At 63.8% G+C, this 99,920-nt stretch carries 86 protein-coding genes, 4 tRNA genes and 1 pseudogene; 35 read left to right on the top strand and 56 right to left on the bottom strand.

Annotated features, from left to right (window positions below; all coding sequences use genetic code 11):
• The coding region (locus ACHHRT_RS08100) for a BamA/OMP85 family outer membrane protein (RefSeq protein WP_395499262.1) at nt 1–2,085 on the bottom strand (2,085 nt) is incomplete at its 3' end.
• A 19-nt stretch (nt 2,086–2,104) separates the two neighbouring features.
• Nucleotides 2,105–5,833, bottom strand: a complete 3,729-nt coding sequence (locus ACHHRT_RS08095) for a translocation/assembly module TamB domain-containing protein (RefSeq protein WP_395499261.1) — start codon at nt 5,831–5,833, stop codon at nt 2,105–2,107.
• A 162-nt stretch (nt 5,834–5,995) separates the two neighbouring features.
• On the opposite strand from ACHHRT_RS08095, the gene ACHHRT_RS08090 reads away from it, so the two are divergent.
• Nucleotides 5,996–8,500: a heavy metal translocating P-type ATPase gene (locus ACHHRT_RS08090; protein ID WP_395499260.1), complete on the top strand. Its 2,505-nt coding sequence runs from the start codon at nt 5,996–5,998 to the stop codon at nt 8,498–8,500.
• A gap of 15 nt (nt 8,501–8,515) precedes the next feature.
• Here ACHHRT_RS08090 and ACHHRT_RS08085 read toward each other — a convergent pair whose 3' ends face one another.
• The 5 genes from ACHHRT_RS08085 to ACHHRT_RS08065 form a co-directional block, all read right to left on the bottom strand.
• Nucleotides 8,516–9,832: an esterase/lipase family protein gene (locus ACHHRT_RS08085; protein WP_395499259.1), complete on the bottom strand. Its 1,317-nt coding sequence runs from the start codon at nt 9,830–9,832 to the stop codon at nt 8,516–8,518.
• A 72-nt stretch (nt 9,833–9,904) separates the two neighbouring features.
• A complete protein-coding gene (locus ACHHRT_RS08080; protein ID WP_395499258.1) occupies nt 9,905–10,399 on the bottom strand; it encodes a C40 family peptidase in 495 nt (164 codons plus the stop codon).
• Between the two features lie 26 nt (nt 10,400–10,425).
• A complete protein-coding gene (locus tag ACHHRT_RS08075) occupies nt 10,426–11,343 on the bottom strand; it encodes a PLP-dependent cysteine synthase family protein (protein ID WP_395499257.1) in 918 nt (305 codons plus the stop codon).
• On the bottom strand, nt 11,340–11,549 hold the full coding sequence (locus ACHHRT_RS08070) for a hypothetical protein (RefSeq protein WP_395499256.1): 210 nt from the start codon (nt 11,547–11,549) through the stop codon (nt 11,340–11,342). The genes ACHHRT_RS08075 and ACHHRT_RS08070 overlap by 4 nt, the downstream gene beginning before the upstream one ends.
• Before the next feature lie 17 nt (nt 11,550–11,566).
• Nucleotides 11,567–11,770 carry a hypothetical protein gene (locus ACHHRT_RS08065; protein WP_395499255.1) on the bottom strand — a complete coding sequence of 68 codons (204 nt, stop codon included), beginning with the start codon at nt 11,768–11,770 and terminating at the stop codon, nt 11,567–11,569.
• On the opposite strand from ACHHRT_RS08065, the gene ACHHRT_RS08060 reads away from it, so the two are divergent.
• On the top strand, nt 11,765–12,058 hold the full coding sequence (locus ACHHRT_RS08060) for a hypothetical protein (protein WP_395499254.1): 294 nt from the start codon (nt 11,765–11,767) through the stop codon (nt 12,056–12,058). The genes ACHHRT_RS08065 and ACHHRT_RS08060 overlap by 6 nt on opposite strands.
• Before the next feature lie 49 nt (nt 12,059–12,107).
• Here ACHHRT_RS08060 and ACHHRT_RS08055 read toward each other — a convergent pair whose 3' ends face one another.
• The 16 genes and pseudogenes from ACHHRT_RS08055 to ACHHRT_RS07980 all read right to left on the bottom strand — a co-directional run bounded on the left by ACHHRT_RS08055 (nt 12,108) and on the right by ACHHRT_RS07980 (nt 26,959).
• Entirely contained in the window at nt 12,108–12,989 is an 882-nt protein-coding gene (locus tag ACHHRT_RS08055) for a GGDEF domain-containing response regulator (RefSeq protein WP_395499253.1), read from the bottom strand.
• Between the two features lie 25 nt (nt 12,990–13,014).
• A complete protein-coding gene (locus ACHHRT_RS08050) occupies nt 13,015–14,316 on the bottom strand; it encodes a sensor histidine kinase (protein WP_395499252.1) in 1,302 nt (433 codons plus the stop codon).
• A 12-nt stretch (nt 14,317–14,328) separates the two neighbouring features.
• Entirely contained in the window at nt 14,329–14,649 is a 321-nt protein-coding gene (locus ACHHRT_RS08045; RefSeq protein ID WP_395499251.1) for a putative quinol monooxygenase, read from the bottom strand.
• Between the two features lie 23 nt (nt 14,650–14,672).
• Nucleotides 14,673–14,822 (bottom strand): lmo0937 family membrane protein, encoded by a 150-nt coding sequence (locus tag ACHHRT_RS08040; protein WP_395499250.1) that lies wholly within the window; start codon nt 14,820–14,822, stop codon nt 14,673–14,675.
• 13 nt (nt 14,823–14,835) lie between these two features.
• A complete protein-coding gene (locus ACHHRT_RS08035) occupies nt 14,836–15,057 on the bottom strand; it encodes a DUF3185 domain-containing protein (RefSeq protein ID WP_395499248.1) in 222 nt (73 codons plus the stop codon).
• Nucleotides 15,058–15,077: 20 nt separating this feature from the next.
• Nucleotides 15,078–15,716 (bottom strand): hypothetical protein, encoded by a 639-nt coding sequence (locus tag ACHHRT_RS08030; RefSeq protein ID WP_395499246.1) that lies wholly within the window; start codon nt 15,714–15,716, stop codon nt 15,078–15,080.
• Nucleotides 15,717–15,810: 94 nt separating this feature from the next.
• Nucleotides 15,811–16,575 (bottom strand): BON domain-containing protein, encoded by a 765-nt coding sequence (locus tag ACHHRT_RS08025; RefSeq protein WP_395499244.1) that lies wholly within the window; start codon nt 16,573–16,575, stop codon nt 15,811–15,813.
• A gap of 352 nt (nt 16,576–16,927) precedes the next feature.
• On the bottom strand, nt 16,928–18,640 hold the full coding sequence (locus ACHHRT_RS08020; RefSeq protein WP_395499242.1) for a sigma-54 interaction domain-containing protein: 1,713 nt from the start codon (nt 18,638–18,640) through the stop codon (nt 16,928–16,930).
• 2 nt (nt 18,641–18,642) lie between these two features.
• The gene (locus ACHHRT_RS08015) at nt 18,643–21,240 is read right to left on the bottom strand and encodes a chemotaxis protein CheB (RefSeq protein WP_395499240.1); all 2,598 of its coding nucleotides are present in this window, start codon (nt 21,238–21,240) and stop codon (nt 18,643–18,645) included.
• Nucleotides 21,241–21,529: 289 nt separating this feature from the next.
• A complete protein-coding gene (locus tag ACHHRT_RS08010; RefSeq protein ID WP_395499239.1) occupies nt 21,530–21,787 on the bottom strand; it encodes a hypothetical protein in 258 nt (85 codons plus the stop codon).
• A gap of 188 nt (nt 21,788–21,975) precedes the next feature.
• Nucleotides 21,976–24,024 (bottom strand): HelD family protein, encoded by a 2,049-nt coding sequence (locus ACHHRT_RS08005; RefSeq protein ID WP_395499237.1) that lies wholly within the window; start codon nt 24,022–24,024, stop codon nt 21,976–21,978.
• 10 nt (nt 24,025–24,034) lie between these two features.
• Nucleotides 24,035–24,592 carry a pyrimidine dimer DNA glycosylase/endonuclease V gene (locus ACHHRT_RS08000; RefSeq protein WP_395499236.1) on the bottom strand — a complete coding sequence of 186 codons (558 nt, stop codon included), beginning with the start codon at nt 24,590–24,592 and terminating at the stop codon, nt 24,035–24,037.
• A gap of 114 nt (nt 24,593–24,706) precedes the next feature.
• Complete coding sequence (locus ACHHRT_RS07995) at nt 24,707–25,018, bottom strand: type II toxin-antitoxin system RelE/ParE family toxin (RefSeq protein ID WP_395499235.1); 312 nt, start codon at nt 25,016–25,018, stop codon at nt 24,707–24,709.
• Entirely contained in the window at nt 25,015–25,242 is a 228-nt protein-coding gene (locus ACHHRT_RS07990) for an addiction module protein (protein ID WP_395499234.1), read from the bottom strand. Before ACHHRT_RS07990 ends, ACHHRT_RS07995 begins: the two co-directional genes overlap by 4 nt.
• A gap of 273 nt (nt 25,243–25,515) precedes the next feature.
• Nucleotides 25,516–25,833, bottom strand: a pseudogene (locus ACHHRT_RS07985) (HsdM family class I SAM-dependent methyltransferase); the annotation flags it as partial.
• A 406-nt stretch (nt 25,834–26,239) separates the two neighbouring features.
• Nucleotides 26,240–26,959: a hypothetical protein gene (locus tag ACHHRT_RS07980; protein ID WP_395499233.1), complete on the bottom strand. Its 720-nt coding sequence runs from the start codon at nt 26,957–26,959 to the stop codon at nt 26,240–26,242.
• 174 nt (nt 26,960–27,133) lie between these two features.
• Between ACHHRT_RS07980 and ACHHRT_RS07975 the strand changes: the two genes are divergently transcribed.
• The 3 genes from ACHHRT_RS07975 to ACHHRT_RS07965 all read left to right on the top strand — a co-directional run bounded on the left by ACHHRT_RS07975 (nt 27,134) and on the right by ACHHRT_RS07965 (nt 31,630).
• A complete protein-coding gene (locus tag ACHHRT_RS07975; RefSeq protein WP_395499232.1) occupies nt 27,134–28,132 on the top strand; it encodes an integron integrase in 999 nt (332 codons plus the stop codon).
• Between the two features lie 161 nt (nt 28,133–28,293).
• Nucleotides 28,294–30,954: an AMP-binding protein gene (locus ACHHRT_RS07970; protein WP_395499230.1), complete on the top strand. Its 2,661-nt coding sequence runs from the start codon at nt 28,294–28,296 to the stop codon at nt 30,952–30,954.
• The gene (locus tag ACHHRT_RS07965; protein WP_395499228.1) at nt 30,947–31,630 is read left to right on the top strand and encodes a TVP38/TMEM64 family protein; all 684 of its coding nucleotides are present in this window, start codon (nt 30,947–30,949) and stop codon (nt 31,628–31,630) included. The genes ACHHRT_RS07970 and ACHHRT_RS07965 overlap by 8 nt, the downstream gene beginning before the upstream one ends.
• Here the strand turns inward: ACHHRT_RS07965 and ACHHRT_RS07960 are convergent.
• Genes ACHHRT_RS07960 through ACHHRT_RS07950 form a run of 3 tightly spaced genes read right to left on the bottom strand, consistent with a single transcriptional unit; the run spans nt 31,627 to nt 36,259 of the window.
• Nucleotides 31,627–34,707, bottom strand: a complete 3,081-nt coding sequence (locus tag ACHHRT_RS07960) for an efflux RND transporter permease subunit (RefSeq protein WP_395499227.1) — start codon at nt 34,705–34,707, stop codon at nt 31,627–31,629. The genes ACHHRT_RS07965 and ACHHRT_RS07960 overlap by 4 nt on opposite strands.
• A gap of 6 nt (nt 34,708–34,713) precedes the next feature.
• The gene (locus tag ACHHRT_RS07955) at nt 34,714–35,730 is read right to left on the bottom strand and encodes an efflux RND transporter periplasmic adaptor subunit (protein ID WP_395499226.1); all 1,017 of its coding nucleotides are present in this window, start codon (nt 35,728–35,730) and stop codon (nt 34,714–34,716) included.
• A 1-nt stretch (nt 35,731) separates the two neighbouring features.
• Complete coding sequence (locus ACHHRT_RS07950) at nt 35,732–36,259, bottom strand: nucleoside deaminase (RefSeq protein ID WP_395499225.1); 528 nt, start codon at nt 36,257–36,259, stop codon at nt 35,732–35,734.
• A 143-nt stretch (nt 36,260–36,402) separates the two neighbouring features.
• On the opposite strand from ACHHRT_RS07950, the gene ACHHRT_RS07945 reads away from it, so the two are divergent.
• The 3 genes from ACHHRT_RS07945 (at nt 36,403) to ACHHRT_RS07935 (ending at nt 43,058) form a co-directional block, all read left to right on the top strand.
• Nucleotides 36,403–37,629: an efflux RND transporter periplasmic adaptor subunit gene (locus ACHHRT_RS07945; RefSeq protein WP_395499223.1), complete on the top strand. Its 1,227-nt coding sequence runs from the start codon at nt 36,403–36,405 to the stop codon at nt 37,627–37,629.
• Nucleotides 37,626–42,287 (top strand): efflux RND transporter permease subunit, encoded by a 4,662-nt coding sequence (locus ACHHRT_RS07940; RefSeq protein WP_395499221.1) that lies wholly within the window; start codon nt 37,626–37,628, stop codon nt 42,285–42,287. Before ACHHRT_RS07945 ends, ACHHRT_RS07940 begins: the two co-directional genes overlap by 4 nt.
• A gap of 108 nt (nt 42,288–42,395) precedes the next feature.
• Nucleotides 42,396–43,058 (top strand): 4Fe-4S binding protein, encoded by a 663-nt coding sequence (locus ACHHRT_RS07935; protein WP_395499220.1) that lies wholly within the window; start codon nt 42,396–42,398, stop codon nt 43,056–43,058.
• Between the two features lie 9 nt (nt 43,059–43,067).
• Here the strand turns inward: ACHHRT_RS07935 and ACHHRT_RS07930 are convergent, their stop codons facing one another.
• The 5 genes from ACHHRT_RS07930 to ACHHRT_RS07910 are packed head-to-tail and all read right to left on the bottom strand — an operon-like array spanning nt 43,068 to nt 48,879.
• Complete coding sequence (locus ACHHRT_RS07930) at nt 43,068–44,855, bottom strand: ATP-binding cassette domain-containing protein (RefSeq protein WP_395499219.1); 1,788 nt, start codon at nt 44,853–44,855, stop codon at nt 43,068–43,070.
• The gene (locus ACHHRT_RS07925) at nt 44,852–45,688 is read right to left on the bottom strand and encodes an ABC transporter permease (RefSeq protein ID WP_395499217.1); all 837 of its coding nucleotides are present in this window, start codon (nt 45,686–45,688) and stop codon (nt 44,852–44,854) included. Before ACHHRT_RS07925 ends, ACHHRT_RS07930 begins: the two co-directional genes overlap by 4 nt.
• On the bottom strand, nt 45,678–46,640 hold the full coding sequence (locus ACHHRT_RS07920; protein ID WP_395499216.1) for an ABC transporter permease: 963 nt from the start codon (nt 46,638–46,640) through the stop codon (nt 45,678–45,680). Before ACHHRT_RS07920 ends, ACHHRT_RS07925 begins: the two co-directional genes overlap by 11 nt.
• Complete coding sequence (locus ACHHRT_RS07915) at nt 46,637–48,238, bottom strand: ABC transporter substrate-binding protein (protein ID WP_395499215.1); 1,602 nt, start codon at nt 48,236–48,238, stop codon at nt 46,637–46,639. Before ACHHRT_RS07915 ends, ACHHRT_RS07920 begins: the two co-directional genes overlap by 4 nt.
• 29 nt (nt 48,239–48,267) lie before the next feature.
• A complete protein-coding gene (locus ACHHRT_RS07910; protein ID WP_395499213.1) occupies nt 48,268–48,879 on the bottom strand; it encodes an FmdE family protein in 612 nt (203 codons plus the stop codon).
• A gap of 209 nt (nt 48,880–49,088) precedes the next feature.
• Here ACHHRT_RS07910 and ACHHRT_RS07905 point away from each other — a divergent pair, with 209 nt between their 5' ends.
• Nucleotides 49,089–49,436, top strand: a complete 348-nt coding sequence (locus ACHHRT_RS07905) for a DUF134 domain-containing protein (RefSeq protein ID WP_395499212.1) — start codon at nt 49,089–49,091, stop codon at nt 49,434–49,436.
• Here the strand turns inward: ACHHRT_RS07905 and ACHHRT_RS07900 are convergent.
• The 5 genes from ACHHRT_RS07900 to ACHHRT_RS07880 all read right to left on the bottom strand — a co-directional run bounded on the left by ACHHRT_RS07900 (nt 49,433) and on the right by ACHHRT_RS07880 (nt 53,361).
• Nucleotides 49,433–49,822 (bottom strand): NifB/NifX family molybdenum-iron cluster-binding protein, encoded by a 390-nt coding sequence (locus tag ACHHRT_RS07900; protein WP_395499211.1) that lies wholly within the window; start codon nt 49,820–49,822, stop codon nt 49,433–49,435. The genes ACHHRT_RS07905 and ACHHRT_RS07900 overlap by 4 nt on opposite strands.
• 59 nt (nt 49,823–49,881) lie before the next feature.
• The gene (locus ACHHRT_RS07895) at nt 49,882–50,868 is read right to left on the bottom strand and encodes an arsenic resistance protein (RefSeq protein WP_395499210.1); all 987 of its coding nucleotides are present in this window, start codon (nt 50,866–50,868) and stop codon (nt 49,882–49,884) included.
• Nucleotides 50,869–50,886: 18 nt separating this feature from the next.
• On the bottom strand, nt 50,887–51,297 hold the full coding sequence (locus tag ACHHRT_RS07890) for a DUF302 domain-containing protein (protein ID WP_395499209.1): 411 nt from the start codon (nt 51,295–51,297) through the stop codon (nt 50,887–50,889).
• Nucleotides 51,298–51,486: 189 nt separating this feature from the next.
• Entirely contained in the window at nt 51,487–51,942 is a 456-nt protein-coding gene (locus ACHHRT_RS07885; protein WP_395499208.1) for a DUF2141 domain-containing protein, read from the bottom strand.
• 12 nt (nt 51,943–51,954) lie between these two features.
• Entirely contained in the window at nt 51,955–53,361 is a 1,407-nt protein-coding gene (locus tag ACHHRT_RS07880) for a phosphohexomutase domain-containing protein (protein ID WP_395499207.1), read from the bottom strand.
• Between the two features lie 147 nt (nt 53,362–53,508).
• On the opposite strand from ACHHRT_RS07880, the gene ACHHRT_RS07875 reads away from it, so the two are divergent.
• From ACHHRT_RS07875 to ACHHRT_RS07860, 4 genes are all read left to right on the top strand, one after another.
• Complete coding sequence (locus ACHHRT_RS07875) at nt 53,509–54,396, top strand: hypothetical protein (protein ID WP_395499206.1); 888 nt, start codon at nt 53,509–53,511, stop codon at nt 54,394–54,396.
• 86 nt (nt 54,397–54,482) lie between these two features.
• Complete coding sequence (locus tag ACHHRT_RS07870) at nt 54,483–55,595, top strand: YeeE/YedE family protein (RefSeq protein WP_395499205.1); 1,113 nt, start codon at nt 54,483–54,485, stop codon at nt 55,593–55,595.
• Nucleotides 55,596–55,621: 26 nt separating this feature from the next.
• The gene (locus ACHHRT_RS07865) at nt 55,622–55,879 is read left to right on the top strand and encodes a sulfurtransferase TusA family protein (RefSeq protein ID WP_395499204.1); all 258 of its coding nucleotides are present in this window, start codon (nt 55,622–55,624) and stop codon (nt 55,877–55,879) included.
• 6 nt (nt 55,880–55,885) lie between these two features.
• A complete protein-coding gene (locus ACHHRT_RS07860; protein ID WP_395499203.1) occupies nt 55,886–58,114 on the top strand; it encodes a hybrid sensor histidine kinase/response regulator in 2,229 nt (742 codons plus the stop codon).
• Here ACHHRT_RS07860 and ACHHRT_RS07855 read toward each other — a convergent pair.
• Nucleotides 58,056–59,012 (bottom strand): glutamate--tRNA ligase family protein, encoded by a 957-nt coding sequence (locus ACHHRT_RS07855; RefSeq protein ID WP_395499202.1) that lies wholly within the window; start codon nt 59,010–59,012, stop codon nt 58,056–58,058. The two genes, ACHHRT_RS07860 and ACHHRT_RS07855, sit on opposite strands and share 59 nt — an antisense overlap.
• Nucleotides 59,013–59,073: 61 nt before the next feature.
• On the opposite strand from ACHHRT_RS07855, the gene ACHHRT_RS07850 reads away from it, so the two are divergent.
• Nucleotides 59,074–59,655, top strand: coding sequence for a YkgJ family cysteine cluster protein (locus tag ACHHRT_RS07850; protein ID WP_395499201.1), 582 nt, complete (start codon nt 59,074–59,076; stop codon nt 59,653–59,655).
• Between the two features lie 31 nt (nt 59,656–59,686).
• Here the strand turns inward: ACHHRT_RS07850 and ACHHRT_RS07845 are convergent, their stop codons facing one another.
• The 7 genes from ACHHRT_RS07845 to ACHHRT_RS07815 all read right to left on the bottom strand — a co-directional run bounded on the left by ACHHRT_RS07845 (nt 59,687) and on the right by ACHHRT_RS07815 (nt 65,749).
• Nucleotides 59,687–61,036, bottom strand: a complete 1,350-nt coding sequence (locus tag ACHHRT_RS07845; protein ID WP_395499200.1) for a class II 3-deoxy-7-phosphoheptulonate synthase — start codon at nt 61,034–61,036, stop codon at nt 59,687–59,689.
• Nucleotides 61,037–61,054: 18 nt separating this feature from the next.
• Nucleotides 61,055–61,630 carry a type I restriction enzyme HsdR N-terminal domain-containing protein gene (locus ACHHRT_RS07840; protein ID WP_395499199.1) on the bottom strand — a complete coding sequence of 192 codons (576 nt, stop codon included), beginning with the start codon at nt 61,628–61,630 and terminating at the stop codon, nt 61,055–61,057.
• 99 nt (nt 61,631–61,729) lie between these two features.
• Nucleotides 61,730–62,623, bottom strand: coding sequence for a dihydropteroate synthase (locus tag ACHHRT_RS07835; protein WP_395499198.1), 894 nt, complete (start codon nt 62,621–62,623; stop codon nt 61,730–61,732).
• A 179-nt stretch (nt 62,624–62,802) separates the two neighbouring features.
• Nucleotides 62,803–63,507, bottom strand: a complete 705-nt coding sequence (locus tag ACHHRT_RS07830; protein WP_395499197.1) for a P-II family nitrogen regulator — start codon at nt 63,505–63,507, stop codon at nt 62,803–62,805.
• The gene (locus ACHHRT_RS07825) at nt 63,504–64,232 is read right to left on the bottom strand and encodes a DUF1538 domain-containing protein (RefSeq protein ID WP_395499196.1); all 729 of its coding nucleotides are present in this window, start codon (nt 64,230–64,232) and stop codon (nt 63,504–63,506) included. Before ACHHRT_RS07825 ends, ACHHRT_RS07830 begins: the two co-directional genes overlap by 4 nt.
• The gene (locus ACHHRT_RS07820) at nt 64,229–64,921 is read right to left on the bottom strand and encodes a DUF1538 domain-containing protein (RefSeq protein WP_395499194.1); all 693 of its coding nucleotides are present in this window, start codon (nt 64,919–64,921) and stop codon (nt 64,229–64,231) included. The genes ACHHRT_RS07825 and ACHHRT_RS07820 overlap by 4 nt, the downstream gene beginning before the upstream one ends.
• Before the next feature lie 114 nt (nt 64,922–65,035).
• Nucleotides 65,036–65,749, bottom strand: coding sequence for a DUF1722 domain-containing protein (locus ACHHRT_RS07815; protein WP_395499193.1), 714 nt, complete (start codon nt 65,747–65,749; stop codon nt 65,036–65,038).
• A gap of 106 nt (nt 65,750–65,855) precedes the next feature.
• On the opposite strand from ACHHRT_RS07815, the gene ACHHRT_RS07810 reads away from it, so the two are divergent.
• Complete coding sequence (locus tag ACHHRT_RS07810; RefSeq protein WP_395499191.1) at nt 65,856–66,662, top strand: DUF3786 domain-containing protein; 807 nt, start codon at nt 65,856–65,858, stop codon at nt 66,660–66,662.
• Nucleotides 66,663–66,671: 9 nt separating this feature from the next.
• Here the strand turns inward: ACHHRT_RS07810 and ACHHRT_RS07805 are convergent, their stop codons facing one another.
• The 3 genes from ACHHRT_RS07805 to ACHHRT_RS07795 are packed head-to-tail and all read right to left on the bottom strand — an operon-like array spanning nt 66,672 to nt 70,579.
• Nucleotides 66,672–67,811 (bottom strand): SprT-like domain-containing protein, encoded by a 1,140-nt coding sequence (locus ACHHRT_RS07805; protein WP_395499190.1) that lies wholly within the window; start codon nt 67,809–67,811, stop codon nt 66,672–66,674.
• Nucleotides 67,808–68,632 carry a glycosyltransferase family protein gene (locus ACHHRT_RS07800; RefSeq protein WP_395499189.1) on the bottom strand — a complete coding sequence of 275 codons (825 nt, stop codon included), beginning with the start codon at nt 68,630–68,632 and terminating at the stop codon, nt 67,808–67,810. Before ACHHRT_RS07800 ends, ACHHRT_RS07805 begins: the two co-directional genes overlap by 4 nt.
• Nucleotides 68,633–68,656: 24 nt before the next feature.
• Nucleotides 68,657–70,579, bottom strand: coding sequence for an ASKHA domain-containing protein (locus ACHHRT_RS07795; protein ID WP_395499188.1), 1,923 nt, complete (start codon nt 70,577–70,579; stop codon nt 68,657–68,659).
• 136 nt (nt 70,580–70,715) lie between these two features.
• Between ACHHRT_RS07795 and ACHHRT_RS07790 the strand changes: the two genes are divergently transcribed.
• The 5 genes from ACHHRT_RS07790 (at nt 70,716) to ACHHRT_RS07770 (ending at nt 75,883) form a co-directional block, all read left to right on the top strand.
• Nucleotides 70,716–71,513, top strand: a complete 798-nt coding sequence (locus ACHHRT_RS07790) for a nitrilase-related carbon-nitrogen hydrolase (protein WP_395499187.1) — start codon at nt 70,716–70,718, stop codon at nt 71,511–71,513.
• A gap of 177 nt (nt 71,514–71,690) precedes the next feature.
• Nucleotides 71,691–72,443 (top strand): FlgO family outer membrane protein, encoded by a 753-nt coding sequence (locus ACHHRT_RS07785; RefSeq protein ID WP_395499186.1) that lies wholly within the window; start codon nt 71,691–71,693, stop codon nt 72,441–72,443.
• A gap of 25 nt (nt 72,444–72,468) precedes the next feature.
• Nucleotides 72,469–73,359: a FlgO family outer membrane protein gene (locus tag ACHHRT_RS07780; RefSeq protein ID WP_395499184.1), complete on the top strand. Its 891-nt coding sequence runs from the start codon at nt 72,469–72,471 to the stop codon at nt 73,357–73,359.
• A 69-nt stretch (nt 73,360–73,428) separates the two neighbouring features.
• Complete coding sequence (locus tag ACHHRT_RS07775) at nt 73,429–73,941, top strand: hypothetical protein (protein WP_395499183.1); 513 nt, start codon at nt 73,429–73,431, stop codon at nt 73,939–73,941.
• A 49-nt stretch (nt 73,942–73,990) separates the two neighbouring features.
• Nucleotides 73,991–75,883: an Ig-like domain-containing protein gene (locus tag ACHHRT_RS07770; protein WP_395499182.1), complete on the top strand. Its 1,893-nt coding sequence runs from the start codon at nt 73,991–73,993 to the stop codon at nt 75,881–75,883.
• Here ACHHRT_RS07770 and rpe read toward each other — a convergent pair.
• Genes rpe through lgt form a run of 3 tightly spaced genes read right to left on the bottom strand, consistent with a single transcriptional unit; the run spans nt 75,880 to nt 80,121 of the window.
• A complete protein-coding gene (gene rpe / locus ACHHRT_RS07765; protein WP_395499181.1) occupies nt 75,880–76,557 on the bottom strand; it encodes a ribulose-phosphate 3-epimerase in 678 nt (225 codons plus the stop codon). The genes ACHHRT_RS07770 and rpe overlap by 4 nt on opposite strands.
• 13 nt (nt 76,558–76,570) lie before the next feature.
• On the bottom strand, nt 76,571–79,330 hold the full coding sequence (locus tag ACHHRT_RS07760) for a M16 family metallopeptidase (protein WP_395499180.1): 2,760 nt from the start codon (nt 79,328–79,330) through the stop codon (nt 76,571–76,573).
• 2 nt (nt 79,331–79,332) lie between these two features.
• Nucleotides 79,333–80,121 carry a prolipoprotein diacylglyceryl transferase gene (gene lgt / locus ACHHRT_RS07755; RefSeq protein ID WP_395499179.1) on the bottom strand — a complete coding sequence of 263 codons (789 nt, stop codon included), beginning with the start codon at nt 80,119–80,121 and terminating at the stop codon, nt 79,333–79,335.
• Between the two features lie 135 nt (nt 80,122–80,256).
• On the opposite strand from lgt, the gene ACHHRT_RS07750 reads away from it, so the two are divergent.
• The 3 genes from ACHHRT_RS07750 to ACHHRT_RS07740 all read left to right on the top strand — a co-directional run bounded on the left by ACHHRT_RS07750 (nt 80,257) and on the right by ACHHRT_RS07740 (nt 84,529).
• Nucleotides 80,257–81,990, top strand: a complete 1,734-nt coding sequence (locus ACHHRT_RS07750; protein WP_395499178.1) for a B12-binding domain-containing radical SAM protein — start codon at nt 80,257–80,259, stop codon at nt 81,988–81,990.
• Nucleotides 81,991–82,151: 161 nt separating this feature from the next.
• Complete coding sequence (locus tag ACHHRT_RS07745) at nt 82,152–83,126, top strand: D-alanine--D-alanine ligase family protein (protein ID WP_395499263.1); 975 nt, start codon at nt 82,152–82,154, stop codon at nt 83,124–83,126.
• 2 nt (nt 83,127–83,128) lie between these two features.
• Nucleotides 83,129–84,529 (top strand): diguanylate cyclase, encoded by a 1,401-nt coding sequence (locus ACHHRT_RS07740; RefSeq protein ID WP_395499177.1) that lies wholly within the window; start codon nt 83,129–83,131, stop codon nt 84,527–84,529.
• On the opposite strand, the gene serS is transcribed toward ACHHRT_RS07740, so the two are convergent.
• The 4 genes from serS to ACHHRT_RS07720 all read right to left on the bottom strand — a co-directional run bounded on the left by serS (nt 84,522) and on the right by ACHHRT_RS07720 (nt 88,705).
• Nucleotides 84,522–85,796, bottom strand: a complete 1,275-nt coding sequence (serS, locus tag ACHHRT_RS07735; RefSeq protein ID WP_395499176.1) for a serine--tRNA ligase — start codon at nt 85,794–85,796, stop codon at nt 84,522–84,524. The genes ACHHRT_RS07740 and serS overlap by 8 nt on opposite strands.
• A 93-nt stretch (nt 85,797–85,889) precedes the next feature.
• A complete protein-coding gene (locus tag ACHHRT_RS07730; RefSeq protein ID WP_395499175.1) occupies nt 85,890–87,686 on the bottom strand; it encodes an NTP transferase domain-containing protein in 1,797 nt (598 codons plus the stop codon).
• Nucleotides 87,679–88,362 carry a molybdopterin-guanine dinucleotide biosynthesis protein B gene (gene mobB, locus ACHHRT_RS07725; RefSeq protein ID WP_395499174.1) on the bottom strand — a complete coding sequence of 228 codons (684 nt, stop codon included), beginning with the start codon at nt 88,360–88,362 and terminating at the stop codon, nt 87,679–87,681. The genes ACHHRT_RS07730 and mobB overlap by 8 nt, the downstream gene beginning before the upstream one ends.
• A gap of 1 nt (nt 88,363) precedes the next feature.
• Nucleotides 88,364–88,705 (bottom strand): histidine triad nucleotide-binding protein, encoded by a 342-nt coding sequence (locus ACHHRT_RS07720; protein ID WP_395499173.1) that lies wholly within the window; start codon nt 88,703–88,705, stop codon nt 88,364–88,366.
• Between the two features lie 183 nt (nt 88,706–88,888).
• Here ACHHRT_RS07720 and ACHHRT_RS07715 point away from each other — a divergent pair, with 183 nt between their 5' ends.
• From ACHHRT_RS07715 to fliK, 3 genes are all read left to right on the top strand, one after another.
• Nucleotides 88,889–89,221 (top strand): hypothetical protein, encoded by a 333-nt coding sequence (locus tag ACHHRT_RS07715; RefSeq protein ID WP_395499172.1) that lies wholly within the window; start codon nt 88,889–88,891, stop codon nt 89,219–89,221.
• Between the two features lie 147 nt (nt 89,222–89,368).
• Nucleotides 89,369–91,279: a response regulator gene (locus tag ACHHRT_RS07710; protein WP_395499171.1), complete on the top strand. Its 1,911-nt coding sequence runs from the start codon at nt 89,369–89,371 to the stop codon at nt 91,277–91,279.
• Nucleotides 91,276–92,406, top strand: coding sequence for a flagellar hook-length control protein FliK (gene fliK, locus ACHHRT_RS07705; RefSeq protein ID WP_395499170.1), 1,131 nt, complete (start codon nt 91,276–91,278; stop codon nt 92,404–92,406). The genes ACHHRT_RS07710 and fliK overlap by 4 nt, the downstream gene beginning before the upstream one ends.
• Nucleotides 92,407–92,455: 49 nt before the next feature.
• Here the strand turns inward: fliK and ACHHRT_RS07700 are convergent.
• Nucleotides 92,456–92,533 (bottom strand) — tRNA-Glu (locus ACHHRT_RS07700).
• A 21-nt stretch (nt 92,534–92,554) separates the two neighbouring features.
• Nucleotides 92,555–92,630 (bottom strand) — tRNA-Lys (locus ACHHRT_RS07695).
• Nucleotides 92,631–92,816: 186 nt separating this feature from the next.
• On the opposite strand from ACHHRT_RS07695, the gene rdgC reads away from it, so the two are divergent.
• The 9 genes from rdgC (at nt 92,817) to yedF (ending at nt 99,845) form a co-directional block, all read left to right on the top strand.
• Complete coding sequence (gene rdgC / locus ACHHRT_RS07690; RefSeq protein WP_395499169.1) at nt 92,817–93,422, top strand: recombination-associated protein RdgC; 606 nt, start codon at nt 92,817–92,819, stop codon at nt 93,420–93,422.
• Between the two features lie 13 nt (nt 93,423–93,435).
• Entirely contained in the window at nt 93,436–93,984 is a 549-nt protein-coding gene (locus tag ACHHRT_RS07685) for a hypothetical protein (RefSeq protein ID WP_395499168.1), read from the top strand.
• Between the two features lie 119 nt (nt 93,985–94,103).
• Nucleotides 94,104–95,540, top strand: coding sequence for an Asp-tRNA(Asn)/Glu-tRNA(Gln) amidotransferase subunit GatB (gene gatB, locus ACHHRT_RS07680; protein WP_395499167.1), 1,437 nt, complete (start codon nt 94,104–94,106; stop codon nt 95,538–95,540).
• A gap of 27 nt (nt 95,541–95,567) precedes the next feature.
• Nucleotides 95,568–96,299 (top strand): RadC family protein, encoded by a 732-nt coding sequence (radC, locus tag ACHHRT_RS07675; protein ID WP_395499166.1) that lies wholly within the window; start codon nt 95,568–95,570, stop codon nt 96,297–96,299.
• On the top strand, nt 96,275–97,447 hold the full coding sequence (gene hemW, locus ACHHRT_RS07670) for a radical SAM family heme chaperone HemW (RefSeq protein ID WP_395499165.1): 1,173 nt from the start codon (nt 96,275–96,277) through the stop codon (nt 97,445–97,447). Before radC ends, hemW begins: the two co-directional genes overlap by 25 nt.
• 12 nt (nt 97,448–97,459) lie before the next feature.
• Entirely contained in the window at nt 97,460–98,821 is a 1,362-nt protein-coding gene (gene radA / locus ACHHRT_RS07665; protein WP_395499164.1) for a DNA repair protein RadA, read from the top strand.
• Nucleotides 98,822–98,854: 33 nt separating this feature from the next.
• Nucleotides 98,855–98,940: transfer RNA gene (locus tag ACHHRT_RS07660), tRNA-Ser, on the top strand.
• 25 nt (nt 98,941–98,965) lie between these two features.
• Nucleotides 98,966–99,059, top strand: a tRNA-Ser gene (locus tag ACHHRT_RS07655).
• A 174-nt stretch (nt 99,060–99,233) separates the two neighbouring features.
• Nucleotides 99,234–99,845: a sulfurtransferase-like selenium metabolism protein YedF gene (gene yedF, locus ACHHRT_RS07650; protein ID WP_395499163.1), complete on the top strand. Its 612-nt coding sequence runs from the start codon at nt 99,234–99,236 to the stop codon at nt 99,843–99,845.
• Nucleotides 99,846–99,920 lie beyond the last annotated feature (75 nt).

The following is a 99,920-nucleotide window of genomic DNA, read 5'->3' as shown; positions in this document are numbered from 1 at the left end:
GAAGTAATCACTGAAGGTGGCGTCGATCACCTCGGAGCGGCTGGCCATGGTGGTTTCTCCCTCTTCCAGCCGGGATTGGTTGGGGGAGAGGTTGCCGTAATCGAAAAAGAGGGAGATGGCCAGGTTGTCGCGCAGGCGCCGGCGCAGCTCGACACTCAGCAGATTATAAGCCATTCCCCCCACCGGGTTGCCGGCCAGATCCTTGGGGCCCAGCATCCCTTGCCGGAAGCTGCGCACCGAGTTTTCGCCGCCGTTGTAAAAGCGTTCGCCCACGGGGATGTTGTCCTGGCCGCTGCCCGGTAGAATCAGGCCGGTGTCGGCCCGCAGCCCCAGCACCAGGCGGTTGCTCAAGGGGCTGAAGTGGCGCCAGCCCGTGGTGAAGCGATAGAAGGTCAGGTTGCTGCCCAAGGCCTTTTCGGCGCCCTCCACCGCCCCGAAGACCCGCTGTCCGGCGCTGGGGAAAAAGATGTCGTTGCGGGTGTCCCGAGCGAGTTGAAATTTGATGGAGGCGATGGCGTAATCCTCCTCATGGCTTTCCAGGGTGGTGTCGGCTTCGATGTCGGAGATATCGCTGCGGCGGATCTGGTAGCCCAACGAGGCGAACATCCGGTGGGGAAGAGCCCGGGAGAAGGTCAGGCCCGCCCCGGTTTCGCGGCGGGTAAAGGCGGGCTCCTCGCGCACCCGGTAATAAACCGGCAGATCGGCGGTGATCTTGCTTTCCAGCACCCAGGGGTCGGTGATTCCCGCCTTGATTTCGGCCCCCTTCAACGAGGCCCCGCTCTCCAGGCGCAAGATCCGGCCGCTCCCGAAGAGGTTGCGGTCGATGAATCCCACCCGCCCCCGCAGCATCTCGTAGGAACCCCAGCCGGCCTCCAGAAAAAACTCCTGGGCCTTTGCCTCCTCCACCGCCACCAGCAGGGTGCGCTGTTCCTCGGCGGCAGCGATAACCTCCACTTCTTCCGCCGCCGGGCTGATCCCGATATCCACCCGGGTGAAGAGGCCGCTCCGGTAAAGCTCGCGGAAGGATTCCCGGCGGGCGCTGTCGCGGTAGATATCGCCGGGGCTGATCTCCAGGCGATGGAGGATGAAATCATCGCTGCTCCGCTGATTGCCGCTGATCTCGATCTCCCGGATGCGCACTTTGGCGCCGCTGGCCACCTCGGCCAGCAGCATGATATCGCCCGGATTTTCCCCGGGCCGGTCGTGGATTACCACCCGGACCTCGGGATAACCCAGTTCCTGGTAGGTCTCCAGCAGCCCGCTGCGCAGCAGCAGTTTGCGGCGGGTGAAATAGGGTTGCCCCACCAGCTCGGCGCTCATCTGGGCCACTGCCTGCCGGATCTCCGGCGGGTACTCCCGCTCCGGTTCCGCCAGTTGGACCGCGCTGATCAGCTGGCGGAGCCCCTCCCGGATCTCCAGGGTAATCTCCCCCTCCAGCCGGGCCGCCGGCGGGACGGGGCCGGCCTCTTTTCCCAAGGGAAACAGTTTTTCCCGCAACTGCTCGGCGGTGAGCCGTTGGGGCCCGAAACGCAAGGGGAGGGAGATCACCTCGGCGTCCCAGTAACCGGCCAACAGATACATCTCCCGGATCATGCCCAGGGCCCGGTCCAGCCGGCTCTCCACCAGGGGCGGGGGACCCGAGCCGGGGCCGTCCCGGAGGCTGGTCTCGACAACGGTGATCAACTCCTGGTCGCTGAAGATGGTGTTGCCCAGCAGCACGATGGGGTTGGCCAGAACCAGAGGGCCTTCATTGATCAGAAAGGTAACCCGGCTTACCCCTTCCAGCCCCTCCTCCTCTTGCAACCGGTAATCCACCTCGGCGAAGTAGTAGCCGGCCCGGCGGTAGGCCAGTTGCATCATGTAGGCGGCATCATTGATCTCCGCCTCGCGGCGACCCAGGCGAGGGAAATCGGCCAACTCCCGGGCGGCGGCGGCCAGCAGCCGGCTTTCCGTCAGGCTGTGGTTGCCCTGGAACCGGAAGGAGCCGGCATTATTCGCCTTGGCGGTGGCCCAGGCGGGGGCGGCCGCCGCCTGGATCAGCAGGATCAGCAGGATCAGCAGGAGCAGGGCCAGGAGCGGACCCAACCGGCTCCGCCGGCCCGGACTAGCGGCGGCGGAAGACAATTTTGAGCCCGACATTGAAATCATCATAAATGTCCCGTTCGCTGGTGATAAAGAGGCGGTCTCCCCGGCGCAGGGTATCTTCGGTGAGCAGAAAGCTGGCCTCGATGGTCTCCTGGCCGCCGCGGCTTACCCCCCGGCCGATCTCCAGGTCCAACCGTTCCATGATCGATTCTTCCGCCTCCAGCTCATCGCCGCTCAGCCACTGGGTCAGCAGATCACGGCCCAGGTAAACCGCGATATTCATCCCGGCCTGGCGGCTGGCCTCCTCGCCGCTGATGGCGGGGGCCCGGCCGGTCAGCAGCAGGAGCAGCAGTTCATCATCGGCCAGGGGCGGGGTGGAGCTGAGGGTCAGCACCGGTTCATCGACATTGCCCTGCAGGGAGAGTTGGATGTCGTAACCCAGCAGGCGGGCGCCGGCGTTAATGTCGAAGGAGGGTCGGTCGGGATCGGCCTGGGGAAAACGGATCAGGCCCGATTCCACGGTCAGCCGGCCCGAGGGCAGCAGCACCCGGATCGGGTCCAGGTAGATCTCCCCGGTCAGCACCGGCAGCTCGCCGGTACCACCCAGGGTCAGCACCGGCCGCAGGCTGCCCCGAGCCATGTTGTTGGCCACCAGAAAGGAGGTGGCGGTCTCCAGGCGGATATTGAAAATAAGATCGCGCCAGGGGGGAGTGGTCAGGGAAAATAGTTCCAGCCGGGTCTGGCGCCGAGGTGTGCCGCTGCCGCGAAAAAACTCGAGAAAATCGACATTTTTGGTGTAGCGGCCATCGGTGATCATTATTTGCCCTGCAACCAGCAGGTTCCCCAGGGGACCGATGAAATTGAGCTCGCCGTCGCCCCGGACTCGGATCCCTTCGTCACGATAGAAGAGGATATCCCGGCCGCTCAGTTGCAGATTCAGTCGCAGTTGCGCCAGATCCAAGGGGTGGTCGACGGAGGGTTCCAGCTCGCCGGAGACGGTGAAGGGGGCTCCGCCCAATGAGCCGGTAAATTCTTGCAATTGCAAACGGTTGCGGTCGAATTCGGCGCTTATGGTCAGATCCCGCAGGGCCGGGGTATCGCCGGTAAAGCGCAGCCCCCCGCCGGTCAGGGAGAAGCCCCCAGCCAGCCGGGGGTCGGCGGGGGGGCCGCTCAACTGAAACCGGGCGTTAAACCCGCCCTCCAGCCGGCGCACCCCCGTCAGCAGGGGGGCCAGCCAGGCCAGATCGTCACTGCGCAGTTCGCCGCGCAGATCCAGTTCGGCTCCGGGGCTGCGCGGGTCGTATCGGCCATCCAGGGCCAGGGTGGCGGTGGGCCCCCCCAGCTTGAGTTGGGCCCTGGTGAGCCAACCGTCGGTGATCACCAGCCGGCCGGGGGGCTCGACCAGGCTCACCGCCATCTCCCCGCTTTGCAGGTGTAAATCGTCAAGCCGCAGATCGATTACCGAGCTGCCCAGGCCCAGGATCTCGGCGGCCAGCCGGGCTTGGCCGTACGGGGTATTAAGTTCGGCCTGGCGGATGATCAGGGTCGCTTCCCGCCAGGTCAGCTCACTGGTCAGTAGATCGAGATGGTGGCTGCCCCAGCGTCCCTCCTCCAGGCGCAGAGCCCCCTGCAGGTGGTGGGGCTCAAGGCTGCCTTCGTTGCTTATTTCCGCCACCAGCAGGGCGATGCTCTGCTCCGGTCCGGCAAACTCTTCGGCCCGGAGCAGCACCTCGCCGCGGGGTTGGCCGCCGGCGAAGGCGCCGGCCAGATTGAACTCCATGGCCAGCCGCTCCAGTTCCAGCTCCAGGTAGCGGCTCTGGGCCGCCTTCAGGGAACCACTCAGTTGATATTGCTCCCGTTGCCCGCCCCCGGTCAGCGCCAGGGTCAGCTCCGCCACCTCGATCCCCTGCCAGCGGCCTTGCTCCAGCCGCAGGGAGCCCTGGAGCAGGTAGTGGTCGGGAGTGCCGTCGCCGGTTAGAGACGCCGTAATGGCCCCGCCCAGCCCGTACTGCCGCCAGGTTGCCGGCAGCAAGTCCAGGTAAGCGGCCGCCTCCGCCACCTCCAGGCTTAAACGCAGATCCTCGCCCTTAAGCCGGTGCAGCCAGGCGATCAGCGGCAGCCTTTGCCGGGGCCGGGTTTCCAGCTCCCCCAGGGATAAAACCCCTTGGGCCGTCAAGTGGTCGGGGCCGCTTTGCAGATTGATCCCATGCACCAGCAGCCGTTGTCGGTCAAGTTCCAGGTCCACCGCCAGATTTCCCGGCAGCGTGGGCAACCCCGGCAGGGGCACCAGGGCCGCGAACAGTTCCAGATCGTCGATCCGCAGGCCCAGGGCTCCGGTTATGGGCAGATCGGGCAGCTCACCGCTCTCGGGCCAGGGTCCCAGAGTAACCTCCCTTAGAGCCAGATTGCCCGCCGTGGTGTCGAGATCGGCCCGGTTCAGTTGCAGCACCCCCTCCTTCAAGTTGCCGGCAAAGGTGAGCCGGTGAGCGGGAATCTCCAGGGAGGGTAACGGATAACCCGCCAGGGTGAACAGGGCCGGGAGATCGGCCAGCTCGCCGCTGAAGCCCTCGATACTGCTGCCCGCCAGCAATTGGGGCAGCTCGCCATTGGTCAGGGCGGCCAGATCCAGGGCCAGACCGCTGCCCCGCAAATGATTGGCCCCCAGGCGGGCGGCCAGTTGCTCCAGCCGGAGCAAGCCGTGGGCCAACCGGGCTTCCAGGACAAGGTCATCCACCGGGTAGCCGGCCAGGCTGGCCTGCCGCAGGTGCAACTCCAGCTCTCCGGTCAGATCGGAGGAAGTTGGTTGCGGGCCGGCTGCCGCCTGGGCGGAGAGGTCCAGCAAACCTTGAGGCCGCCAGGTCTGCGCAAGGGCGGCGGGGGCCAGCTCAGCCAGCCGGGCCAGCTCCAGTCCGCCGATCACCACCGCTCCCCGCCAGCCCGGTGAACCATCTTCCAGGGCACCTTCGCCCTCCAGGTTTATTCCGGCTCCCAGGGCTTGCCCGGCCAGCTCAAACCGCCAGGTCGGAGCCCCGGGTCCGTACTCCAGCCGAGCCGTGTCCAGAATCAGCAGTTCCCCCAGCCGCAGACTCTCGATCCGCAGGGAGTGGAGGTCGCCTCGAAGTTCGGCCTGCAGGGGAGCCTGGATCGGGGTCAGCGGGGGATGGGCCAGCCGGAAGCGGGGGCTCTCCAGAGCCAGGATGATGGCGGGGGGCTCCGGGCCCCCTTGGGAGGTCAAACTCAAATTCAGGTCGGCGGCGAACAGCTCCAACTCCCCATGGCGCAGGCTGAAATCCAGGTCCCGGATCGCGATAGCCGGCAGCAGGGGCAGCACCGCCGGCCCGGATTCCTTTTCGGTGGCGGTCGCGGCGGGGAAAGGGGCGTTGAGGTCCAGATCAAGCCGGCCGTCGGCCAGGGTGACGCTGACGGTGGCCAGAAAGGGGTCGAGCCCGTGGCGCAGAGCGGGCAAGGAATAATCCACCCGCGCCTCGGCCAGGACCAGGTCAATGGGGGTGGCCGAGGATGTTTGGCTCAGCGGTCGGCTGCGGATATTTTGCAGTTGGAGCTGATTGTAGTAATTGCCGCCGATTCGCTCCACCGTCAGCTCGATCCCCAGGGTTGGAGCCAGCTCGGCGTTGAGAGCCGCCAGCAGCCGGGGCCCCAGCAACTGTTCCCGCAAACCGTAAAGCCCGGCCGCCAGCAGGAGGAGCAGGGCGCAGAGCAGGGTGGAAAACAGCAGCAAACGTTTCATCAAACTCAATCCGGCAGGCGGGTGTTTCGGAAAAAAAGGTAATTTAGTATGGTGATACCCGGCGGCAGTGCCGGGACGGACACCATAAGATACCCGATTTTAGCGGGAACACCAAAGGTTGCCGTCCGTAACCAGCAGATAAAACAGCAGCGGGGTAATCCCATGACCGATTCAACTCCCGCCGGGATGGTCCGGCTCAATCTGAAAGTTTCCGGCATGACTTGCGCCTCCTGCGTGGCCCGGATTGAAAAGGTAGTCTCCCGCCATCCGGCGGTGGCGGCGGTGGCCGTCAACCTGGCCACCGAAAGGGCGCGAATCGATTACGATCCCGCCGGGATAACCCCGCCGGAGTTGATCGCCGCCGTTGAATCCCTGGGTTTCAAGGCCGCCCCGGCGGAGCTGAATGAAACCCCGGCCACCGCCGACCGGGAGCGGGAGGAGCGGGCCCGGACCATGGCCCGGCTGCGGAAGGATTTCGCCCTGGCCGCCCTGCTGACCTCCATCGTCCTCTTCGGCAGCCTGCCGGAGATGGTGCCCATGGCTTACCATGAGTGGGCCCGGGCGGTGGTGCCGGCCTGGCTGGGCAACCCCTTTACCCTGCTGCTGCTGACCACTCCGGTCCAGTTCGTCTCCGGCTGGCGTTTCTACCGGGGGGCCTGGGCCTCGCTGAGCCACGGCACCAGCGATATGAACGTGCTGGTGGCCATGGGCACCTCCTCGGCCTGGTTCTATAGCGCCGCCATGACCCTGTTCCCCGGTTACCTCACCGCTCTGGGCTTCCCCTACCAGCTCTATTACGATGTCGCCACCGTGATCACCACCCTGATCCTGCTGGGCCGCCTGCTGGAAGCCCGGGCCAAGGGCAAAACCTCGGAAGCGATGCGCAAATTGATGGGCCTGCGCCCCAAAACCGCCCGGGTTCGTCGTCGGTCGGCAGCACCGCATCTTACGGCGATCGATCCGGCTCACGCAGTGGACTACGCATCGCCGGCCCGCTTGCCGCAATCTGCGGCACTGCCGACCGGCGACGCCCCTGAGGACTGTGAGGACACGACTTGTCCGCTGCCGTTGCCGGCAGCAGCGGATAATGGCAGCGGAGAAGAGTTTATCGATATCCCCATTGAGGAGGTGGCGGTGGATGATCTGATCCTGGTGCGGCCCGGCGAGAAGATCCCGGTGGATGGGGTGGTGGTGGAGGGCCGCTCCTCGGTGGATGAGTCGATGCTCACCGGCGAGAGCATCCCGGTGAGCAAGAAGGAGGGGGACCAGGTGATCGGGGCCACCCTCAACAAGAGCGGCGCCTTTCGGATGCGGGCCGCCCGGGTGGGCAAGGACACCATGCTGGCCCGGATCATCCAGCTGGTGGAGGAGGCCCAGGGCTCTAAGGCCCCGGTTCAGAAACTGGTGGACCAGATCGCCGCCGTCTTCGTGCCGACGGTGGTGGTCACCGCCACGGTCAGCGCCGCTCTCTGGTGGTATTTCGGGCCGGAACCCTCGTTGATCTTCGCCCTCACCGTCTTTATCGCGGTGCTGATCATCGCCTGCCCCTGCGCCCTGGGCCTGGCCACCCCCACCGCCATCATGGTCGGCACCGGCAAGGGGGCGGAAAACGGTATTCTGATCAAGGGGGCCGAGGCCCTGGAACTGGCCCACAAGATCAACACCGTGGTGCTGGATAAAACCGGCACCATCACCGTGGGCGAGCCTTCGCTGACCGATGTGGTCACCGCCGCCGGCTTAAAGCTGAAACCGGGGGAGGAGGAGGCCCTGGGGGCGGAAAACGAGCTGCTGGCCCTGGTGGCGGCGGTGGAACGGGCCTCGGAGCATCCCCTGGGCGAGGCCATCGTCCGGGCCGCCGCCGAGCGGGGCCTGGAGTTGGCAGAGGTGCGTAACTTCGAGGCGATCCCCGGTTACGGCCTGCGGGCCGAGGTGGCCGGCCGCCAACTGCTGGTCGGCAATCGGCAACTGCTGGTCAAGGAAGGAGTCGAGGTGGTCGGGGCCTGGGAGGAGGCGATTATGGGTCTGGCGGTGGGGGGCAAAACCCCGATCATGGTGGCCATCGACCGGCGGGCGGCGGGGCTGCTGGGGGTGGCCGACACGGTCAAGAGTTCTTCGGCGGCGGCGATCCGGGAGCTGCGCCGGTTGGGGCTGGAGGTGGTGATGCTCACCGGCGACAACCGCCGCACCGCCGAGGCCATTGCCGCCCAGGTGGGGATCGAGCGGGTGCTGGCCGAGGTATTGCCGGAGCACAAGGCCGAGGAGATCAGTAAGCTTCGGGCCGAGGGCAGGGTGGTGGCCATGGTCGGCGACGGCATCAACGACGCCCCCGCCCTGGCCGGGGCCGACCTGGGGATCGCCATCGGCACCGGCACCGACGTGGCCATGGAGGCCTCCGATATCACTCTGGTCTCCGGCGACCTCAACGGGGTGCCCACCGCCATCCGGCTCTCCCGGGCCACCATGCGGATGATCCGCCAGAACCTCTTCTGGGCCTTCTTCTACAATATCGTCCTGATTCCGGTGGCCGCCGGCGCCCTCTACCCCTTCTTCGGGATCATCCTCAACCCGATGCTGGCCGCCGCCGCCATGGCCTTCAGCTCCATCACCGTGGTGTTGAACACCCTGCGTCTGCGCTGGTTCAAGGCGCTGGGAGCGAGTCCCGCCTGAGGGTGGCCAGGGCCGCTAGCGCGAACGATCCGGCAATCTGGCGATGGGCGGGTTCCACTGGTCCCTGGCCACCCCCGGCGGCCGCCAGCCGCCCAGGCCCTTGCGGCCCGGCTTGTCGAGCAGGAAGGCCGCCGTCAGGCGGTGGACCAGGTTCATGGTCGGTAGGGCGCCATGGAAGCCGGCGGCGAGGCTTAACGCCCGATCCCGCACTTCCCAGTAGCCGAAATCCTTGGGCCGCAGGCAGACCAGGCGTTCCAGGGGAATAAAGGAGGGGAGGGCGCCCCGGAAGGGGACGGTGCCGTCGCCGGTCTGCACGGCCAGCTCGGGGTCCTTGTGGCCCCAGTCGTTGGCCCGGTCCCGGGAGCGCAGCTCGAATTCGGGCTTGCCCCGGTTGGAGCGGATGGGCATGGTCACCCGGGTAGTGGCATCAACTCCGACCAGGCACAACCAGCGATCGCTGCTGAGCCCGCAGGCGGCCAGATCCAGGCTGTCCACCCGCTTGCGGTAGGCCCTGGCCTCGTCCAGCATCTCCTGTAGGATGCCCCGGGCGGCTTCGCGCCGGGCGGCCCGGGTGGAAGGGGGCGACGGCCCGTAAAGCGCCAGGGCGTCACCAATACTTTCCAGGACGCTGGACTGCCAGGCATCCACCTTGAACAGATCGGCGGGGATACCCTCGGCCGCCTGCACGGCAGCGGTAAAATCGGGCAACAGATGGTAAAGGGCCGGAGTGAGCCGGGCCCCAAAACGATCCCGGGGGCTGGGCGGCTGGGTCTCGCCCAGGTCCGCCGTGCCGGTCGCCACCTTGATCGGCGCTTCGATGGAGCCGCCGAAGGGCGTGGCGATGGTGACCACCCGACCGACCTGCGACCGGGCGCCAGCCATGGCCAGGTATCCCGCCACCACCAGTCCGCCCATGGAATGGGCCACGATATCCACCGCCGGCTTGGCGGGGTAGCCGGCCTGGTGATAGTGGCGCGAGAGCGAGCTACGTCCGATCACTTCTTCGATGAAGGCTTGCAGGTGCCGGGCGGTTATCTCCAGGGGTTGGCGCCAGTCGTAAACAAAAGGATAAACCGGGGTCTGGGCGGCGGGGGTGCTGAGCTCCGTGCGCAGCTCCTCGATCAGGTCGCCATAGACGATTTTGAAGAGGGCCTCGGCCTCGACCCGGGCCGGCTCCACCAGTTCGTAGCGGCGGTCATTGGGATGCAGGGCGGCCCGCAGTTCATCTTTCTTCAAGACCCCCCAGACGGTTTCAGGACTGACCTGGTAATAATCCTGCAGCGATGAAGCCGTAATGCCGGGAATAACGATAACCGGATTCTGAACGCCCATAACACACCTCCTTGCGGATAAGATGAAATCCTGACAATCTCAATCTTGAAATCCTCTCCGGGAGTAAGCGGCTTAATCAACTCTCCCGGTTTTGGTCAGTCTGCTGCTCCAGTAGGGGTTGTCCAGTTGGGCGTAGCTTACCCGCTTGCCGCTGGAAGGGGCATGAATAAACGTTTTTTCTGCAACATAGATGCCGACGTGGGAAACCCTGCCGTTGATCCGAAAAAAGAGCAGATCGCCGGCCTGAATTTTTCCCGGCGGCACCGGGGTGGCCTGCTGATAAAGGCTTCTGGTGGTCCGGGGGACCGCGATCCCAGCCTGACTGAAAGCATAATGAACCAGACCGCTGCAGTCAAACCCCTTTTGGGGGGAGTTGCCGCCGGGACGGTAGGGCTTACCCAGCATCCCCTGGGCGATATTCACCGCCGGGTGTGACTTGGTGACCTTGTACCTGGTGGGTTCAAGGGTTTTCTGTTGAAAGCGTGGGGCGCAACCGCCGGTCAGGGCCAGGAAAAACAGGCAGGCGGCGGCAATGGTGGCGAGGTGGCGAAAGTTGGCTGGGGGCATGGTCGGGCCTCCTTAGTGCGCGGTTTTCACGGGGGGCAGATGGCGCATTTGCTGGCAAAGACCTGGGAGGAGAGATAGCGGTCGCCCCGATCGGGCAGGATGGCCACCACGGTGGAACCCCGGGGCAGGTCCCGGGCCACGGTCATGGCGCCCCAGACCGCCGCCCCGCTGGAGATGCCGCAGAAGATCCCCTCCCGCAGGGCCAGGTCGCGGGTGGTGTTGAAGGCGTCGGCGTCGTTGCAGGGAACAATGCCGCTCAGCAACTCCGGCTGGTAGATGTCGGGGACGATGGATTCCCGCATGTTCTTCAAACCCTGGATTCGGTGGCCCAGATCGGGCTCCACCCCGATCACCAGCACCTGGTCACTCTGGGATTTAAGATAACGGGCGCAGCCCATCAGGGTGCCGGTGGTGCCCATGCCGGCCACCAGGGCCGTCAGCTCACCGGCGGTCTGGCTCCAGATCTCGGGGGCGGTGGTGGCGAAGTGGGCCCGCCAGTTATGCTCGTTGCGAAACTGATCCGGCATGAAATATTCGCCGTGGGAATTTTCCATGATGTGCCGGGCCCGAACAATGGCCCCGTCGGTGCGGTCGCAGCCGGGAGTCAGCTCCAGTTCCGCCCCCAGGGCCAGCAGGATGGCCCGTCTTTCCTCGGAAACGCAGGCCGGCATGGTCAATTTGATCCGATAGCCCAGATTGGCCGCCACCATGGCCATCCCGATTCCGGTGTTGCCGCTGGTGGGTTCGAGAATGGTCTGGCCAGGCTTGAGGGCGCCGCTCTTGATCGCCTCCTGAATCATGAAACAGGCCGGACGATCCTTCAACGAGCCCCCGGGGTTGGCCCCTTCCAGCTTGACCTGAACTCGAACCCCGCTTTGGTCCGGATCCCAGATCCGCTCCAGATTGACCAAGGGGGTATTGCCAATGCTCTCCAATAGCTTCATTTCGGTATTCTCCGGTGGTGGAAGGGGAAGGCGGGATTATAGACCACCACCGGGCAGAACTCAAGCGGGTAGCGTGGCGGGGCTTTTTTCTCAAGCTCATCGCCCCCCGTGCCGATGGATATGCTATCCAGCGAGTTTAAATTTTGTGCGGTCACGGGTGGGTTATGGAAATCATCAATGCCCAGGTCAGCCAGCAGGCCGACCATCAGGTGAGTCGGGATTATCAGCGCCGGGAATCGTTGCGGGCCTGGGTCGGGGGCTCGGCCTTGACCCAGGAGGACCCGGCGGTTCGTAAAATCCGCCTGGTGCTGGAAGCCCTTACCGGCTGGGCAATTCGGGTGAGCAGCTTCAGCCCGGTTAGCGGCGTTGAGCAGCCGCTGACGCCGCCGGTCGGACCATCGAGTTCAGCCTGGAGTTGCGGTTGCACCGGGAGACGGTGCGGGAACAGAGTATTGCCATCCGGGCCGGGGATGCCCGGCTCATCGATCCCCTTTTCCATCAGCTCCGCCTCTGGATGAAGGACCAGCATGGTAACGACTATCTTTACACCCTGGCCGAGAAGGGAATCGGCGCCATCCTGCTCGATTCCATTCAAACTCCTTTCAATCTCCACGATTCGGCCGACAACCTCCAGGGCCGGCTGGCAGAAACCTCCATCTACCTCAGCGAAACCGGTCGGGCCGGCACCATCCAGCATCTGGACTACCTGGTTTAAAACGTGATCAATGATTTCAACCGGGAAGGGCTTGGCGTTGTGGTGGCCTTCACGTCATCGCCCCGTCGAAAGGGGCAACTTCCACGCGGTTGCGGCCGTTTTCTTTCGCCCGGTAAAGGGCTTTGTCTGCGGCATTGACGAGTGAATAAACATCTTGCAGCTGGGTATTACCGCTCGCTGCCACGCCAAAACTGAGGGTTATGGGTATCACCCCTTCCGGGGTGTCAATACTGTCGCAGCCCACGGATAGCCGGAGTCTTTCGGCAAACGCGTAAGCGTACTCAAGATTACACTCGGGAAGGATAACCAGGAACTCCTCGCCGCCATAGCGGCCGATAAAATCGTAGGAACGCATCATGGAATGCATTTTTCTGGCAGCCGAACGGAGAACCACATCGCCCGCTAGATGACCATGGGTGTCATTGATTTTTTTGAACAAGTCGATATCGGCCATGATCACGGCCACGCAACTGCTTTCACGCTTGGCCCTGGACAGCTCACGCGTCAGGATCTCGACGATTTCCCCATGGTTCCACAGGCCGGTGAGATAATCGCGGGAAGCTTTCGTCCGAAACATGTCGCGAGCTGTCAGCAGCTCGTTCTGCAGTTCGATTATGCGCCGTCCGGCGCGCAGGCGTAACCGTAGCTCATGGTGCTTGAATGGTTTGGTAATGTAATCGTCGGCGCCGGCTTCCATGCCGGTGATGATATCCTGGTCCCGTTGCAGGGAAGTCAATAGGATGATGTACGTATAGGGTTCTTCCTTTTTTCGTCGAACTATCCGGCAGACTTCCACTCCTTCCAGGTCTGGCATTATCCAGTCAAGCAGGGCGAGTCTCGGCGGGTCATCGGATTGTAAAATCTGCAGAGCCGCATTGCCATTCTCCGCGACAACGACCTCGTATCCCCAGGCGGCCAGCTTTTTTTCCATGAGGAGCCGAAAACTCAGGTCATCTTCAGCTAGCAATATTCGCAAGGATTTCCCCCAAAGTGAAAAAGAAGGTCGCTCCCTTGTCGGCCTGACTTACGGCCCACACCTTGCCGCCGTGCCGTCTGACGATCCTTTCCACGGTGGCAAGACCGATGCCTTGACCTTCGGTGCCCGTCCCGGAGAGGCGCTGGAAAGGAAGGAACAGCTTGTCAGCCAAGGCCATGTCGAAGCCCGGCCCGTTGTCACGGACAAAGTAGGCCGGTTTGCCGTCAACCGCCGTCACGCCGAATTCTATAACCGCTTCCTCCCGACTGCCGGCAAATTTCCAGGCATTGCCGATTAAATTATCCAAGACCACCTGCAAAAGGCCCGGATCACCCTTGGCCACAATCCCGGCGGCGATCTGGAAGGTGACCCGGTTCTCCGGCCCGGCCAGTTTCAGTTCCGTCGCCACCGAATTCGCCCTGGCGCTCAGATCAACCGATTCAAGGTTGATTGCGACGCGACTGACACTGGAAAAGGTCAGCAGGGTGTCAATGAGCCGATTCATGCGCAGGGAACCTTCATTAATTTCCTGGATAAATTTTCGGCATTGGTCGTCGAGTTTGTCGCCGCACAACTCTTCGACCTCCTGAGAGTAGCTGTTGATTAAGGTCAAAGGCCGGCGAAGGTCGTGGGAGACGCTGTAGTTGAATGCCTCCAGCTCGATATTCGCGGCGTCCAGTTCGGCGGCGCGGTTTGTCAGGTCGGTGTTGAGCCGCTCTAAATCTTTCTCCGCCCGCTTGCGCTCGGAAATGTCGATCAAGGCCAGACGGCAATTCCGCATCGAAGCGGTTGCCACTGCTTCGATCTGCACGACAATTTGTTGCTTTTTCCCGTTTAGAAGCGCCACTTCGCTCACTTCCTTGCCCTTGCTGGCAAAGACCTTGCCGAGGAAGGCGTTAAAAGCGGGGCGATGTTCTTTGGTGACGAACTTTCCAAAGCGCAAGCCGGTCAGCTGTGATCGCTCGATACCGAGGAGAGCGGCGCCACAGAGGTTCGCGGCATGGATGGCCCCGTCGCGGTCGAGGGTTAAATAGCCAACCGGGGCGAAATCGTAGAGGTCGGTATACTTTTCCAGAGCATTCTCCACCTCGTCCCTGGCCTGGCGAAGCTCGGTGTTCTGCATCTCCAGTTCGATCTGGTGGACCTGTAATTCGTGCAGGATACGCTGCATTTCAACAACCGTCCGGGAAGCACTCTTCTCAGATCCTTGCGCGATCAGATATTTTTCCGCCCGGCGGCGCAACTTGTCGGATTCTACTAGCCGGTTCTTGTCTGTTCCCAATGTGTGACCTCTTCACACTCGCAACTTTTTCAGCTCCTCCACTCCAGTTGTGGAGATAATGGAGTTGAATCTAATCTCCGGTTCTTCGGTGAGCATTTTCATCGCGCCGAGCAGGATGCCGAAATGAACGGATCGCACATGCGCGCCCAGATCGTCGCGGGTTTCCCATTCTTCCTTGATGTAGATTGAGTTTTCAGACTCAATATCAACGTAGCAATGGCAGTTAATGCAGCCCTGCTCGAGCCTGATCGGCCCAAGTATCGCCCTAACGGCTTGCAGTATCTCTTTGCGTTTGGCGGGTGGGGCCGTCAGCTTGATCGAGGCATCCATCATGATTCCACCTTTGTCCGTTCGGCCTAAAGCCTGCCTCTTCCTTGGATGAGATTGAGCAGCACAACGATAACGGCAATAACCAGCAGGATGTGTATAAAGCCACCCATGGTGTAACTGCTCACCAACCCCAGCACCCACAGAACGATTAGTATTAAAGCTATTGTCCACAACATGATTAATCCCCCCCTAATTATTTTTGCGGCCCATAACCAGCAGCACAATGCCGCCTACAAGCGCGACGGCTCCCACAATCGGTGGCAGCGGCAGCGTTCTCGTCCGCTCCGCCGTCATATGCAGTGGTCCAAGATCGACAACTTTCTCTCTGGTCGTGTAGTTGATGCCTTGATAGGCAAAAGCAATGACTGCTATAACAATGAGGATGATCCCTAATAACAGTTGTGGTTTCACTTTTATTCACCTCCTCGTTGTCATTTATTGCCCTGGACCATTCCTGATCTGACCTGGCCAATGGCGGTCAGCACGGATTTGATCGATTCCTGCAGCCGGTCACCATCCCTAACAGCCCTGTCGGCGATCGGCTTGATGGACTCAATCCCCTGGGGTGTCAGGTCGTTGGAGAGATATCTTTGTATTTCACTGGTATCATTCAAATATGCCTGGAGAGCGCCTTTTACTCCGATGCTGGCTGCGGGGATTTTCGCGTAGGCTGCCCGCATCTCGACGCGACGCTGTTCGCTAAGTTCCTGGATTTCGGCGCTGGCGTATGAAGTTTCCCATTTTTCAAAATAGGTGTCGCGCTGGCTCTGCATCTCATCGGCGTGTTGGTTCAAGCGGCTGCCCAGGGCCTCCATCTTCTTGACCTCTTTGGTGTAGGCCTTGTAGGCTTTGCGGGTGTCTATCTGAGTCGGCATAACAAGACTCGTCAGAGCTGCGTTGGTGGCAGCGATCTGTAAACTGGCTTGTTGGTAGTCGTTCTCCAGCGCCTGCATGGTATCGGTGGTTTTTGTCGCCCGCTCCATTCCGATTGTTGCGCAGCCGGGCAGATAAATGATTGCACCGAAAAGCACGACGAGGGGAAGAACGGCCTTTGCAAGTCTTGATCTCATAAGTTCTCCTTCGTGGTGGCAGTGCCTTTGCCGACTGTTAAATCATCATCGAAGCCGGCAAAGGCACTGCATTTTCTTTAGTCGTTGACTTGAATTACTCGATTGTCATCCGGTTTTTTACATCCTCGACGCCATTCACGTCCTTGGCGTACTTGGTGGCCAGGTCCCTTTCGGCCGCGTTCTTGACCTTGCCGCTCAAAGTAACCACACCGTTCTTCGTTTCAACCTTGGTCTGGAGGCCACTGGTCGAGCGGTGATAGAGCAGCGTCGTCTTGACCATGGCGGTGATGGAGGCGTCATCGATCTTGTCTCCAGCCGTACGGGGATCCTTGGTTTCCTTCGCGGTCTTTGCCACGGTCATTTCATTCTTTACGTTTTTGACCCCTTCGATATCCTTGGCGTATTCAGTAACCAAGTCTTTTTGGGCCTGATTCTCAGCATCACCGCGCAAGGTTACGATGCCGTCTTTGACGTCGACCTCGGTTTTGAGGCCGCTCACACTGCGACGGAACAAAAGCGTGGTTTTGACTTTTGTCATGAGCCACGCATCTGACATCTCAGCTTGTTTCTCTCCTTTGACTTCCAGCTTGTTGTCTACACTCTTGACGCCGGGCAAACCCGCCACGGTTTCAGCGGCCAGGAATTTGCGGGATTCTTCGGATACGGTCCCCGTCAAGCTGACGACGCCGTCCTTGGACTTGATCTTGATATCATCGTCCTTGAGGTAGGTCTTAAACACATGCGACTGCTTGGCTGAAGATACGATTTTGTCGTCCTGGCCGGAGGCTTGCACCGGTACGCTGAACGACAGAACCGCTACCGCTGCCAACATTAGAGCTATGGAAAATAATACTTTCATAATAACTTCTCCTTTTTACTGGGTTTTCCGGCCGTTTCCTTGAGCTTGCCTTTCGCCTCGTGCAGCTTTCCTTCCGCTTTGTCTCTGGTGCTATATTTCATGATGACCTCCGGTCGGTGTTCATGGGTAACTGCTTGCCTGACAATGAGCGCGGCGTGCTCATCGCCGGCATATAGGGCAGATTGCAACTAGCGTGCCGGCGACAACCTGCGAATTAGTTGAGTGTAAAGTGCTGATTATGGAGAGTAAAAAAGAATAAGCACGGGCAGGGGGAGGGATAATCTGTCAGGGGTATCCGTCACACTTGACATAACTGTCATATGTGGCGGCTAGAGCGAAGGCAACTTTTGCTTTATGGGCGGCGGAGGCCGTATTTCCGCATGCGGGCTCGAAGCGTGCTGGAGTTGAGGCCCAGAATAATCGCCGCCCCCTTTTTCCCCTCGATGCGCCAACCGGTTTCCCCCAGCACCTTTAGAATGTGGTTGCGTTCCAGGTCGGCGAGGGCCTGGGCCTCGTGTCTCCCCCCCTGATCCTGAAACGTATCGAAGCGGTCCAACACCTGGAGTTCAGGTCCATGACTGGTGATGATCGCCCGCTCGATAACATTTTCCAGCTCCCGCACGTTGCCGGGCCATTGGTATTCCTGCAGGGCGTTCATGGTTTCCTTTGAAACGGTATCGATCTCCTTGCCGATTTTCTTGTTGTACTTGGCGACGAAATACTGGACGAGGATGGGGATGTCCTCCCGGCGCTGCCGCAGGGGTGGGATGGTGATGGGGAAAACGCTGAGCCGGTAGAACAGGTCCCCCCGGAAGCGGCCGGCCCGGATCTCTTCCTCCAGCTTGCGGTTGCTGGCGGCGATGATCCGGACATCGACCTTGATGGTGTGGGGGCTGCCCAGTCGCTCGAACTCGCCGTCCTGAATGACCCGCAGCAGTTTGCACTGCAGCGGCATCGCCATTTCGCCGATTTCGTCGAGGAAGATGGTGCCGCCATTGGCCAGCTCGAAGCGCCCCATCTGCTGGGCATTGGCGCCGGTGAACGCCCCTTTTTCCCGCCCGAAGAGTTCGCTTTCGATGAGGTTTTCCGGTAGCGCCGTGCAGTTGACGGTGATCATCGGCCGGTTCTTACGCGCACTGCGGCTGTGGATGGCTCGGGCGATCAACCCCTTGCCGGTACCGGTCTCACCCAGGAGAAGCACCGTCGCATTCTGCGGCGCCACCTGCTCGACCCGGAAGAAGACATACGAGATAGCGTCGCTTTTGCCGATGATATCGCCGAAGTCGGACCCTCGGGATATCTCCCGCTGAATGTGGATATTCTCCGCCAGCAGCCGATCCGACAACTGCTTGATTTCTACGTTTGCCTTACGCAGCGAGGCTTCGGTCGCCTTGTGTTCCTCGATTTCCAGCAGCAGCTGTTCGTTTGCTCCGACCAGCGCCTGGGTTCGTTTCTCTACCATCCGCTCCAGCTGGCCATAGGCTTTTTGCAGGGCGTCCTCCGCCCGCCGGCGGTCGCTGACGTCGATGACCGTGGTATGGATATAGTCGACCTTGTCGCCGACATTTCCCACCATGATGCTCTGCAGCTGAACAGGCAGCGTCGTGCCGTCTTTTCTCTTAAGGTCGATTTCACATTTCTGCATGCCCTGGTTATGTGAAACCGCGTCGCGGTGTCTGGAAAAAATCTCTCGACTGGCAGCATTGATAAGCAAATCGGTAAAAGGTCTTTTGACCAGCAGTCGCCTCTCGATCCCCAGCAGTTGCGCCCCGGCAAGGTTAACCTCACGGATCAAACCGCGCTCATCAATGGTGAAATAGCCCACAGGGGCAAAGTCATAGAGTTCGGCATACCTGTTCCGCGATAATTCAAGCTCCTCCCTGGCGTCGCGCAAGTCGGCATTCTGCATCTCCAGCTCGATCTGGTGGACCTCGAGTTCATGCAGGAGCCGCTGTGCCTCTGGCTCGGTTCGGGTGGAGCCCACCGGCGCCGGCGGCTGCTCGGCCTTCCGGCGGTGCGGTTCGCCGATTGCGGTTAACTGGGGCTTACCTTTGTCGATTCCCATGGTCAATCCCTGGCCTTGAGTCTGGCAATCTCCGCGCGCAGTTCCGCTTCCAACTTCTTGGCGGCGGTGATGTCGGCGAAGGTGATCACCACCCCCCCGATGACGTCGTCAACGGTGCGGTAAGGCATGATGCGCACGGTAAACCAGCGTCCGTTGGTGGCGGTGATCTGTTTTTCCGTAAAGACCAGCGTCCGCAGCACCTCCTGCACCTCTTCGGTCATTCCGGGATAAAAGAGGTCGCTGACAATGTCGGAAAGCGGCCGCCCAACATCGCCGGGGATCAGCTTGAAGAGTTTGTCCGCTCCGGGGGTAAAGCGTTGGACGCGCAGCTCGTTGTCCAGGAACACGGTGACGATTTCCGTGCTGTTGAGCAGGTTGCGCATGTCGTTGTCGATGCGAGCCAGTTCGTCCATTTTGGACTGTTGCTCGGCGTTCACCGTTTGCAACTCTTCGTTCAGGGACTGCATCTCTTCCCGGGAGGTGGTCAGCTCCTCGTTGGTGGACTGCAACTCCTCATTGGTCGACTTGAGCTCTTCCTGCGAGGATTGCATCTCCTCCTGCAGTACGCGCCTTTCCTCATGGGCCTCTCGGAGTTTCTTCTCCAGTTCGAGCACCTTGGCGTTGCTGGCAACCGTGGCCCGGGAGCGTCCGGGCGCTTTCTTTTCCACGGGGGTCGGCACGGCGTTGAAGACGATTATCGCCATGCCCCGCAGCGCTTCCGGCTCATTGATCGCCTGGACGGTGAGATCGACGGTCTGCGCGCCGTCCTCGCCGACCCTGAGCCCCTTGACGGTGACCGCCTCTTGCTGCCGGAAAGCCTTCTGGAAGGCGATCCCCAGTTCGAACCGGAGCCCGTCACGGGCCATGGCGAAAACATTCCAGTTGGCCTTGCCGGCCGCCGGCTCCAGGTATTTGCCGGTGCGGCCGCTGATGTAGATGATGTCGCCCTGGCCGTTGACCAGCACGGCGGGCGGGGCAAAGTGCTGCAACAGCACCTGATCTGCAAGCGACTGGAGATTGGTGGTGGCTTTCAAAATCGGCGGTTCCTTGGGCAGTGCCGGTTGGGCGGGGGCAAATGAGGCGGGAAAGGCGACCGGTTCGGCCGGCAGGATCGTTTCCCGTCGCCGGAAGAGCCGCGATTTGAGGTTCAGGGGTGCGAACAGATCGGTGTGGGTGCTGACCGACTCCGAGTTCCCCAGAAACAGGATCCCGCCGGGGTTAAGACTGTAGTGGAAAAGTGGCAGCAGTTTCTTTTGCAGTTCCGGGGCCAGATAGATCAAAAGGTTGCGGCAGATGAGGATATCCAGCTTGGTGAAGGGCGGGTCCATGACGACGTTCTGGGTGGCGAAAGTCACCATCTCCCGGATCTCCTTGCCGATCCGGTAGCCGTTTTCTTGGGGGATGAAAAACCGATCAAGACGTTCGGCGGAGAGATCCGCGGCGATGTTGGCTGGATAGAAGCCTTGACGGGCTTTGTCGATGGCATCCCGGTCAAGGTCGGTGGCGAAGATCTGCAAGGCGAAACCGGCCTTGGGCTTGATTTGGGTCAGTGCCTCCTTAAACACCATGGCCAGCGAATAGGCCTCCTCCCCGGTCGAACAGCCGGCCGACCAGGCCCGTAGCACCCGGCCGTGGCCCTCCAGGAGCGCCGGGATGGCTTCATCCCGGAGTTGCTCCCAGGTCGCCTGGTCGCGAAAAAAACTGGTCACGCCGATCAACAGTTCCCTGAAAAGAAGCTCCACCTCTTGGGGATTTTCCTGCAAGTAGCGGACGTAGGCGGCGATCCGGTCGATCTGGTGGATGCCCATGCGCCGCTCGATGCGGCGATAGAAGGTGTTCTTCTTATACATCGAGAAGTCGTGGCCGGTTTTGGCGCGCAACAGGATGACGACCTTCTCCAGGGCGCTCCGCTCCTTCACCGCCAGAGGGGAAACGGTCCCGCTGACTACACGGGCATGACGCAGATAGTCGATGATCTTGCCGGGCAGCTCTTCCGCTGGAGCAACCAGGTCGGCCAGGCCGGCATCGATGGCGCTGCGGGGCATGCTGTCGAACTTGGCCGAGGAGGGCTCCTGCACCAGCACCACCCCAGCCTTTTCCTTGATGGCCCGCAGGCCCATGGTGCCGTCCGAGCCCATGCCGGAAAGGATGACCCCGATGCTTTGCTCCCGCCGGTCCTCGGCCAGGGAGCGGAGGAAAAAATCGATGGGCAGTCGCAGGCCGCGGGGCGCCTTCGGCGCGAACAGATGCAGCACGCCATGGAGAATGGACATGTCCTTGTTGGGGGGGATCACGTAGACGCAGTTTGGCTGGACCTTCATCCGGTCCCGAACCTGGAAAACTTCCATGCCGGTAGCGCGCTGCAGGAGTTCAGGCATGATCCCCTTGTGGTTTGGGTCGAGATGCTGGACAATCACAAAGGCGATGCCGCTCTCTTCCGGAACATGCCGCAGAAACTGTTCCAGCGCCTCCAGCCCGCCGGCGGAGGCGCCGAGGCCGGCGATGGGAAAAGGTGGACTCTCCTGCACTACCGGGGCGTCTTCCGCGGGAGGCCTGGCTTGTTCAGTGCGGTTGATCGTCGGTTTAAGTCGTTTTTTCATGACGATATTTTTACGACTTGCTCAAGTGTCAGTAAGAAATTAGCCAAAACATTTACCAACGTAGGGTAAGGAGAACCGGACCGTGGCCCATCGTAACACAATCCTTATGCCAATTGCTGGATTTCTGCCGAGACACTAATTTGACAGGAGCTTATTCAATACCACCAAGTTTATCAATGCCAGTCGAACACGGGGCTCAGGCACCCGAGTCAGGGCGTCGGGGCATCGGGCATCCCATTGTTGGTATCGGTCACGAACAAGCGGTGGGCCCGTAGTCGGTCGTCGATCGTCACAATCCTTTTTCCTCCTCTCCGAACCAACCCCCCTCGGGTGGTCCGCAACGGGTAATGGCCGAATCCCGCTCTTCCATCATCCGGTCGTAGCGTTCCCGCCACTCCTCCTTTTGGGGCAAGTTTTCCCCCTGGGCGACCACTTGGGGGGCCGGCGGGGTTGGGGCGCGCTTCTCTTCCCCGGCCAGGGCCCATGCCGGTATGGTCAGCGCCAGAACAATCGTGAGGGTGAGCACGGCTGCTTTCAGGGTCTGCATTTTGGTTACCTCCTTGGGGGGCATCACTTCCGCCTTGTCAGTCTTAATTCGTGAAAAGAAAATAGCCTGGTATGATTATACCACATTGTGGATTGCTTTCCTATGGTGGTATGCCCGGCATGGACGTGATCTATGGGGTGCCATTCTCAGGTGGATGAACCCTGAGCGGTTGAGAAAACAGAACCATATCAGTGGACGAACCGGGTTGGTCGGCCGGCAAAAGTGAGGGTGAGCCGGTGCATGGCGCGGGTGCAGGCAATGTAGAGGAGATTGCGGTCGATTTCGCAGGCGTAATTGGCTTCCGTGGCTCCGGGTACGATGACCTGGTCGAATTCCAGTCCTTTGGCCAGATGCACGGTGCAGATGACCACTCCCTTGGCAAAGCCGGTACTTTGCGCGGTGAGGAGATGGACCCCGGTTTTTTCACCGTCGATGGCGTGCTGGAGCTCTTCCGCCTGGCCTTGGGTCTTGCAGATGATTCCCAGGGTGCGATGGCCGCTGCCGGCAAAATCCGCGATCAGCCGCCGGATGTGCGCCGTTTCCGCTTTTTTGTTTGCAAGCCCGAGAACCGCGGGCTCTTCCCCGTGGCGTTCGATGGCCACCAGGTCCGGATTGGGCGCGATGCGCTGGGCGAACCGGGTGATTTCAAAGGTCGAACGGTAGCTCTTGCACAGCTTGACGCAATCGGCCCGGCGGAAAACCTGACCGATCTGCTCCGCGCTGGATGAACTGAAAGGATTGACCGATTGGCCGACATCGCCCAGGATGGTTTTCCGGCAGGGGAACAGCCTGGCGAGCACCGCGTACTGCACCGGGGTATAATCCTGCATTTCGTCGATCAGCAGGTGCTTGACATCATGGCGCACCTGCTTGAGCCCTTCCAAGCGAATTTTCAGGTAAATAAGCGGAAAGACGTCGCAGTATTCAAGCTCGGCGCCTTTGACCGGTTTGAACAGGTCGGGCTGGTCCAACCAGGCGAAAAAGTTTTTGTAGGCGGCCCGCAAGGTTTGGTTCCGCTCCATTTTCCCGAGGGCGCTCCTCAGCTCCTTCTTTTCCCCGGCCGTCAATTCGTAGTTGTGGTCTATTGCCAGCCGGTGCTCGATATCTCCGGCCACCCGGCGCACCCGGCTGGCGGCCGGCATGGCCCGGTGTTTCCGGAAAGATGCCTCGATGAACCTGGCCGGTACCGGGTGGCGGGAGACCTGCAAGTCCGTGGCCCGGATGCTGTTCTTTTCAAGATGGGCGGCATAGGAATCGAGTTTCTTAAGAAAGGCCAGCGAAGCCTTTTCCTGAATCCGGCGCTGCAACGCCTCGTCCCTTTTTTCCAGCAGCCTGGCCGCCTGCTGGAAAAAGGTCTGAAACTTGAACTTACCCTCCAGCAATTCGTCCGCCAGGGTTTCCATCCTGGTTTCGGCGATGTTCTCCTCCCCCAGCTCCGGCAGCACGTTGGAGATGTAGTCGGCAAAAACCTGGTTCGGCGAGATGATCAGGATCTCTTGGGAGGTGAGGGTCTCCTTGAACCGGTAGAGCAGGAAGGCGATCCGGTGCAGGGCGATGGAGGTCTTGCCCGAGCCGGCCACCCCCTGGATGATCAACTCGTGCGCGTCTTCGTTGCGAATAATGGCGTTCTGGTCGCGCTGGATGGTGGCCACGATGTTTTTCATCCGGTCGTCGGCGGACCGGCTCAACTCCTCCTGGAGGACATCGTCCAGGATGTTGACCGTACTCTCCAGCATGAATTCCAGCCGCCCGTCACGAATCCGGAACTGCCGTTTCAGGCTGATCCGGCCGGCTATCTCGCCGGATGGGGAGTGGTAACGCGCCGCGCCGGTTTCATAATCGTAAAACATGGTGGCGATGGGCGCCCGCCAGTCGTAAATCAGGTATTTGTTGCTCTTCTCGTCGAAGAAGGTGTGAATGCCCACGTAAACCGGCAGCGGCTGGGTCTCACCCTCCCGGGTGAAATCGAACCGCCCGAAGTAAGGGGCGAGGAGAAGTTTCAGCAGGCGATTCTTGCGGGCAAGATCGTGCTCGCCGAGCATGGATCTCTGCTCCACGAGCTGCCGGGTCGTAATCTTTTCAACATGATCCATGTCCGCCCGGTGTTCCCAGAGGTAGGTCTTCTGCTCCCGGATTTTGACGGCGTGGTCCCGCAGGGTGGTATCGATATGTTTCACCGCCAGCAGCAGTTTTTGCCGCACCTGCTCCAAACGGTTTCTTTCTTCCATTTCGGTCATGATTCTTCTCTCAGGTTGTAAGAAATTGCTGTCGCGGCAATTTGCCCATTGATTGCGGGCAGGGCCTTGCCTGATATTTCAGAACGAGCCTGGATTTGACCCCCAACAGTAGCCGTTTGAAGGTCGAAATTAACAATTCTGTTTTTGAATCGTTCTCGGCATTAGCGTGAACACTCACCAACACTGCCAGGCAAGCAGGTCGCTCAGGGCGGTGGAGGTGAGCAGGTAGGTCACCTGGCCGGCCCGGCTCCTTGTCGCGATATTTTTCCGCCAGCCGGGCAAACTGGGCGGCCGGGACATCGAGATAGCTGACCGGCCAGCTTCCCGGCCGCCCGGTCAGCTCCACCGGACTGCGGTCGGTGAAGCCGCGCAGGGCCATCTCGCAGGCCAGCAGGCGGTGGCGCTGTGCCAGTGCCCAGCCATGGCCGGCCCAGCGCCTGGTTTCCGGGTGCCGGGAGTAACCCTTTTTGCCCTGGCTGATAATGGCGACAATCCCGTGCAACTCCCGGTGTTCGCCCAACAGGCTTAGCCGGTTGAGATAACCGGGGTGAATATCCCAGACGCGCATGATTGTACCTACAGTTACTTAGGGGGTAGGCGAGCCGGGTTACTTGTGGGTGTCGTAGGTGGGGAGATCCTGTTGGGGAGAAATGGGGTCAGACACCATTTTCTGCGGTACGGTTCAGGGTTTTGTTCCGCTCGCTTCCAACCGCTGTTTCCAGTAGCCGGGGTCCCGGTGAAGATGCATGACGGCGAGAATAAAAATGCCGTCGGGCTCGATGCTGTAGAGTACGCCGTAAGGAAAACGGTGGACCAGACAGCGGCGGACGTCACCCTTGATCTCCGGCCACATCGCCGGGTAGTCCACCGCGTTTTGGATGGTGGCGTAGATCTCGCGTGAGAAGTCGATACCAAGACCCGGGTCGCAGTCCTCGTAGTATGCAACTGCCTCGACAAACTCCTCTTCCGCCTCAGGGTGGAAGTCAAAGGTCATACGGCGAATCGCTGGCGTATCTTTGCGAAGACCTCTTCACCGGGGATCGGCTTAACGCGGCCGGAACGGAGATCTTCGAGTCGCCGCTTGGCGGCGGCTGCCCATTTCCGGTCGATGTCGGGGTCCGGGGGATTGAGAGACCGGAGTAGGGAGTCAACAACAACCGTCCGCTCCTCAACAGGGAGCGACTCCGCATCGCGTATGATTTCAGCTGTGCTTGGCATCGGTCACCTCACGTTTGATTACAAAAGCACCGTACCATGGTTGCTTATCCTCTGCCAATCCTTAAAGGCAGAACACCCGGGCTCAGGCGCCCGAGTCAGGGCGTCGGCGGCATCCCATTGTTGGTATTCTTGCCAATGTCAACTGCGGTGTACGCCGTTGGCGGTTCCGGGGGTCATTTCCCCGGGCCCGCACCCTCAAAAAAAGGCCACCGCCAGCTCGCGCAGCTTGTCCTGCTGCATCAACTGTGGGCGATTGATGAGGTGGCCGAGGTTGTGGGCGTCGTTCAGAAACGAGCCCTCGTTGTTCCATTTCACCTGCGAGCTGTCGAGGTGGCGGATGGCGAGGTTCATCTTGGCCAGGCGCCAGGTGGTTTGGTTGCTCTCCTGGCCGTAAATGGAAATATCGTTGATCTTGCCCTGGTGGTCTTCGACAAACTTTTCCGACTGCACGAACATGCCGCCGGAACCGCAGCAGGGGTCGAGCACCCGGCCCTTGTAGGGCTCCAGCATCTCCATCAGCAGTTCGACCACGCTGCGCGGGGTGTAGAACTGGCCGCCCTTCTTGCCTTCGGCCAGGGCGAATTCACCGAGATTGTGCCGATGATCCATTGCCAATGTGCAAACCAGAAGTGCCCAATGGCACCAAGTAGTTTCGCCAAAAGCGGCTGTTCGTAATGCCCAGACGAGATAATTACGATTGGGCTCCCCGGATCATTCTTTGGAGGGAGAACATAAGCGCCCCGATACCATTCTTTGATCTTGCCCCAAGAATTCATTTCAACTCACCATTACTTCAACCGGGCCGGATGAGCAGCGCGATATTTCGCGCCTGTTCCATCGCCTTGTTGCCCCTGGCTTTGGCGCTGGCAAACCCCTTTCTTGTGGCCGCGCGCTGTTTATCCGGCCCGGTTGCCCCGCGAATGCGGGGCAACGCCCGCCATAAACGGCGCGAGGAACGAGCGTCCGGCGACCGCAGGGAGCGAATTTAATGGCTTTGTTAGGCATTTTCATGACCAAGCACCCCAGACAGGACGGCTGCATCTATAACCATGTATTCATTAGTGTATTCGTTGAACTCAATAACAGTACCACCGAATCGAACGTTTCCATCTCGATCCACACCGTAAACCGCACTCCCACTCATGCCTCGTGGCGAAAAGCCCTTAGGAACAGGCGTTTTTACTTTCACCATGTGGCAATGATCGAAAGTACTTTTCCTTGAAGAAACGATTCCGTTGGTGACGTAGGCCTGCTGCCGAATCTTGCTATTTTCGTAGCAGACCTCATGAGCAGGATTATCGAATACGAAGCCCCTTAACCAAACATCGCTGAGGGAGGAATCGGAAAGCGAAATTGTGTTCTTGGGTATGCTCAGGTCAAGAGCATTAACTGAACCTAAAGCGGTTTTATCATGAATTTCACAAGATACTTCTAGTGCGATTTGGTCATAATGCTTTTGATCGGTTGCGCCCTGCACCTTTCCTCGTAACGTGTTGCAGAACCCAAAAAAGCTTCTCGAATCGGATGGAATTGAGTAAAGCGTATTTACCGGATCAACCTGGTGATTTTCGTAACAATGGTATGCTGAAACAATGTACAGGCGCCCACCCCAGCGCACAGGGAAGCATGAACCCGCATACGCGTAGTGCCATTCATCAAAGCCCGTTTCATAAAGCAGCGGCTGAGTGGATTTAAGTATTTCCGGAATATCGCTCATAGGTGTATTTATGCCTAACGGTTCAATAAGTGGAAATTTTCCGTCATATCAGCCGCTATAGATGGCAAAGTTTTCCGCATATTTTAATATTAAGCGGCAGACACGGAAAACTTTGTCCATTTATTACTTTTTGGTTGCCGGGTTTCCGCATATTATGCTAACAAAGCATACAATATGGAAAACAAGCCCAAATTTCGCCCAAATCCTTCCCTGAAGCTAATGGACCAGGTCCGGGAAGTTTTGCGCTATCATCATTACGCCTATCGTACCGAAACCACGTACTGCCAGTGGATTCTGCGCTATATTCGTTTCCACGGCGGCAAAACCCATCCCAAACTGCTTGGGGCGCCCGACGTGGAAAGGTTCCTCTCCCACCTGGCAACCAATGGTAAAGTTGCCGCCGCCACCCAGCGCCAGGCCCTGAATGCCATCGTTTTTCTTTACCGGGATGTCCTCGACCTGCCGTTGGAAGGCAAAATCGCCCCGGCCCGCTCCAAACGCCAGGTGCGGCCGCCCACCGTCCTCACCCAAGAGGAGGTCAAACGGTTGTTCATGGTGATGGATGCCACCCACGCCCTGATGGCCAAGCTCCTCTACGGCGCCGGCTTGCGGCTGATGGAGTGTATCCGGCTGCGCATCCAGGATGTCGATTTAGGTCAGGGCAAAATTTTTGTCCGCGGCGGCAAGGGCGGTAAGGACCGGGTCACCATTCTCCCCGGCATGGTGCGGGAAGAGCTTAAGACCCATATCGACCGGGTTATCCTGCTGCACCATGCCGACCTGGAGGAGGGGTACGGCGAGGTCCATCTGCCCGATGCCCTGGCCCGTAAATATCCCAGGGCCGCCAAGGAGACTCGCTGGCAATATGTTTTCCCGGCCAAAAAAAGATCGATCGATCCCCGTTCCGGTCGGGAGATGCGGCACCATATCATGGAGTCCGGCCTGCAAAAGGCGGTTAAACTGGCTGCCGATCGGGCCGGGATTATGAAAAAGGTCGGCTGCCATACCCTCCGCCACAGCTTCGCCACCCATATGTTGGAGAACGGGGTCAATATCCGGGTGTTGCAGGAGTTGATGGGCCATGCCGACGTGAAAACCACCGAGATCTACACCCATGTCATGCAACGGGATATCGACGCCCTGCGCAGCCCCTTGGATCATCTGTTTGCTTGACGGTCCTGTCACTCTCTTTCGCTCCTTCCCCCCAACCAGCACTTAAGCTAAATCGGCCATTTACATTTCTTAATGGGGCGGGTAGCTTATTGCAAGTAAAAAGTCTAATCCTACCGCAGGTTTGTAATTGTCAGGCCGTGAATAGATCGAGGTAAAATGTTGTGAGCTGTTCCACCTTGCAGGAGTTGCTTACCCGGCTGGTTGCCCATGGTGATCGGCCCGCCCTGGTGGTGATCGAGGGCGAGGTGCGGCGGCAGATCAGTTATGGCGAGTTGACGGCGGCGGCGGCCCGGCTGGCCGGGGGCTTGCGCGAGCTGGGGGTTAAGCCCGGCGAGCCGATCGGGTTGCTGGCCGAAAACCGGCCGGAATGGGTGGTGGCCGCCCTGGCCGGCTGGTGGGTGGGGGCGGTGGTCATGCCGCTGGATCTGCAACTTGGCCGCGACGGGCTGGCCCATGTGCTCCAGGACAGCCAGGCCCGCTTCTTCTTCACCTCCGCCGTCCAGGCAGAGCGGTTCGCCAAGTTGCCCGGGGAAACCGCTCCCCGTCTGCTGCTGCTGGACTCCCTGCCCTCGGGGCCCGACCGGGCCCTGGCCCCGGCCCGACCCCGGGACCCCGCCGCCCTCTTCTACACCTCCGGCACCACCGGCCGGGGCAAGGGGGTGCCCCTCAGCCACGCCAACCTGGCCTTTCAGCTCAACACCATGGCCGAGCTGGGCCTGGTGGGACCCGGCGACCGGGTTTTGCTGCCGTTGCCCCTCCACCATGTCTATCCCCTGGTGATCGGTCTGCTGGGCCCCCTCTGGCTGGGGCTGCCCCTGATCCTGCCCGACGCCCCCACCGGCCCCCGGATCTTGCGGGCCCTCAAGGAGGGCGAGGCCACCGCCATGATCGGGGTGCCTCGCCTCTATCAGGCCATGGTGGATGGAATCGCGGCCAAGGCGGCGGCCGGGGGGCGTTTGGCCGGGCTTTACTTCAAGACCGCTTCCGCCCTGGCCCTGGCCCTGCGCCGTTATTTGCATGTGCGGGCCGGGCGTCTGCTGCTGGGGCCGCTGCACCGCAAACTGGGGCCTTCCCTGCGCCTGCTGGCCTCGGGCGGTTCGGCCCTGGACCCGGAGCTGGCCCTGAAGCTGGAAGCCCTGGGCTGGAAGGTGGCCATCGGCTACGGGCTCACCGAAACCTCGCCCCTGCTCACGGTTAATCCGCCCGCTGGTCGTTTCGGCAGCGTCGGCCGGGCGGTGCCGGGGGTGGAGTTGCGGATCGACCGACCGGCCCGGGAAGAGGGGGGAAGTGATGGCGAGGTGCTGGCCCGAGGCCCCAACGTCTTTGCCGGTTATCGCAACCTGCCGCAGCAGAGCGCCGCCGCCTTCACCGCCGACGGCTGGTTTCGCACCGGCGATCTGGGCCGGATCGACGACCAGGGTTATCTCTTCCTCTCCGGCCGGGCCTCCACCCTGATCGTCACCGCCGGCGGCAAGAATATCCAGCCCGAGCCCCTGGAGGAGATCCTGACCGCCCACCCCTTTATCCGGGAGGCGGGGGTTTTGCAGTACCAGCAACGGCTGGCGGTGCTGCTGGTGCCGGATCTGGCCCTTTTGCGCCGGGCCGGGGAACACGATATCGAAGCGGCCCTGCGCGCCGCCCTGTTGGAACTCTCCCGTGATCTGCCCTCCTATCAGCGCCCGGATCAGTACGCGGTCAGCCGCGAGGCCCTGCCCCGCACCCGGCTGGGCAAGATTCGTCGCCACCTGCTGGAGGGCCGCTACCAGCAGGCCAAGCAGGAGCGGGAGGCCGGGGCCGGGGCCGGAGGGGCCATCGACCCCCATGAGATGTCCGACCACGATCGGGCCCTGCTGGAGGTGCCGGCCGCCCGGGAGGTCTGGCAGTGGCTGGCCCGGCGTTACCCGGCGGTGCGGCTTACTCCCGATACCAGCCCCCATCTCGATCTGGGGGTGGATTCCCTGGAGTGGCTGAACCTGGCCACCGATCTCGGCCGCCACTTCAACCTGGAGTTGAGCGAGGAGACCATCGGCCGGATCGAAACGGTGCGGGATCTTTTGGAGGAGGTGGCCCATCCCGCCGAGCAGGCCAAAGGGTTTACCCCCCTGGACCCCCTGGCCGATCCGGCGGCGGTGCTGGATGCCGGTCAGCGGCGCTGGCTGGCCCCCCACAATCTCCCCCAGCGGGTGCTGGCCTGGCTGCTTTACCAACTGAACCGGGCCATTTTCCGGGGGATTTTCCGGCTGCGGGTCAAGGGGCTGGCCAATCTGCCCGCCACCGGCCCCCTGGTCATTACCCCCAACCACGTCAGTTATGTCGACCCCTTTGTCCTGGGGGCGGCTCTGCCTTTTGAAGTAATGCGTCGCACCCGCTTTGCCGGGCTCAGCGAGGTCGCTTTCAGCAACGCCTTTTTCCGTTTTATCTGCCGGCTGGGCCAGGTGGTGCCCGTCGATCCGCGCCGGGCCACCGCTTCCAGCCTGGCCTTCGCCGCCCTGATCCTGGAGCGGGGTGACAATCTGGTCTGGTTCCCGGAGGGAGAGCGTTCAATAAGCGGCCAACTGCTGGAGTTTCGCCCCGGTATCGGTATCCTGCTGGATCGGCGCCGGGTGCCGGTGGTGCCGGTGGCGATCCACGGGGCTTACCAGGTCTGGCCCCGGCATCGCCGTTGGCCCCGCTGGCACCGGCTGAGCATCGAGTTCGGGCCGGTGCTGCGACCCGAGCAACTGGAGAAGGGGGGGGGAGAAAGTCCCCCTCCGGAAAGGATCGCCCAAGCCCTCCACGCCCGGGTGGCCCGGCTGGTGGAGCGACAATCAACCCATGGATGAACTGGTGGTAAAAGAAAAAAAACGCGGCCTGCCGCTGAAAACCTTAATTTTACCCGGCCTGCTGCTTGCCGGGATAGCGGTGCAGTACCTGGAGCTGGTCGACTGGTTTGAAGTGCTGGAGATCAGCCGGGGCTATGCCCATCACTGGTGGTTTCCCCCCCTGATCACCCTGCTGATGATCCTGGCCTACACCCTGGCCCTGCCCGGTTCCATCTTTATCTGGATCAGCGGGGTGCTGTTCATGCCCGGGCCGGCGGCGCTGATCATCGCCCTGGGGGGGCTGGGGGGGGCGGTGGCGGCCTACTTCTTTTCCCGCCGCCTCTCCGACGGGATGACTTCCCGGATCACCAACTCTCCCCTCTTTGCCATTCTCCAGCGGCATGGCGATTTTGTCGCCCTAAGCGCGGTGCGGTTGCTGCCCGGTTTTCCCCATTCGGTGATCAATTACGGGGCGGGTATTCTGCAACTGCCGCTGACCGCCTTTGTTCCCGCCACCCTGATCGGCTTTGGGGTCAAGGGTTATCTTTACGCCACCGCCATCCATCAGGTCACCAGGGCTGACGAGGGGGCCAGGTTCGTCACCTGGCAACTGCTTGCTCCCCTGCTGATTCTGGCCGGTCTCTTTCTGGTCGCCAAACTCTACATGGCCCGCCGTCTTCGCTCCCGCTCCCGCTAACCGCTGGCCGGCCGGCGATTGCCTCGGGCCATGGTGAGGCGGTAGAGGACCGGGACCACGAAGAGGGTAAGCAGGGTGGAGACCATCAGCCCCCAGACGATGGCGGTGGCCACCGGGCCCCAGAGCAGGGATTTGCCGCCCAGGCCGGTGGCCAGCGAGAAGAGGCCGGCGATGGTGGTGCAGGTGGTGATCAGGATCGGCACCACCCGGCGACGGGCGGCGTAAACCGTGGCGCCGGTCAGGCCCAGGCCGGAGGCCAGGCGGGCGTTGGCGGCCGAGATCAGGACGATGGCCGAGTTGACCGCGATCCCCGCCAGGGCCACCACCCCGTAAAGGGTGAAGAGGCTTAAGGGGTTGCCGGTGACCAGCAGGCCCATCACCACCCCGGTAAAGGCCATGGGGATGGTGGCCAGAATCAGCAGGGGCTGGAAGTAGCTTTTGAACTGGGTGCCCAGGATCAGATAGATCAGCCCGGCCCCCAGCAGAAAAAGCACCCCGATGGCGTTCAGGCTCTCCATGATGTCGTCCAGCTCGCCGGAAAAATCGAGATCGATATCCGGATAATCGGCCCGGATCATTTCCCACTCCCGGGCCAGCCAGCGGTTGGCGGCCACGGTGTCCAGCAGTTCTCGGTTCAGGTCGGCTTCGATGGTGATGGTTCGGCGGAAGTTGTAGTGGCGGATCCCGGCCGGGCCCCGGCGGGTTTCGGCGTTGACCAGCTCGGCCAGGGCGATATTGCCCCCACCGGCCACCGGCAGGGTCTGTTGCAGCAGGCCGTCCAGAGAGGCGAAGACCCGGGGCCGGGCCCGTACCCGCACCTCCAGCTCCTCGCCGCCGTCCTGCATGCCGGCCACCACCTCGCCGTCCACCAGCAGCCGCAGGGAGCGGGCCACCTGCAGGGGCGGGATTCCCGCCCGGCGGGCGGCGTCGTGATCCACCGTCAGCCGCAGCTCCAGGCGGCCGGGGTTGTCATCGTCGGTGATGTCGTGGATCGCCGGCTGGTCGGCCATGATCTCTTTTAAGGCGGTGGCGGCCCGGCGGATTTCGGCAAACTCATCCCCCCGCACCTTGAGATTGATCGGCCGCGAGGTCGGCGGCCCTCCCGCCAGGCGGAGAAAGGAGAGCTTGACCGGGCCGGCGGTGGCCATCACCGTCTCCCGGGCCGCCTCGATCACCTCGTCCACCTCCCGCAGGTGGGGGGCCCGGGGTTGCAGGACCACGAAAACCTGGCCGTAATGGTCGCCCTGGAAGGGGGCGGTTTCGGTGAACATCTGGCCGGCGTAGGCCACGGTGGCCTGCAGCTCCTCGGGGCGTAGCCGGGTGAGCAGCCGCTCCTCCACCCGGGCCGCCGCGGCCAGGGTCTGCTCCAGGGGGGTGCCTTCGGCCATCTCAATATTGACATAGAAGAGCCGCAGGGGGTCGGAGGCGAAGAAGTCGAATTTCACCAGGCCGCCGCCGATGGCCGCCCCGGAGAGGGCGAAAAGCAGGGCGGCCGCCGCCGCCACCAGTTTGGGACGGCGCAGGGCCTTGATCAACAGCCGCGCGTAGTGGTGGCGAATGGTCCTGAGCAGCCGCACCCGCCAGGGGTGCAGCCGGGAGGGGCGCTGGAAGTTGATATTCAGCATGGTGACGTGGGTGGGGATCATCCAGTAGGCCTGGAGCAGGCTGACCGCCAGGGCCGTGGTCACCACCAGGGGAATCACCAGCATGTACTTGCCGACGATGCCGGGCAGCAGCATCAGGGGGAGAAAGGCGGCCATGGTGGTGAGGATCGAGGTGGTCACCGGGGCAAACACCTCGCGCAGGGCCTCCAGGGCGGCCTGGAGGGCGGAAACCCCGCGCTGGATGCGATAATAGATCGCCTCCACCACCACCACCGCGTCATCGACGATCATCCCCAGGGCGATCACCACCCCCAGCAGGACACTGATATTGAGGGTCTGGCCCAGGTGGCCCAGCAGCCAGAAGGTGCCGGCCAGGGAGAAGGGGATGCCGATGGTGACCAGCAGCGCGATCCGGCTGCCCAGGAAGATCCAGGTCACCAGCAGGACCAGGGTCAGGCCGATCAGGGCGTTGTTCTGCATCACCGCCAGGGCGTGGCGGGTGGTTTCGGTCTGGTCGTCGATCAGGGTCAGGCGCACCCCGGTCTGGCCGGCCACCGCGTTGCGCTGGGCGATATATTGATCCAGTTCGGCCACCAGCTCCAGGGTGTTGGCCTTGCCCATCTTGGTCACCGCCAGCATCACCGCCGGATCGCCCTGGAAGCGGACCAGCCGCCGCGGCTCCTCCCGGCCCCGAGCCACCTCGGCGATGCTCCCCAGGGTCACCTCCCCTTTGGCCCCCACCACCGGCAGGGCGGCCAGCCGGGCGGGATCGGGGTCGGCCCCGCTTAACTGGACCAGCCAGTTGACCTCGCCCACCCGCAGGGAGCCGGCGGCCACGTCGCGGAACGACTGGGCCACGGTATCGGCCAGGTCGGTGGGGCTCAGTCCCAGGGCGGCCAGCCGCTGGGGAATGAAATCGACCTGCAGCTCCGGGCCGGGCAGGCCGGAATCGTAAACCCGATCCACCCCGGCCAGCCGTTCGATCCCCAGTTTGACCAGCTCGGCCTGGCGGCGCAGGTTTTCGTCGGCGGCCGGGCCGGTCACCACCAGCATGGCGGTGGGGAAGGCGTTGGCGGAGGTTATTTCGGTGATATGGGGGTCTTCGGCGGCATCGGGCAGCTCGTCGCTCTTGGTCTGGACCTCCCGCCGCAGATCGTTGAGCCGGCGGTCGAAGGTCCGTTCGTCGATATCATCGAACCGGACCAGGATATTGGAAACCCCCTCCCGGCTGTTGCTGGAGACGAACCTGATGTCGGAAACCCGGCGCACCGCCTGTTCCAGCACGTCGGTCACCCTCTTTTCCACATCCTCGGCGGCGGCCCCGGGCATGATGGTGGTGATGTCGATCCAGTTGAAGTTGACGGTGGGCTCCTGTTCCCGGGGGAGCAGGGCGTAGGTCAGGGCCCCCATCACCAGTACCAGGGCAAAGGTCAGGTTGGCCAGCACATGGTTTTGGTAGAGGCGAGCCAGCATGGCGGCTTAGCGGCGGCTGGCGGGGTTGTTGCCGGGGCCGCCCTCGATCCGGATGGGATCGCCGTCGCGGAGGCCGTGGCGCCCGGTGTCGATGATCAGGGTGGCCGGCGGCAGTTCCAGGGCGGCGGGGTGGCCTTCCCGGGCCTCGGGCAGGGAGATGAAGCGGGCCCGTTGCCCCTCGGCTACAAAAAAACCCAGCCCCGCCTCCCGGCGCACCACCAGATCGGCGGGCAGATGGGGACGGGGGCTGGTCCAGACCAGGCGGCCGGCGGTGCCGGGCAGGGCCGGAGGGCCGGTGAAGAGCAGGCGGGCCTCCCGGTTGCGGGCCTGGGGGTCGATGGCCGGCACCAGGATGCGCAGCTCCAGGGGAAAGCGGTGGTCATTGACCTCCAACTGGAACTCGGCGGCCGCCGCCAGGGACGTGCTGCCATCCAGGGGAACCTGGGCGGTCACCTCCAGTTGCTCGCTGGCCAGCAGGCGGAGCAGGGGGCTGCCGATATCGGCGTATTCACCCTCGGAAGCCAGTCGGGCCAGCACGATCCCGGCAAAGGGGGCGCTCAGGCGGCAGCGCTGGACGTCCAGGGCCGCTTTCTCCTGCCGGGCTTTGGCCGCGGCCAGTTCCGCCCGGCGCTGCTCCCCATACTCCCGGGGCACCGCCTGCTGCTCCTCCAGGACCCGGGCCCGCTCTTCCTGGAGCGTCGCCAGTTCCAGGCCGGCCTCGGCGGCCCCCAGGGCGATCAGATAATCATCGCAGACAAACTCCACCAGGGTCTGGCCCGGTGCCACCGTTTGCCCGACCAGCACCGGGATATGCTTGATTTTAGCCCGAATCTCGGAGCTTAACCGGCTGTCGTTGCGGCTGATCACGGTGGCCGGGGCGGTATGCCGGGGGAAAATCGCGACCTGGCCCAGCTCCCGGGTCGCCACCCAGCGGGGGGCGTTCTCCGCCGCCGCCGACCGGGCGGGGAGGGGCGGGAGCAGCAGCAGAAGCAGCAGGATGGGGAGAAAAAGAGATCGGCGCATACTATTTCCCGGCAAGGGTGTACTTTTCCAGCAGGCTGCCCCGCCAGTAGTTGTTTGCCGGGTCGCGGAAAAACTGTTTGAACAGCTCCAGGCTCTGCTGCCGCCGGACATGGGGCACGATCTCCACCTCCGCCGCCATCTCGCGGTAGAGGGGGGCCAGTTGCGGCAGGGGCAGGTTGGTGCCGCCGCCCATGGCGTCTTCATAGGCGTAAACGATGCGGCGCACGCCGTTGAGCAGCAGGGTGGCGTAGCACATCAGGCAGGGCTCCATGGTCGAATAGAGGGTCAGGCTCCGGCGCTCGATCGCCGGTTGGCGGCCCAGCAACTCCCGCAGGGCCACGATTTCGGCATGATCGAGTTCATTGGCCGGAATTTCCGGGCCGCCGCTCCGGCTGTTGCGGCGGCCACCGTCGGCCACCACCCGGCCGCCGGCCACCAGCACCGCTCCCACCGGAAACTCCCCGGCCAGCAGGGCCGTCCGGGCCTGTTCCAGGGCCAGGTCCATGAAATGTTCATCCGTGCTGCTCATCGGCGGGTTGCCTCCCTCGTTTGCCTGTTGGGCAGAAATAACATGCAACTTCATGGCCGGTCAAGTGTCTCTGCCCAAAGGGCAAAAGCCGTTTTGCACGATTACTTTTTTACAATATTCCGGAATCTAGTTATTATTTACCCATGAAACGACAACATTTGAAAACTCTGGTTGGCGCCGGCCTGGCGCTTTTTTTGCTGCTGTTGACCTACTGGTATCTCTCCGACGACGATGGCGCCGTTCCCCAAGCCCCCGGCCCGCCGGGAGCCCGGGGAGGCGGAGTGGCGGTGGCGGTGGAGGTGGCCCCGGTGACCCGGGGGCCGATCATCGAGCGGCGCTCCTTTACCGGCACCCTGGAGCCGGCCGCCCGTTTCGAACTGGCCGCCCGGGTCAGCGGTCGGCTGTTGGAGCTGACCGTGGATCTGGGGGACCTGGTCCAGCGGGGCCAGGTGGTGGGGCGGCTGGATGACGAGGAGTATCGGCTGGAAGTGGTCCGAGCCCAGGCGGAACTGGCGGTGGCCCAGGCGGGACTGGCCGAGGCGGAAAGTTCTCTCACCGCCCGGGCCCGGGAACTGGAGCGGATTGAGCGCTTGCGGGGCCAGGGGGTGGCCTCCGAGGCGGAGCTGGATCGGGCCCTGACCGATCACCAGGCCCAGCAGGCCCGGGTGGCCATGGCCGCCGCCCAGGTTGCTCAGCGCCGGGCCGCCCTGGACAGCGCCGAGCTGCGGCTCTCCTACACCAATATCCGGGCCGACTGGCAGGGTGATGAGCAGCCCCGGGTAATCGCCGAACGTCTGGTCGATGCCGGCACCCTGCTGGCCGCCAACGCCCCGGTCTTTACCGTGGTCGGGCTCGACCGGCTGGTGGCGGTGGCCCATGTTCCGGAGCGGGATTATCCCCGGCTGGCGGTGGGCCGGGAGGTGCTGGTGGCCGCCGATGCCATTGAGGAGCGGCGCTTTGTCGGCACCCTGGCTCGGCTGGCTCCGGTGATCCGGGAGGCCTCCCGCCAGGCCCGGCTGGAGGTGGAGGTGCCCAATCCCGACCAGATCCTGAAACCGGGGATGTTCGTGCGCCTGGAGGTTGAACTGGCCCGTCGCCAAGATGCCCAGCTGGTGCCCCGGGCGGCTCTGCTGGAACGGGCCGGCGGTTACGCCCTCTATCTGGCCGATCTGGAAGCGGGGGTCGTCCGCCGGGTGCCGGTGTATCTGGGGTTGCAGGATCGGGAACAGGTGGAGATCGTTCAACCGGAACTTGAGGGCTGGGTGGTCACCCTGGGGCAGCATCTGCTTAGTGATGGCGGCCGGATCACGGTGCCCGGCCATGCGACCCCGGGTTCGGCCCGGGAGCGGGAGCAGGGTGGAAACCGATGAATTTGGCCCGGTTCACGGTCAGTCGCCCGGTTTTCACCACCATGGTCACCCTGATCGCGGTGATCGTCGGGGCGGTCTCTTTGGCCCGTCTGCCCATCGATCTGATGCCCGAGGTCACCTATCCCACCCTGACCATCTCGGCCGGCTACGAAAACGCCAGCCCCGAGGAGGTGGAGGAGCTGATCACCCGGCCCATCGAGCAGGCGGTGGCGGCGGTGGCCGGGGTGGAGAGCATCAACTCCAACTCTTCGGAGGGGATCAGTAACGTCCGGGTCTCCTTTGCCTGGGGGACCGATATCGACGTGGCGGCCAACGATCTCCGGGATCGGCTGGACCGGATCATGCACCTGCTGCCCGATGATGTCACCCGGCCCCAAGTGCGCAAATTCGATATCTCCGCCACCCCGGTCCTGATTCTGGGGGCCGCCAGTCCCCTGGATCCCCTGGAGTTGCGACGGCTGATCGACGAACAGATGAGTTTCCGGGTGGAGCGGGTGCCGGGGGTGGCTTCCCTGGATGTCTGGGGCGGGTTGGAACGGGAGATCCAGGTCAATCTGCTGCCCGACAAGATCCAGGCCCTGGGCCTGACCCTGGACGGCATCCGCCAGGCGATCCGCGACGCCAACATCACCGTGCCCGCCGGCGAGATCGAGCGGGGGCGGCTGGATGTCACCCTGCGCACCCCGGGCCAGTTTACCAGCCTGGAGGAATTGGCCGCCACCGTCTTGACGGTGCGGGGTGGGGCCCCCATCACCCTGGAGCAGGTGGCGGAGATCCGCGACACCCATCGCAAGGTGACCCGGATCGTGCGGATCAACGACCAGCCGGGGGTTCGCCTGGCGGTGCGCAAGCAGCCCGACGCCAACACCGTCCAGGTGGCCCGCGAGGTGCTGCGGGAGGTGGAGCGGCTCAACCGCGATTTCCCCTATGTGGAGATCGTGCCGATCATCGATTTTTCCGAGTATATTCAGCGTTCCATCGACAATGTCGGCCGCTCGTTGCTCTATGGCGGCGCCCTGGCCTCCCTGGTGCTGCTCTTCTTTCTGCGCAGCGTCCGCTCCGCCCTGGTGGTGGCGGTGGCGATTCCAGTGTCGGTGGTCGCCACCTTCGCCTTGGTCTATTTCGGCGGTTTCACCCTCAACCTGATGACCTTGGGCGGTTTGGCCCTGGGGGTGGGGATGATGGTGGACAGCGCCATCGTGGTCCTGGAAAATATCGCCCGTCTGCGGGACAAGGAGCGGTTGGCCGCCCCCGAGGCGGCGGTGCGGGGCACCGGCGAGGTGGCCGCCGCCATTGTGGCCGGCACCCTGACCACCCTGGTGATCTTTCTGCCCATGCTCTTTGCCGAACAGCTGGCCGGCATTCTCTTTCGCCAGTTGGCCCTGGTGGTGGGTTTTGCCCTGCTGGCCGCCCTGGTGGTGGCCCTGACCCTGACCCCGATGCTGGCCGCCCGCCTGGTCCAGCCCCCGGCCGACAGTCGCGGCCGGGGCGGTCCGGCCGGGGGTCTGCTGCGGCTCACCGCCGCCATCTTCAGCGGGCTGGAGGAGTTTTATCAGCGCCTGTTGGCAGGGGCGATGCGCAATCGCGGCCTGGTGATCATCGGTTTCATGAGCCTCTTTCTCCTGGCCCTGATGCTGCTTTCCCAACTGGGCAGCGAGTTTCTCCCCCAGGCCGACGAGGGCCAGGTGCGGATCGCGGTGGAGATGGAGACCGGCACCCAACTGGCCCTGCTGGACCGCAAGGTGCGGGAGGTGGAGCGGATCGTGCTGCCGGCGGTGCCTGAAACCCGCTCTTCGGTGGTCCAGATCGGTGGCACCTCTTTTCGTACCGGAGCCCCGGCCAACGCCGACATTCGGCTGGCCCTGGTGCCGGCCCGGGAGCGGCAGCGTTCCAGCGAGGAGATCGCCGCCGCCCTGCGCCCCCTGTTGCAGGCGATTCCCGGCGCCCGGGTCACCACCCGCAGCGGTGGCCTCTTTATTCTGCGCCTGGCGGCCGGGGGCGAGGATGAACGGCTGAGTATCGAGGTGCGTGGTTTCGAGCTTGATCTGCTCGATCGCATGGCCCGCCAGGTGCGGGACGCCATCGTGGAGGTGGAGGGGATCACCGATCTCCGCCTGAGTCGGGAGGGCGGGGTGCCCCTGGAGCTGTTGCGGATCGATCGCCAACGGGCCGCCGATCTCGGCCTGTCGGTGGCCGGAATCGCCCGGACCATCGAGACCGCCATGGCCGGTTCCACCGCCGGCCAGTTCCGGGACGGCGGCAACGAGTACCGGATCTTCATGCGCCTCAAGGATGCCGAGCAGTTGGATTTCGACGATATTTTGAATATCACCGTCCGCAACGACCTGGGGGAGTTCGTGGCCCTGCGCAATGTGGTAATGGTGGAGCGGGCCGAGGGGCCGCTGACCATCGAGCGTCAGGATCAGCAGCGGATCAGCCGCATCCAGGGCAACCTCAGCGGCCGCGACATGGGCTCGGTGGTGGCCGATGTCCGGGCCAAACTGGCGGAGATTCCGGTGCCCCGGGGCATCGATATCACCTTCGGTGGCGACTACGAGCAGCAGGAGAAGGCGTTCAGCGAGATGGCCCTGGGCTTGCTGCTGGCGGTTATTCTGGTCTATATGGTGATGGCCAGCCTCTATGAATCGTTGCGCGACCCCCTGATCGTGATGTTTTCGGTGCCCATGGCCCTGATCGGGGTGGTGACCATGCTGCTGTTCACCGGCACCACCCTGAACGCCAACTCTTATATTGGAGGAATCATGCTGGTGGGAATTGTGGTCAATAACGCCATTCTCATTGTCGACCAGGCTTCCCGGCTGCGGCGCGGCGAAGGGTGGTCGGCCTACGAAGCCGCCATGGAAGCGGGTCGCCGCCGTTTACGCCCGATTCTGATGACCACCTTGACCACCACCTTTGCCATGCTGCCCCTGGCCCTGGGGATGGGGGAGGGCAGTGAGCAGCAGGCCCCCATGGCCCGGGCGGTGGTGGGCGGCCTGCTCAGCTCCGCCTTTATCACCCTGCTGCTGATTCCGGTACTCTACTCCCTCTTTTACGCCCGTTCCGGGCCAACGGGGGCAACGGGAGCGGGGGGCGCCGGCCAAGCGGGGGCGGCGGCGCTGGTCGCCCTGGCCCTGCCGGTTCTGCTGCTGGCCGCCCCCGTTCCGGCGGCGGCCGGGGAGCCCGATATCGAGCGCTATCTTCCCCGGCCCCGGGCCGAAATCGTTCTGCCGGCGCCCGACGCCCAGGGGCGGTTGCCGTTGACGGTGGAGGAGGCGGTTTTTCTGGCCCTGCGCAACAATCGGGCCCTGGGGGTCCAGCTTTACCAGCCGCTGATCGCCGGCACCTTCGTCGAGCAGGAGCGGGCGGTGTTCGATCCCGCCCTCTTTGCCGAAGCCACCGCCAGTCGTGAAAAAAGCCGCCTGGGTGATGATTATCTCACCAGTGAGGGCGAGAACTACCGCCTGGGGCTGGAGCGGGAGCTGAGCGGCGGCACCGCCCTGGAGCTGGCCCTGGAGCAGCAGCGGCGCGAGCCGGTGGCGGGGGGAAGCTACCAGCAGCGGGCGGGGGCCTACCTGACCCTGACCCAGGCCCTGTTGCGGGGGGGCAGCCGGGAGGCCAACCTGGCCGGCATTCGCCGGGCCGAACTGGAGAGTCTGGCCTCCCTTTACGAGTTGCGGGGGTTCACCGAGGCCCTGGTGGCGGAGGTGGAGAACAGTTATTGGAATCTGGTGCTGGCCCAGAGCCGGATCGCCATCTTCCAGGAATCCCTGCGGGTGGCCGAGGCCCAGTTGCGGGATGTCCAACGCCGGATCGAGGTGGGCACCGTCCCGGAGATCGAGGTGGCGGCGGCCGAGGCCGAACTGGCCTTTCGCCGCCAGAGCCTGATCGACGGTGAAAGCCGCCGGGACCAGGCCCGGATCGACCTGTTGCGGTTGCTTAATCCCCAGCCGGCGGCGGCCGGGGGGGGCGGCGATAACTGGTCGATCATGGTGGTGCCCCAAGACCAGCCCCGGCGGCTGGAGCTGCAACCCGACCCGGTGGCCGACCATGTCGCCCTGGCCGTTATCTCGCGGCCCGACCTGGAGGAGGCCCGGCTGCGTCTTAAACGGGGAGAGCTGGATATCGTCCAGACCCGCAACGGCCTGCTGCCCCGGCTGGATCTCTTCCTCTCCTTGGGCAAAACCGGATATGCCGACAGCTTCGGCTCATCCTGGTCCGATATCGGCGAGGGTTCAGGGTATGCCGGCAGCCTGGGGTTGCGCTTCAATCTCAATCTGGGGGGGAATCGGGCCGCCGGCGCCGCCGACAGCCGAGCCCGGGCCAGCCAGGCCCAGGCCCGGGCCGCTTTGGCCAACCTGGCCCAACTGGTGGTGGCCGACGTTCACAAGGCTCACCTGGAGGCCAACCGGGCCTACGCCCAGATCTTCGCCTCGACCGAGCGCCGCCGCCTGCAGGAGAAGGTGCTGCGGGTGGAGCAGGTCAAGTTCGAGGTGGGGCGGGGCACCGCCCTGGCCGTGGCCCAGGCCCAGCGGGACCTGCTGGAAAGCCAGTTGGCCGAGGTTGACGCCATCATCGCCCATCGCCGGGCCATCACCGAGCTCTATCGGCTGGACGGCTCCCTGCTCAATCGCCGGGCGATCCGAATCGAAGATTAAAGAGGCCCCGGCGACCGCTCCTGTTCCTTGACAAAATCCTCCCGTCATGTTATTTAATGGTTTAGTGAATTACTTTATTGCTTAACCATTTGCGCAAGGCGGTTGGAGATGAAAAAGATACGGGAAAAGGCTTCTCGCAGGACCATCCAATATTTTTTGGCCCCCCTGGTGCCGCTGGTGATCATCGGGGGCTACTTCTATCCCTACCTGGGCTATCTGGCCCTGGCGATGATGATCACCATGATCGGGCTGACCTTTTTCTGGGGCCGCTGGTACTGCGGCTGGCTCTGCGCCATGGGGGCCTTCCACGAGCGGGTCATCGCCAGGATCAGCCTGGGGCGGGAGATGCCGGAGCTGTTCAAGAAAAGCTGGTTTCGCTGGCTCTTCTTCGCGGCTTTGATGGGGCTGATGACCAGCCGTTTAGTGATGTCCGGCGGCGACCCGGCCAAAATCGGGGCGGTCTTTGTGATGATGTGGACGGTGGCCACCACCATTGCCATCGCCTTCGGCCTCTATTTCAAGCCCCGCTCCTGGTGCAACTTCTGCCCCATGGCCTCCATGCAGGGGGTGCTGGCGCCTAAAACCAACCTGTTGCAGGTCTCGGCGGATTGCAAGGAGTGCGGCCTGTGCCGGAAGGTCTGCCCGATCCAGACCTACCCCGGGGCCTACAAGGAACAGGGGGCGGTGCCCAGCCTGGAGTGCATGCGCTGTGAAAACTGCGTGGTCAACTGCCCCAAAAAGGCCCTGAGCCTGCCGATGCACCGGAAGTAAACGGGATCGCTACTCGTTGCCGGCCCCACATTGCCAGAGGCGGCGGGTGTAGGGATCAGTCGGGTGGTTGAGCAGCCGGGCCGCCGGCCCCTCTTCCACCAGGCGCCCGGCCCGCATCACCCCGATCCGGTCGGCGATCTTGCGGGCCAGCCCCAGATCGTGGGTAATAAAGAGCATGGTCAGCCCCCGCTCGATCTGGAGATCAAGCAGCAGTTTCAGCACCTTGGCCTGAACGCCGGGGTCCAGGGCGCTGGTGGGCTCGTCGGCCACCAGCAGTTCCGGGTTGCCCACCAGGGCCCGGGCGATGCAGACCCGCTGCAGGGCCCCCAGATTGAGTTCGTGGGGGTAGCGGGTGAGGAACTCCGGTTCGGCGGTGAGATGGACGTCCCGCAGGGCCCCCTCCACCAGTTGTTGCCGCTCCGCCGGGTTCAACTCCGGCCTTTGCAGCCTGAGCGGTTCGGCCACGATCTCCGCCACCGTCAAGCGATGGCTCACCGCCCGGGCCGGGTGCTGCTGGATCAGGCCGATCCGCCGGGCCAGGCCCCGGCGATCTTCCTTGAGCCACCGGGTCAGCTCCCGGCCCTGAAAAATCCGGCGGCCCCGGTCCGGCTCCAGCAGGCCGGTGGCCAGCAGGGCCAAAGTACTCTTGCCCGAACCCGATTCCCCCACCAGGCAGTAGGTCTCCCCGGCCCGCAGGCTCAGGTCGGTGGGGTGCAAGGCCGCCACCTGGCCGTAACTTTTGCAGATCCCCCGCAATTCCAGCTCGACGGCAATCCCCCCCCGCAGGCAGCGCACCTGATGTTCTCCCGCCCCCCGGAGGGTTACCTCCTCCCGGGCGCAGGCCGCCACCGCCTGGGTGCAGCGGGTTTGGAAGAGACAGCCCCGGGCCGGGAGATGGCAATCGGCGTGGGAGGTGGCGCTGCCCACCAGGTGGGCGTGGTCGTGGGGAGTGGCGCTGCCCGGTTCGCGGTGGCGATGGATCACCCGATAGAGGGCGTCGCCGCGGATGCCCCCCAGATCGCGGTGGGTGTCGCGTCCGGGATAGGAGCGGGCCAGGGCCAGGGTGTAAGGGTGGCGGGGGTCGGTCAGCAGATCGGGTCCGGGCATGGTCTCCATCACCTGGCCCAGGTAGAGGACCGCCAGCTCGTCGGCCAGTTGGTTCACCAGTTGCAGATCATGGCTGATCAGCAGCACCCCGGCGCCCCGCTCGGCGCAATGGCGGATCAGTTCCCCGATCAGCCCCTTGTTGACGGCGTCCAGGGCGGCGGTGGGTTCATCCAGGATCACAAACTCCGGCTCCAGAATCAGGGCCATGGCCAGCATGGCCCGTTGCAGCTCGCCGCCGCTGATCTCGTGGGGGAAGCGCCGGGCCAGTTCGGGGCTCAGCCCCACCCGGGCCAGGGCCGCCGCCACCCTCTCCCCGGTCTCCTTCCAGCTCAGGCCCCGGTGGGCCAGCAGTGGTTCCGCCACCTGTTTGCCCAGGCGGTGGACGGGATTGAGGCTGGCCGCTCCGTTTTGCGGCACCCGGGCGATCCGTTGCCAGCGGATGGCGTTGAGTCGCTCCTCGTCGGCCCCCACCAACTCCAGTTCTCCCAGGCGGATGCTGCCGGAAAAATCGGCGTTTTCCGGCAGTAACCCCAGCAGGGCCTTGCCCAAAGAGGTTTTGCCCGAGCCCGATTCCCCTACCAGACCGGTGATTCGGCCGGGGGTTAGTCGCAGCGATACCTCTTCCAGGGCGGTCAGGCGATGGCCGCCGCTCTGATAGGTTACGTTTAAATCATGGATGGTCAGGTTCACCAGACTCCCCTCAAGCGTGGATCGAAAAGTTTCTCCAGGCTCACCGCCAGGAAGGTAAAGGCCATCACCAGCAGGGTCAGCAGGAGGATGGGAGGGAGCAGCCAGTGCCACCAGACCTCCAGATAGTAATAGTTCAGGGCCTGGCGGATCATCATCCCCAGGGATTTGCGGCCGGGATCAAAAAGTCCCAGGAAACTCAGGGAGGCCTCCATGAAGACCGCCATCCGCACCAGGGCGGCCAGGCTGATCAGATAGAGGGGAAAAAGTTCCGGCAGCAGGTGGCGACCGATGATGTAGGGGCTGCCGGCTCCCATCTGGCGGGCGGCCAGCAGATGACCCCGTCCCTGGAGGGTCAGGGCCTGGGCCCGGATCACCTTGGCCCCCGAGGGCCAGGCCAGCAGGGCCAGAACCAGGGCCAGGGGGGCCGGACCGGGTTGGAAGAAGGTGGCCAGCAGAATCAGGATCATCACCGCTGGAATGGCCAGCAGCAGATCGGCCAGCCGCATCAGCAGGGCGTCGGTAAGGCCCCGGAACCAGGCGCTGGTCAGGCCGATGGTCACCGCCAGGGTCAGGCCCAGCAGGCTGGTGATCAGGCCGAAGGCCAGGGTGTTGCCCAGTCCGGTCAGCAGTTCGGCCCAGATATCCATGCCGCCGTCATTGACCCCCAGCCAGTGGGCCGCCGAGGGGGGAGTCAGGGGGGTAAAGCTCATGTCGTGGGGGTCGTGGGCCCTGAGCCAGGGGGCCAATAACAGCAGCAGGGCCAGCAGCAGGGCCAACCCGCCGCCGAGCACAAACCAGGGGTCGGCCGTCAGGCGCCTGAGATCAGCGGACATGGCCCACCCTTTGGGTTCGCGGGTCCAGGCGGCCGTAAAGCAGGTCCAGGGCCAGATTGACCCCCAGTACCGCCAGGGCGGAGAAGAGGACGATCCCCTGGACCAGGGGCAGGTCACGCATGGCGATGGCGTTGAAGAGCAGGGTGCCCAGGCCGGGATAGGCGAAGATGGTTTCCACCACCAGGGCCCCGGTGATCATGAAGGCCAGCCGCAAGCCGAAGCGGGTGGCCATGGGCAGCAGCACGTTGCGGGCCCCATGGTGATAGCGGATTCGCGCGGGAGGCAGCCCCTTGGCCCGGGCGGTTTCCAGAAAGGGCTGCCTGAGCACCAGCACCATGCTGGCCCGGGCCAGCAGGAAGTTACCGGGGAAGTAGGCCAGCATCAGGGTGAGCAGGGGCAGGGTCAGGTGGCGGAGCAGGTCCAGCAGCCGGGCCCCCGGCCCCAGCTCGGCGTAAAGGGTCATTCCCCCCGCCGCCGGCAGCCAGCCCAGCTTATAGGAGAAGAGCATCAGCAGCAGCACCCCGCTGCCGATCTCCGGCACCCCCTGGAGGATGGTCATCCCGCCCACCCCGGCTTTTTCCAGCTTGCCCCCCCGCCGCCAGGCCGCCTCCACCCCGGCGATAAAACCCAGGATGGTGCTGAGCAGGTGGGCGGAACCCATCAGCAACAGGGTCCAGGGCAGGGCGGTGAGGATCAGGCCGGAAACCGGAGCGTGGTGGCCCAGGGAGTAGCCCCACTCCAGGGTGGCCAGCCGCCCCAGGTAGCCGGGAAAACCGGCGTTATCGTCATAGCGTTCCCGCAGGGCCCGCTCCTCCTCGACGCTCAGGCTGACGTGGGAGTCGGCGTACATGGCGGTGACATAATCCCCGGGCAGCAGCCCCGGCAGGCGGTAGGCGGCGTAGATCAGCAGCAGGGCGGCCAGCAGATAGCCTAAGCGGTGGGGATGCTTCACGGGGCCGGGGGGGGCCCGTTGAGCAGGGCAACCTTGTTCTGGGCGATGGGAATTCCCTTGCCGATTCCGCCCCGGGTATAGAACCAGGCGATGCCGGGAGCGGGATGGTAGGCGGAGTAGGAGTCGGGATAGTAGAGGGGGATCGCCGGCAGCTCCCGGGCGTGGAGTTCTTGAATCCGCCCCACGATTCGGCGCCGCTCCTCGGGGTCCATGGCCAGCAGCTGCTGATCCAGCAGGCGGTTGAGCTCCGGGTTCTGGTCAAAGCGGGCGCTGTTCACCGAGCCGGCGCCGTACTTGGCGGAGATCATCTCGTTGAGTATCCTGGCATCGCCGCCGATGCCGCCATGGCCGGAGAGGGCCAGGTCGAAGTTCCAGCTTTTCACCCGCTGGTCGGTGGTGGCCTGTTCCAGGTTGATCAGGGCTACCTTGATCCCCGCCCGCTCCAGTTGCATCTTGACCACCTCGCCGTCCCGGTCGGGGGCGCTCTGGCCGCTGGCGGTGATGTTGGAAACCAGCAGTTCAACCTGCAACGGCCGGTCCTGGTGCTGGAAAAAGCCATTTGCGTCGGGGCTGAAACCCAGTTCGGCCAGCAGGGCGCGGACCCGCTCCGGGTCAGGGGGATAATCGGGCAGCTCGGGGTTGTAACAGGGATGGTCTTGAGAGAGCAGCCCGTAGGAAGCGGGGCGACCATGACCGCGCTGGGACTTGGCGATGAGCTCCCGGCGGTCGATGGCGTGGGCCAGGGCCTGGCGGAAGCGGCGATCGTTGAAGGGGGGCCGCTGATGGTTGATCATCAACTTCTTGTTCCAGCCCCGTTCATCCCGGATCACCGTGAAACCCTGGTTTTGCAGGGGAGTCACCATCTCGGGGCTGATCTGGGCCAGGTCCGCCTGGCGGTTGCCCAGGGAAACCAGGGGCTGGCCGCTGCGGAGGTAGATCAGGCGCCGGGCCTTGGGCGCCCCCTGGTGGTGGTCGGCAAAGGCCAGGTAGAGGTAGCTGCCCTGGGTGGGGTTGTAGTCGCCCAGGCGATAAGGGCCGCTGCCGATAAAGGCCTCGGGCGTCCGCAAAGCGCTGGGATCGGCCACCTCCCGCCAGATATGCTCGGGCAGGATCGGCATGGTGCCCGCCACGTCGGCCAGAAAGGGGGCGTAGGGTTTTTGCAGCCGGATCACCACCTGATGGGGGCCCCTGACCTCGCTGTGGTCGATATGCTCGACATTGACCCAATGGTAGGGGTGGCGTTGGAACAGTTCGATGGTGAAGGCCACGTCGGCGGCGGTCAGCGGCCGGCCGTCGTGCCATTTGGCCTTGGGGTTGAGGTTGAAGGTATAACTGAGTTCCTGCGGATTGAACTCCCAGGAGTCGGCCAGGGCGGGAATAAACCCCTCCCGGTCCTTCCAGATCAGGGTGTCGAAGAGCCAGCTCATCCGGATATAGCCGGGCCCCCGGGGGTAGTGGAGATAGGGGCTGGGGGGCCCCCAGTCGCCCCGGCTGTCGGCGATCCGGAGCTCCTCGAGCTGGGCGTGGGCCGGGCCGGCCGGCAGCAGCAGGAGCAGCAGCAGGAGAAGGGCGGCCAGCCGGAGGGTGGGACGGATCATCTCTTACCTCTCTTGTTGTCGCCGGCGAGCTATTTTTTCTGCTCCACCTGCTCAAAGCAGGGGATGCAGTAGGTCTGGCCGGCAAAGCGGCGGGTGCGGGACTCCATGGTGGACTCCCCACAGGCCACGCACTCCAGGCTGTCGAGAATTTTGGCTCCCCGGGGGATGGGGCCCGGTTCGCTGATGGTGAAAAGCTCCTCCAGGGAGGCGGCCATCACCTTTTGCCGATTTTCCTCCTTGAGTTCCCCGGCCCGTTTTTTCTCCGCTTCGCTGGCCTGGCCGGCAAAGACCTTTTTCATCAGCTCCCGCAGCTCCGGCCCCGTCTCCCCCATCACCGCGTTCCGGAACAGAGCCCGCAGCCCCTTGCCGTCCCGGCGGCGAAAAAAGGAGAAGGCCGACTTGCCGTAATCCCGGTGGATCAGGTTGCCCTTGCCGAAGGTGCAGCCGGTCAGGACCTGGATGGCATCGACTCCGCACATGTCGGTCTCCACCACCGCCACCAGGGGGGCCTGGTCTTGGTGGGCGCCCAGCTCCCGCCGGCAGAGCTCGGCGGCCCGAATGCCGATCCAGAGGCCGGGGCACTGGTGGCCATGGAAGGCGATGGTCTGTTCGATCTGTTCCGGACTGATGGGTTCCTGCATCGGCGCTTTCTCCTGGGTGGGGGTAGTTCGTGTTACGAAATTTGATTTCGCGCACCATAGGTCAGGGCCGGGGGATAGTCAAGAAAAAAAGTTACGTTTTTGTATTTCGTGTGATGGCGGCCGACCCTGGGCCGGCCGTTTGCTTTTTGCGCTGATTACTGGTAGAAAATGGCGACGGCCAGACCAATCTAAACCAGGAAGGAAGCCCTGTGCCCAGACCTAAAAAACAACGCCATTGTCAACTCAAGCTTTGCGGCCAGGCCTTCAAGCCGACGGGGAAGCCGTTGCGCGAGCTGCGCCAGATCGTCCTCCAGCGCGACGAGTTGGAAGTTCTCAAGTTGTGTGATCTGGAGGGGTTGTTCCAGGAGCAGGCCGGCGAGCGGATGGGGGTTTCCCGGGGGACGGTGCAGCGAATTCTCACCAATGCCCGGCGCAAGGTGACCGAAGCCCTGGTGGAAGGTGCCGCCCTGGTTTTCGAGGGCGAGGAGTCTCCCCCGGAGAGCGCCCCCCCCACCGAAAGCGAAGGGGCCCTCCCGGGGGAAGATCAGCTTACTTAGCTATGGCAGTTGCCCTGACAGGCCTGGTCGCCGTTCATTTTCTCGAAACGGGCCGCCAGCCAGCCCTCCAGGGCCAGCTGGACGCTGGGGTAGAGATCCTGGGGGGCGTAATAGACCTCAATCCCCTCCTCGTGAAAGGCCATCAACGGCCTTTTACCCATGCCGCCCACCACCATGGCGTTGACCCCGTTACCACTCAACAGTTTGACCGGGGCCAGGCAGCCGCCGGCTCCATGTTCCACGTTGGCGATGGTATCCACCTGCTCGATTTTACCCTCGGTGATATCCACCAGGGTAAAGAGATCGCAGTGGCCGAAGTGCTCCGAGCGCATCCCCGCCAGTCCTCCCGGTAGCTTGGAAGGGATGGCGATTCGTGACTTTTTCATAACAGCTCCTTTTTTAGGTTTTAGTTGGTTATTTATTGATCGCGGAATGGCGCCGCTTTTCAGGCGGTGGCCGGCACCGGTCCGAAGAAACGATCGGTTAAGCGCACGTACCAGGCCGCGGCTTGCACTTGCACGATATAGGCCACCGCGATGACCATGGCCGCGTCCGCCCCCTGGGTGCCGAAGGCGTTGATGGCGATGGCCAGGGCGATGGAGAGATTGCGCATCACCGTGCCGTAAACCAGGGCGATGGCATCCCCCCGGGCAAAAAGCAGCCGACCCACCAGGGTGCTGATGGTGAAGTTGGCCAGATAAAGCAGCAGCAGGGGCAGAATAACCGCCAGCAGCAGGGCCGGTTGCTCCCCGATGGTCCGGGCGTTGAGGGCGATGGCGACAAAGACGATCCCCAGCACCCCCAGGGTGGAGATGGGGGGAAAGCGGGGCGCCCAGTTTTTCTTGAAGCCCTCCTGACCGTAGCGGGCCACCAGCCCCTGGCGGGTAAAATAACCCAGAGTCATGGGCAGGAAAACGATCAGCAGAATCTGCTTGACCACCTGGGCCATATCCACCTCCACCCGGGCACCCATCAACCACTGCAGGTAAAGGGGGGTCAGCAGGGAGCCCAGGGTCAGGCCGATCACCGTCATGTTGATGGCCGCCCCCAGATTGCCCCGGGCAAAGCCGGTCCAGGAGATGGTCATGCCGCTGGTGGGCAGCAGGGCCGCCAGCAGCAGCCCCAGGGCCAGGTAGGGGCGATCGGGGAAGAAGAAGAGCCCCAGGCCGTAAGCCAAAAAGGGGATCAGGGCGAAGTTGACCAACTGGGTCACCCCCTGGAGCCTGACGTTTTTGACCCCCGCCTTGAGCTGGGCGATGTTCAGGGAGATCATCATCGGGTAAACCATCAGGATGGTGAGGGGAACGATCAGGATGGTCAGGCCCCGCACCTGCTCCCGGTCGACCATGGTGCCGAAGAGAAAACCCAACGCCATCATGGCGGGGATGGCGTAGACCAGTTGCTTGTTGATTTTCTGCAATAAATTCCACATGGTGCTTGCCCCGTACGGTTACCTGGCCTCTTCGATCATGGTGACGATCCGCCCGTAGGTTTCGGCCAGGGAGGCCGGAAACTGGGGATCACCGACCACCGCCGCGATCTCCTCGGCGTTATAGCGCAAAAAACGGATCTGGGTTTTTCCCTCGCCGCTGAAGGCCATGACGAACTTGGGCATCAGCACCGAGCGTTCGGGGTTGGCCCCCATGCTCTGGGCGGCCTTTTCCGGTTTGCAGAGCTGAATCATATGGAGATCGAAATCCGGTGCCACCGGGGCGTTGTGGCGGGCAAAGGCCTCGGCCATGGCCATCTTCTCGGCGTTGTGGACCACAAAACCATATGTGGCGGCCACCTCTTTCAGGTCCCTGGCAAATTGGGCCACCGGCTTGCTGCTTTCCGTGCGGTAAAGATCCTGTTGCTGCATTTCCATACCTCCCTGGCGTAAACTTTTTATGAGCCCGGTGGGGATCGGAAACCCAACCCCGCCCCGGCAGTTTTGAACATATGCCAACATTAGGAGATGCTTAAGTGGCTGTCAAGGGAGTTTTTGGTATATACCCAAAATAATGATGGGGTGACCCGTTAACGGCCAGGGCTCGGCCGGGGGCAGCGGTTAGAAATTCGGCTCCGGCTCCGGCTCCGGGGCCGGAGGGTTGCTCACCAGGTTGATCTCCAGGGCCAGGGGCTGGTCGGCCACGGTAAAGCTGGCATCCTCGAAGGAGGGTGGCCCGAAGGAACCCCGGGCGTCCAGGGAAAAACCGTAGGGTTCGGTGGGAACCCCGAAGCGGTTGGTGTCCAGCCGTCCGTTGCCGTTAACGTCGTGGTAAACCGAAACGGCGTACCGGCCCGGGGGCAGGTGGGGAAAAAGCACCGCCACCGTGCCCGGTTGGGCGGGAACCCTCTGGCACCAGCGGCAGGGCCGGCTGGGAAAACCATCTTCGAGGCCGTAGAGGGCCACGTAAACCCCCCCCTCGGCGCTCTCCACTTTGGTGACCTTGACCGTCAGTTCGCTGGCCTGGGCCTGGGCGGCAAGGAGCAGGATCGTGGCGCAAGCCAATAAAAAACGCATCTTTTCAGTCCGTCAGTCGGTTGTTTCAATCAGGGCCAGGACTTGGGCGGTGATTCGCCGCAACAGTTCCGGGTTGGCCCGGGTTTCGATATTGAGCCGCAGCAGGGGTTCGGTGTTGGAGGAGCGCAGATTAAGGCGGAACTGGTCGCCGCTGAAGCTGAGCCCGTCGGTGTAATCGTAGGCGCCGGGGAGATCGGCGCACCAGGCCTTAACCCGGGCGATGGCCGCTGCCGAATCGGCCACCCGGCGATTGATCTCGCCGCTCACCGGAAAGGCCTGTTGCATGGCGGCCACCAGTTGGCCCAGGGTGCGGCCGCTGGTGGCCAGCAGTTCGCAAACCAGCAGCCAGGGGATCATCCCCGAATCGCAGTAGGAGAAATCGCGGAAATAGTGGTGGGCGCTCATCTCGCCGCCGTAAACCGCGTCCTCTTGGCGCATCCGCTCCTTGATAAAGGCATGCCCGGTTTTGGCCAGCACCGGAATCCCGCCGGCTCGGCGCACGATCTCCTCGGTGTTCCAGGTCAGGCGGGGATCGTGGATGATCTTGCCGCCGGGGTGGCGGGCCAGCATGGCCTGGGCCAGCAACCCCACCAGATAGTAGCCCTCGATGAAGTTGCCCTGTTCATCGAAGAAGAAGCAGCGGTCGAAATCCCCATCCCAGGCCAGTCCCAGATCGGCCTGGTGCTCCCGGACCGCCTGGGCGGTGACCTCCCGGTTTTCCGGGAGCAGGGGGTTGGGCACCCCGTGGGGAAAACGACCGTCGGGCTCCCATTGCCGGCGGATGAAGGTGAAGGGCAGGTGGGCGGCCAAGGCGTCCACCACCGCCCCGGCCCCGCCGTTGCCGGGGTTGGCCACGATGGTCAGGGGTTTAAGTTTGGCCTGATCGATATAACCCAGCAGGTGCTGAATATAGGCCGCCCGGGTGGCCGCCGGCCGGCAAACGTGCTTGCAGCCGCCGATCTGCTCCGGCGGGGTGGCGGGGACCGGCCGCGGGCTTCCCCCCCGGCCCAGCTCCACCGCCAGGGCCCCGATCTCGTTGAGGCCGGAATCGCCGGAGATCGGCCGGGCCTGCTCCCTGACCAGTTTCATGCCGTTGTAGTCGGCGGGGTTGTGGCTGGCGGTGACCATGATGCCGCCGTCGGCTTGGAGGTGGGCGGTGGCGAAGTAAACCTCTTCGGTGCCGCAGAGCCCCAGCTTCAAGACCTCCACCCCCGCTTCCCGCAGGCCCCGGGCCAGGGCGGCGCTGAGTCCCGGGCTGGAGAGGCGGATGTCGCAGCCGATCACCACCCGGCGGGGTTTAAGCTGGGCGGCAAAAGCCAAACCAATGCGGTGGGCCAGATCCTCGTTGAGCTCTTCGGGGACCCGGCCCCGGATATCGTAGGCCTTGAAGCAGGCCGGCAGTCGCGATTCGGTGGGCATCTCTCAACCTCGGTTACGGTTTGTTGGCGATGGGGGCTAATAACGTGCTATCATATTTGGCCTTGGGCCATTTGCCTAGGGATAAGTTGCCCCGGGTCGCCGGTCAAGGAGGATCGGCGGCTCAGCCAGCCAGGAGGAGAGGGGTTGATGAAGCAGGGATTGCTGAACCGGGGCGGACACTGGTTTGATCTGCTGGAAAAGGGGTGGGAGAGTCCCACCGGCCATCGCCGGGCCTCCCTCTTTCTGGTGACCTTTTTTCTCGGGGCGATTCTGCTGATTGAAGGCAACCGTCAGGGCTGGCTGCCGTTGCCCCTGGCGGCCCTGATCCCCCGCAACCATCTGGTCGCCATCGAGTGGGCCTTTACCATGGTGCTGGTGCTGGAGGTGGTGGGGCTGACCCTGGCCCTCTCCAAGTCGGTGACCATTTCGGTGGGTAAGCAGCTGGAGATCCTCTCCCTGATCCTGCTGCGGAACACCTTCAAGGAGATCAGCCATCTCGACGAGCCCCTGCTCTGGTCCCAGGTCGAACCGGCCCTGCTGCCCATGGTCTCCTCGGCGGCCGGCGCTTTAGTGATCTTTGTGGTGCTGGGGTTTTATTATCGGGTGCGGCGCCCCTATCCCCTGGGGGGGGAGTCGGAGGAGCGGGTCCGCTTCATTCTGACCAAAAAGGGGATCGCCCTGCTGCTGCTGGCCGGTTTCGTCCTGATCGTGACCTACGACCTCTGGCATTATCTGAGCCAGGGCAAGCCCGAAAGCGTCTTTGAAAAATTTTATACCCTGCTGATTTTTACCGACGTGCTTTTGGTCCTGATCTCGTTGCGTTACAGCGGCGGTTATCTGGGGGCCTTCCGCAACTCCGGCTTCGCGGTGGTAACGGTGCTGATCCGGCTGGCCCTGATCGCCCCGCCCCTGCTTGGAGCACTGCTGGGGGGCGGCACCGCCCTGTTCGCCCTGGGGATCATCTACGCCTATAACTTTTTCAAGTCCGAGCTGTCCGGCCCGGATAACGAACAAGGGGCTTTTAAACTGCGCTAAAAGTTTGGTATAGTCGCCGGGTGGAAGGAAAATTATCCCCCGCTCCCTCAACAGGAAGAGAAGATGCCCAAGCAGCAGCCCAAACCATGATCACCGGCTCCCTGGTCCTTATTGTCCTGACCGGCCTTTTGCTGGGCCTGACCGCCGGTTTTGTCATGCATCGTTCCGACTACTGCGTGGCGGGGATGTTCCGGGACGCCTTCCTCTTTGGCCGCTATGGCGGCTTGCGGATCCTCTTCCTCCAGGTGGTGGTGACCATGCTCCTTTTCGAGCTGGCCCGCCAGGCCGGTCTGCTCCCCCTTTACCCCTTTCCCATTCTGGCCCCCCCCGCCCTGGTCAATCTCCTGGGGGGGATGGTCTTCGGTCTGGGGATGGTCCTGGCCGGTGGTTGCGTGTTCGGCACCCTCTATAAGATGGGAGCCGGCAGCGTGGTCAGCGCCGTCGCCTTTCTGGGCCTGATTCTGGGCAGCGGCCTCTATGCCCTGATCCATCCCTGGTGGAAAGAGTTGGCCCGGGCCACCATCCTGGCTCCGGAGCGGATCACCCTGCCCCAGTTGCTGAACCTGGACCCCTTGCTGCCCCTCCTGTTCTTCTGGTTGCCGGCGCTTTTTCTCCTCTGGCGCTGGGGACGGCAGGGGCTGCTGAGGCGCCCGGTTTCGGTGGCGGGTTATCTCCAGCCCTGGCAGGCTGCGACCATCCTGGCTGTCATCGGCTTGGCCTCCTACCTGTTGGTGGGGATGCCCATGGGGGTCACCACCTCCTTCACCAAGCTTGCCGCCATGGGGGCCGCGGTGGTGGCTCCCGAGTGGGTGGCGGGGCAGAGTTTTTTCCAGGCGGTCTCCCTGGACGTGCTCCATCCCGCCAGTGGCGCCCGGCTGACCGGCGGCCCCGGTCCCCGGCCCGATCTGCTCTTTGCCATCCAGTTGCCCCTGGCGGTGGGGGTGGTGCTGGGGAGTACCCTCTCCGCCGTGATGCTGCGGGAGTTTGCCGTTTACCTGCGGGTCCCGCTTCGCCAGTTGCTCAGCGCCCTGGCCGGTGGTATTCTCATGGGGCTGGCGGCCCGGATGGTTCCGGCCTGCAATGTCTGGCATCTGATGGGCGGGCTGCCGATCATGGTCATGCAGAGCATTCTTTTTCTGTTGGGTATTTTCCCCGGCACCTGGCTCGGTGTTAAACTGTTCAGACTGCTGGTGCGCTAATCACAAAGTTGGGCGGAGTCAACGCGATGGCAACGGAACGGGACGCGAGAACCATCGAGATCGACATGCGGGGCCAGGTTTGCCCCGCCACCATGCTGGTGGCTCTGGAGGCGATCAACAACCATGGCCTGGATCTGCAATGCGGGGCCAAAAGGCTGGCGATTCTGACCGATAACCGGGACGCGACCAATACCATTCCCGATATCGCCGCCAATATGGGCTATGAGGTTAAAGTTAGCCGGGAGGGGAGCCACTATCGAATCCTTCTCGGCCTGGCGGAATAGCGGATAATGACCACTAAAATCGAAGAGATAACGACCTGGTTGCGCCGCCACCGTCACGACCCCCGCCAGCCCTGGCCGGGGGTGGAGGTTGAGGGTGACGAATTGCAACCCCTGCTGGCGGCGGTCTCCGAGCTGGTGGCCGAGAACCGGGCCCTGCGGCGGAACCACCGGGCCGCCACCGCCTATATCCGTGGCAAGGTGGATCAGCTTCTCACCATCATCGGCACCGTCCCCCTGCGTCCGGAGGAGCTGGATGACGCCACCCTGATCTCCCTCGATCCCATCGGCATCGTCGCCGAATCTTTCCGCCGGATTTTGACCAACTCCCGGGCCACCAACGAAAAATTACACCTGGCCATGCAGGATATTCAGGGAATCCTGGAGGCGGTGGGCGGCGGGGTGCTGGTTCTGGACAGCGGAAAACGGATCGTCTCCTATAATCAGAAGTATCGGGAGATGCTGGGCTGGCAGGATCAGGATGGGGTGGGGCGGACCTGCCGGGAGTTTATCTGCCGGGGTGACCATCCCCAGGGCTGTGTGTTCGACGAGATGATGCGGTCTGGGCGCACCGCCCGGGGCGTTTATTGTGGCCAACGAGGCTCGCGCCATTACAATGTGGTGGCCTCCCCGATCAAGGATGGTGAGGGGCGGATCGTGCGGGCGGTGCTGCTCTACAACGATATCACCGAACTGGTTGAGGCCAAGGCGGCGGTGGCCGAGGAGAAGGAGCGGCTCTTCTTCACCCTGGCCAGTATTGCCGAGGGGGTGATCGCCACCGGCCGGGAGGGGCGGATCGTCCTGATGAACCAGGTGGCCGAGCAGCTCACCGGCTGGTCCTCCTCGGAGGCGGTGGGCCGTTCGCTCTGCGATATTCTTCGGGTTTTCGACGAGGATGATCGCCATATCTGCCTGGATATTCTCGGCAATGTCCTGCTGGGCGGGGACGATGATCTGATGGGCGGCAGCGCCAGCATCCGCCAGCGGGACGGCAGGAAGCTGATCTTTACCATGAGCGCGGCGCCCATCCGGGGCCAGGACCGGGCGGTTACCGGGGCCATCGTGGTGTTTCGCGACGTAACCCAGGAAAAAAAGCTGGAAGAGGAGATGATCAAGTCATCGCGGATCGAGTCCATCGGCTTGCTGGCCGGGGGGATCGCCCACGATTTCAACAATCTGCTCACCGCCATGCTGGGTAATGTCTCCCTGGCCAAGATGTTTGCCGAGCCCGACGGCAAGGTTTATGAACTGCTGACCCAGACCGAAAAGGCCTCCTCCCGGGCCCGGATTTTAACCCAGCAGTTGCTCACCTTTGCCAAGGGGGGCAAGCCGGTCAAGTCGCTGGTCTATTTGCGGGAACTGCTCAAGGAGTTTGCCGATTTCTCTCTGAGCGGCTCCTCGGTCAAATGCGAGCAGGTCATCGCCGAGGACCTCTGGCCGGTGGAGGTTGATCAGGGCCAGATCTGCCAGGTGATCCAAAACCTGATCATCAACGCGGTCCAGGCCATGCCGGGCGGGGGGGTGGTCCGGATCCAGGCGGAAAACATGCTTCTGGACCAGAGCAGCCTGCCTCCCTCCCTCAGCCCGGGTAAATATGTCCAGCTCTCCGTCCAGGATCAGGGCGAGGGGATTGCCAACCGGGATATCAACCGGATTTTCGACCCCTACTACACCACCAAGGAGCTGGGCCACGGCCTGGGCCTGGCCATCTGCTACTCCATCATCACCAAACACCAGGGCCGGATCAGCGTGGAGTCGGAACCGGGGGTCGGGACCACCTTTTTCATCCTGCTGCCGGCCGCCGATCCGGAAAGTTTCGCGGCGGCCCTGGTGGAGAAGAAACGAGGCCCCGCCGGGGGGCGAGGCCGGGTGCTGGTGATGGATGACGAGGAAGTGGTCCGCGACGTGGCCAGCCAGATGATCTCCTTCTTGGGCTATGAGGTGGATCCCTGTTGTGACGGGGAGGAGGCCCTGGCCATGTATCTGGAGGCCATGGCAGATGGGCGCCCCTATGACGTGGTGCTGATGGATTTGACCATCCCCGGCGGCATGGGGGGACAGGAGGCGGTGGCGAGGCTGTTGCAGCTCGATCCCGGGGCCCGGGTGCTGGCCTCCAGCGGCTATTCCAACGATCCGATTATGGCCGAATTCGCCCGCTACGGCTTCAAGGGGGTGGCCCCTAAGCCTTACGGGATTGAAGATCTGGCCGACCTGCTGGAGCGGGTGATGCGCAACTGATCGCCGCTGGCGAGGCGTTGAAGGCGGCCCGCAACTCCCCCAGGCTCCCAATGGGGCCTGGGTCAAGCCCCAGCCAAGCGGCAACCTCCCGGTAGATCCGGGTGGGGGTGGCCCCGTGCTCCCGCATGGCGGCCAAGCTCAAATCCTGATCCGACTTGGAGAGCTTGCGGCCGTCGGGGGCGGCGATCAGGGGGTGGTGGCAGAAAGTGGCCGTCCAAAAACCCTGGCCGGCCGCCCCCAGTTGGCCGGCCAGATAGAGCTGGGCGGCGCTGGAGGCCAGCAGGTCCCGGCCGCGAACCACCAGATTGATCCGGTCCGCCAGATCATCGGCCAGGCTGGCCAACTGGTAGGCGGGCAGCCCGTCCCGCCGCCAGAGGATGAAGTCCCCCGTGGGGCTGGCCGGTTGCGGCCCGGTGGTGGTGAGCGGTCCGGTGGTGGCAACCGGCAGGGAGACCGACCACTCCGGCGGCACCTGAATCCGGATGGCGTGGGGAACGGTGGGCAGACTCCGGCGGTTCCGGCAGGTTCCGGGATAGAGACCGTTAACGGTCGCCTGGTTGATCTGACGACGGGAGCAGGTACAGAAAAAGAGCCGGCCCGATTCTCCGAGTTGGGTCAGCAGGGCCCGGTAAAGCTCCAGGCGCTGGAGCTGGGAATGACGGGCGGCGAAATCGTCGGGCCCGGTGGGGCCCTCATCCCAGGTCAGCCCCAGCCACTCCAGTTGCCGGAAGATATCCGCGACAAATTCCGGGCGGCTGCGGGAGGCGTCGGCATCATCGATCCGCAGCTTCAGCACCCCGCCCCGGCGGCGGACCAGCAGCCAGGTCAACAGAAAATTGAGCGCGTTACCCAGATGCAGATAGCCGCTGGGGGTGGGGGCTAGACGGGAGCGGATCATAAGCGTGGCAGGTTGATGGTTACCCCTTGGTCAACGGCGGCAATTGGGTTAAAGTGGCCCGATGAACCAGATTGAAATCCCTCCCCTGGCCCCGGACCTGGCGGCCGCCCTGGCCGATCTTTACCGGCGGATGGAGGCGGCCTACGATATCGTGGCCCGGCAACTTGACTTCTCCTGCCGGGGCTGCAGCGATAACTGCTGCGACTCCTACTTCCTCCACCACACCAGAATCGAGTGGGCTTATCTGCGGGAGGGGCTGGGGCGGTTGTCCGCCGAGGAGCAGGAGCGGATTCGCCGGCGGGCGAAGGCGTACCGCCTGGGCGCCCAGGAGGCCCTGGCCGCCGGTGAGCGCCCGGCCCTGAACTGTCCCCTGCTGCAAGAGGACGGCCTTTGCGGGCTCTACCAGCATCGTTTGATGATCTGCCGGATGCATGGGGTGCCCTCCAGTCTCACCTTTCCCAATGGTCGGGTACAGCGTTTTCCCGGCTGCTTTCGCTGTCAGGAACTGACCGCCGGCCGCGCGGCCGCCCCCACCGTGGAGCGGGCCCCGCTGTTGCGGGAGCTGGCCCTGCTGGAGCAGCGCTTTGCCCCGGTCAGCCAGCCGCGGATCAAGATGACCATTGCCGATATGATCCTCGACTGAACCCCAAAGGCGGCGCCGGCCGCCGCTTGGCCTATTTTTCCCGCAGCAGCTCGGCGATCTGGAAGGCCAGCTCCAGGCTCTGCTCGGCATTGAGCCGGGGATCGCACATGGTCAGGTAGCGCTGGCTCAACTCCTGGTCCACGATATCCCGGCCGCCGCCCACACATTCGGTGACATCGGCCCCGGTCATCTCAAAATGGACGCCCCCGGGGACGGTGCCCTCCTGCCAGTGGATCTCGAAAAAGGCCCGGATCTCCTCCAGAATATTGATGAAATTACGGGTCTTGAGGCCGCTGGCCGAGGTGTAGGTGTTGCCGTGCATCGGGTCGCAGCTCCAGACCAGATTGAACCCTTCCCCTTTCAGGGCCCGGACCAGGGGGGTCAGGCCCTCGGCGATCTTTTTGATCCCGAACCGGGCGATGAGGGTCAGCTTGCCCGGTTCGTTCTCCGGGTTGAGGGCGTTCACCAGCCGTTTGACGTCATCGATATCGTGATTGGGCCCGATTTTAACCCCGATGGGGTTGTTGACCCCCCGTAAAAATTCGACATGGGCCCCATCCACCTGCCGGGTCCGTTCGCCGATCCAGAGCATATGGGCGGAACAGTCGTACCAGTTGCCGGTGGTGGAGTCCTGGCGGGTCAGGGCCTCCTCGTAACCCAGCAGCAGGGCCTCGTGGGAGGTGAAGAAACTGGCCTGGGTGAGCTGGGGCACGTTGGTGTCCAGGCCCACCACCCGCATGAAGTTGATCGCCTGGTCGATGTTGCGGGCCAGCTTGTCATACATCTGGCCCTGGGGCGAGCTTTTGACGAACTCGTTGTTCCAGGCATGGACCCGCTCCAGGGCGGCATAGCCGCCGGTGGTGAAGGCCCGCAGGATATTCATGGTGGCGCAGGCCAGGAAATAGCCCCTGACCATTCGCTGGGGGTCGGGGCGGCGGGCGGCGGGGGTGGCTTCACTGCTGTTGACCATATCTCCCCGGTAACTGGGCAGCTCCACCCCGTTGACCATTTCGGTGTCGGCGGAACGGGGCTTGGCGTACTGGCCGGCGATCCGGCCCACCTTGACCACCGGCTTGCCGCCGGCATAGCCCAGGATCACCGTCATCTGCAAGATCACCTTGAGCAGCTCCCGGACCACCGGGGCGGTGCAAAGCGAAAAACTTTCGGCGCAGTCGCCGCCCTGGAGCAGAAAGGCCTCGCCTTTGGCCGCCATGGCCAGTTGCCGCTTCAGGTCGCGGATCTCTCCGGCAAAGACCAGGGGGGGCAGTTCGGCGAGGGTGGCCAAGGCGGAGCGGTGCTCCTCCCGGTCGGGCCAGTTGGGTTGCTGCAGGGCGGTGAAGTTCTGCCAGCTGCTCTTGCTCCAGTTCGTTTTACCTGCCATGGTTTGACTCCCGTAATTTTAACCTTCTTTGGCGCCGGGCAGGGCGCAGGGGGCGCCGGCACAGCATATTTCAATGTCAAAGGCGTTGAGGATCCGCAACTCCGGTTCCCGTCTCTTTTCGGCCAGGGGGCTGAAGTCCAGGCCGGGCAGCTGGGCCGTCAGGGTGGCCCGGTCGGGAATGGCCTTTAGCCCCTGGCCCAGGACCCGGCCGCTTCGGCTCTCCAGCAACTCGGCATCCTCGCCGTTGCTGACCACGGCCAGGGGGATCACCTGGGTCGGGTCAAGAACCCGGGCGGCGGCCAGGGCCGGCCGCTCCCGAGTGACCAGTGAGCCGGGCCCGTAGCGGAGCAGCAGCAGGCGTTTGCCCGCGATTCTGATCACGAAATCGATTTTCGAGCTGACAAAGTTTCCGGCAAAGAGGGTCTCGATAATCAGCCGCGGTTCGATCTCGCTTTTGGCGAACCCCCTCTCCTCCACCAGCAGCCGGGCCAGCCGTTGGCGATAGCGTTCATCATCGGTGTCCACCAGGGACTCCCCGGTGAGGAAGTCGCGGAGATGGCCGTAAATCAGGTGATGGGAAGCAACATCGCTCATAAATGACCGCCGGAGCCGGGAAGCAGAAAAGGGAGGGGGCGGGCGTTGCGGCGCCTGCTCCCTCCCTTCTTCGGTGTCGTGGTTATTCCCAGGTTGGTTTTACAGTTCCAGCCACGACTCGGAGAAGACATTCTGCCCGGAGAGTACCTTGTAGGTTTTGTAGTGCTCCAGGGCGGTACCGCTGAGCCCGGCCGGATCGGGATCGTTGCCGTCCATCATTCCGTGCACCAGGTCAACCAGGTTCTGGCGCTCACCCTTGCAGATCGCCATCAGCTCGGCGTCGTAGGAGTTGACGATGGCGGTGGTGATCCCGTACTTCATCAGCATGATCAGGTAGGTCCGATCCAGATACTTGCGCAGGTGCTCGGCCACGCCGTTGGAGACGTTGGAGAGGCCAACGGTGGAACCGGCTCCGGGGGCGATATCCTGGAGCATGCTCATGAACTCCAGGCCGGAGTTGATCTGGTCGGCGCCCAGGGTGATGGGGGTGCCGATGGGATCAAAAAGCATTTTCTCGTTGGGGATCCCGGCCTCGGCCAGGGCCATCATCAGGTCCACCGCCATGGCGGCCCGCTCGTTGGAGTCCCGGGGCATGCCGTCGGGGCCCCAGAGCAGGGCGATGACGTTGCAGCCGGCTTCGGCGGCCACCGGGATCAGCTTCTGCATCCGTTCCGGCTGGGCCGAAATGGAGTTCATCAGGGCCGCTTCCCGGTTTTTGAGGGCTTTAAAGCCGGCGGCCATGGCGTCGGTGTTGGTGGTGTCCAGGCAGAGGGGCACGTCGGTGACCGCTTCCACGGTCTGGACCACCCAGGGCATCAGCTCGGTGCCGTCCTTGCGGGCCGGGCCGATATTGAGATCGAGGTAGGAGGCGCCGGCGGCCGCTTCTTCCTTGGCCATCTCCTGGATCGGGCCGGGGTTGCGCTCCTTCATCGCGCCACCGCTGCGCTTGCCCATGATATTGATGCTTTCGGCGATCGCCATTACTTTGGACATCGGTCCCTCCTTCTGATTTGGAAAAAATATGGTGAACGATTTGCCGGGAGACTCTTTGGGTCGGGTCCCGAATTTTTAACGATTGTGCCGGAATGAAAAGCAGATAACCGCAGGAAAATAGCCTTAAGCGGCCCTGATGTCAACCCGGAAGTAACCGGTTGGCGCCGAGGTCGGGATTTTTATTCCGGCGGGCGGGGCTGCTCTTCAGGAGGGGTGGGCTCCAGCCGCTTGCTGCCGGTGGTGCGCTCCACCGGCAGCACGAAGGCGATCCCCTTGCCCGGCTGGTCCAGGCAGCTGTCCTCGCGGATCGCCTGTAAAACCGCCTGGGTTTTGTCCCGGGCGATCAGGGTCAGGACCACCTCCTTTTCCGGTTCGATGGGAATGGAAAAGAGTTTGGCCTGTTCGTGAATCCCGGTGCCCCGGCCAAAGAGGATGGTGCCGCCTTCGGCCCCGGCCCGCTTGCTCGCTGCCACCACCGTTTCGGCGTTCCCCTTGTTGACCACCGTTATCACCAGTTCATAGCCGCTTTGTTGGTTCATGGCCTCTCTCTCCAGGCTGTCAAGTTCGCAGTAGTGGACGATACCGATCAGGTAGGGAACGTCGATGACGAAGGCGATCCCCTGGCCGGTTTCCAGCAGCTTGCCCGCCGCCACCACTTCTTCGAAGATGGGTTCGATGATTTTGCGGTTAAAGAGGGTCAGCACAATCTCTTTGTCCTGGTTGACCGGAATGCCGAAAAACTTTTTTTCGTAGATCCCGGTGCCCTTGCCCAGGAAGATGGTGCCCCCCTCGGCTCCGGCCCGCCGGGTGGCCTCGACCACCTTCTTGGCCTTGCCCTTCTGGACCACGCTGATCAGCAATTTGTGGCATGAAATAAGGCTCATGACTGCTCTCCTTGGCGGTGCCGATAGAGGATTCCCAGAATCAGCACCGAAATTATCGGGGCCAGGGCCACCAGGGCGATCATCCCGAAGCCGTCCAGCAGCGGATTTCGGCCCTCCATGGTGGCGGCGGCCCCCACCGAGATGGCCATGATAAAGGTCACGGTCATGGGGCCGGTGGCCACCCCGCCGGAATCAAAGGCGATGGCGGTGAAGGTTTTACTGGAGAAGCGGATCAGCAGCAGGGCCAAAAGATAGCCGGGGATGATGAAATACCACAGCGGTACCCCCAACAGAATCCGGGTCATGGAGAGGGCGATGGAGATGGCCACCCCGATGGAGAGGGCATAGAGCATGATCCGCTGGGGAATGGAGCCGCTGGAAGCCTTTTCCACCTCGATATTGAGAATCCGCACCGCCGGTTCGGCGAAGGTGGCGACAAAACCCAGCACAAAGCCGATGGGGATCAGTAGCCAGTTGTGGTCCATCGCGGCTAAAATTCCGCCCATCTCGGTGCCCACCGGGAAAAAACCGATCTTGACCCCCTGGAGAAAAAGGGCCAGCCCCAGGAAGGTGGGGATCAGCCCCTTGAGGATATTGAAAAACTGGGCCGGGGGTAGTCGGAGGATAAAGAACTGGAAGAAGAGGAAAAAGCCCAGCAGGGGCAGCAGGGCGATGCCCACCTCCAGCAGGACATGATCGAAGCCGGTAAAGATCTTGATGTTCATCCGTAGAAGATCCCCAACAGCATAACCGCCAGGATCGGGCCGATGGAGGCCAGGGCCACCAGGCCGAAGCCGTCGGTGGAGGCGTTTTTGCCGCCCAGCACCGAGGCCACCCCCACTCCCAGGGCCAGGATAAAGGGGACGGTCATGGGGCCGGTGGTTACCCCGCCGGCGTCAAAGGAAACCGGGACAAAGTGACCGGGGGTGAAGGCGGCCAGCAGGAAGACCAGGGCATAGCCCACCACCAGCAGCCAGGTGATGGAGATACTGAGGATGATTCGCAGCATGGCCAGGCCGACGAAAAAAGCCACCCCGATGGCCACCGTGTAGATCAGCAGGTTTTTGGAGATATCGCCGCCGGAAACCTGATCCACCTGCATGGCCAGTACCCGGACATCGGGTTCGGCCAGGGTGGCGGCAAAGCCCAGCAGCACCCCGAAAAAGACCACCAGCCAGGCCTTGCCCATCCGGGGCAGGGCGGCGCCGATCAACTCCCCGATGGGCAGCATCGCCACCTGGACCCCCCAGAGAAAGAGGGTCAGCCCCACCGAGACCATGGCCAGCCCCACCAGAAACTGGAGAAAGACGGGAAGCGGCAGCCAGATCAGGGTGAACTGGAGGAAGAAAACCACGGCGGTGATCGGCAGTACCGCCCAAAAAACCTCCTGTACGGTTTCTTTGATATCCTGCACGGCTCTTCCGCCTCGGCAATGAAAAGTGTTTTATGGGACAATTCCCGGCGAGTATAGCACAAAAGCGCGGCCGGGGAAACAGAACAGGGGCGCGGCGCCTCCCGGGAAAGCCGCTTATTGCCGGGGTTGCCGGTCCGGCCAGGCCGCCAGTTCGCCCAGGGCCGTGGATTCGATTAGATAGGTGATCCGGTGGGCCAGGGCCAGGTGCTGGATCTCCCGCAACAGGGTTGACGGGGCGAGGTGATTGATCCCGGAGCCCGAGAGCCGGGAGCAGGCGGCCACATAACCCCACATATGCTGAATCGCGTTGCGCAGATGCCCCGGTTCGGGGGGGCGGCGCAGCAGCTGAACCAGGCGGAGGGCCAGCTCCTCGCAGTCCTGGTCACCGTGGCCCACCGCCAGCTCGCGGCCGATCTGGCGGTAGGCCGCGGGATCCCGGGCCAGCACCGAATATTTGTGCTGGGCCCAGAGCTGCTGGCTGTTGCGGGGCAGGGGGATGCGGCCGGGGGGGCGATCCCGGTATTTGCCCGCCAGCAGCAGCAACTGTTCCCCGGGAGGATTGAGAAAAATTTCCGGCCACTGCCGGGGGTTGGCCCGCAGCCGTACCGGGGAGCGGTCCACGTAACCGCGCAGGGCCATCTCCGCCGCCAGCAGGCGGTGGCGCTGGCTCAGGGCCCAGCCATGCCCCCGCCAGCGCAGGGTTTCCGGATGCCGGGAATAGCCCGTTTTGCCATCTCTGAGAATGGCGACAATGCCGTGCAGCTCCCGATGCTCCCCCAGCAGACTGGCCCGATTGAGATATCCCGGATCAAGATCCCACACCCGCATCCCCGCTCCTCCCAAGGTTACCCCTTAACCCTACCGGGGGTGGAGGGGATGGTAAAGGGAAAAGCCGCGACTGGCGCCGGCCTGGCCCATCGGTTATCATGAGAAGATGAAGATCAACAACAATCCCCTACAACTGTACAAGCTGTTGCCGGGGGATAACTGCCGGCAATGCTATCTGCCCTCCTGCATGGCCTTTGCCGCCGCGGTTATTGCCGGCGAAAAACGGCTGACCGCCTGCCCCCGGCTGGAACCGGCGGTGCTGGCCCGCCTGGAGGCGGAGTTTTGCCCCCGCCGCAGTCTGGCCGATGAGCAGGCGGACCGGATCGGGGAGCTGCGCGAGCAGGTGGCCAAGCTGGATTTCGCCGCCCTGGCCCCCCGTCTTGGCGCGGTTTTGCGGGGGGAGAGCCTGGTGATCTCCTGTCTGGGCAAGGATTTCGTCATTGACCCGGCCGGCCGGCTCAGCTCGGAGTGCCACGTCAATCCCTGGGTTCAGTTGCCCCTGCTGCGTTATCTGCTGGTCTGCCAGGGAGCGGCGGAGCGGGGAGAGTGGCTGCCCATGGCGGAACTGGCCCAGGGGGCGGCGGTGGCGCCGCTGTTTGCCAAGCGCTGCGAAGAGCCGCTCCGGCAGTTGGCCGATCGCTTTGGCGAGGATTTTTTTGAACTGCTGGGGATGTTCAAGGCGGAGGTGCAGGGAGAACCCGGCGGGGAGCGGGTCGCGCTTTTACGCCCCCTGCCCCGGGTCCCTTTCCGTTTGGCCTACCAGCCGCCGGAGGATGGGCTGGATTCCACCCTGCGGATCACCTTCGATCGCAGCGCCGAGCGGAACGCCACCCCGGAGATGCTGCACTTTCTGGCCAGCGGCGTGGCCGAGATGTGTGAAAAAATTCTGCAGTGCCTCTGCCACCCGGGATAAATCCCGCCCTCAGCCCAGCAACCGGCCCCGGTTGCTGGGCGGCTGCCGGACCACCTGGTGGATGGTGAGGCGGCGTCCCTCCTCTTTGCCGGCCCGGTAGCTGCTGTCGTAAAGGCGGACCCCCCTTCCGCGGGAGCGGCGCAGCCGGGGATAACGCTGATCGTGAAACCGCCGCAGCCCGCCATCGGCGGCGCAGATCAGTTGACTGCAGGTCGGGGGGGCGGCTGCCCCTGCTCCGGTGGTGCGGGTTTGCTTGGCCGCCCCCTGCTCTTGCCCCCGCAGCTTTTCCCGCAGTCCGTTGAGGATTCCCAGGTAGTAGGAGTTCCTTTCCCGGCCGCTCACCCGCCCAGGGTTGGTTTGCCGGAAATCGGCCCACAGCCGCTCCAGTTGTTTTTCCAGGAAGTGGTACACATGTTCGGCCACCACCAGATTCTCTTTACTCCCCAGCAGTTCCAGGACCCGGTGCTGGCGGTCGGCAGTCGGCTGATATAGCTGATAGCTTACCGTTTTAACGTAGAAAAAATCGCTCAGGATGGCGGCCAGATGGTTGTGGTGGGCCGCCCGCCGCTGCCGGCCGCTGTCGATCACCAGGTAGTCGTAGTGGTCGAGGGGGGGCGGGTCGGCCGCGGGGCTCAGCCGTTGCAGGTTGTGTTTGCGCATCAGCTCCCCGGCCTTGGCCATGGCCAGGGCGGCTTCATGTTCGTTGGCGCTGGCGGCCAGGGCCAGTAATTTTTCCACTCGGACCGTGATCGGCGGGGCCGGGCTGGTGGCGGCGGTCGGCGGCGGCAGCTCCCCCTGGGCCCGGCGCAGGGCGGGGTGGACCCCCAGGAGCTGGCAGGCCCGTTGAAAGTTGGGGCCATGGGGCGCTTCCTGGGGGGTGGGAAAATAGTGGGAGACGTACTGGTGGCAGATCTCGTGCTTGAGGACCTCCAGGACCAGATCCCAGCTTTGCTCCCGGATCAGGTTCGCGGCGATGGTGATGATGCCCGGTTCCGGATCCGGCCTCCAGGAGCCGGCCCGGCTGTTGCCGTGGCCGATCTCAAACAGCGGGGTCGGCAGGGCGATCCGGTAGTAATGGCAAAGGTTTTGATGCTCCCGGACCAGTTGCCGCTGCCAGGCCTGGAGCAGGAAGGTCGCTTCCCGGTTCACAGGCGCCACCATTTTTTGAGCAGCAGACGGGTGGCGTCGGCCAGGTGGCCCGGTTGGGGTCGGGTCAGCAGATAGTCGGGGCGGTGGCGTTCCGGTTCACCCTCCCGGGCCACCGCTCCGGCCAGGTAGTGGCAGTGCCAGCCCAGGCCCAGGGCTCGGCGACAGTAGTCGGCATCGGCGTAGAGGGTGTGGAAGCCCTCGTCGAAAAAACCGACCTCCTCCCAGGCCGCCCGGCGGATCAACAGGGCCCGGCCGCTGAGAAACTCCCGGGGAGCCTGGTTTAGTACCGGCGGCTGATCGGCATAACAGTGCCGCTTGAGGATGGGGCCGCCCAGGCCGCTTTGCCCCAGCAGGGTGTGGAGCAGCAGGATGGTGGTCAGGCCGGGCAGGCGGCGGGCCGAGGGGAGCGGATGGCCGGCCCGGTCCACCAACCGGGGGGCGGCCAAGGCGGTTTCGGTCTCTTCGTCGAGGAATTCGACCAGGGTTTGCAGGCAGCCGGCCAGGGGGTGGACCCGGCTGGACCAGGGGGCCAGGTAACGCCCCTGGGCTCGGGTCAGGGCGGGGTTGAGCCGCCGTCCCCAGCTGCTCGCGCCCGGTTGCTCCTGGTCGGGTTCAAGCAAAACCAACTGGGGAAAATCGAGCCGCAGGTCGCGGCAAAGGGGGGAGGCGGGATTGACGGGGCTGCCCGCCACCAGCACTTCGTAGGCCACCGGCCCGGAATGCTGCTCGACCGCCTCCAGAAAGCCGCGCAGCTTCTCGAGTTCCAGGGGGCCGCTGAGGCAGAAGGAGATGTCGAACTCGATTTCCATCCATCCATCCATCCATCCATCCGGCCGGACGGCCGGCTATCCGGCCAGCTTTTCCTTTACGGTGGGAAAGAGGCTCATGTCGGTGTGGGGCAGGAAGAGGGCGGCCATGTAATGGTCCATGAAACGGGCGTTTTCCGCCAGCTCCAGGTTGGTGATCAGCGAACTTACCTGCATCCGCTCCCGGAAACGGGCGTTGTCGGTGAGGCTGATCCGGCAGCCCAGCATCGAGGCGTTGCCCAGGTAGTAGAAGCGTTCCCGCTGGATATCGGGCAGCAGCCCGATGCTGATCGCCCGTTCCAGGTCGATATAGGCCCCGAAGTTGCCGGCCAGAATCACCCGCTCCAGGTCGGTAAAGGTCATTCCCACCGACTCCAGCAGGGTCAGATAACCGGCGTACATCGCTCCCTTGGCCCGGATCAGGTTGTCCAGATCCACCTCGGTGATCACGATATCTTCACCCATCAGGGCGTCTTTACCCCAGGCCAGCACATACTCCCAGCCATCCTCCCCCTCCCGGATGCGGGGGTGTTCGAGCTGGCGCTTGAACTTGCCCTGCTGGTCGATCACCCTGGCCTCCAGCAACTCGGAAACGATGGAGATCAGGCCGGAACCGCAGATGCCGCAAGGCTTGATCCGGTCGATGGTGATGATCATCGGCTCCAGGGTCTGGGGGTGGATATGGAAGTTCTCGATGGCCCCGGAGTTGGCCCGCATCCCGTGGCGAATGCCGCCACCCTCGAAGGCGGGGCCGGCCGAGCAGGCGGCGCAGACCATCCACTCCTCGTTGCCCACCACGATCTCGCCGTTGGTGCCGATATCGATGAACAGGGTCAGCTCGGGACTCTTGTACATCCGGCAGGCATGCACCCCGGCGATGATGTCGCCGCCCACGTAGCTGGCCACCGCCGGATAGAGAAAGAGCCGGACCGAAGGGTGGGCCTGGATCCCCAGCTGGGCGGCCCGGGTCAGGGGGAACTGGCTGCAGGTGGGGACGTAGGGGGACTCCCGGATAAATTTGGGGTTGAGTCCCAGCAGCAGGTGGCTCATGATGGTGTTACCCGCCGCCATGATGTAGCTGATGTCGCTGGGGTTGATGATTACCGTTTTGCAGACGGTTTCGATGATGGTGTTGATGGTCCGCACCACCTTGTCCTGGAGGATGCGCAGCCCGCCGGGCCGCTGGGAATAGACGATCCGGGAGATCACGTCCTCCCCGTAGGCGATCTGATCGTTGTAGGCCGAAGCCTCGGCGATCACCTTGCCGTTGCCCAGGTCGATCAGCACGCCGCAGACCGTGGTGGTGCCGATATCCACCGCCAGGCCGTAAAGCTTGTCGGTGGTGTTGCCCGGCTCCACCGCGATGATCCGATCGGGCTCCTCGGCCCGGCGACCCTTGAGCAGGATCACGGTGATCTCCCAGTTGGCCTCCCGCAGGGTAAAGGGCAGCTCCATCAGCAACTCGGGGTGATCGTAGGTGGGGTCCTTGCAGTCGTGGCAGCGCTGGCGGATGGCCCGCATCAGCCGCTGGAGGTCGGGAATGTTATCCTCCATGCCGGGAGGATCGAGTTTTAAAAAGCGTTTTTCCACCGGCGGGTCCACCTGCCAGGTGCCGATCAGGTCGTCCAGGGAGCGGGCCGAGATCGCCCGGGTGGTCACCGGCTTGCGCTTCAGCGCCTTGCCGTCCTTGCCGGTGGTTTCGGGAATCCGGACGGTAAGATCGCCCTTGACGCTGCTCTGGCAGGCCAGCCGGATTCCGGCGGCGTACTCTTTGTCCTTGAGCCGGGCCTTGCCGGAGACCACCTCGCCGGACTCGATCTGGACCTTGCATTTACCGCAAACCCCGTCCCCGCCGCAATAGGCGTTGATATAGACCCCGGCCTTGGCGGCGGCGGCCAGCAGATTTTCTCCCTCTTCAACCTCGATGGAGACCTGATCCGGTAGAAATTTTATCGTTTTCATGGTTGAGCAAAATAGCAGGATTCCCGGCGCTGTCAAGGGTGGAGAGGGGGACGGAAAGCGCTTGCCCGGCGTGATCCCCGCTGGTTATGCTGGGGAGGTGGGGGAGAGGATTAAAACCAGTAAGGAGGATAATCTGATGGCCATAAGTGAACCAAGCCCCGCCGCCTGGCCGGCCCAGGCGGTTTGTCTGCAGTTTTCGGTGCGGTTTGGCGACCCGGAGGCCAATCTGGCCGTGGTGCGGCGGCGGCTGGCCGAGCTGGCCCCGGCCGCTTCCGCCCTGGTGGTGCTGCCGGAACTGTGGGGCGGCGGTTTTGCCTATGAGCGCCTTAAGGAGCAGGCGGCCCTCACCCCGGGGCTGCTGGCGGCCCTGGAGGAGGAAGCCCGCCGTTATCAAGTCTGCCTGGCCGGCAGCCTGCCCGAAGCGGTGGCCAGGGGCCGGGAAAAAGATTTTTACAACAGCCTCTACCTGGTGACCCCCGCCGGAGTGGTGGGCCCTTACCGCAAACAGCGCCTTTTCGCCCCCATGGAGGAGGAGCGTTACTTTCGGCCGGGGCCGGTGGCTTCCCCCCTGGCCGCCCCCTGGGGGCCGCTGGCCGCCCTGGTCTGCTTCGACTTGCGTTTTCCCGAGCTGGCCGGCGGTCAGGTGGACCAGGGCGCCGAGCTGCTGGTGGTCGCGGCCCAGTGGCCCGCGGCCCGCCGGGAACATTGGCGGATTCTCCTGCAAGCCCGGGCCATCGAGAATCAGGTTTTCGTGGTGGCCTGCAACACCTGTGGTCTGGTGGGGGGCACCGATTTTGCCGGCAGCTCTCTGATCATCGCCCCCGATGGCGTTATTCTGGCCGAGGCCGGCCCGGGGGAGGAGAGCCTGGTCGCCCCCCTGGACTTTGCCAGGCTGGTCGAGGCCCGCCGGCTTTTCCGAACCCGCCGCCGGTGACTTCACCTTTTTTCTTAAGAAAATCAGGCCGACGACCGATGATTGAGACAGACCGGAGTATGGGATCTGGCCGGCCAACCCCGTTTGACGGGGTTGGTCCGGGAGAATAATGGAGCCGCCCCGGCCCCGTTGCAGGGCGGGCGGTCGTTGGTTTATCCAGCCGAGGAAAGGATCGCGATGGGAACGGATAGGGAACGCGGAGGCCATGGCCTCCGGATATTGGGGCGCGGTCTGGCGTGGTCCCTGGTTGCCGCCCTGCTGGCGGGCGGTTGTTTTTTTCCCCCGTCGGCGGCGGCTTTTATCTGGCCCTTCAGCAAGCAGCAGCCGGCGGAGCCGGAGCCGACTCCTCCGTCGGTGGCGACGGCGCAAATCCCGCAACTGTTGCCGGAAGAGGAGGCCGGGCCGGTGGTCAACGAGGCCCTGCTGCTGGCTCGCCAGATCAGTCTGATCGGCGAAGAGCTGTTTGCCGGGCTGGGGGGAGGGGAAGAGGTGGCTGGCGGCTTGCGGGAGGGGGTGATCGTCCTCTCCTTCGTGGACCAGAAGCAGCTTACCCGGACCACCTCCTTCGGCCGCCATCTGGCCGAGCAGTTGATGAACGAACTGCAGCGGCGGCAGGTGCCGGTGGTGGAGTTGCGCAAGAGTAAAGAGGTGCGGGTCCAGGAGCGGGGGGGCGAGTATGGCCTTTCCCGTAATCCGGCGGAGATCGCGGACCGGGTTGCCGCCGGGGCCATGCTGACCGGCACCTATACCATCACCGCCGGGCAGGTGATGGTCAACGCCCGGATTATCGACAACCGCAGCGCCCTGCTGCTGGCCGCCGCCACCGTTGTTATTCCCCGGACCGCCGTGGTGAACGACCTCTTGGCCGACCCGGTCAGCGGGCCGGCCCCGGCCGCCGAACCGATGTATATGAAGCGCCTGGAGCTTTAATGATCGCATGTCAGGGAGGAAAGAGATGAAAAGAGGATTGATGCTCCGGTTGGGCTGTTACGGCCTGGGCCTGCTGTTGCTGGTCGGCCTGCTGAGCGCCTGCGCCGGAACCAGGTCGGCCGGCAAAGAGCCGCCGGCCCCGGTGGTCGAGGCCGTCCAGGAGGAGGCGCAGACCAAGGAGGTTCTGGCCGCCGCTCCCGCTGCCGTTGCCTCCGAAGCCCCGGTCGCCCCGCCGAGCCCCCCCGCCAAAGTGGGGCCGGCGACCCCGCCACCCCTTCCGGTCCTTTCTTCCTCGGGGGCTCCGGCGCTGGAGGCCCGGCCTTCGGGGGTGGCCCCGGCGGTTGGGGCCGAGGAGATCTTTCCCTATCCGCCCCGTTTTTTACGGGATGATGGTGGTGAGGGGTGGGCTCGCGCTTCCGGCCTGGAAACCCTGTTGGCGGAAATTTCCCGGGAGGTGGCGGGCAAGGTTTACTACGACCTGCGGGAGCGGGAGCGGGGGAGTCTATCCCCCCGGTTGGCGGTGGTGGTGGCGGTTCCCCTCTCCGATCTCAAGCGGGAGAGCGAATTCGGCCGGGTGCTGGCCGAATACCTCCTCACCGACCTGGCCGATCGCGGCCTGACCGTGACTGAACTGCGTCTGGGCCGGGAGATCCATATCATCCCCCAAACCGGAGAATTTATTCTCTCCCGGAATATCGGCGAGCTGGCCAGCAATCAGCAGGAACTTGACTACGTGGTGGTCAGCACCTATTCCAACACCCGCCGCACCCTGATGGTGCATGGCCGGCTGGTGGACCCCAAAAACGGTCAGATCCGCAGCAGCTGGCGTCACACTCTGCCGTTGAACCGGGAGCTGCTGGGGCTTTTCCAGGAAGCGGAGGGGCCGTTTACCATCTCGGTGCGGGGCATTCTTTGAAGCCTTGGGCGACGGACCAGGCGGAATGAAAGTTTTTGAGCATTCAAGAGGGGGCGAGGGCTGGAGAAGATGAAAAAGCATAGTTTGGCCGCAGGAAATTTACCGCTGGTGGTTCTGTTGCTCCTGGCGCTGGGAGGTTGGGGGCAGACGCCGGCCTTTGCCCGGGAGGTTACTCCGCCCGCAGCCCAGGCCCCCGGCGGCTACAGCTCACTCTCCGAGCTGGTGGTCCTGCTTGGCCGGGATGCCGCCGGTCAGTTCAGCGGTTTTTTCGACCCCGGCCCGGTGCGGGTGGAGCCCTTTCCGGTACTCGGCGAGTTTCCTGCCCGGCGGATAAGCGTGTTGGGGGCCACCCTGGCCGACCAGATGGTGGCGACCATCAACGCCATCCCGGGGAGTGAACCCGGCGAAGAGCCGGTGGGGGAGCAGGTGCTGCGGGGGGTGATCCAGGAGATTGACGGCTATCTGCGGGTCCATCTCAGCGGCCGGAACGGCCGGGGCGAATGGCGCTCCTATGTGGCCAACGTCGAGATGTCCGTGGCTGTTTACCGGGCTCTGCACACCTACGTTTCCTATGAGCGTTGATCAATAAGGACGCCGAGCAGGCGTCCGGTGACCCAGGCGGATACGGACCATGGCAGAAGAAAAAGAGAAAAACGGTTTGGGCGATATCGACGATTGGCTGGCCGATCTGGATGATCAACCCAAAAGCGAGCCCGAGGTTGGGGTCTCTGCCGCCGACTTTGATGGCGGCGGTGAACTGGACCAATCCGATATTGATCAGTTGCTGGGGGGGGTGGGGGAGGAGGAGCCGGGTTCCGGCGAGGAGCAGTCATCGGTGGAGCTGGACCAGTCCGATATCGACTCCCTCTTCAATGAAGAGCCCCAAGCGGCCGCCGAGGTGCAAAGTGAGCCGAAAGAGAGCGTCGCGGCCGCCGATGTCACCGACGCCGGCGCCGATGATGATTTTGTCGGCCTTGATCAGTCCGAACTCGATGAGCTGCTGGATGATGATAAGGTCGAGTCCGTCGGGACGGCCGCCGAGGCGGTACCCGAGGCGGCTCCGGCCGCCAAGGCGGAGGGCAAGGATGAGTACGGTTTTGACGGTGATGACTTTGATATCGACAGCTTCGATTTCGATGACGCCATCCCCGATATTCCCGATGAGAGCATCCTGAACGCCGCCCAGGAGAAGGCTCCGGCAAAACCGACCGATGATGGCGATATTTTCGCCGACGCCCCCGAGGCTCCCCCGGCGGAGGCCCCAGGGCAGGCCACGGCCGAGGAGCAGCGGGAGCGCAAATCGTTCCTGGCCTTTCTCCCTCCCTCCCTCTCTTCGCTGCCCGCCAGGGTCAATCGGAGCACGCTGGGAGCGGGACTCTTTTCCCTGCTGCTGCTGATCGGCGGATTTTACTATTTCCTCGGGCGCCAGCCGGCGCCTGAACCGGCCATCCCGCCCCTGGTGCGGGAGCAGATGGTTCAGGCCCTGGAGCCGGAACCGGTGGAGACCATGGTTCCGCCGGTGGCCCGGGCTGACCGCTATCGGATGGAGGAGCAGGAGAGCGCCGTTGCCATGCAGCTGGTCGGCCGCGCCGCCGATGGCGGGCCCCTGGCCTACGAGATTGTCACTCCGCCCCGTTATGGCCGGCTTTCCGGCGAACCCCCTTTGGTGACCTATCTCCCCAACCAGGATTTCCCCGGGGAGGACAGTTTCGTATACCGGGTAAGCGATGGCCTGCTGGTCAGCGAACCGGCCCGGATCGAGATCGTGGGCCGGCGGGTACGGGAGGAGGTTGCCGAACCACCGGTTGGGCTGGCGGAGGTGGCGGAAGTGGAGGAGGTGTTGAGTCTGGCCCCGGCCTACCCCTGGGTCCGGGCCCGGGATCTTAGCCTTGCGACCTCCAGTACCGAGCCGCTGCTGATCGACTGGGCCGAGATCTGGCACCGGGAGAACGGCACCCCCTTCTCGCCCCGGATCAAGGTGGAAATTCTGGGAACCGACCGGCTGACCGGCCAGCTGGTGGCCTTGGGTCCCGCTGCCCATCGTTACCAGCCCGACCCCTATTTTGCCGGGCTGGAGAGCCTGCGCTACCGCTTTAACCACGCCGGCGTTCGTTCCAAGGCCCGCCGGCTCACCCTGGAGGTGGCGGAGGGCAGCCCGGCGCCCAGCTTGCGCCTGCGCCCCCTGGCCGCCAGTTATCCGGTGGGGGAGACGGTGCTGCTGGACGCCGGCGACACCCTGGCCTTCCGCCCCCGGGAGTTGCGCTTTGAATGGGAGCAGTTGAGCGGAACCACGGTCCTGCTGGAGCCCTTGGCCGCCAACGCTGCGGTGGTCCGTTTTGTCGCCCCCTCCGCCTTCAGCACCGTGGCCGACCCCAAGGTGGTGCTGCGGGTGACCGCCATCGATCCGAAAAGCGGGCAGAGCGATTCGCGGATCGTGGAGATCGCCACCGCTTCCCGCCGGCACGGAGCCCTCTGGTCGCAAGGTGGCGGCGGGGGCCACGGTTCCCCCCTGTACGGACTTTAGGCCAGGGCCGCCTTCAGGTCGCTGATCGCCCGGGCGTAGTCAGGGCGGCCGAAAATCGCCGAGCCGGCCACGAAGATATCGGCCCCCGCCTCCCGGATCGCCCGGATGGTGTCGGGGGCCACCCCCCCGTCCACCTCGATTTCGGTACTCAGACCCCGCTCCTCGATCATCCCCTTCAACTCCCGGATCTTTTGCAGGGCCGAAGGGATGAATGACTGGCCGCCGAAGCCGGGGTTGACACTCATCAGCATCACCAGGTCGATCTCCGCCAGCAGGTAATCCAGGGTGGCCAGCGAGGTGGCCGGATTGAGCACCAGCCCGGCCCGCTTGCCCAGGTCTTTGATCTGGTGGACGGTGCGGTGCAGATGATGGCCGGTTTCGACGTGAACCGTGATCCAGTCAGCCCCGGCCCGGGCGAAGGCCTCCACATAACGCTCGGGATTTTCCACCATCAGGTGGACATCCAGGGGCAGGTCGGTGATCTTGCGGACCGCGTCCACCACCAGGGGGCCGATGGTGATGTTGGGCACGAAATGGCCATCCATCACATCGACGTGAATGATGTCGGCCCCGGCGGCGGCCACCGCCCTGATCTCTTCCCCCAGGCGGGAAAAGTCGGCGGAGAGGATTGAGGGGGCGAACTGCGGTGGTTTCTGGTTGGTCGGTTTGGACATTTTAGCTCTTCCTCTACTGTTCGCTGATCGGTTGATCAGGTTCCCCGGCGGCCGCTTCCGCAGCTGGTCCCTGCTCCCGCTCAGCGCCGGAATTTCCCACGGTAATCATGACATAGCGTTCCGGCTGCAGATAGCGCCGCGCCGTTGCCTGCACCTGGTCGGGGGTGACCGCCTCCAGGTAGCTCTGATAACGTTGGGCGAAATCAAGCCCCAGGCCGTAGGTTTCGTTGAGGGCCATCTCCATGGCCCGGGCGCCGTTGCTCTGCAGGCCCAGGCGGTAGTTGCCCACCAGGACGTTGCGGGCCCGGTCCAGCTCCTCGGCGCTGATCGGTTCGTTGCGGACCCGGTAGAGTTGGCCCCAGATCTCGGAAATTGCCTCATCCCGGCGTTGGGGACTGGTGCCGATATAGATGCCGAAGGCCCCGGTATCGGTCCCCAGCAGGGAGAATGAGGAGAGGCTGTAGGCCAGGCTGCGCCGATCACGCAGCTCGGTGAACAGCCGCCCGCTCTGGCCGGAGAGGACCTGATCCAGGATCTCCAGGGGGTAGCGGTCGGGATTATCCAGGGTGGTACCCAGAAAACCCAGGACGATATGGACCTGCTCCCGGTCGCGGCTGAGGTTGATGATCTCCGGCCGGGCCGGCGGTTCCGGGGCCAGCAGACTTTCCCGCACCGGCCCCGCCTCCGTTGCCGGGGCTTGCCAGTGGCCGAACAGTTGCTCCACCTGGAGGCGTACCCCCTGGGCATCCACGTCGCCCACCACCGCCAGGACCAGTTTGTCGGGCCGGGCGTGCTGCCGGTAGATCTCCCGCAGGGTGCCCAGCCGCAGCCCTTTCAGGGAGGCGGCATTGCCCTGGGTGTTCAGGGCGTAGGGATGGCCGCGGAACAGGGCCCGGTTGAATTCGCGAAAACCCACCGACGGCAGGGAATCTTCCTGGCGGCGCAGTTCCGCCAGCAGCTCGGCCCGGATCTTTTCTGCCTCCTCCGGGTCGAAGGCCGGCTCCAGCAGCACATCCCGCAACAGGATCAGCCCCTGATCGAAGAAGCGGGCCAGGAAATCGCCCTTGACCCCGAAGGTGTTACGGCCGTTGAACCCTTCAAGCTCGCCGGCCAGGTCGGCCACGGCCCGGGCCATCTGACGGGCGTCCAGCTCCCCGGCCCCCCGGGGCAGCAGTTCGGCCAGAAAGGCGAAGGCGCCGTTGGTCAGCGGGGTTTCCCCGTGCAGGCCGCCGGGAAACACCGCCCGTATCGCCACCGTCGGGACCTCCCGTTGCTCCCGGACCAGCAGGGTAATGCCGTTGTCCAGTTCAAAACGGTGGGTGTGGAGGGGCAGGGTCAGATCCCGGCTCTCCCGGGGCGCTTTTTGGCGGGCGACGGCCGCGGCGGCGGCGATGATCCCCCCCATTCCCGTCTGGTCCAGCTCGATTCCGGAATCACGGGGGGCCAGCAGGCCGGCGGTCAGCCGGGTTTCCTGGAAATAGGTGGCGGCCACTCGCTGGATGTCGGCGGCCTCCACGGCCCGGAGTCGCTCCAGGTAGTCATGCTCGCGAGGGTCGCCGGTGAGCAGTTCAAAGGAGCCCATCACCCGGGCCATCCCCTCGGCCCGTTCCAGATTGAAGACGAAATCCGCCTCCAGGTTGCGGCGGGCCCGCTCCAGCTCCTCCTCGCCCACTGGAAAATGGCGCAGGGTGAAGAGGGAGGTCAGGATCTCCCGGAGGAGCTCCGGGGCCTTGGCCGCGTCCAGGGTGGCTCCGACCTGGAACAGGCCGGGATCGCGGGAGCTGAACAGGGAGCTGCTGATCCGGTAAACCAGGCCCAACTCATGGCGCAGTCGTTCGTTGAGCCGGGAGGCTTCGCCCTGGCCCAGGATCTGGGCCAGCACGCTCAAGGCGGCGCTGTCGGGGTGCTTGAAGGCGGGAACGGGAAAGGCCAGGGCCAGATGGGTCTGGTTGATCTCCTGCTCCTCCAGGAAAAAGCGGTGCTCCTCGGGGATCGGCTCCTGGGGCAGGTCGCGCTCCACCGCTTCCGGCCGGGCGGGCAGATCGCCGAAGAGCCGGCGGCTGTGGGCCAGGACTTGTTCCGCTTGCAGGTCGCCCACCACCACGATGGTGAAATTTTCCGGGTGGTAGTGGCGCTCCATATAGGCCAGAATATCGTCGCGACTGATGGCCGCCACGCTCTCCTGGGTGCCGCTGATGGGCAGCCGGTAGGGGTGGGTGGTATAGGCCCGGGCCATCATCTCCTGGAAAAGGTGAATCTCCGGGCGGTCCCGCCGCATTCTGATCTCCTCGAAGATCACCGGCTTTTCCCGCTCCAGCTCTTCGGGATCGAACAGGGAGTTGAGCACCGCGTCGGCCAGCACCTCCATGGCCGCCGCCCAATGGCGGGCGTCCAGGGTGGCGTGATAGACCGTGTGCTCGAAACTGGTATAGGCGTTGATTCGCCCCCCCAGGGCCTCGATGGCCCCGGCCACCTCGCCGGGTCCGCGCCGGTCGGTACCCTTGAAGATCATATGCTCGATCAGGTGGGTGATTCCGGCCTCGTGGGGAGCCTCGAAAACGCTGCCCGCCCCCACCCAGATCTGGACGGTGGCCACCCCGGTGTCCGGGGTCTCCCGTGTGATCACGGTGAGGCCGTTGGCAAGTTTTTCCTTGTAGAGATGGGGGGCCAGCTGGCTGGCGGCGCTACTGTCGCTGTTTGTCATGGTAAGGGCCAGGGTTGCGGTTAAAAGGAAGAGGACAAGGCGCAAGCGCCGGCAAAGTTGCGGCAGCATAATCAGGATCTCCGTCGCAGGGCAAACCAGAGGGTCAGGCCGGTCAGAATCATCAGGGCGCTTAGGGCCTGGCCCATGGAGAACAGGTCGAGGAAGAGGCCGAGTTGGGCGTCGGGTTCCCGGAAAAATTCCACGATGAAGCGCATGGTCCCATAACCCATCAGGAAAAGGGCCGCCAGACTGCCAGCCGGCCAGTTGTGCCGCCAGTAGCGGCCCAGGGCCAGCCACATGATGATAAAGAGCACCAAGCCCTCCAGGAAGCTCTCGTAGAGCTGGGAGGGGTGGCGGGGCAGGGGACCGCCGTCGGGGAAGATCATGGCCCAGGGCACTTCGCTGACCCGGCCGTAGAGCTCGCCGTTGATGAAGTTGCCCAGCCGGCCCAGGCCCAGGCCGATGGGGGCGGCCACCATATAGGCGTCGGTGGTGCGGAGGAAGGGCAGGCCGCTGTGGCGGCAAAAAAGCCAGCCCCCGAAGAGCAGGCCCAGCAGGCCGCCATGGAAGGACATCCCCCCCTGCCAGGTGGCGAAAATCTCCAGGGGATGCTCCAGGTAATAGCTAAAGTGGTAGAAAAAGACGTAACCCAGGCGGCTGCCGATGATCAGGCCGGCGATCAGCACCAGGTTGAGGTTGTCGAAGTTGCGCTCCAGGCCGGGATGGGGGTAGCGCCGGAACTGGTAGCGCACCAGAAAATAGGCGGCAATGAAGCCCAGGACATACATCATCCCGTACCAGCGCACGGCCAGGGGGCCCAGCTGGAAAATGATCGGGTCGATTTGGGGGTAGGGGAGCATGGTTGCTTTTATCGCTGGCTGTGACTGACGCGGGGTTTGCTCGCTTGGATGAGCGAAGGCTTGTCAAGAGCCGTCGCCGCCGGTATGATGACCATTTAATCCTCCCCTTTTTACCTGGTCTTCGCCGGAAAAACAATGCTAATCCGCCTGGTCGCGCTCAACGCTCGTTTTGTCCACTCCTCCCCATCCCTCTTTTATCTGCGGGAAGCCCTGGCCGCCCGGCTGCCTGCCGCCCGGCTGGAGATGGCCCAGCTCACCATCAACGATCCCTACTATGAAACCCTGTTGCGGCTGCTGGAGGGGGATCCCGCCGCCCTGCTCTTTTCGGTTTACGTCTGGAATGCCGACTTTACCCGGCGGTTGCTGCTCGATCTGGCCCAGGCGCGGCCGGGATTGTCGCTGGTGGTGGGGGGGCCCCAAGCCCCCCATCTGGATCTGCCGGCCCGCCCCGGCTTCAGTGTGGCCCGGGGGCCGGTGGAGGGGTTGCCCCTTGAGTTTTTCGCCGATCTGGCGGCGGGGCGCCCGGCCCCGGCCTACCAGGCCGACCCCCAGGCCCCCTTTGCCATGCCCTACCGGCGGGAGGATTGGGGCGAGGGCCTCAAAAACCGCCATATCTACTATGAGTCCTCCCGGGGGTGCCCCTTCGGTTGCTCCTACTGCCTCTCCGCGGCCCGGCGGGGGGTTGCCGCCCTGCCTTTAGCCCAGGTTTTCCAGGAGCTGGAGCTGCTGCTAAGCTGCCACCCGCCGGTGATCCGTTTTGTCGATCGCACCTTCAACGCCCCCCCGGAGCGGGCCCTGGCGATCTGGCGTTTTTTGGCGGCCAACAGCGCCGCTGCCCTTGCCGCCGGCCATCCCGCCACCCTCTTCCATTTCGAGATCGCCCCCGACCTTTTCAGTGACGAGGCCCTGGCCTGGCTGGCCACGGTGCCGCCGGGCCTCTTTCAGTTTGAGATCGGCCTCCAGTCCTTCAACCCGGCCAGTCTGGCGGCGGTCAATCGCAACCCGGACCTGGAGCGGGCCGCTAGCGCCATCGGTCGTCTGCGGGCCGCCGGCAATATCCATCTCCACCTGGATCTGATCCTGGGGTTGCCTTTTGAAGAGTGGGCCACCTATTTGCACTCCCTTAACCGGATTCTGGCCCTCAGGCCCCAGCAGTTGCAGCTGGGTTTACTGAAAGTACTGCCCGATACCCCCCTGGCCCGGCAACGGGAGGAGTTCGGGCTGCGCTGCTGCCAGGCTCCTCCCTATCCGGTGCTGGCCACCCGTTGGCTGAACCAGGGGCAACTGGCCGAGCTCTACCGGTTGGGGGAGGTGATCGAGGCCTTTTACAACCCCCGCTATTTTCAGGTTACCCTGGGCTATCTGCTGGACCGGGAGCCCGATCCGGCCGCCTTTTTTCTGGAACTGGCCGCCGTTTGCCAAGGCCGCCGTTTTTTTGAACGGGCCCGAACCCAGGAGCTGTTGAGTGAGCTGCTGGCCTGCTGTTGCCAGTCCCGGCCCGACGCCGGACTGCTTGAAGAGCTGCAGCGCTTTGACTGGCTGGCCTGCGGGCACCGCCGCCTGCCTTTTCACCTGCTGCCGGATGTTGCTTGCAAGGAAGGGCCGGCGCCGGATGATGGCGGGGCGGCCTGGCTCAAAAAAGCCCAAGACCGGCTCTGGCGGCGGTTGCCGGACAATTTGCCCCCCCATTTCAGCTCGCGGACCCGGAGCGCCTTTTTCAAGCGTGGAGTATTCGCCCCCTTTTCCGCCGCCGCCCTCAAGGAGCTGGAGCCGGGAGCCGGGAGCGGGGGGGTGGTGGTCTTTCTGCCCACCAGGGCCGGAGGACTCAATCCCCGCCAGGATACGGTTTTTTTCCCCGATCAGCCCTGAGCTGGCCCGCCGCGACCGATTGCCGCAAGTGGGCCGGCTGGGGGAGCGTGGCGCCGGCCTAAAAAAAAGTGGACAAAAGCAAAAGGAGTACTAGTGTTGTGATCCACTCTGTGAATATAATCAGCGATGTTTACCAACCTGCCAACAGTAACGAAGAGATGATGACGGAACAGAAAAAAATTCGAGTGGCCCTCTTGGCCGGCGGCCGTTCCGGGGAGCGGGAGGTTTCCCTGGCCGGGGCGGCGGAAGTGGAAAAGGCCTTGGATCCAAGCCGCTACCAGGTCCGCCGCTATGATCCGGCCACCGATTTGGCCCGGCTGGCTGCCGACGCGGCGCCGGGGCCCGATGGTTCCCGGGGCATCGATGTCGCCTTTATCCTGCTCCATGGCCCCCTGGGCGAGGATGGCACGGTGCAGGGCTTTCTCGATCTGCTGGAGATTCCCTACCAGGGCAGTGGCGTGCTGGGCAGCGCCCTGGCCATGGACAAGGATCTGGCCAAGCAGCTCTATCGCCTGGCCGGGTTGCGGGTGCCGGCCTGGGAGATGGCGGTGGCGGCCGATCGGGACGATCCCCGGCGGCTGCTGGCCCAATTACCTCTCCCGGTGGTGGTCAAGCCGGTTCGCCAGGGTTCCAGTCTGGGCATGAGCATCGTCGACCGGGAGGAGGAGTTGGCTCCGGCCCTGGCCCGCGCTTTCGCTTTCGATGACCAGGTGATGGTGGAGCAGTTTATCCGTGGCCGGGAGCTGACTGGTGGGGTGCTGGGCAACCGGGAGCTGATCGCCCTGCCCATCGTGGAGATTATTCCCGGTGAAACCTTCCGTTTTTTCGATTACCAGGCCAAGTATCAACCCGGGGCCAGCCGGGAGATCTGCCCGGCCGAGCTGCCGCCGGAGATCGCCGCCGAGGCCCAACGTTGTGCCTGCCTGGCCCACGGCGCCCTGCGTCTGAGGGGCTACAGCCGCACCGACATGATTCTGGCCGGCGACGGCCTCTATATCCTGGAAACCAACACCATCCCGGGGATGACCCCCACCAGTCTTCTGCCCCAGGCGGCCGCCGCTGCCGGTCTCGGTTTCGGCGCCCTGCTGGATCGCCTGCTGGAGTTGGCCCTGGAAAATCGTTCGGAAGGAGGGTAGCCTTGGCCCAGAAAGTCCCCGAGCCGTTGCTGATTGTTGAGGATGACCCGGTCTGCCGCAGGATTCTCTCCACCGTGGCCGAAGAGGAGGGGTACCAGGTCTTCACCTGCCCCGACGGGGAGTGCGGCTGGGAGGCGTTTCAGCGCCATCAGCCCCGGATCGTGGTGCTGGACTGGATCATGAAGGGGATGAACGGGGTCAGTCTGGCCGGCAAGATCCGGGCCAGCGAGATCGGCCGCTACGTCACCATCCTGATGGTAACCATCAAGGATCGGCCCCAGGATATCGAAGAGGCCCTCAGAGCCGGGGTTACCTACTACCTGGTCAAGCCGGTGATGCGGGAGCTCTTCCGGGCCTGGCTGGTGGCGGCTCGGGAGATCGGTGAGGATATGCGCCAGTTGCGGCAGCATCACCAGGCCGAGGAGAAACATCGCCAGGAGCTGGAGGCTCTGAATTCCCAGCTGGAATGCGCCATCGCCCAGGCCAACGAGATGGCTGCCGAGGCTTCCCTGGCCTATATCGAGATCAACCAGATTTTCCGGACCGTGGCCGGTGGTATTTTTCTGATCGACACCGATTTCGAGATCCTGCGCTACAACGAAGCCCTGCTGCGGATGGCCGGGGTGACGGCGGCCCAGGCCGAGGGGGCCAAGTGCCACGAAATCTTCCCCTCCGTCCTCTGCGGCACCCCAAGCTGCCCCCTGCGCCAGATCAAGCAGGGGGCGGAGCAGGTGGAAAACGAGATCGAATTTGCCGGCCCCGACGGCCCGGCCTACTACCACGTCCTGGCCACCCCTTTTCGGGGGCCGGCCGGCGATTTGGTGGGGATCGTCGAACACATCACCGATGTCACCAGCCGGGTTCTGGCCGAGAAGGCCCTCCAGGAAAGTGAGCAGCGCTACAAAGAGCTGAGCATCGTCGACGAGCTGACCGGGCTGTTCAACAAACGCTACTTCAATCAGCACCTGGGGCTGGAGGTGGAGCGGGCCCGCCGCTACGGCCAATCCCTGGCCCTGCTGATCATGGATATCGACCATTTCAAGCACTTTAACGACACCTATGGCCATCCGGCCGGTGATCGGGTTTTGGCGGTCATGGGGGCGATGCTGCGCGATTCGTTGCGGCTTAATGATCTGGCCTGTCGTTTCGGGGGGGAGGAGTTTGTGGTGATTCTGCCCGAGACCGACGGCGAGACCGCCCTGCGGCTGGCCGACCGCCTGCGGGAACGGTTCGCCACCCTGGAGTTTCAGCCCCGGGAGGATGGCGAGGTGGTTCGCAAGACCATGAGTATCGGGGTGGCTCAGTTTGAGACCGATGAAAGCCCCGAAGCCCTGCTGGAACGGGCCGATAAAAATCTTTACCAGGCCAAGGAAGCGGGCCGCAATCGCTCTATCTTCAAGTAAGCCGGGAGCTGAAGTAGGGCTTGAGGGCTTCGGGCAGCCGGATGGTACCGTCGGCCTGCTGGTGGTTTTCGTAGATGGCGGCCAGGCTGCGCCCCACCGCCAGGCCGCTGCCGTTTAGGGTATGGACCAGGGCGCTCTTCTTCTCTCCGGCCGGGCGATAGCGAATGCCGCCCCGCCGGGCCTGGAACTCCCCGAAGTTACTGCATGACGAGATCTCCCGGTAGCAGTTCTGGGCCGGCATCCACACCTCGATATCATAGGTCTTGCGGGCGGAAAAGCCCAAATCGCCGCTGCACAGGGTCACCACCCGATAGGGCAGCTCCAGGAGCTGGAGGACCTTTTCGGCGTCGGCCAGCAATTTTTCCAGCTCCTGGTCGGAGTTCTCCGGGGTGGTGAACTTGACCAGTTCCACCTTGTCGAACTGGTGCTGGCGGATCAGCCCCTTGGTGTCCCGGCCGTAGGAGCCGGCCTCGGAGCGGAAGCAGGGGGTGTAGGCGCAGTAGTGGATCGGCAGCTCATGCTCGGCTAAGGTTTCGTCGCGGTGGATGTTGGTGACCGGCACCTCGGCGGTGGGGATCAGCCAGAGATCGGTCCCCTCCACCCGGAAGAGGTCGGTCGCGAATTTGGGCAACTGACCGGTGGCGGTCATGCTGGCCGAATTGACCAGAAAGGGGGGCAGCACCTCGCGGTAACCGTGTTTTTCGGTGTGGAGATCGAGCATGAAGTTGATCAGGGCCCGTTCCAGGCGGGCGGCAAAGCCGGTCAGCAGGGCAAAGCGGGCCCCGGAGAGCTTGGCGGCCCGGTTGAGATCGATGGTGCCGTCGGCTTCCCCCAGCTCCCAGTGGGCCCGGGGGGTGAAGTCGAATTGGGGCGGGCTGCCCCAGCGGCGGTACTCCAGGTTGGCGCTTTCGTCATTGCCCACCGGGACCGAATCGTGGCAGAGGTTGGGGGTACTCATCACGATCTCCTCCAGCCGGGCGTCGATCCCGCTCAACTGTTGCTCCAGCTCCTTGAGCCGCTCCGCCAGCTGCCGGTTCTCCTCCATCATGGCGGCGGCCTCCGCCTCCCGGCCCGCCTTTTTCAGCTCTCCCACCGCCCTGGAGTCACTCTTGCGGCGATTGCGCCCCGCCTCCAGTTCCGCCAGAATCTCCCGCCGGCGCTGATCCAGGGCCGGAAACTGCTCCAAGGCGGCGGTGTCGTGGTTGCGCAGGGCGCTCTTCTCTTTAACCAGGGCGAAATTTTCCCGAATAAATCGCAGCTCAAGCATGGTCGGTGCTCCTGTTGGGGTTGGGGCGGACGAGTTGAAGTTTGTAGCACGGCCGGGAGGATAAATCAAGAACGACGCCACCGGCCCCGGGTCTCAGGGGACGGGGATCAGGCCGACCAGCTCCCCCCGCTTAAGGGCGCGGCGATGGGCCGGGATCAGCATCACCCCGTTGAGGGCTTCGCCCGGGCGGGGTGAACGTACCGTCAACCGCTCCCCCTGGGGAATCAGCACTGCCTCTTTCAGGTGGATCACCCCCCGGTGGCGAACTTGCAGGGGGTGGAGCAGCCGGGCCCGGAGCAGCTGGGGGCGGGGGCGCCGATCGCCCTGGAGCCGGCGCAGAGCCGGGGCGATCAGGAGATGGAAGAGGAGATGGACCGCCGGGGGGGGGCCCGGCAGGCCGAAAAAGAGGGTCTCGCCCAGCAGGGCCGCCATGGTGGCCTTGCCGGGCCGGACCTTGAGCTCCCGGTAGAGTACGGGGGCCCGCAGTTTTTCCAGCACCCGCCCCACCAGGTCGTATTTGCCCGGCCCCATGCCGCCGGTGGAGATGATGGCAGCCAGCCCCTGCTCCCGGTGAACGCTAAGCGCCGCGGCGATCCTGCGGCCATCGTCCGGGACCGTGCCCAGATCCACCGGTTCGGCGCCGCAGCGGCGGATCAGGCCGGCCAGCAGAAAACGGTTGCCGCCGATCAGGTTGCCGGGAGCGGGGTTTTCGCCGGTATCATCCAGCAGTTCGCTGCCGGTGCAGAGCAGCCCCACCCGGGGGCGGACAAACACCTCGATCTCGCCGACCCCGGCGGTGGCCAGCCGGGGAAGATGATCGGGTTCGATCCGGCAGCCGGCGGGAACAATCACCTGGTTGCGGCGCAGGTCGGTGCCCACCGGCCGGACGTGGGTGCCGGGGCGGCAGGGTGTCGCCAGCTCGATTCGCCGCTCGCCCTCATGGCTGACCTCCTCGAAGGGGATCACGCTGTCGGCGCCGGCCGGCACCATGCCGCCGGTCATGATCCGGTAGGCGCCGCCCCGGTCCAGGCGTTCAATCCCACCCCGGTGGCCGGCGGCAATCTCTCCCTGGAGGTTAAGGCTGACTTTATGGTTGGGGGTCGCGGCCCTGGTGTCGGCGGCTCGCAGGGCGTAGCCGTCCCGGCAGGCCTGGGGGAAGGAGGGGACGGCCAGGCGGGCGCGCACCGGTGCCGTCGGAATCCGGCCCAGCACCGCGGCCAAGGGTAGGGTTTCACCGGGGCCCGGTCGGGTCTGGCCCAGAATCAGCCTTTGGGCCTGTTCCAAAGTGGGCTGGAGGCGCTGATTCTGGAGAGCCTCCAGTTCCTGGGTGAAGTTGATGTTGATGAAGGGCCGGTGGGCCGGGGAGTCCAGCCCCAGTTCGGCGGCATTCAGTTCCCGGACCCGCAGGCGGGCCAGCAGATCGGAGATCCGTCTCTCCCCCCGGGCCAGGGCGGCGCTGATCTCCGGCAGGATGCGACGGTGATAGAGGGCGTGCAGGGGTTCCCGTTGCCCATTCGGGGCCGGCAGCACCACGTCCCCGTCGTCGGCTTGGGCGCAGAGGCGGCGAATCGGTTCGGGATCGAGCCGGGGCATGTCGCAGGCGGTGATAAAGGCCCAGGGGGTCTCAATCGCGGCGCAGGCGGCCTCGATTCCGGCCAGGGGGCCGGCTCCGGGGGTCAGGTCGCCGGTCATGGGCCAGCCCAGGAAGGCGTACTCCTCCGGGGAGTTGGTGACCAGCAGTCGCCGGTCAAACAGCCCGCTCAAGACCCTGGCCACATGCTCGATCAGGGGGCGGCCCCGATAGAGGGCCAGGGCCTTGTTGCTGCCGAAACGGCTGCTGCGGCCACCGGCCAGAATCACCCCTGTGACCGTTACCGAGGGGTCACTCATTGCCGGGCCGGTTGTTGATGCTGATGCCGATGGTTTGAGGATCCTCGCAGCCCCGCAGGCTGGCGATCATCCCCAGGATGCCCCGCTGGAGAAAGGCGCTGGCGAAGCGGTTCAAGGGGATCGGATTGCCGTTGACCGTCAGGGTGATGGCAGGCGGCGCCGCAGCCATGGGCAGCTTGGCCGGGGGCAGAAAGCGTTGTTCGAGGAGATCGGCGATGGCCGCCACCTGATCGGGGCTGAAGCAGGGCAAGCCGCCGGCCAAGGGGATATCGGAGACCAGGGCGATCCAGGAATCATCGCGATCGGGCAGGGGTTCGGGGTGGATCGCCCGCCGGTAAACTTCGATCTTGGGCAGGGCGGTGCGCTTGTAACCTTCGGCCAGAACCAGGTCCAGCTCGCCGAAATAGCGGGTCACCAGCTCTTCGACCCCCAGGTCGTGGTCGGTATCCCGGACCAGGCCGATACCGGTGGGGGAGGAGAGCATCACGGTGTGGGCTCCGGCCTGCTTGTGTCGCCAGGTGTCCTTGCCGGGGGTGTCCATGGCGAACTCATGGACATGGTGCTTGATGGTTCCAACCCGGTAACCCCGGCGGCTAAGTTCCGGCAGCAGTTTCTCCAGCAGGGTGGTTTTGCCGCAGTCGGGCTTGCCGACCAGGGCGATGACGGGGGGCGTCATCTCAGCCCGGCGGCCAGCTCAGCGGCCGGCCTCCCAGCACATGCAGGTGGAGGTGAAAAACGGTCTGGCCCGCCCCCGCCCCGTTGTTCATCACCAGGCGGCAGTCGGTGATCCCGTTTTCCCGGGCCAGTTCCGCCCCCTTGCGGACCAGGGCGCCGATCATCTTCTCATCCTCCGGGGCCAGGGCGCCGGGGCCGCTGACATGCTTTTTGGGGATGACCAGGAAATGCTGGGGCGCCTGGGGGGCGATATCGCGGAAGGCCAGCAGCTGGTCGTCTTCGTAGAGTTTGTCGGCGGGGATTTCACCCCTGATGATTTTGCAGAACAGGCAGTTGTCGGCCATGAACTCCTCCTTGCCGGGCTGGGGTTGGTCAAGTCGAGCGGTTATCGGAAAATACCGGGAGCGGGCCGGGGGTGTCAAGCCGTAAACCCGGCCCGGAAAAGGGGGCTCGTTTTTCGGCGCCGGCTCGGTTAAGGTGAGAGACTTTGTTGATTAATATAACTGATTGATTATAAGGAGCGAACGATGCGTCAGCTGGTGATCGATGAACTCAGCCGGGAAGAGTGGCATAACCTGGAAAGTTACCTCAAGCGAAATCTGAAGCCCGGCCCGCTACCCGGACTCTTCTGGCTGGAGCTGCCCCCGGAGCTCTGGGGGGCGGCCCAGCAGGGGCACGAGGAGTGCGCCCCGTTTTACCTGGGGGTTGAACTGACCGAGAAAAGGTTGGTGTTTGAGCTGCTGGTTCGCAGCTCCGGCCGGCTGCACTGCTCCTGTATCGGCTATGCCGAACCGGCCCAGCGTGATTTTTTGCTCCATTTTTTTGATAAAATGCTGGCCGAGGAGCGGATCAGGGCCTGAAACCGGGCTCCCGCCCGGCTTTGCCGATCTTTACCTTGACAGGGGCGGGGCGGGCCGCATAGCATGTGATACCTGTTTGCGGCCACGACAACCCGCCCGATAACGGGTTCTTAGGTTTTTTGGGAAATTACAGGTGGTGGTTTTTTCATGGTGATGACTTCGGTGGCCGGATTTCAACAGCACGTCTCCCTCTCCCTGGAGCAGTTGCTCCAGCCGGGGGAGATCGTGGTGATTGTTGATGACGATCCCGCCATTCGCGAGCCGGTGCGCGACTTTTTCGCCATGGCGGGTTTGCCCGCCGAGGAGAGCGGCACCGCGGCCGGCCTGATGAACCGACTGGCCGAGCGCAAGGTGGCCCTGGTGCTGCTCGATATCGGGCTGCCCGATACCGATGGGGTGACTTTGCTCCCCCAACTGGTTGAAAAGGACCCCGACCTGGCCGTGGTGATGCTGACCGGGGTCGCCGATCTGGAGGTGGCCCTGGAGTGCATGCGCAAGGGGGCCACCGACTATATCTCCAAGCCCGCCGGCCTGGAGCAGATCTTTCATGTGGCCCGCAAGGCCCTGGAAAAGCGGCGCCTGATCCTGGAAAACCGCAAATACCAGGAGGAGCTGGAGGAAGCCCATTTCCGCCTGCGCCTGCTCCATCAGCTTTCCCTCAAAATGAACAGCGTCTATCTCAGCACCGTGGAGTTGGACGAGATCCTGCGGGCGGTGCTGGTGGGAATCACCGCCCATGAAGGACTGGGTTTCAACCGGGCTTTTCTGGCGATGTTCGACGACCAGCTGCGGGAGTTGCGGGGCCATATGGCCACCGGCCCCGGCTGTCGGGAGGAGGCCGGCCAGATCTGGGGGGAGATGCGGGAGCGGGAGATGGATTTCAGTCAGATCATCAGCAACTCCCGCGAAGATTGCCGGCGGGGCGATACGGCGGTTAACGGTATTGTCCGCCGGTTGACGGTGGCGGCCACCGAGAGGGAAAATCTCCTGATCAGGGCGGTGGAAAGCCGGCGCAGCATTCTGGTCGGACCGGAAAACGGCGGGGTGCCCATTCTGCTGGCCAAGAACTGGGCCAACGGCAAGGCTAACGGCAATGGGGTCCAGTTGCCCGAGGGGGAGCCCCTGCCGGTGCCCCATCAGTTGATCGAAATCCTCGGCGAGGACACCTTTGTGGTGGTGCCCCTCTATTCGCCGGGGCGGGCCTTCGGGGTGATTGTCGCCGACAACTATGTGACCCGGCGCCCCATCACCAGCGTCCATGTCAGCGCCCTTGAACTCTTTGCCAGCCAGGCCAGCATGGCCATCGAGCAGAGCCATCTCTATCGCGAAATGCAGCACAAGATTTCCGAACTGGAGGCAACCTACGAGGAGTTGAACCGCAGCAAGGATCTGCTGGTGGAGGCGGAACGCTATTCGGCCCTGGGCCAGATGGCGGCCCAGCTGGTCCACACCATCCGCAACCCCATCACCTCCATCGGCGGGGTTTCCCGGATTCTGGCCAAAAAAACCAGCGATGAGAGCTGGCTTAAATATATCAACGTGATCACCAAGGAGACCGCCCGCCTGGAGTCCACCCTCACCGATCTTTACGATTTCGTCAGCCAGGACAAGGTGGAGAAACGGCCGGTGATGCTCTGCGGCCTGGTCAAGAAGACCATTTTGCTGTTGCAGCACGAGCTGACCCGCCAGCTCATCGCCTGGAACGTGATCTGCCCCGAGGGGGGGGTGACGGCCAATGTCGATGAGCGCCAGATGCGCCAGGTTTTTCTCCATCTGGTTAAAAACAGCATCGAGGCCATGCCCGAGGGTGGCGAGCTGACCCTGGAGGTGGCTGAGGAGGAGGGGATGGCGGTGATCCGGATTCGGGATACCGGGGCGGGGATGGCCTCCTCCCAGGTGGAAAGGGTGCGTGACCCCTTCTTCACCACCAAGACCTACGGCACCGGCATGGGGCTGACCCTGGTGGAAAAGATTGTGGAAGCCCACGGGGGCCGGTTTGCCCTCAAAACCGCCAAAAGCGGCGGCATGGAAGCCACGGTTAAAGTTCCCCTCCAATGATCAAGATCGGCGATTTGCTTCCGACCCCCAGGCCGGCCGGCGGCCGCGGCGATGGGGGTGGCCCGGCGGCGGTTAAACCGGTGGCGCCCCAAGCCAATCTGGAGCAGGGGGCGCTGTTGCGGGGGCGGGTGGTGAGCGCCGGGGCCGACGGCCGGCTGGTGCTGGACCTGGCTGGCCAACGGATCGAGGCTCGGAGCACGGTGCCCTTGCCCCCCGGCCGCGAGTTCTGGTTCGAGGTGCGTCAGGGCGGCCAAGATCCCCGGTTGGCCCTGGCCGACAAGCAGGGCGGGGTTCAGCGCTTCCTGCAGCAGGCTTCCGGTGGGCTGCAGGATCTGAATCGCCTGGGGACTTTGTTGTCCCTGTTGGGCCGGTCGCTGCCGGCGACCGGTCTCGCCACCCCGTCTCTTCCTGGCGGGCCCGCCGCCGGCGAGGGTGATCCGACCGCGCTTCTGGCCCGGCTGTTTTTGGGCTCGGAGCCGGAACCGGAAAAAATTGTCCGCCTGCTGACCATGCTGCGGGGAGGGGAAGCCGTCCTCGCCGGCCGGGGGCCGCTGCCCAATCTGGCGGGCCGGTTGCAGGCCCTGGTCGCCGGGGCGGGTGCCCCGCCGCAACCCGCCTTGGCGGAAGATGGCGCTTCGCCCCCGGCCGCTTCGCTGCGGGAGGCCCTGGCCGGCCTGGCCCGGGCCGGTGGGGTGTTGGAGGCCCTGGTCACCATGAATGAACAGCCCCCCCCACCCGGTCAGCCCCCCTTCTGGCTGCTGCCCTGTTTTTTCGCCCTCGATGCCGGGGCCGGCAGTTGGCTGCTCAGTCGGGGTGAGGCCGGCGAAGAGGGCGAGGAGTCATCTTCCCTGGTCTTTTTTCTGGAGATGAGCCGGCTGGGGGAGTTGCAGCTCCAGGTGCGGGTGCGCCGGGAACGGCTGGAGGGGGATTTTTTTCTGGCCGACCCCGAGACCGCCCGTTTTCTGCGGGGGCGCCTGGGGGAGTTGCGGGAACGGTTGGCCGCTTTGGGCTACCAGTCGGTTCTGCGCTGCCGGGTGGGGGGCGAGCCGCTGTTGCCGGCTCTGAAGGCCGCGCTGGAAAAGGCGACCGGTTCCGCCTCCCGCCAGCTCATCGACATCAAGGCCTGAAACGAAAAAAAAGGGGTTGGCCGTAAACGGCCAACCCCTTTCCATATGGTGGCGTCCCCAACCGGATTTGAACCGGTGTTGCCGGCGTGAAAGGCCGGTGTCCTGGACCTGACTAGACGATGGGGACAAAAGTGCTGCCTGGCTCGAATGGTGGGTCGTGTTGGATTCGAACCAACGACTCTCTGCTTAAAAGGCAGATACTCTACCGACTGAGTTAACGACCCCCTTGCAAAGAGGGCCTTTTTTACAACAGCGAGACCCGGCTGTCAAGTCCAAGCTTGCCGCTGGCCACGTTTTTTCTGGCCAACGCCGGCCGGGAAAGTGCTTGTCGGCCGCCGGGTGGTCTGCTATTGTCTGCCGTGGCCCGCAGGACCGACTTTACACTTTTATATCATAACGGGAAGATATTTATGGGACTTTTAGCACGCTCCGCCGGCTTTGTTCGTTACGCGGTGGAGGGGCCGTTGCCGGAAAATTTCTGGGATTTCGCCGCCGAGCGGATCGCCGCCCACAGTTTTCGCGATATCGACGAAACCTATGATGAGCGCTCCATCGGCTGGGTGTCGGTGGCCAGCATGTTTGACAGCGATTTCAGCCGGGCCCCCTACGCGGTGGGCGATCACCTGATCCTGAGCATGCGGATCGACGAGCGCAAGGTGGCGGCCAAGATTCTGCGCAAGTTCTGCCTCAAGGAGGAGGAGCGGCTCAAGGTTTTGCGCCAGGTGCCCAAACTGAGCCGGGCCCAGCGGCTGGAGATCAAGGAGAATATCGAGTTGAAGCTGCTCAAGCAGGCCCTGCCGGCCCCGGCGGTTTATGACCTCTGCTGGAACCTGGCCGCCGGCACCATCCTCTTTTTCTCCACCAACCAAAAGGCCCAGGAGAGTTTCGAGGAGCTTTTCCGGCAAACCTTCGAGTTGGGGGTGATGCTCCAGGTGCCCTATCTGGTCGCCGAGCATCTGTTGCCCGCCGAACAACATTCCGCCCTGGCCGATCTGAGCCCGGCGATTTTCGTCTAAGGAGGTTGGGGCGGTGGATCTGGTTGACCTGATTGAAGAGAAACATTTCCTGGGCCAGGAATTTTTAACCTGGCTCTGGTACAAGAGTGAAGAGCGGGGCGGGGCGGTGCTGGTGTCGGAGATCGGCCAGGATATTTTGGTGGTCTTTGAAAAGCATATGCTGCTGGAGTTCGGCGAGGGCGAGACCCGGGAAAACGTGGTTTGCCGGGGCTTGATGACCGAACTGCGAGAGGCTCGGGCCGGCCTGGCTTTGGGCAAAAAGCCCGAGCAGGCCCGGATTCGGATCCAGCGGGACGACCATGAGTGGAGCCTGACCATCAAGGCCCGGATCTTCGAGTTCCAGAATGTCCGGCTGCCCAAGACCGAGATCGGGGCGGAAGGGGCGAGCAACGATGGCGATCCCCTGGCCGCCGAGGGGCTGATCCTGGATCAGATCGGACTTTTTGAGATGGCGGTACGCACCGTGGATCAGCTCTTCCGGATGTTCCTGGAGGTGCGCTGCGGGGAGCAGTGGCCGGCGGAGCTGGGCAAGATCCAGGTTTGGGTAAGGAAGCAAAATTGACAACCTCGCAAAAACCCGCCAAACGTGTTGGTCGGCCATGCGAAAACAACAAGTTACGAGGCGTGCCCCGTCGTCGTCGCGGCTTTTTGCGACGTCGACAAAATTAGGCGAGGAACGCGATGGAGTTTGAAACCGTCATCGGGCTGGAAGTGCATGCCCAGTTGAAAACCCGAAGCAAAATTTTCTGTGGCTGCAGCACCGAGTTCGGCCGGCCCCCCAACAGCAATACCTGCCCGGTCTGCCTTGGGCTGCCGGGGGTGCTGCCGGTGCTCAACCGGCGGGTGGTGGAGTTTGCCATCAAGCTGGCCCTGGCCACCGACTGCCAAATTAACCAGCGCAACGTTTTCGCCCGCAAAAACTACTTCTACCCCGATCTGCCCAAGGGCTACCAGATCTCCCAGTTTGACCTGCCCATTGCCGAGCATGGCCGCCTGAGCATCGATCTCGACGGTAAGACCCGGGAGATCGGGATCACCCGGATCCATATGGAGGAGGATGCCGGCAAGCTGATCCACGACGAGCGGGAGCCGGTGAGCTATGTCGATCTCAACCGCGCCGGCACCCCCCTGCTGGAGATTGTCAGCGAACCCGATATCCGCTCCCCCGAGGAGGCCGCCGCCTACCTGCGCAAGCTCCACGCCATTGTCCGTTATCTTGAGATCTGCGACGGTAACATGCAGGAGGGCAGCTTCCGCTGCGACGCCAACATCTCCCTGCGGCCCAAGGGGGAGGAGAAGCTGGGCACCCGCACCGAACTTAAGAACATGAACTCCTTCCGCAACGTCCAGCGGGCCCTGGAGTATGAGGAGCGCCGCCAGCGCGACCTGCTGCTGGACGGCGAGGCGGTGGTCCAGGCCACCCTGCTCTGGGACGCCGACAAGGGGATCAGCCTGCCGATGCGCTCCAAGGAGGAGGCCCACGATTACCGCTATTTTCCCGACCCCGATCTGGTGCCGGTGGTGATCGCCGATGAGTGGATTGCCGCACTAAAGGCCGAGCTGCCCGAGCTGCCTCTGGCCAAAAAGACCCGTTTTATCCAGGAGCTGGGGCTGCCAGAGTATGACGCCGAGGTGCTTACCTCCAGCCGGGATCTGGCCGATTACTTTGAAAGCGCCCTGGCGCTCTATCCCGGGGCCAAAAAGTTGAGCAACTGGATCATGACCGAGTTGATGCGGGTGCTGAAAGGGGAGGAGGGGATCGATCTTGCCGGCTGTCCGGTCACCCCCGCCAACCTGGCTCGGCTGCTGACCATGGTGGATCAGGGGAGCATCAGCGGCAAGATCGCCAAGACCGTCTTCGAGGAGATGATGGCCTCCGGGGCCGATCCCGAGAGGGTGGTCAAGGAGAAAAACCTGCTCCAGGTCAGCGATGAGGGCGAGTTGACCGCCATCGTTCAGAGGATCATCGCCGATAATCCCGAGCAGGTCGCCCAGTTCCGGGCCGGCAAGGGCAAGGTGCTGGGCTTTTTCGTCGGCCAGTTGATGAAGGAGACCAAGGGCAAGGCCAACCCCCAACTGGCCAATCAACTCTTCACCAACGAGCTGCAAAAAGGGTAGCCAGGGTTGCTGCGCTGGCAGGGAGGCATGGGGCAGGAGGCTCGGCATAAGGGGGAAGGGCACCGGCAGCGGCTGCGGGATCGCTTTTTAAGCCATGGAGCCGACGGGCTGACCGACAGCGACATGCTGGAGCTGCTGCTGACCATGGGCACCCCCCGGCGGGATTGCAAGGAGCCGGCCCGGGCTTTGCTGGCCCGCTTCGACGGCTCCCTGAGCCGGGTGCTGGATGCCGGCCAGGCCGAACTGGAGCAGGTGGCCGGGGTGGGGCCGAAAAACGCCTTCGCCCTCCACTTTGTCCAGGCGGTGGCCCGCCGCTATCTGCGGGAACGGCTCATGGGGCGGGAGTATCTCCGCTCCAGCCGGGAGGTGGGGGACTACCTGATCCATGCCCTGCGGGGGCTCAGCCGGGAGACCCTGGTGGCGATCCTGCTGGACGCCTCCTACGGCATTCTGGCCCTGGAGGAGGTGGCGGTGGGCACTCTGACCGCCGCCTCGGTCCATCCCCGCGAGGTGGTGGCCCTGGCCATGCAACACCGGGCCGCCGCCGTGATCCTGGCCCATAACCATCCCTCCGGCAATACCCAACCCTCGGCCCAGGACCGCCGCCTGACCCGCCATCTCTTTCTGGCCCTGGCCTTCTGCGAGATCCAGTTGCTGGACCACTGCATTATCGGGGCCGATGAGCGGCCTTACAGTTTTGCCGATCACGGCCTGATGGAAGAGATCCGCCAAGCATGTCAGCCGATCATCCAGGGCTGACCGCCCGGCCCGGGATTTACGTTCATATCCCCTTCTGCCGCAGCAAATGCGATTACTGCGCCTTTGTCTCTCTGCCCTGCCGCCGGCCGCCCGGCTCCTATCTTAAGGCGGTGCTGGCCCAGGCCCGGCAGTTGGCCGAGTTGCCCTGGAGCCGGGAGCAGCTTTTCGGTTCGCTCTTTATCGGCGGCGGCACTCCCACCATCTATCCGCCGGAGCAACTGGCCGAACTGATTGGCGAGCTGTTCCGGCTCTTCCGTTTCAGTTCCGAAGGGGATGAGCCGCCGGAGATCAGCCTGGAAAGCAACCCCAACACCCTGAGCCGGGAGGGGCTGCGCCGGTTGCGCGCCGCCGGGGTCAACCGGCTCAGTATCGGGGTGCAGAGTTTTGACGACCAACTGCTGCAGGCGGTGGGCCGGGGCCATGATCGGGCCGCGGCCCTGGCCGCCATCGCCTGGGCCCGCGAGGCCGGTTTTGAAAACTTCAATCTGGACCTGATCTACGGCCTGCCCGGCCAGACCGCCGAGCGGTTCCGGGCCGATCTGACCACGGCCATGGAGGCCGAGCCCACCCATCTGGCCATCTATCAGTTGACCCCGGAGGAGGGGACCCCCCTGGTCGGGCGCCTGGCCGCCGGGGAGCAGACTCTGCCCGACGATGATCAGTGCGCCGCCATGGAGGAGCTGGCCCGAAAACTGCTGGGGGCCATGGTTTACGAGCAGTATGAGGTTGCCAACTACTGTCAGCCCGGTTATCAGTGCCGCCACAACCTGAACTACTGGCGGAACGGCTCCTATCTCGGTCTGGGGGCGGCGGCCTTCTCCTGCCTTGACGGCCTGCGGATCGGCAACGTCCGGGCGCCGGGCCTTTATCGCCGCCTGCTGGCCGCCGGCCAGGCCCCTTACGCCACCGCCGAGGCCCTGGGTCGGGAAGCGGCCTTCCGGGAGACGGTGATCATGGGGCTGCGGCTGACTGAAGGGGTGGAGATCGCCGAGCTTCAAAGGCGCTTTGCTTTGACCCCGCAAGCCTATTATGGAACAATGCTGACGCGGCTGCTCGATCTGGGTCTGCTGACCCTGGAGGGCGGCCGCCTGGCCCTGAGTGAACGGGCCTTTCCCCTGGCCAATCAAGTCCTCTCTCAACTGGTTTAGGTGGCCGGCAAAATGGCGAAAAAGAAGACCAGCTATATCTGTTCCGCCTGCGGCGAGGCGACCAACAAATGGGCCGGCCAGTGTGTGTCCTGCGGGGCCTGGAATACCCTGGAGGAGGGGAGTCGGCCCGCCGCTCCTGCTGCGGACGCGCGGCTGGGAGGCTACAGCGGGGCGGTGATGTCGGTGCAGGAGCTCGGAGCGGTGGAGCTGGCTGAAACCCCCCGGATCGGGACCGGCCTGGCCGAGTTGGATCGGGTGCTGGGGGGTGGTCTGGTGGCCGGTTCGGTGGTGCTGGTGGGCGGCGATCCCGGGGTGGGCAAGAGCACCGCCCTGCTGCAGGTGGGCAGCAACCTGGCCGCCCAACATAAGGTGTTGTACGTCTCCGGCGAGGAGTCCCCCCGCCAGATCGCCATGAGCTCCCGCCGCCTGGGGCTGGCCGATAACGGCATGCTGCTGCTGGCCGAAACGGTGATCGAAAATATCCTGGCCACCGCCGCCGAGGTCAAGCCCCGGGTCCTGGTGATCGACTCCATTCAAACCATGCAGGTGGGCGCCCTGGCCTCGGCCCCGGGCAGCGTTGCCCAGGTGCGGGAGTCCGCCGCCCTGCTCACCCGCTTTGCCAAGCAGAGCGGCACCGCCGTTTTTCTGGTGGGCCACGTCACCAAGTCCGGCAACCTGGCCGGACCCCGGGTGCTGGAACATATGATCGACGTGGTCTGCTATTTCGAGGGGAATCTGGACAGCCGTTACCGCTTGCTGCGGGCGGTGAAGAACCGGTTCGGAGCGGTCAACGAGCTGGGGGTTTTCGCCATGACCGACCGGGGGCTCAAGGAGATCAGCAACCCCTCGGCCATCTTCCTCTCCCGTGACGGCGAGCCGGCCCCGGGCAGCCTGGTCACCGTCCTCTGGGAAGGAAGCCGGCCGCTGCTGGTGGAGTTGCAGGCCCTGGTCGACCAGAGCCGGGCCGAAATTCCCAAACGGCTGGCGGTGGGCCTGGAAAACAATCGCCTGGGCCTGCTGCTGGCGGTACTCCACCGCCATGGCCGGCTGGCCACCTATGATCGCGATGTTTTCGTCAACGTGGTGGGCGGGGTGCGGGTCAATGAAACCGCCGCCGATCTGGCCCTGCTGCTGGCGGTGGCCTCCAGCCTGGCCAATCGGACCCTGGCTCGGGATCTGGTGGTTTTCGGCGAGGTGGGGCTGGCCGGCGAGGTGCGCCCGGTCCTCAACGGCCAGGAGCGTTTGCGCGAAGCGGCCAAGCACGGCTTCAAGCGGGCGATCATCCCCAAAGCCAATGCCCCCCGGGAGCCGATCAAGGGTTTGCAGGTAACGGCGGTGGCTAAATTGGCCGAAGCACTGGAGACGTTGACATAAGGGCGGGAGAATGGTAGATAGTTCTCCCTGCTTGGAGGAGTGGCCGAGTGGTTTAAGGCGGCGGTCTTGAAAACCGTTGTACGAAAGTACCGTGGGTTCGAATCCTACCTCCTCCGCCACACACCACGCTTCCTATCAAGTTGCGGAGAGATGACCGAGCTGGCCGATGGTGCTCGCCTGCTAAGCGAGTGTAGGGTCAAAAACTCTACCGAGGGTTCGAATCCCTCTCTCTCCGCCATTTTTTTCTTTGTACCTCCCCCCTGATTGCGTTGTTTTCCCACTGACCGGTTTGGCATCGGAAATCCCGATGGTTGATCCAGTCGTTCATCACTCTTTTCTATTTGCCTGATCCCCCGAAAAGCAGGAGAATAAGAGCCGGTTTAAGTATCGGAAATTCAGATCAGGAGCTTTTATGTCGCGCGAACTCGATTGCCGGGGACTGGCCTGTCCCGGCCCGGTAACCCAAGTCAAGGATCTGCTCGCCGCCGAGCATCCCGCCAGTCTGGTCGTCGTGGTGGACAACCAGGCGGCCCGGGAGAACGTCAGCCGTTTTCTGCGCTATCACCATTACCAGGTCGAGGTCGAGGAGCAGGGCGATCTCTTTCGGATCAGCGGCACCGCTGCCGCCGAGGGGGAAGCGGCCTGCCAGCCCATGCCCGAGGCCGAGCTGCGCCCCGGCTCCGGACCCAGAAAGATCATGGTGCTGGTGGCCAGCGACCGGCTGGGGCGGGGCGATGATGAGCTGGGGGCGGGGCTGCTGCTCAGCTTGCTCAAGACCTTAAAGGAGATGGGGCCCGATCTCTGGCGCCTGGTGCTGGTTAACGCCGGGGTGACCCTGACCGTGGAGGGGGCCGCCGCCCTGCCCGCCCTCAAGGAGCTGGCCGCCGACGGGGTGCATATCATGGTGTGCGGCACCTGCCTGACCCATTTTCAGTTGCTCGAGAAAAAAGAGGTGGGCGAGACCACCAATATGCTGGATATCGTCACCGCCATGCAGCTGGCCGATTCGGTCATCAATATCTGATTTTGCCGGATTTTCGCCGCCAACCTGCCCGAACAACCGGAGTTTTCGGCTCCATCATCTCCAGCCCCCCTCACA

It is taken from the genome of Desulfurivibrio modestus (assembly GCF_044068625.1).
Classification (GTDB): domain Bacteria; phylum Desulfobacterota; class Desulfobulbia; order Desulfobulbales; family Desulfurivibrionaceae; genus Desulfurivibrio.
This window is presented reverse-complemented; position numbering and strand designations above follow the sequence as displayed.

Bases quoted from the DNA above. Each gene is read 5' to 3' on its own strand.
- ACHHRT_RS08095 (WP_395499261.1), bottom strand. From the start codon at position 5,833: ATGAAACGTTTGCTGCTGTTTTCCACCCTGCTCTGCGCCCTGCTCCTC.
- ACHHRT_RS08090 (WP_395499260.1), top strand. From the start codon at position 5,996: ATGACCGATTCAACTCCCGCCGGGATGGTCCGGCTCAATCTGAAAGTT.
- ACHHRT_RS08085 (WP_395499259.1), bottom strand. From the start codon at position 9,832: ATGGGCGTTCAGAATCCGGTTATCGTTATTCCCGGCATTACGGCTTCA.
- ACHHRT_RS08080 (WP_395499258.1), bottom strand. From the start codon at position 10,399: ATGCCCCCAGCCAACTTTCGCCACCTCGCCACCATTGCCGCCGCCTGC.
- ACHHRT_RS08075 (WP_395499257.1), bottom strand. From the start codon at position 11,343: ATGAAGCTATTGGAGAGCATTGGCAATACCCCCTTGGTCAATCTGGAG.
- ACHHRT_RS08070 (WP_395499256.1), bottom strand. From the start codon at position 11,549: ATGGTCGGCCTGCTGGCTGACCTGGGCATTGATGATTTCCATAACCCA.
- ACHHRT_RS08055 (WP_395499253.1), bottom strand. From the start codon at position 12,989: ATGGAAAAAAAGCTGGCCGCCTGGGGATACGAGGTCGTTGTCGCGGAG.
- ACHHRT_RS08045 (WP_395499251.1), bottom strand. From the start codon at position 14,649: ATGATGGATGCCTCGATCAAGCTGACGGCCCCACCCGCCAAACGCAAA.
- ACHHRT_RS08040 (WP_395499250.1), bottom strand. From the start codon at position 14,822: ATGTTGTGGACAATAGCTTTAATACTAATCGTTCTGTGGGTGCTGGGG.
- ACHHRT_RS08030 (WP_395499246.1), bottom strand. From the start codon at position 15,716: ATGAGATCAAGACTTGCAAAGGCCGTTCTTCCCCTCGTCGTGCTTTTC.
- ACHHRT_RS08025 (WP_395499244.1), bottom strand. From the start codon at position 16,575: ATGAAAGTATTATTTTCCATAGCTCTAATGTTGGCAGCGGTAGCGGTT.
- ACHHRT_RS08020 (WP_395499242.1), bottom strand. From the start codon at position 18,640: ATGGGAATCGACAAAGGTAAGCCCCAGTTAACCGCAATCGGCGAACCG.
- ACHHRT_RS08015 (WP_395499240.1), bottom strand. From the start codon at position 21,240: ATGAAAAAACGACTTAAACCGACGATCAACCGCACTGAACAAGCCAGG.
- ACHHRT_RS08010 (WP_395499239.1), bottom strand. From the start codon at position 21,787: ATGCAGACCCTGAAAGCAGCCGTGCTCACCCTCACGATTGTTCTGGCG.
- ACHHRT_RS08005 (WP_395499237.1), bottom strand. From the start codon at position 24,024: ATGACCGAAATGGAAGAAAGAAACCGTTTGGAGCAGGTGCGGCAAAAA.
- ACHHRT_RS08000 (WP_395499236.1), bottom strand. From the start codon at position 24,592: ATGCGCGTCTGGGATATTCACCCCGGTTATCTCAACCGGCTAAGCCTG.
- ACHHRT_RS07995 (WP_395499235.1), bottom strand. From the start codon at position 25,018: ATGACCTTTGACTTCCACCCTGAGGCGGAAGAGGAGTTTGTCGAGGCA.
- ACHHRT_RS07990 (WP_395499234.1), bottom strand. From the start codon at position 25,242: ATGCCAAGCACAGCTGAAATCATACGCGATGCGGAGTCGCTCCCTGTT.
- ACHHRT_RS07980 (WP_395499233.1), bottom strand. From the start codon at position 26,959: ATGAGCGATATTCCGGAAATACTTAAATCCACTCAGCCGCTGCTTTAT.
- ACHHRT_RS07975 (WP_395499232.1), top strand. From the start codon at position 27,134: ATGGAAAACAAGCCCAAATTTCGCCCAAATCCTTCCCTGAAGCTAATG.
- ACHHRT_RS07965 (WP_395499228.1), top strand. From the start codon at position 30,947: ATGGATGAACTGGTGGTAAAAGAAAAAAAACGCGGCCTGCCGCTGAAA.
- ACHHRT_RS07960 (WP_395499227.1), bottom strand. From the start codon at position 34,707: ATGCTGGCTCGCCTCTACCAAAACCATGTGCTGGCCAACCTGACCTTT.
- ACHHRT_RS07955 (WP_395499226.1), bottom strand. From the start codon at position 35,730: ATGCGCCGATCTCTTTTTCTCCCCATCCTGCTGCTTCTGCTGCTGCTC.
- ACHHRT_RS07950 (WP_395499225.1), bottom strand. From the start codon at position 36,259: ATGAGCAGCACGGATGAACATTTCATGGACCTGGCCCTGGAACAGGCC.
- ACHHRT_RS07945 (WP_395499223.1), top strand. From the start codon at position 36,403: ATGAAACGACAACATTTGAAAACTCTGGTTGGCGCCGGCCTGGCGCTT.
- ACHHRT_RS07940 (WP_395499221.1), top strand. From the start codon at position 37,626: ATGAATTTGGCCCGGTTCACGGTCAGTCGCCCGGTTTTCACCACCATG.
- ACHHRT_RS07935 (WP_395499220.1), top strand. From the start codon at position 42,396: ATGAAAAAGATACGGGAAAAGGCTTCTCGCAGGACCATCCAATATTTT.
- ACHHRT_RS07925 (WP_395499217.1), bottom strand. From the start codon at position 45,688: ATGTCCGCTGATCTCAGGCGCCTGACGGCCGACCCCTGGTTTGTGCTC.
- ACHHRT_RS07915 (WP_395499215.1), bottom strand. From the start codon at position 48,238: ATGATCCGTCCCACCCTCCGGCTGGCCGCCCTTCTCCTGCTGCTGCTC.
- ACHHRT_RS07910 (WP_395499213.1), bottom strand. From the start codon at position 48,879: ATGCAGGAACCCATCAGTCCGGAACAGATCGAACAGACCATCGCCTTC.
- ACHHRT_RS07900 (WP_395499211.1), bottom strand. From the start codon at position 49,822: ATGAAAAAGTCACGAATCGCCATCCCTTCCAAGCTACCGGGAGGACTG.
- ACHHRT_RS07895 (WP_395499210.1), bottom strand. From the start codon at position 50,868: ATGTGGAATTTATTGCAGAAAATCAACAAGCAACTGGTCTACGCCATC.
- ACHHRT_RS07890 (WP_395499209.1), bottom strand. From the start codon at position 51,297: ATGCAGCAACAGGATCTTTACCGCACGGAAAGCAGCAAGCCGGTGGCC.
- ACHHRT_RS07885 (WP_395499208.1), bottom strand. From the start codon at position 51,942: ATGCGTTTTTTATTGGCTTGCGCCACGATCCTGCTCCTTGCCGCCCAG.
- ACHHRT_RS07880 (WP_395499207.1), bottom strand. From the start codon at position 53,361: ATGCCCACCGAATCGCGACTGCCGGCCTGCTTCAAGGCCTACGATATC.
- ACHHRT_RS07875 (WP_395499206.1), top strand. From the start codon at position 53,509: ATGAAGCAGGGATTGCTGAACCGGGGCGGACACTGGTTTGATCTGCTG.
- ACHHRT_RS07870 (WP_395499205.1), top strand. From the start codon at position 54,483: ATGATCACCGGCTCCCTGGTCCTTATTGTCCTGACCGGCCTTTTGCTG.
- ACHHRT_RS07865 (WP_395499204.1), top strand. From the start codon at position 55,622: ATGGCAACGGAACGGGACGCGAGAACCATCGAGATCGACATGCGGGGC.
- ACHHRT_RS07860 (WP_395499203.1), top strand. From the start codon at position 55,886: ATGACCACTAAAATCGAAGAGATAACGACCTGGTTGCGCCGCCACCGT.
- ACHHRT_RS07855 (WP_395499202.1), bottom strand. From the start codon at position 59,012: ATGATCCGCTCCCGTCTAGCCCCCACCCCCAGCGGCTATCTGCATCTG.
- ACHHRT_RS07850 (WP_395499201.1), top strand. From the start codon at position 59,074: ATGAACCAGATTGAAATCCCTCCCCTGGCCCCGGACCTGGCGGCCGCC.
- ACHHRT_RS07845 (WP_395499200.1), bottom strand. From the start codon at position 61,036: ATGGCAGGTAAAACGAACTGGAGCAAGAGCAGCTGGCAGAACTTCACC.
- ACHHRT_RS07840 (WP_395499199.1), bottom strand. From the start codon at position 61,630: ATGAGCGATGTTGCTTCCCATCACCTGATTTACGGCCATCTCCGCGAC.
- ACHHRT_RS07835 (WP_395499198.1), bottom strand. From the start codon at position 62,623: ATGTCCAAAGTAATGGCGATCGCCGAAAGCATCAATATCATGGGCAAG.
- ACHHRT_RS07830 (WP_395499197.1), bottom strand. From the start codon at position 63,507: ATGAGCCTTATTTCATGCCACAAATTGCTGATCAGCGTGGTCCAGAAG.
- ACHHRT_RS07825 (WP_395499196.1), bottom strand. From the start codon at position 64,232: ATGAACATCAAGATCTTTACCGGCTTCGATCATGTCCTGCTGGAGGTG.
- ACHHRT_RS07815 (WP_395499193.1), bottom strand. From the start codon at position 65,749: ATGCGGGTGTGGGATCTTGATCCGGGATATCTCAATCGGGCCAGTCTG.
- ACHHRT_RS07810 (WP_395499191.1), top strand. From the start codon at position 65,856: ATGAAGATCAACAACAATCCCCTACAACTGTACAAGCTGTTGCCGGGG.
- ACHHRT_RS07800 (WP_395499189.1), bottom strand. From the start codon at position 68,632: ATGGATGGATGGATGGAAATCGAGTTCGACATCTCCTTCTGCCTCAGC.
- ACHHRT_RS07795 (WP_395499188.1), bottom strand. From the start codon at position 70,579: ATGAAAACGATAAAATTTCTACCGGATCAGGTCTCCATCGAGGTTGAA.
- ACHHRT_RS07790 (WP_395499187.1), top strand. From the start codon at position 70,716: ATGGCCATAAGTGAACCAAGCCCCGCCGCCTGGCCGGCCCAGGCGGTT.
- ACHHRT_RS07785 (WP_395499186.1), top strand. From the start codon at position 71,691: ATGGGAACGGATAGGGAACGCGGAGGCCATGGCCTCCGGATATTGGGG.
- ACHHRT_RS07780 (WP_395499184.1), top strand. From the start codon at position 72,469: ATGAAAAGAGGATTGATGCTCCGGTTGGGCTGTTACGGCCTGGGCCTG.
- ACHHRT_RS07775 (WP_395499183.1), top strand. From the start codon at position 73,429: ATGAAAAAGCATAGTTTGGCCGCAGGAAATTTACCGCTGGTGGTTCTG.
- ACHHRT_RS07770 (WP_395499182.1), top strand. From the start codon at position 73,991: ATGGCAGAAGAAAAAGAGAAAAACGGTTTGGGCGATATCGACGATTGG.
- rpe (WP_395499181.1), bottom strand. From the start codon at position 76,557: ATGTCCAAACCGACCAACCAGAAACCACCGCAGTTCGCCCCCTCAATC.
- ACHHRT_RS07760 (WP_395499180.1), bottom strand. From the start codon at position 79,330: ATGCTGCCGCAACTTTGCCGGCGCTTGCGCCTTGTCCTCTTCCTTTTA.
- lgt (WP_395499179.1), bottom strand. From the start codon at position 80,121: ATGCTCCCCTACCCCCAAATCGACCCGATCATTTTCCAGCTGGGCCCC.
- ACHHRT_RS07750 (WP_395499178.1), top strand. From the start codon at position 80,257: ATGCTAATCCGCCTGGTCGCGCTCAACGCTCGTTTTGTCCACTCCTCC.
- ACHHRT_RS07745 (WP_395499263.1), top strand. From the start codon at position 82,152: ATGACGGAACAGAAAAAAATTCGAGTGGCCCTCTTGGCCGGCGGCCGT.
- serS (WP_395499176.1), bottom strand. From the start codon at position 85,796: ATGCTTGAGCTGCGATTTATTCGGGAAAATTTCGCCCTGGTTAAAGAG.
- ACHHRT_RS07730 (WP_395499175.1), bottom strand. From the start codon at position 87,686: ATGAGTGACCCCTCGGTAACGGTCACAGGGGTGATTCTGGCCGGTGGC.
- mobB (WP_395499174.1), bottom strand. From the start codon at position 88,362: ATGACGCCCCCCGTCATCGCCCTGGTCGGCAAGCCCGACTGCGGCAAA.
- ACHHRT_RS07720 (WP_395499173.1), bottom strand. From the start codon at position 88,705: ATGGCCGACAACTGCCTGTTCTGCAAAATCATCAGGGGTGAAATCCCC.
- ACHHRT_RS07715 (WP_395499172.1), top strand. From the start codon at position 88,889: ATGCGTCAGCTGGTGATCGATGAACTCAGCCGGGAAGAGTGGCATAAC.
- ACHHRT_RS07710 (WP_395499171.1), top strand. From the start codon at position 89,369: ATGGTGATGACTTCGGTGGCCGGATTTCAACAGCACGTCTCCCTCTCC.
- fliK (WP_395499170.1), top strand. From the start codon at position 91,276: ATGATCAAGATCGGCGATTTGCTTCCGACCCCCAGGCCGGCCGGCGGC.
- rdgC (WP_395499169.1), top strand. From the start codon at position 92,817: ATGGGACTTTTAGCACGCTCCGCCGGCTTTGTTCGTTACGCGGTGGAG.
- gatB (WP_395499167.1), top strand. From the start codon at position 94,104: ATGGAGTTTGAAACCGTCATCGGGCTGGAAGTGCATGCCCAGTTGAAA.
- radC (WP_395499166.1), top strand. From the start codon at position 95,568: ATGGGGCAGGAGGCTCGGCATAAGGGGGAAGGGCACCGGCAGCGGCTG.
- hemW (WP_395499165.1), top strand. From the start codon at position 96,275: ATGTCAGCCGATCATCCAGGGCTGACCGCCCGGCCCGGGATTTACGTT.
- radA (WP_395499164.1), top strand. From the start codon at position 97,460: ATGGCGAAAAAGAAGACCAGCTATATCTGTTCCGCCTGCGGCGAGGCG.
- yedF (WP_395499163.1), top strand. From the start codon at position 99,234: ATGTCGCGCGAACTCGATTGCCGGGGACTGGCCTGTCCCGGCCCGGTA.